The sequence below is a fragment of the Pseudomonas sp. PAMC 29040 genome, assembly GCF_003994535.1.
In the GTDB taxonomy this organism is placed as follows: domain Bacteria; phylum Pseudomonadota; class Gammaproteobacteria; order Pseudomonadales; family Pseudomonadaceae; genus Aquipseudomonas; species Aquipseudomonas paraversuta.
In genome coordinates this window covers 173,014-288,356 of record NZ_RZAA01000007.1, presented here as the reverse complement: position 1 = coordinate 288,356, position 115,343 = coordinate 173,014, and the positions used below count along the sequence as shown (strand labels likewise).

88 protein-coding genes, 4 tRNA genes and 4 pseudogenes (2 of these 96 only partly in view) are annotated in these 115,343 nt (G+C 58.7%); 40 read left to right on the top strand and 56 right to left on the bottom strand.

The window, feature by feature from the left end; all coding sequences use genetic code 11:
- The 3 genes in view from WG29040_RS15275 to WG29040_RS15265 are tightly spaced (at most 3 nt apart) and all read left to right on the top strand, a layout consistent with a single transcriptional unit that may run on beyond the window.
- Positions 1 to 539, top strand: partial view of a GNAT family N-acetyltransferase gene (locus tag WG29040_RS15275; protein ID WP_127196476.1) — the 3' portion only. 40 nt of this gene lie to the left of the window's left edge; the window shows 539 of its 579 coding nt (coding positions 41–579); the start codon falls outside the window, past its left edge; its stop codon occupies positions 537 to 539.
- A complete protein-coding gene (locus WG29040_RS15270; RefSeq protein WP_127196475.1) occupies positions 536 to 2,662 on the top strand; it encodes a capsular polysaccharide biosynthesis protein in 2,127 nt (708 codons plus the stop codon). Before WG29040_RS15275 ends, WG29040_RS15270 begins: the two co-directional genes overlap by 4 nt.
- A gap of 3 nt (positions 2,663 to 2,665) precedes the next feature.
- Complete coding sequence (locus tag WG29040_RS15265) at positions 2,666 to 3,709, top strand: phytanoyl-CoA dioxygenase family protein (protein ID WP_003446039.1); 1,044 nt, start codon at positions 2,666 to 2,668, stop codon at positions 3,707 to 3,709.
- A 74-nt stretch (positions 3,710 to 3,783) separates the two neighbouring features.
- On the opposite strand, the gene WG29040_RS15260 is transcribed toward WG29040_RS15265, so the two are convergent.
- The 3 genes from WG29040_RS15260 to WG29040_RS24355 all read right to left on the bottom strand — a co-directional run bounded on the left by WG29040_RS15260 (position 3,784) and on the right by WG29040_RS24355 (position 13,411).
- Positions 3,784 to 5,133 carry an aminotransferase class I/II-fold pyridoxal phosphate-dependent enzyme gene (locus WG29040_RS15260; RefSeq protein WP_127196495.1) on the bottom strand — a complete coding sequence of 450 codons (1,350 nt, stop codon included), beginning with the start codon at positions 5,131 to 5,133 and terminating at the stop codon, positions 3,784 to 3,786.
- A 20-nt stretch (positions 5,134 to 5,153) separates the two neighbouring features.
- The gene (locus tag WG29040_RS15255) at positions 5,154 to 12,665 is read right to left on the bottom strand and encodes a type I polyketide synthase (RefSeq protein ID WP_127196474.1); all 7,512 of its coding nucleotides are present in this window, start codon (positions 12,663 to 12,665) and stop codon (positions 5,154 to 5,156) included.
- A gap of 581 nt (positions 12,666 to 13,246) precedes the next feature.
- Positions 13,247 to 13,411 carry a hypothetical protein gene (locus WG29040_RS24355; RefSeq protein ID WP_165878371.1) on the bottom strand — a complete coding sequence of 55 codons (165 nt, stop codon included), beginning with the start codon at positions 13,409 to 13,411 and terminating at the stop codon, positions 13,247 to 13,249.
- A 348-nt stretch (positions 13,412 to 13,759) separates the two neighbouring features.
- Here WG29040_RS24355 and WG29040_RS24735 point away from each other — a divergent pair.
- Positions 13,760 to 13,867 (top strand): annotated as a pseudogene (locus WG29040_RS24735) (hypothetical protein); the annotation flags it as partial.
- A 541-nt stretch (positions 13,868 to 14,408) separates the two neighbouring features.
- Here the strand turns inward: WG29040_RS24735 and WG29040_RS15245 are convergent.
- The gene (locus tag WG29040_RS15245; protein ID WP_127196472.1) at positions 14,409 to 15,134 is read right to left on the bottom strand and encodes a DUF1796 family putative cysteine peptidase; all 726 of its coding nucleotides are present in this window, start codon (positions 15,132 to 15,134) and stop codon (positions 14,409 to 14,411) included.
- A 131-nt stretch (positions 15,135 to 15,265) separates the two neighbouring features.
- Between WG29040_RS15245 and WG29040_RS15240 the strand changes: the two genes are divergently transcribed.
- Positions 15,266 to 15,937 carry a GDSL-type esterase/lipase family protein gene (locus WG29040_RS15240; RefSeq protein ID WP_010657313.1) on the top strand — a complete coding sequence of 224 codons (672 nt, stop codon included), beginning with the start codon at positions 15,266 to 15,268 and terminating at the stop codon, positions 15,935 to 15,937.
- A gap of 468 nt (positions 15,938 to 16,405) precedes the next feature.
- Here WG29040_RS15240 and WG29040_RS15230 read toward each other — a convergent pair whose 3' ends face one another.
- The 3 genes and pseudogenes from WG29040_RS15230 to WG29040_RS24570 all read right to left on the bottom strand — a co-directional run.
- Positions 16,406 to 17,284, bottom strand: coding sequence for a serine hydrolase (locus WG29040_RS15230; protein WP_127196471.1), 879 nt, complete (start codon positions 17,282 to 17,284; stop codon positions 16,406 to 16,408).
- A 212-nt stretch (positions 17,285 to 17,496) separates the two neighbouring features.
- Positions 17,497 to 19,140 (bottom strand): GMC family oxidoreductase, encoded by a 1,644-nt coding sequence (locus tag WG29040_RS15225; RefSeq protein ID WP_127196470.1) that lies wholly within the window; start codon positions 19,138 to 19,140, stop codon positions 17,497 to 17,499.
- 266 nt (positions 19,141 to 19,406) lie between these two features.
- Positions 19,407 to 19,746, bottom strand: a pseudogene (locus WG29040_RS24570) (glycoside hydrolase family 19 protein); the annotation flags it as partial.
- A gap of 379 nt (positions 19,747 to 20,125) precedes the next feature.
- Between WG29040_RS24570 and WG29040_RS15220 the strand changes: the two are divergent.
- Together WG29040_RS15220 and WG29040_RS15215 are read left to right on the top strand one after the other, a co-directional pair.
- Positions 20,126 to 20,938 carry a hypothetical protein gene (locus WG29040_RS15220; protein WP_127196469.1) on the top strand — a complete coding sequence of 271 codons (813 nt, stop codon included), beginning with the start codon at positions 20,126 to 20,128 and terminating at the stop codon, positions 20,936 to 20,938.
- Positions 20,939 to 21,104: 166 nt separating this feature from the next.
- A complete protein-coding gene (locus tag WG29040_RS15215) occupies positions 21,105 to 21,740 on the top strand; it encodes a hypothetical protein (RefSeq protein ID WP_127196468.1) in 636 nt (211 codons plus the stop codon).
- Positions 21,741 to 21,835: 95 nt separating this feature from the next.
- On the opposite strand, the pseudogene WG29040_RS15210 reads toward WG29040_RS15215, so the two are convergent.
- The 11 genes and pseudogenes from WG29040_RS15210 to WG29040_RS15160 all read right to left on the bottom strand — a co-directional run.
- Positions 21,836 to 22,012: pseudogene (locus WG29040_RS15210) on the bottom strand (IS5/IS1182 family transposase); the annotation flags it as partial.
- 186 nt (positions 22,013 to 22,198) lie between these two features.
- The gene (locus WG29040_RS24565; protein ID WP_127196467.1) at positions 22,199 to 22,408 is read right to left on the bottom strand and encodes a hypothetical protein; all 210 of its coding nucleotides are present in this window, start codon (positions 22,406 to 22,408) and stop codon (positions 22,199 to 22,201) included.
- A gap of 1,415 nt (positions 22,409 to 23,823) precedes the next feature.
- Positions 23,824 to 24,807, bottom strand: coding sequence for a reverse transcriptase domain-containing protein (locus tag WG29040_RS15200; protein ID WP_127196466.1), 984 nt, complete (start codon positions 24,805 to 24,807; stop codon positions 23,824 to 23,826).
- Positions 24,800 to 25,339: a fimbrial protein gene (locus WG29040_RS15195; protein WP_127196465.1), complete on the bottom strand. Its 540-nt coding sequence runs from the start codon at positions 25,337 to 25,339 to the stop codon at positions 24,800 to 24,802. The genes WG29040_RS15200 and WG29040_RS15195 overlap by 8 nt, the downstream gene beginning before the upstream one ends.
- On the bottom strand, positions 25,336 to 25,821 hold the full coding sequence (locus WG29040_RS15190) for a fimbrial protein (protein WP_127196464.1): 486 nt from the start codon (positions 25,819 to 25,821) through the stop codon (positions 25,336 to 25,338). The genes WG29040_RS15195 and WG29040_RS15190 overlap by 4 nt, the downstream gene beginning before the upstream one ends.
- 14 nt (positions 25,822 to 25,835) lie before the next feature.
- Positions 25,836 to 26,354, bottom strand: coding sequence for a fimbrial protein (locus tag WG29040_RS15185; protein WP_127196463.1), 519 nt, complete (start codon positions 26,352 to 26,354; stop codon positions 25,836 to 25,838).
- 10 nt (positions 26,355 to 26,364) lie between these two features.
- Positions 26,365 to 26,544, bottom strand: a complete 180-nt coding sequence (locus WG29040_RS15180) for a hypothetical protein (RefSeq protein ID WP_127196462.1) — start codon at positions 26,542 to 26,544, stop codon at positions 26,365 to 26,367.
- A gap of 39 nt (positions 26,545 to 26,583) precedes the next feature.
- On the bottom strand, positions 26,584 to 27,357 hold the full coding sequence (locus WG29040_RS15175) for a fimbria/pilus periplasmic chaperone (protein ID WP_127196461.1): 774 nt from the start codon (positions 27,355 to 27,357) through the stop codon (positions 26,584 to 26,586).
- Between the two features lie 109 nt (positions 27,358 to 27,466).
- Positions 27,467 to 30,013: an outer membrane usher protein gene (locus WG29040_RS15170; protein ID WP_256681556.1), complete on the bottom strand. Its 2,547-nt coding sequence runs from the start codon at positions 30,011 to 30,013 to the stop codon at positions 27,467 to 27,469.
- A gap of 270 nt (positions 30,014 to 30,283) precedes the next feature.
- The gene (locus WG29040_RS15165) at positions 30,284 to 30,811 is read right to left on the bottom strand and encodes a fimbrial protein (protein ID WP_127196459.1); all 528 of its coding nucleotides are present in this window, start codon (positions 30,809 to 30,811) and stop codon (positions 30,284 to 30,286) included.
- A gap of 504 nt (positions 30,812 to 31,315) precedes the next feature.
- Positions 31,316 to 31,615, bottom strand: a complete 300-nt coding sequence (locus WG29040_RS15160) for a hypothetical protein (RefSeq protein WP_127196458.1) — start codon at positions 31,613 to 31,615, stop codon at positions 31,316 to 31,318.
- On the opposite strand from WG29040_RS15160, the gene WG29040_RS15155 reads away from it, so the two are divergent.
- The 4 genes from WG29040_RS15155 to WG29040_RS15140 all read left to right on the top strand — a co-directional run bounded on the left by WG29040_RS15155 (position 31,614) and on the right by WG29040_RS15140 (position 37,349).
- Complete coding sequence (locus WG29040_RS15155) at positions 31,614 to 32,240, top strand: response regulator transcription factor (RefSeq protein ID WP_127196457.1); 627 nt, start codon at positions 31,614 to 31,616, stop codon at positions 32,238 to 32,240. The genes WG29040_RS15160 and WG29040_RS15155 overlap by 2 nt on opposite strands.
- A gap of 7 nt (positions 32,241 to 32,247) precedes the next feature.
- Positions 32,248 to 35,454, top strand: coding sequence for an ATP-binding protein (locus WG29040_RS15150; RefSeq protein WP_305955225.1), 3,207 nt, complete (start codon positions 32,248 to 32,250; stop codon positions 35,452 to 35,454).
- A 133-nt stretch (positions 35,455 to 35,587) separates the two neighbouring features.
- A complete protein-coding gene (locus tag WG29040_RS15145; RefSeq protein WP_127196456.1) occupies positions 35,588 to 36,484 on the top strand; it encodes an EAL domain-containing protein in 897 nt (298 codons plus the stop codon).
- A gap of 88 nt (positions 36,485 to 36,572) precedes the next feature.
- Positions 36,573 to 37,349, top strand: a complete 777-nt coding sequence (locus tag WG29040_RS15140) for a hypothetical protein (protein ID WP_127196455.1) — start codon at positions 36,573 to 36,575, stop codon at positions 37,347 to 37,349.
- 286 nt (positions 37,350 to 37,635) lie between these two features.
- Here WG29040_RS15140 and WG29040_RS15135 read toward each other — a convergent pair whose 3' ends face one another.
- Positions 37,636 to 38,724 carry a hypothetical protein gene (locus tag WG29040_RS15135; protein ID WP_003446085.1) on the bottom strand — a complete coding sequence of 363 codons (1,089 nt, stop codon included), beginning with the start codon at positions 38,722 to 38,724 and terminating at the stop codon, positions 37,636 to 37,638.
- 725 nt (positions 38,725 to 39,449) lie between these two features.
- Here WG29040_RS15135 and WG29040_RS15125 point away from each other — a divergent pair.
- From WG29040_RS15125 to WG29040_RS24560, 3 genes and pseudogenes are all read left to right on the top strand, one after another.
- Complete coding sequence (locus WG29040_RS15125; RefSeq protein ID WP_127196454.1) at positions 39,450 to 40,217, top strand: NAD(P)-binding domain-containing protein; 768 nt, start codon at positions 39,450 to 39,452, stop codon at positions 40,215 to 40,217.
- A 684-nt stretch (positions 40,218 to 40,901) separates the two neighbouring features.
- Positions 40,902 to 42,218, top strand: a complete 1,317-nt coding sequence (locus WG29040_RS15120; protein ID WP_127196453.1) for an MFS transporter — start codon at positions 40,902 to 40,904, stop codon at positions 42,216 to 42,218.
- A 434-nt stretch (positions 42,219 to 42,652) separates the two neighbouring features.
- Positions 42,653 to 42,793 (top strand): annotated as a pseudogene (locus tag WG29040_RS24560) (integrase); the annotation flags it as partial.
- Positions 42,794 to 42,869: 76 nt separating this feature from the next.
- Here WG29040_RS24560 and WG29040_RS15105 read toward each other — a convergent pair.
- Together WG29040_RS15105 and WG29040_RS15100 are read right to left on the bottom strand one after the other, a co-directional pair.
- A tRNA-Cys gene (locus tag WG29040_RS15105) sits at positions 42,870 to 42,943 on the bottom strand.
- Positions 42,944 to 43,156: 213 nt separating this feature from the next.
- On the bottom strand, positions 43,157 to 43,720 hold the full coding sequence (locus WG29040_RS15100; protein WP_127196452.1) for a helix-turn-helix domain-containing protein: 564 nt from the start codon (positions 43,718 to 43,720) through the stop codon (positions 43,157 to 43,159).
- A gap of 111 nt (positions 43,721 to 43,831) precedes the next feature.
- On the opposite strand from WG29040_RS15100, the gene WG29040_RS15095 reads away from it, so the two are divergent.
- From WG29040_RS15095 to WG29040_RS15065, 7 genes are all read left to right on the top strand, one after another.
- Positions 43,832 to 44,743 carry a DMT family transporter gene (locus tag WG29040_RS15095; RefSeq protein ID WP_235972475.1) on the top strand — a complete coding sequence of 304 codons (912 nt, stop codon included), beginning with the start codon at positions 43,832 to 43,834 and terminating at the stop codon, positions 44,741 to 44,743.
- Between the two features lie 179 nt (positions 44,744 to 44,922).
- A complete protein-coding gene (locus WG29040_RS15090) occupies positions 44,923 to 47,853 on the top strand; it encodes a monovalent cation/H+ antiporter subunit A (RefSeq protein WP_127196450.1) in 2,931 nt (976 codons plus the stop codon).
- Positions 47,853 to 48,197 (top strand): Na+/H+ antiporter subunit C, encoded by a 345-nt coding sequence (locus WG29040_RS15085; protein ID WP_003446102.1) that lies wholly within the window; start codon positions 47,853 to 47,855, stop codon positions 48,195 to 48,197. Before WG29040_RS15090 ends, WG29040_RS15085 begins: the two co-directional genes overlap by 1 nt.
- A complete protein-coding gene (locus WG29040_RS15080) occupies positions 48,194 to 49,879 on the top strand; it encodes a monovalent cation/H+ antiporter subunit D (protein ID WP_003446105.1) in 1,686 nt (561 codons plus the stop codon). The genes WG29040_RS15085 and WG29040_RS15080 overlap by 4 nt, the downstream gene beginning before the upstream one ends.
- Complete coding sequence (locus WG29040_RS15075) at positions 49,876 to 50,364, top strand: Na+/H+ antiporter subunit E (protein ID WP_003446107.1); 489 nt, start codon at positions 49,876 to 49,878, stop codon at positions 50,362 to 50,364. Before WG29040_RS15080 ends, WG29040_RS15075 begins: the two co-directional genes overlap by 4 nt.
- A complete protein-coding gene (locus WG29040_RS15070; RefSeq protein ID WP_003446108.1) occupies positions 50,361 to 50,639 on the top strand; it encodes a K+/H+ antiporter subunit F in 279 nt (92 codons plus the stop codon). Before WG29040_RS15075 ends, WG29040_RS15070 begins: the two co-directional genes overlap by 4 nt.
- Entirely contained in the window at positions 50,636 to 51,007 is a 372-nt protein-coding gene (locus WG29040_RS15065) for a Na+/H+ antiporter subunit G (RefSeq protein WP_003446109.1), read from the top strand. Before WG29040_RS15070 ends, WG29040_RS15065 begins: the two co-directional genes overlap by 4 nt.
- Positions 51,008 to 51,122: 115 nt before the next feature.
- Here the strand turns inward: WG29040_RS15065 and WG29040_RS15060 are convergent, their stop codons facing one another.
- Together WG29040_RS15060 and WG29040_RS15055 are read right to left on the bottom strand one after the other, a co-directional pair.
- The gene (locus WG29040_RS15060; protein ID WP_127196449.1) at positions 51,123 to 52,613 is read right to left on the bottom strand and encodes a DASS family sodium-coupled anion symporter; all 1,491 of its coding nucleotides are present in this window, start codon (positions 52,611 to 52,613) and stop codon (positions 51,123 to 51,125) included.
- Positions 52,614 to 52,783: 170 nt separating this feature from the next.
- Positions 52,784 to 53,815, bottom strand: coding sequence for an Ldh family oxidoreductase (locus WG29040_RS15055; protein WP_003446114.1), 1,032 nt, complete (start codon positions 53,813 to 53,815; stop codon positions 52,784 to 52,786).
- A gap of 136 nt (positions 53,816 to 53,951) precedes the next feature.
- On the opposite strand from WG29040_RS15055, the gene WG29040_RS15050 reads away from it, so the two are divergent.
- The 6 genes from WG29040_RS15050 to WG29040_RS15025 all read left to right on the top strand — a co-directional run bounded on the left by WG29040_RS15050 (position 53,952) and on the right by WG29040_RS15025 (position 59,217).
- Positions 53,952 to 54,827, top strand: coding sequence for a MurR/RpiR family transcriptional regulator (locus WG29040_RS15050; RefSeq protein ID WP_010656909.1), 876 nt, complete (start codon positions 53,952 to 53,954; stop codon positions 54,825 to 54,827).
- A gap of 13 nt (positions 54,828 to 54,840) precedes the next feature.
- Positions 54,841 to 55,590 carry a transporter substrate-binding domain-containing protein gene (locus WG29040_RS15045; RefSeq protein WP_003446117.1) on the top strand — a complete coding sequence of 250 codons (750 nt, stop codon included), beginning with the start codon at positions 54,841 to 54,843 and terminating at the stop codon, positions 55,588 to 55,590.
- 105 nt (positions 55,591 to 55,695) lie between these two features.
- Positions 55,696 to 56,415 carry an ABC transporter permease gene (locus tag WG29040_RS15040; RefSeq protein ID WP_010656910.1) on the top strand — a complete coding sequence of 240 codons (720 nt, stop codon included), beginning with the start codon at positions 55,696 to 55,698 and terminating at the stop codon, positions 56,413 to 56,415.
- Complete coding sequence (locus tag WG29040_RS15035; RefSeq protein WP_003446120.1) at positions 56,412 to 57,122, top strand: ABC transporter permease; 711 nt, start codon at positions 56,412 to 56,414, stop codon at positions 57,120 to 57,122. The genes WG29040_RS15040 and WG29040_RS15035 overlap by 4 nt, the downstream gene beginning before the upstream one ends.
- A 48-nt stretch (positions 57,123 to 57,170) precedes the next feature.
- Positions 57,171 to 58,412 (top strand): FAD-binding oxidoreductase, encoded by a 1,242-nt coding sequence (locus tag WG29040_RS15030; protein WP_003446121.1) that lies wholly within the window; start codon positions 57,171 to 57,173, stop codon positions 58,410 to 58,412.
- 79 nt (positions 58,413 to 58,491) lie between these two features.
- Positions 58,492 to 59,217 carry an amino acid ABC transporter ATP-binding protein gene (locus tag WG29040_RS15025; protein ID WP_127196492.1) on the top strand — a complete coding sequence of 242 codons (726 nt, stop codon included), beginning with the start codon at positions 58,492 to 58,494 and terminating at the stop codon, positions 59,215 to 59,217.
- Between the two features lie 363 nt (positions 59,218 to 59,580).
- Here WG29040_RS15025 and WG29040_RS15020 read toward each other — a convergent pair whose 3' ends face one another.
- The gene (locus tag WG29040_RS15020; RefSeq protein WP_127196448.1) at positions 59,581 to 61,617 is read right to left on the bottom strand and encodes an NADPH-dependent 2,4-dienoyl-CoA reductase; all 2,037 of its coding nucleotides are present in this window, start codon (positions 61,615 to 61,617) and stop codon (positions 59,581 to 59,583) included.
- A 210-nt stretch (positions 61,618 to 61,827) separates the two neighbouring features.
- Between WG29040_RS15020 and WG29040_RS15015 the strand changes: the two genes are divergently transcribed.
- Positions 61,828 to 62,958: a carbon-nitrogen hydrolase family protein gene (locus tag WG29040_RS15015; protein WP_003446126.1), complete on the top strand. Its 1,131-nt coding sequence runs from the start codon at positions 61,828 to 61,830 to the stop codon at positions 62,956 to 62,958.
- A 4-nt stretch (positions 62,959 to 62,962) separates the two neighbouring features.
- A complete protein-coding gene (locus WG29040_RS15010) occupies positions 62,963 to 64,003 on the top strand; it encodes an AraC family transcriptional regulator (protein ID WP_003446128.1) in 1,041 nt (346 codons plus the stop codon).
- A 255-nt stretch (positions 64,004 to 64,258) separates the two neighbouring features.
- On the opposite strand, the gene WG29040_RS15005 is transcribed toward WG29040_RS15010, so the two are convergent.
- The 20 genes from WG29040_RS15005 to leuC form a co-directional block, all read right to left on the bottom strand.
- Positions 64,259 to 65,113, bottom strand: a complete 855-nt coding sequence (locus tag WG29040_RS15005) for a DUF2242 domain-containing protein (protein WP_003446132.1) — start codon at positions 65,111 to 65,113, stop codon at positions 64,259 to 64,261.
- 316 nt (positions 65,114 to 65,429) lie between these two features.
- Positions 65,430 to 65,506 (bottom strand) — tRNA-Asp (locus tag WG29040_RS15000).
- A 102-nt stretch (positions 65,507 to 65,608) separates the two neighbouring features.
- A tRNA-Asp gene (locus WG29040_RS14995) sits at positions 65,609 to 65,685 on the bottom strand.
- A gap of 56 nt (positions 65,686 to 65,741) precedes the next feature.
- A tRNA-Val gene (locus WG29040_RS14990) sits at positions 65,742 to 65,817 on the bottom strand.
- Positions 65,818 to 65,929: 112 nt separating this feature from the next.
- A complete protein-coding gene (locus WG29040_RS14985; RefSeq protein WP_165439751.1) occupies positions 65,930 to 66,700 on the bottom strand; it encodes an SDR family oxidoreductase in 771 nt (256 codons plus the stop codon).
- Positions 66,701 to 66,705: 5 nt separating this feature from the next.
- Entirely contained in the window at positions 66,706 to 67,917 is a 1,212-nt protein-coding gene (locus WG29040_RS14980) for an O-succinylhomoserine sulfhydrylase (RefSeq protein WP_127196447.1), read from the bottom strand.
- 78 nt (positions 67,918 to 67,995) lie between these two features.
- Positions 67,996 to 69,501, bottom strand: a complete 1,506-nt coding sequence (gene purF / locus WG29040_RS14975; RefSeq protein ID WP_003446138.1) for an amidophosphoribosyltransferase — start codon at positions 69,499 to 69,501, stop codon at positions 67,996 to 67,998.
- A gap of 41 nt (positions 69,502 to 69,542) precedes the next feature.
- Positions 69,543 to 70,100, bottom strand: coding sequence for a CvpA family protein (locus WG29040_RS14970; RefSeq protein ID WP_003446140.1), 558 nt, complete (start codon positions 70,098 to 70,100; stop codon positions 69,543 to 69,545).
- 106 nt (positions 70,101 to 70,206) lie between these two features.
- The gene (locus WG29040_RS14965) at positions 70,207 to 70,824 is read right to left on the bottom strand and encodes an SPOR domain-containing protein (protein ID WP_010656916.1); all 618 of its coding nucleotides are present in this window, start codon (positions 70,822 to 70,824) and stop codon (positions 70,207 to 70,209) included.
- Positions 70,808 to 72,115 carry a bifunctional tetrahydrofolate synthase/dihydrofolate synthase gene (gene folC, locus WG29040_RS14960; protein ID WP_003446144.1) on the bottom strand — a complete coding sequence of 436 codons (1,308 nt, stop codon included), beginning with the start codon at positions 72,113 to 72,115 and terminating at the stop codon, positions 70,808 to 70,810. Before folC ends, WG29040_RS14965 begins: the two co-directional genes overlap by 17 nt.
- Positions 72,112 to 73,032: an acetyl-CoA carboxylase, carboxyltransferase subunit beta gene (accD, locus tag WG29040_RS14955; RefSeq protein WP_003446146.1), complete on the bottom strand. Its 921-nt coding sequence runs from the start codon at positions 73,030 to 73,032 to the stop codon at positions 72,112 to 72,114. The genes folC and accD overlap by 4 nt, the downstream gene beginning before the upstream one ends.
- Before the next feature lie 271 nt (positions 73,033 to 73,303).
- A complete protein-coding gene (locus WG29040_RS14950) occupies positions 73,304 to 73,927 on the bottom strand; it encodes a phosphoribosylanthranilate isomerase (RefSeq protein ID WP_003446148.1) in 624 nt (207 codons plus the stop codon).
- A 59-nt stretch (positions 73,928 to 73,986) separates the two neighbouring features.
- Positions 73,987 to 74,811, bottom strand: a complete 825-nt coding sequence (truA, locus tag WG29040_RS14945) for a tRNA pseudouridine(38-40) synthase TruA (protein WP_003446150.1) — start codon at positions 74,809 to 74,811, stop codon at positions 73,987 to 73,989.
- 176 nt (positions 74,812 to 74,987) lie between these two features.
- Positions 74,988 to 77,348 (bottom strand): FimV/HubP family polar landmark protein, encoded by a 2,361-nt coding sequence (locus tag WG29040_RS14940; protein WP_127196446.1) that lies wholly within the window; start codon positions 77,346 to 77,348, stop codon positions 74,988 to 74,990.
- An 85-nt stretch (positions 77,349 to 77,433) separates the two neighbouring features.
- The gene (locus WG29040_RS14935) at positions 77,434 to 78,444 is read right to left on the bottom strand and encodes an aspartate-semialdehyde dehydrogenase (RefSeq protein WP_127196445.1); all 1,011 of its coding nucleotides are present in this window, start codon (positions 78,442 to 78,444) and stop codon (positions 77,434 to 77,436) included.
- Positions 78,445 to 78,599: 155 nt separating this feature from the next.
- On the bottom strand, positions 78,600 to 79,712 hold the full coding sequence (gene asd / locus WG29040_RS14930) for an aspartate-semialdehyde dehydrogenase (RefSeq protein ID WP_003446161.1): 1,113 nt from the start codon (positions 79,710 to 79,712) through the stop codon (positions 78,600 to 78,602).
- Between the two features lie 68 nt (positions 79,713 to 79,780).
- A complete protein-coding gene (gene leuB / locus WG29040_RS14925; RefSeq protein ID WP_003446163.1) occupies positions 79,781 to 80,863 on the bottom strand; it encodes a 3-isopropylmalate dehydrogenase in 1,083 nt (360 codons plus the stop codon).
- Between the two features lie 67 nt (positions 80,864 to 80,930).
- A complete protein-coding gene (locus WG29040_RS14920; protein ID WP_127196444.1) occupies positions 80,931 to 81,698 on the bottom strand; it encodes a class I SAM-dependent methyltransferase in 768 nt (255 codons plus the stop codon).
- A gap of 88 nt (positions 81,699 to 81,786) precedes the next feature.
- Entirely contained in the window at positions 81,787 to 82,431 is a 645-nt protein-coding gene (leuD, locus tag WG29040_RS14915; protein WP_003446167.1) for a 3-isopropylmalate dehydratase small subunit, read from the bottom strand.
- A gap of 10 nt (positions 82,432 to 82,441) precedes the next feature.
- Entirely contained in the window at positions 82,442 to 83,860 is a 1,419-nt protein-coding gene (gene leuC, locus WG29040_RS14910; RefSeq protein WP_003446169.1) for a 3-isopropylmalate dehydratase large subunit, read from the bottom strand.
- A 133-nt stretch (positions 83,861 to 83,993) separates the two neighbouring features.
- Between leuC and WG29040_RS14905 the strand changes: the two genes are divergently transcribed.
- The 3 genes from WG29040_RS14905 to WG29040_RS14895 all read left to right on the top strand — a co-directional run bounded on the left by WG29040_RS14905 (position 83,994) and on the right by WG29040_RS14895 (position 88,965).
- Positions 83,994 to 84,887 carry a LysR family transcriptional regulator gene (locus WG29040_RS14905; RefSeq protein WP_003446171.1) on the top strand — a complete coding sequence of 298 codons (894 nt, stop codon included), beginning with the start codon at positions 83,994 to 83,996 and terminating at the stop codon, positions 84,885 to 84,887.
- A gap of 63 nt (positions 84,888 to 84,950) precedes the next feature.
- Positions 84,951 to 87,569 carry a bifunctional diguanylate cyclase/phosphodiesterase gene (locus WG29040_RS14900; RefSeq protein ID WP_003446173.1) on the top strand — a complete coding sequence of 873 codons (2,619 nt, stop codon included), beginning with the start codon at positions 84,951 to 84,953 and terminating at the stop codon, positions 87,567 to 87,569.
- A 214-nt stretch (positions 87,570 to 87,783) separates the two neighbouring features.
- The gene (locus WG29040_RS14895) at positions 87,784 to 88,965 is read left to right on the top strand and encodes an acetyl-CoA C-acyltransferase family protein (protein ID WP_127196443.1); all 1,182 of its coding nucleotides are present in this window, start codon (positions 87,784 to 87,786) and stop codon (positions 88,963 to 88,965) included.
- Between the two features lie 118 nt (positions 88,966 to 89,083).
- Here WG29040_RS14895 and WG29040_RS14890 read toward each other — a convergent pair whose 3' ends face one another.
- Positions 89,084 to 89,950, bottom strand: coding sequence for a pirin family protein (locus tag WG29040_RS14890; RefSeq protein WP_127196442.1), 867 nt, complete (start codon positions 89,948 to 89,950; stop codon positions 89,084 to 89,086).
- Positions 89,951 to 91,037: 1,087 nt separating this feature from the next.
- Here WG29040_RS14890 and WG29040_RS14885 point away from each other — a divergent pair.
- Positions 91,038 to 93,473 carry a TonB-dependent siderophore receptor gene (locus WG29040_RS14885; RefSeq protein WP_127196441.1) on the top strand — a complete coding sequence of 812 codons (2,436 nt, stop codon included), beginning with the start codon at positions 91,038 to 91,040 and terminating at the stop codon, positions 93,471 to 93,473.
- A gap of 134 nt (positions 93,474 to 93,607) precedes the next feature.
- Here WG29040_RS14885 and WG29040_RS14880 read toward each other — a convergent pair whose 3' ends face one another.
- The 5 genes from WG29040_RS14880 to WG29040_RS14860 all read right to left on the bottom strand — a co-directional run bounded on the left by WG29040_RS14880 (position 93,608) and on the right by WG29040_RS14860 (position 99,397).
- Entirely contained in the window at positions 93,608 to 95,434 is a 1,827-nt protein-coding gene (locus WG29040_RS14880; protein WP_127196491.1) for a glycoside hydrolase family 15 protein, read from the bottom strand.
- Positions 95,427 to 96,227 carry a glucose 1-dehydrogenase gene (locus WG29040_RS14875; RefSeq protein ID WP_127196440.1) on the bottom strand — a complete coding sequence of 267 codons (801 nt, stop codon included), beginning with the start codon at positions 96,225 to 96,227 and terminating at the stop codon, positions 95,427 to 95,429. Before WG29040_RS14875 ends, WG29040_RS14880 begins: the two co-directional genes overlap by 8 nt.
- Before the next feature lie 200 nt (positions 96,228 to 96,427).
- Entirely contained in the window at positions 96,428 to 97,684 is a 1,257-nt protein-coding gene (gene hcnC / locus WG29040_RS14870; RefSeq protein ID WP_003446189.1) for a cyanide-forming glycine dehydrogenase subunit HcnC, read from the bottom strand.
- A gap of 1 nt (position 97,685) precedes the next feature.
- Positions 97,686 to 99,083, bottom strand: coding sequence for a cyanide-forming glycine dehydrogenase subunit HcnB (gene hcnB / locus WG29040_RS14865; RefSeq protein WP_010656925.1), 1,398 nt, complete (start codon positions 99,081 to 99,083; stop codon positions 97,686 to 97,688).
- On the bottom strand, positions 99,080 to 99,397 hold the full coding sequence (locus WG29040_RS14860; protein WP_003446191.1) for a (2Fe-2S)-binding protein: 318 nt from the start codon (positions 99,395 to 99,397) through the stop codon (positions 99,080 to 99,082). The genes hcnB and WG29040_RS14860 overlap by 4 nt, the downstream gene beginning before the upstream one ends.
- A gap of 180 nt (positions 99,398 to 99,577) precedes the next feature.
- On the opposite strand from WG29040_RS14860, the gene WG29040_RS14855 reads away from it, so the two are divergent.
- Both WG29040_RS14855 and WG29040_RS14850 read left to right on the top strand, forming a co-directional pair.
- Positions 99,578 to 100,441, top strand: coding sequence for a LysR family transcriptional regulator (locus tag WG29040_RS14855; RefSeq protein ID WP_003446192.1), 864 nt, complete (start codon positions 99,578 to 99,580; stop codon positions 100,439 to 100,441).
- 128 nt (positions 100,442 to 100,569) lie between these two features.
- Positions 100,570 to 101,814: an AGE family epimerase/isomerase gene (locus tag WG29040_RS14850; protein WP_010656926.1), complete on the top strand. Its 1,245-nt coding sequence runs from the start codon at positions 100,570 to 100,572 to the stop codon at positions 101,812 to 101,814.
- 86 nt (positions 101,815 to 101,900) lie between these two features.
- Here the strand turns inward: WG29040_RS14850 and WG29040_RS14845 are convergent, their stop codons facing one another.
- The 6 genes from WG29040_RS14845 to WG29040_RS14820 form a co-directional block, all read right to left on the bottom strand.
- Complete coding sequence (locus WG29040_RS14845; protein ID WP_127196439.1) at positions 101,901 to 104,333, bottom strand: TonB-dependent siderophore receptor; 2,433 nt, start codon at positions 104,331 to 104,333, stop codon at positions 101,901 to 101,903.
- Between the two features lie 102 nt (positions 104,334 to 104,435).
- A complete protein-coding gene (locus WG29040_RS14840) occupies positions 104,436 to 105,413 on the bottom strand; it encodes a FecR family protein (protein WP_127196438.1) in 978 nt (325 codons plus the stop codon).
- Complete coding sequence (locus WG29040_RS14835; RefSeq protein ID WP_037001887.1) at positions 105,410 to 105,922, bottom strand: sigma-70 family RNA polymerase sigma factor; 513 nt, start codon at positions 105,920 to 105,922, stop codon at positions 105,410 to 105,412. The genes WG29040_RS14840 and WG29040_RS14835 overlap by 4 nt, the downstream gene beginning before the upstream one ends.
- A 176-nt stretch (positions 105,923 to 106,098) precedes the next feature.
- Entirely contained in the window at positions 106,099 to 106,845 is a 747-nt protein-coding gene (locus WG29040_RS14830) for an SDR family oxidoreductase (protein ID WP_003446200.1), read from the bottom strand.
- Between the two features lie 86 nt (positions 106,846 to 106,931).
- A complete protein-coding gene (locus WG29040_RS14825) occupies positions 106,932 to 109,007 on the bottom strand; it encodes a bifunctional diguanylate cyclase/phosphodiesterase (protein WP_127196437.1) in 2,076 nt (691 codons plus the stop codon).
- A 117-nt stretch (positions 109,008 to 109,124) separates the two neighbouring features.
- A complete protein-coding gene (locus WG29040_RS14820) occupies positions 109,125 to 110,018 on the bottom strand; it encodes a LysR family transcriptional regulator (RefSeq protein WP_003446211.1) in 894 nt (297 codons plus the stop codon).
- A 163-nt stretch (positions 110,019 to 110,181) separates the two neighbouring features.
- Here WG29040_RS14820 and WG29040_RS14815 point away from each other — a divergent pair, with 163 nt between their 5' ends.
- The 5 genes from WG29040_RS14815 to WG29040_RS14795 all read left to right on the top strand — a co-directional run.
- Complete coding sequence (locus WG29040_RS14815; protein WP_127196436.1) at positions 110,182 to 111,723, top strand: MFS transporter; 1,542 nt, start codon at positions 110,182 to 110,184, stop codon at positions 111,721 to 111,723.
- A gap of 157 nt (positions 111,724 to 111,880) precedes the next feature.
- On the top strand, positions 111,881 to 112,564 hold the full coding sequence (locus tag WG29040_RS14810; RefSeq protein ID WP_127196435.1) for a response regulator transcription factor: 684 nt from the start codon (positions 111,881 to 111,883) through the stop codon (positions 112,562 to 112,564).
- On the top strand, positions 112,542 to 113,930 hold the full coding sequence (locus tag WG29040_RS14805; protein ID WP_127196434.1) for a HAMP domain-containing sensor histidine kinase: 1,389 nt from the start codon (positions 112,542 to 112,544) through the stop codon (positions 113,928 to 113,930). Before WG29040_RS14810 ends, WG29040_RS14805 begins: the two co-directional genes overlap by 23 nt.
- A 210-nt stretch (positions 113,931 to 114,140) precedes the next feature.
- Positions 114,141 to 114,947: an ABC transporter substrate-binding protein gene (locus WG29040_RS14800; protein WP_003446218.1), complete on the top strand. Its 807-nt coding sequence runs from the start codon at positions 114,141 to 114,143 to the stop codon at positions 114,945 to 114,947.
- A 75-nt stretch (positions 114,948 to 115,022) separates the two neighbouring features.
- On the top strand, positions 115,023 to 115,343 hold the start of the coding sequence (locus WG29040_RS14795; RefSeq protein ID WP_127196433.1) for an amino acid ABC transporter permease. It continues 408 nt past the right edge of the window; 321 of the gene's 729 nt are visible here — the first part of the coding sequence; its start codon is at positions 115,023 to 115,025; its stop codon lies off the right edge, out of view.

The following is a 115,343-nucleotide window of genomic DNA, read 5'->3' as shown; positions in this document are numbered from 1 at the left end:
TGCTCACCGATCCCGGGCTGTCACGCCTGGTGACAGAAGGCCGGGGCTCGCTGGCCTTCATCATCGGCAATGCCGCCTGCCGCCAACGCTTGCTTGGCGCCAGCATTCATTGGGACCGCATACTGCTGGCCTTTGAAGATGGACAAGCGGTGGGCTATGCCGCACTCAAGTATCAGATGCGCGGGCCGTTTGCGTTGCGCGTCAAACCTTTTGTTCGCGAATTTGGCTGGCTCAGCGGCACACTGCGGTTCGCCGCGTTCTGCCTGAGCGAGTGCCGAGAATGGCGCTACCCGTTCCTGCTGTATGGCTTGCGGGTCAGCAGGTCGGCACGCAATCACGGCATCGCCAGCGCGCTGCTGCAGGCGTGCAGCAAACATGCCGCGACCCGAGGGTTCAGGGCTGTTTATCTGGAAGTACCGCTGGCCAATGACCGCGCTCGCCACCTGTACCTGCAAAACGGCTTTAGCCTGCTGCGCAAGCGCTGGGTACCATGGCCGCCCGTGCGCACCATGCGCCGTTATGTGGAGACTCAGCCGTGAACGGTCTGGACACCCCCTTCATGCCTTTGCAACCGTTGGTTGAAGGGCCCGGCTGGATCGGCATCATGTCGCAATGGGTGGCGTGGAAGGTCCTGCATTTACCGCAATTTCTCGGCCCGGAAGGGGAGCCTTTCTGGCTCTGGCAGCGCGGGCAACGTGCGCCCAAAGGCCTGAAAGCTATCGCCGGTATCGGCTATAAACAATCATCGGCTCATGCGCGGGTGCTGTGCCAGCGCTGGGGCCTGACCTACATCGCACTGGAAGACGGCTTTCTGCGCTCTTCGTCACTGGGTATCGAAGGCGACACACCGATGTCGATGGTGGTCGACCCGGTGGGCATCCACTACCTGGCAGATCGCCCTTCCCTGCTGGAAAACATTCTTCAGTCCCCCGACAGCCTTCGCCCTGACGAACTGCAAAGCGCCCGCCAGTTGATCGAATTGATGCGCCGTACCGGCATCGGCAAATACAACAACGCACCCGACCTCGACCCCGCCGATCCGCTGGGTCGCGAGCGGCCATTGATATTGGTCGTGGATCAAACCGCCGGGGATTATTCGATCCCGGGCGGCGGTCTGTGCGAAGCCGATTATGTACGCATGCTTGACGTGGCCATTAGCGAAAACCCGGACGCCGAAGTCCGCGTACGCATTCACCCGGACTGTATTGGCGGGCAAAAGCCCAGTTGCCTGCTCGCCGCAGCAACCGCAAGGGGCGTAGCGCTGGAGAGTCGGCCCGTGTCCTGGGCTTCGTTGGCACGGCGTGCGCGCCGGGTGTACATCGGCACCAGTCAGGCCGGGCTGGAAGCCTTGATTCAAGGCGTACCCGTGACCTGCTTCGGCCTGCCTTTTTATGCAGGCTGGGGCCTGACGGACGACCGCATGCCAATCCCGCGGCGTCGGGCACGACCAGATCTGGTGCAACTGGTGGCAGCCGCTTACATACGCTACAGCCGCTATGTCGATCCACTCACCAGCCTGCCGACCGATGCCCTGACCATTGCCCGTCAGCTGGCGCGGCAAAAAGCACAGGATGCCGAGTTTGCCGGGAACATCACGGTGCTCGGGATCAAACGGCATAAACAGCACAACCTGCGGCGTTTTTTCAGTAGCCGCTGGGGTCAGTTGAAGTTCAGCGCAGACAGCCCGATACTGCTGGCAGAAGTGGCCGCCCAGAGCGGCACCTTGCTGGTATGGGCGGCCCGCGAACCGGCCAGCCTCAAGGCCCGGGCGCAGGCCTCGAACGTACCGGTGTTGCGCATCGAAGATGGTTTTCTGCGTTCCAACGGGCTGGGTTCGCTCAACGCCCCGGCGCTCTCACTGGTACTCGACCGCAGCGGCATTCACTACGATGCCAGCGCGCCTTCCGACCTCGAAACCCTGCTCGAACAGGGTGCTTTTGACCCCGCTACGCTGGCTGAAGCCGCCCGCTTGCGCGAACGGATCGTGGCGCTGGGCGTCAGCAAGTTCAACCTTAAAAGCAACGCCGATCACCTGGTACGGGCACGTCCGGGCCAGCGCCGGATTCTGGTACCCGGCCAAGTGCAGGACGATGCCTCATTGCGCTGCAGTGTCACCCACCTGCACGACAACCTGGCGCTGCTCAGGCATGTGCGCAGCAACGCTCCGGATGCCTGGATCGTGTACAAGCCGCACCCGGATGTCGAAGCGGGCAAGCGTCAGGGCAGCCTGAGCGAAATGCTCTTGCACGAACTGGCGGATCAGGTGTTGCCCGGTGCCGACATCACTCAGCTTTATGCCCAGGTCGATGAAGTGCATACCATCAGTTCCACGGCCGGCTTCGAAGCCTTGCTGCGGCATTTGACCGTAGTGACCTACGGCACCCCGTTTTATGCCGGTTGGGGGCTGACCCAGGACTCGCAGCCCTTGCCCCGCCGAACCCGGCGCCTGAGCCTGGATGAGTTGGTCGCCGGCGTCCTGTTGCGCTATGCGCGCTACGCCGACCCGCACACAGCTTTGCCCTGCGATGCGTGGCATGCCCTGGCATGCCTGTCGAACCCTTCCCCGCCACGCCTGAGACTTCAGCCGCGTGTTCGGGCACTGCTCAATTACACCCGGACCATGCTCGGATTCCCCCGTGCAGCGGTTCCGCTAAAGGATTAGTCCATGCCTGCTTCATTAAAGGATCTGGGCCGTTATGCAGCGCTGCCATGGCATTGCCTGCAACTGCTGACCCACGCTAAATCGTTCGAAAACAACCCGGTGTTGGGCAGCCCCCGACTCAATGCCATGGGCTTGCACGTGCAACGTCGCCAGATTGCCATGGCCATGGCCGCCATGCGCCGCCGGGCACTGGCATCGCGAATGAACCCGGCCGAACAGGCAAGCTTCGAGGAGCAGGGATTCTTCGTGCGCGAGAACGCCCTGCCCGCCGAGCAATTTTCGGCCTTGCGGGCCGAACTGGGTGACTTGCGCAGCACCGGCTGGGAAATGCGTCAGGGCAAGGCGGTGACCCGCCGAGTAAGCCTGGACCAGGACGTGCTGGCACAAAACCCGGCCACCGCAGCCTTTATCGCTGACCGCAGCGTGCGTGATCTGATTTCCTATGCTTCATCCAACACCGGCGGCATCACCTATCAACTGCAGTCGATCGTGATCGATGCGGTGAATCCCGAGGAAGACCCGCAAACCCGCCTGCACACCGACACTTTCCATCCGACCGCCAAGGCGTGGTTGTTTCTGGATGACGTGGCCGACGATCAGGGGCCGTTCAGCTATGTGCCGGGGTCCCATCGCCTGACGCCCGAGCGATTGGCCTGGGAGTATCGTCAGAGCCTGGGCGCAGCCTGTTCACCCGAGCAAATGCACCGCGAGGGCTCGTTCCGGATTTATGAGAATGAATTGGCCGGGCTGGGTTTGCCGCCACCGCGGCGTTTCGCGGTACCCGCCAATACTCTGGTAGTGGCTGACACATCGGGTTTCCACGCCCGCTGCCCGAGTCTGCGCCCGAGCCACCGGGTGGAAATCTACGCAAGCCTGCGCCGCAACCCCTTTATCCCGTGGCGCGGCGCCCACCTGTTCGCCCTGCCATGGATTGCCAACCACCACATGCGCTGGGACATTCGTCTCAAACGCATGATGGGGTTTGATAAACGTAGCCATTGGCGGTTCATCGAACAGCTCAATGCCTATGAGAAGCCCTTTATCTAGCCTTTGTGGCGCCGCCTGAACCACCAGCCAGGCGGCTTGCTGCACAGCGTTTCAAGGTGCTGCAAGCCGGCAGCTCAATCCAGCCGTGCCAGCTCTTCTGCCACGATGGCCACGGTACGGCTGATCTGCTCTTGCGTGTGCTCACAAGACACAAAGAAGCGCACCCGCGCGGTTTTCTCCGGCACCGCCGGATAGAGGATCGGCTGAGCGTTGATCCCCCGTTCAAACAGGGCGCTGGACAGTTGCCCCGCCTTGAGCGAGCTGCCGGTAATCACCGGTATCACGGCCAGCCCGGTGCTGGTTGCCGTATCCAGCCCGGCCGCCCTGGCCAGTCGCAAAAACTGCTCGCCACGGGCCTGAACGGCCTGTACTCGCTCATGGTCATTGATCAGGCAGCGCAGCGCCGCCAGGGCCGACGCAGTGACGGACGGAGGCAGGCCCACACTGTAGAGAAAACCGGGCGCCAGAAACTTCAAATGCTCCACCAGCGCCGTATTACCCGCAATGTAGCCACCGCAGCTGGCGAGGGTCTTGCTCAGGGTTCCCATCCAGATGTCTACGTCATCTCCGGCCAGGCCGAAGTGTTCACGTATGCCCCTGCCTGTCGCGCCCATGACACCCAACGAATGAGCCTCATCGACCATCAGGAAGATTTTGTGCTTGCGTTTGAGCTCGACAAATCGCGGCAAGTCCGGATAGTCGCCGTCCATGCTGTAAATGCCTTCGACCACCACCAGCACCCGTTCAAAATGCTGACGTTGCTCACCCAGAATGCGGTCCAGCGCTTGCCAGTCGTTGTGAGCAAAGCTCAGGCGGCGGGCGCCCGAAAGCTGAATGCCCTGCAACACGCTGTTATGCACCAACTCATCATGCAGCACTAAATCCCGCGGACCGAACAGATAGCCGATGGTGGTGACGTTAGTGGCATGACCGCTGACAAACACAACCGCGTCATCAACTTCATAAAAGCTGGCCAGCTCACGCTCCAGCTCGCGGTGCAACGGTCGATCACCGGACACCACGCGGCTGGCCGACACCGAAGTGCCGTAACGATCTATAGCGTCCTTCGCCGCCTGAACCACCACCGGATGCCCGGAGTAGCCCAGGTAGTTGTAACTGGCGAAGTTCACATAATCCTGGCCACCAATACAGGTTTGGGCACCTGCCAGCCCGTCATGCAGACGGAAAAACGGGTTTCCCAAGCCCATGCGTGCTGCACTTTGTTGCAGGAACTGCATCTGCTGATAGCCGGGATACAGATCGAAACGGTAAAACGCCTCGGGAACTTTCAGTGCCGCCTGCTGCGCTTGCTCAAGGGTCGCGCCATTACTGTCTCCTGCGCCGTTGCGACGGCGCTCCAGTGCTTGCTGGATCAAACGCTGCTTGATACCCCCACTCAGACCCCCGGGTGTTTTTGCACTTATCTCACTCAAGCAGGTATCACTCACTGAATCAATCGGTTAGGTGTTGCAACACTTTCGGCCACTGCGGCCACTTGTTCGTGGGTCATGTGCGTGCCGTGACTGGCCAGCACACTTTCGGCCATGGCAGCAGGTGCCGACGACTCGTTGGCCGGGGCCTCACCGCGCAGCAGGCTCAAAATACGCACGCTGAGCTTGTCTATGCTGGAGCTTTCGCTGAGCTCCATGACCGGCAGGCGAACGCCAAAGCGCTCTTCCAGAGCCACGATCAGTTCGACACTCATCAATGAGTCCAGCCCCAGTTCCTGCAACGGCCGCTGTGTGTCCAGGCGCGCTGCGGGCAGGCGCAGAATTTCACAGACTTCGTGCTTGAGCAGTTCAGCAAAGCGCTCCAGCAGTTGGGCATCGTCCAGCTCCACAAGCATGCGCTGTATGTCTTCGGCGTCGTTATCGTCTTCCTGATCACCGCCGTGGGCGCGCACCAGTTCCAGGAAACGCGGGGACGCAGCGCTCGGCAGGAAACGCGACAAGGCTTTCCATTCCAGCTCCAGCACGCCAGTGCCGTCATCGCCGTTGAGCAACATCTGCTCCAGATGCGACAACGCGACTTCGGCCCGCAGTGCAGCGCCGCCCATACGGCTTTGCAGCGCATCCTTGATCTGTTCGTTGCGGGCCAGAAAGCCGACATCGTCAATCGCGCCCCACAGCACGGCGGTGGCCGCCAGCCCTTGAGCACGGCGATAGCGGGCCAGCGCTTCAAGCCAATGGTTGGCCGCCACATAGTTGGCCTGTCCAGGGTTACCGAACAGAGTGGTGGCCGAGGAGAACATCACAAAGAAGTCCAGCTCCAGCTCACGGGTGAGTTGGTGCAGGTATTGCGCGCCCTTGGCCTTGGGTTCCAGCACGCGTTGCAATTGCTCGGCGTCGAGATTACGGATCAGGCTGTCATCGATGACGGTGGCCGCGTGCACCAGGCCCCGTAACGGATACGCACTGGTTGCGATGCGTTCAAAGACACTGCGCAGCTGAGCTTCATCGGTGATGTCGCACGCCACCGCCTGCACATCGATGCCTTGTGCATGCCACAGTGCCAGACTTGGCTGGACCTCGAGACTGGCCGCACCACGGCGGCCCAGCAGCACCAGATGCCGCGCCCCCTTGTCCACCAGCCACTGTGCGGTACGCAGACCAAAACCACCGACCCCGCCCGTGATCAGGTAAGTCGCTTCGCCACTGAGTTGCAGCCCCTTTGCAGGCTGGGCACGGGTTTCCACCAAGTGCTCGATGGGGTTGCCATAGGTCACGACGATCTTGCCGATCTGACGGGCCTGCTGCATGTAGCGGAATGCTTCGACCACTTGATTGGCGTCGAACTCGCGGTACGGCAGCGGGTGCAGGATGCCTTGCTCGAACAACTGCATCATGTTCCCGAACAGGCGTCGGGTCAGGTCCGGACGCTCGCTCATCAGCTGGTCAGCGTCGATGCCGAAGTAGCTGATGTTGTTGCGGAACGGGCGCAAGCCGATACGGGTGTTCTGGTAGAAGTCGCGCTTGCCCAATTCCAGGAAGCGGCCGAACGGTTTAAGGATTCGCAGGTTACGGTTGATCGCCTCACCTGCCAACGAATTGAGCACGACGTCGACACCACGTCCGCCCGTCACTGCCAGCACCTCATCGGCATATGCCAGCGAGCGGGAATCGAAAATGTGCTCGACGCCCAGCAAGCGCAGGAAGTCGCGCTTTTCGTCACTGCCGGCGGTAGCATAAATCTCGGCACCGCACCATTTGGCGATTTGAATCGCGGCAATACCGACACCACCCGCAGCACCGTGGATGAGGATTTTTTCACCCGGTTCCAGACGTGCCAAGTAATGCAAGGCGTAGTACACGGTGAAGAACGTACTCGGAATAGTCGCAGCCGCTTCGAACGACATGCCAGCCGGGATTTTCGCCACCGCGTTGGCGTTGGTCACCAGACGGTTTGCAAAACTGCATGGACCAAAGCCTACGACCCGGTCGCCCGGAGCAAAATCGCCCAGGACTTCAGCGCCCTTGCCTTGCACCACACCGGAAAACTCAAAGCCCAGGGTCGGGCCGGAGAAACCATTTTCAATGGCTTCATCGGACAACAGCCCCAATGCAAACATTACGTCACGGAAGTTCAGACCGGTGGCGCGAACGGCGATATCCAGCTCGTCCACGGCCGGCACAGCTGGATCGCGTACTTCCCAACGCAGGTTGCGCAATTGACCCGGCAGGTCAAAGCCCAGGCTGATTCGAGTGTCCTTGCCGTCTACTGCCTGGGCCTTTTGCGTCAGAACCCGCAGACGCGGCACATAACGTTGACCGTCAGCCGTGATTGCCATCTCGGTTTCGCCATCGGCATGCAACAGCGCAGGGATCACGCTGAGCAAAGGCGCGTTGAGTGCCAGGTCCAGCAGGCGGATGCGGCAGCTTGCAGACTCATTGGCCAAGGTCCGGCCAAAGCCCCAGAAGGCCGCATCGGCAATGGCGTTCACATCCGATGCGGGTTCGGCACCGTACCAATGACCGGCCGCACCACGGCTGAGCAGCCAGCAAGTCGGGGCCATTGCCAACGACTCGCAAGCCTGAACCAGCGCGGCCGCCTGCATGCAGCGGGCACCTTGTGCGTCCAGACCCTGTGCCGCGTCAAGCCCGGCCAAGTGCACAACATGTTCCGGGGCCTGAGCCAGCGCAAGCAATTGCTGCGCCACGGCCCGGGCATCGCCCGGCACCAGCAGGTTCACCACCTGGCCTTGCTCACGCAAGGCCGCCAGCAGTTGTTCAACGCCCCCATGCTGCTGTTCCGCCAGCAGCGCCCAATGCTGCACAGCTACTTCAGGTACAACCTTGCCCGTGGCTTCGCCTTTGCCGGCGAGCAACAGATAGCTGCCGCAGGCATTGCCCGGCAACGCCTCAAGGGTGTGGCTCAGGGTCAGGCCGTGACGTTGCAGTTCAACTTGCCAGAATGACGGACGCTGCTGTCGCGACAACGCCTGCTCAGGACCTTCCAGCCACCAGTCACTGCGGGCACCGAACACAAAGTCAGCACAGCGCGTCGGGTGCTGCGCCAGCACCACCACTTCGCCATGGGGGTTGAGATGGCTTGCAGCCTGGCGCAGCGCCTCGCCCACGGCATCCAGTGGCGCCAGATCGCTGGGCACCAGCACCCAGTCAAAGTTGCTGGCATCACTGAGTTGAGCAAAGTCAATCAGGTTCAGCGCCGGGCAATCTGCCCGCAGCATCTGCGCCAGCTCAGGCTCTTGCACGCAGTAGCTATAGTCGACGCGATCAAAATCGATCCCGGCGTACAGTGACTCGGCAAACGACGGCCCGCCCAGGCCCAGCTCCAGCACCCGCAGACGCTGCCCGTCAGGCAACGCTGCCAGGCGTTGCGCGAGGGTATCGCGCGCACCGGCCAACAAACGTTGTTGGCCAGCCGAACCCAGTACCTGACGCAGCAGCATGGCACCACTGGTTTCGCGGGGCAGCAACTGCTCAAGGGTCTGTTGCCCGTCAAGCAATGCCCGCAAATGGCGACCGATGCGGCCCACCGAATGAATCAGTTGAAAATGCTCCGGATAGCTCTGGAACAGTTCTTGCCAAATAGCCTGGCTGGCAGGACGCTCACCGCTGTCGACGATGCTCACACCGCCGCCGGCATCGCGGCTCAGGCTGCCGTCTTCCAGGCCCTGACGCAGCAAGGTGCTCAGATAGTGACTGGAAACGCCATCCTGTTGCGACCACAGGCTAATTTGCTCAGCGCTGAGTTGACCGCCCGCCTGTTCGATCAGGTCCTGCACGAAACTGGCGCACAATACATCCAGCAATGGCTCGACTTCGTTCAGGTAGCGCAGCTGCGCTGGCTCATCACCCAGGGTCTGAAAATGCGTCAGTAACGGCGAGCTGTCGATGGCGACCCGCTGCACCGGCGTGACCTGGCCAGGAGCAGCCATGCCCACGTGGGCCATGTGCTTGATATCACCGTTGCGGTCACGCTGCAGACGCACACCGCGAAAGCGCGCGTCCTTTATCGACAACACGGCAGCGCCAGTGGCGTCGAACAGGGTGAAATCCACCAGTAACGAATGCTCAGTGCGTTTGAGCTGGCGCACCTCGGCCAGGCACGGCACGCCGCCCGCCTTGCTGTAGGCAATACGCCCCAGCTTCACTGGAATAAACGCCAACCCCTTGTTCGTGCCGGGCTGGCCCACCAGCAATTCGGTAATCAGCTGGAACGCGCCATCCAGCAATGCCGGGTGCACGAACAGGTCGTCCATTTCAGGACGGATAACCTCAGGCACGCTCAATTGCGCGAGGATGCGGGCCGGCTCGACCCACACTGCCGCGACGGTTTGATAAGCCGGGCCGTAGTTCAGGCCCACGGCACAGGTCAGCGCCAAATGCTGTGCACCGGTAAAGTCCGCCGGGCGTGACGGCAAGGCCGGTGCACGCCCGTCCAGCATCACGCCTCGGGCTTCACCGGGAAGACGCGCCACCACGTGCTGTACCCATTCTTCGTGCTGGGCATGGCCGCGGGAAGCAATGTGCAAGGTGCCATCAGCCGGTTCGATATTGATGCGGATTTTTTTGCTGGCGTCATGGCTGAGTAGCAGCGGGTTATGAATTTCCAGCTCTTCGATGTCGACGAACTCGCCCGGCTGGTGCTGCAAGGCCGCCGCCAGCGCCAACTCGCTAAAGCCTGCACCAGGAAACAATACGGCTTCACCGACCTTGTGATCGCCCAGGCTAGGGAACAACTGGGTATCGAGGCGGTTTTCCCACGTCAGCGCACGATCAGGCAGCAAGTGACCCAACAAAGGGTGCACACGCTTGCGTTGCAGTACCCCGAGCGACTCGGCGCTGACCGGCAGGTAGAAGTGTTCGCGCTGCCAGCTGTAGTTCGGCAGATTCACGTGGCGCCCGGTCACCGGGAAATGCGTTTGCCACTGCGGTTGCGCACCGGCAATCAGCAGTTTGGCAACGCTGCGTTCCAGCAGGAAAACGCTGTGATCCTTGCGCAACAATGTGCCAATCACCTGGCCTGAGCGCTCGGCGCCCGTCAGTGCATCAGCCACATAGGAGCGCAAAATCGGGTGCGGGCCCACCTCGACAAACAGGTTGAAGCCCTGCGCCACCAGTGCATCCATCGCGCTCTGGAACAACACCGGCATACGAATGTTCTGCCACCAGTAGTGGCTGTCCAGACTCTTACCGTCCAGCTCGCCGCCAATCACGGTGGAATAGAATGGAAGAGTGGTACTGCGCGGGCGAATGTGCGCCAGATCAGCAATCACTTGCTGCTCTATAGGGTTCATGCTCGGGGAGTGGAACGCGTAATCCAGATCCAGCAGGCGGATAAACACCTGGCGCTCGCTCAGCACTTGCTCAAGCTGAGTCAAGGCTTCCAGCGGACCTGCCACCGTGGCGCCACGGCTGCTGTTTTCGCCCGCGATCACCAGTTGCTGGTCCAGCCCAAGTTCCACCAGCACTGCCGCAGTCGCTTCGGCGCACAGGCCGACAGCGGCCATACGGCCAGTACCACGGGTCAGCCCTTGCAGACGACTGCGATGGAAAATGACTTGAGTCGCGTCTTCCAGGCTCAGGGCACCACTGGCCCATGCGGCCGCTACTTCACCGACGCTGTGACCGATCACCGCGCACGGATGAAAACCTTGCGCCGCCAGCACGCGGGTGACTGCCACTTGCAAGGCAAACAGCGCAGGTTGAGCGATCTCGGTACGCACATAACGGTCGTCGCCGTTTTCACCCAGCAGCTCGGCCCGCAGCGAATAACCGGCCAATGGCTGGAACAGTGCATCGACTTCGGCCACGGCCTGTTCAAACACAGGGTCGCCGAGCATCCCCCGGCCCATGCCTTGCCATTGCGAACCGTTACCCGAATAGATAAAGACCGGGCCCTCGGCGTTGTCCAGGGCCTGACCTGCCTCGACCACTGAGCTCAATTCGCTCAGGCTCGGATCCTGGGCGTAGTCGGCCAGAGCTTGCGCAGCCTGGGCACAATCGGAGCCAATCAACAGCAGGCGATGGGTGTGAGCATCACGGCGAAACAGGGTTTGATAGGCGACGTCGTAAAAATCGGCCTCAGGCCTGGACGCCAGATAATCAGCGTAATCCTGAGCCGTAGCACGCAAGCCTTCGGCGTCTTTGGCGCTCAGCATCAACGGCAGGCGGCGCACTGGCGTTGACTCGCGGGAGGCTGCGACAGGCTCGGCACTTTGCAAAATAACGTGAGCGTTGGCGCCGCCAAATCCGAAAGAGTTGATACCGACAGTCAGTTGCCCTGCAGCCTTGAGTGGCTGATTGGCGGTGACTACCTGCAGGTTCAGGTCGGCAAACGGAATCGTCGGATTGAGTGCGTCGCCGCCGATGGTAGCGGGCACCATCCGCTCATTCAGGCAGTTGAGGGCCTTCATCAATCCCGCCACACCCGATGCTGCCTCGAGGTGCCCAAGATTGCTTTTAACAGACCCTATCGGCAGCGGGTTACCGGCGCCACGGGCCTGGCCCAGTGACTCGCCGATGGCCCGACTCTCAATGGGGTCACCGACTGCGGTTCCCGTGCCATGGGCTTCAAGGTAATCCAGCTGCGAAGGGTCAATTCCGGCCTTGGCGTAAACGCCTTTAAGCAACGCCGCCTGAGCATCGGCGCTGGGCAGCGTCAGACTCGACTTGCGGCCATCGGTATTCACAGCGCTGGCCGCAACCACGGCCAGAATCGGGTTGCCATCAGCCAGGGCCTGATCATAGTCCTTGAGCAAGAACAGTCCACCGCCCTCCGAACGCGCATAACCATCACCGTTCTGATCGAACGACTGGCAACGCCCCGTACGCGACAGCATTGAGGCCTTGGCAAAAATCATGAAGCCGAACGGGTGCATGTGCAGGCTGATACCGCCGGTCACGGCCTGGTCGATATCACCACTGAGAATTGCCTGACACGCCTGGTGGAAGGCAACCAGTGAAGAAGAACATGCGGTGTCGATGGCCATGCTCGGGCCACGCAGGTCATAAAAGAAGGACAGACGATTGGCGGCAATACTCATGGTATTACCAGTGGCCGTTGCCGCGTCGATGGACGCCATGTCATCGACCACACGGTAAGCCTGCTCGACGCTGGCAATACCCAGGTAAACGCCACAATTGCTGCCCCGCAGGCTAGACGGTTTAACCCCTGCGTTTTCGAAGGTTTCCCAGCACATTTCGAGCAACATTCGCTGTTGCGGATCCATCATCATGGCTTCGCGTGGCGAAATGCTGAAAAAGCCCGCATCAAAAGCAGTGATATCGCCCAGAGAGCCCGAGGCGAAGGTATACGTGGAGGCCGGACTGGCTTTGTCAGGATGTAAAAACTCGGCATGTTCCCAGCGGGAAGCATCGACCTGGGTCACCAGATCGCGCCCCTCTATCAGGTTCTGCCAGAAACTGCTGGCCGTGGAACCGGGGAAACGGAAAGAATTACCAACAATTGCTACCTGCCTACGTTTTGTCAAAACCATTCCTTAAAAATACTCATGACCACCATCCCATCCTATCGATGGCTGCATGCCGAGCATGTTCATTGCCGGCAAGTTGTGGAGCGTCGCCTGGAGGTTGTCGATATATTCGCGACTGACTTGCTGCACACACGGGACGAATAAAATCTATTGTCGTACTACTTTTAGGATTATTCCTAGATACATTTTGAATAATACTCGATCCGTGGCATCAGGGAAAACGTCTTGAGCACTGCGCGATGACTTCCCGCCCAGTGACACGCAGCAGGCAGACCAAAGCCCCGGCGGCACTGGACAAGCCGGTGAAGCGTCGAACTCCCTGACTTTCCCGCGCCCATAAAAAACCCCGCAGACTTGAATCTGCAGGGTTTTGAAGGTGCAGGTCGAAGCCGCAATCGAACCGGCACCGGCGATTTTCGATCCACAGATATTATCCTGAAAATCAGCCAGTTATTGAAGAAATCCAGTCCATGAACGGAGCAGATTTGCGAGCCGCTACGTCAGGCTGATCGCTGCGGCCAGTCCAGAGGCAGGTGTTTGTGGACAGTCGGGGGGGGGCTTTTGATTGCCGGGGGGATTCACATGCCGGCCATGGCACTGCTGCCATCATTTTGCTCGAGTTTTTCACCGGGCTTGATTTCAGTAAACCGGCCGACTCCCTTGATCAATGGCAAGTTAACAACTTTGAAAAGTAGCATATAGCCATACACCCAACTTGCTTTGCTTAAAGAGCGGGCATTCATTAGTGCTTCCCCCAAGATGTGCAGTGAAAGTAGAGAGTGGCGCCACACTTAAATCCGCCCCTGGGCTCTTCGAACTGACTGTTCCCAGGCTCGTTAAGCAGTGACAAACATCCTGGCTGTAGTTAAATCCGGGTTGAAACGCCTGATCGGGTGCATTCACTGCAACCTTGATCAGCAGCCAGGACCGCCTCGCACTGGTTATCGCGACCCTCAAGGGCACGCCATACATAATCATCGACAGAACATTGCCCGCGTCAAACAGATCGTAAGGTTGCCGAGCGTGCCGTCAGAATTGTCACCACTGCTCCCATCAGCACAGCAACCACCATGGTCGAGTTGCCCAAAGACTACTTGTACTACCCCAGCCGCCGACAGCCCTCCCCCGCCTTTACGCTAGTTGCCAATGCATTGCGCCTGTCGGGTAGAAGGAAACGACCGGGTCAAAGATCCCGATAACCCTGAGAAGAAAAAGCCCTGCTTCATTCGCCTGAAAGCTCTGGCGCCGATGTGCTTAGCGGCTCTGGCCGAAGTTCACACTGGGCTGGTGCATCATGAAGGTGATGGGTTCGTGATTATCACTGCTGCCAGTGATCAGGGGATAGTCGATGGTCTTTGGTGTTCTCAACCGAGCATGCGAGAGAGTGATCGGGAAACGACCTAGATTGAAAAAGCACGGATGGGTTGGTGCTGAGCGGTTGCCAGCCAACTAACGACTTTGAGTGAAGCCAGGTTGGAAATGCTGCGGGCCATTTGAGAAGCCACGGCTTTGAGCCGACCAGGCTGCTGAAGTCGTAAATGTGAAAAATCACAATGGTAGATTTACGGGTACACCCACTGCAATCGATGCCCAGCTTGGTTTGACGATTCCCCGCAAGCTTCCAGGGGGCTTTAGCCTAGCCCCCTGGCGTCCTGTCGAACGCACACCGACCCTATCTTAAATTGTCTGCTAGCCCGTCAACCCAGAACGGCGTAAGTCGTCCTCTTGACGACATAAACCTTAAGCAGCCTTCAGCCACTTGGTAATTTTCCGAATGGTGGCCTTCCAAAACGATTCGTTTGCTGCTGCTTCCTTCACTGGCTTGGTCTTGAGACTGACCTTGGACAAAGCGACACGCCATAATTCATCACTGCCCAGCCAGCTTTCGCCGCTTGCAGTGTTGTCCCCTGAAAGGACAAACACACGCTGAAGCCCATACTGCTCGTTTTTGATAGATTCCCCGCGTGCTTCATTTATCACAAGAATATCGATCTCTGTGTTGGGGAACCGCTGCCTCAAAAACCGCCGCAAAATGATAGCGCCAGTCCTATTGGCGTTGAGCCTTACGAGCAGAACCCGATCAGCACTCTCGATATCCTCAATCAGCCTGGCCAGCCTGACGGCTATTTTGCTCTTCATTACTGCGATGGCTTCACTGACGCCGTCTTTGCAATCTGAAATCAGCAAGTCGTGAATTGAGCGATACCCTGTAGACGTATCGGTTACATCCATGCAGTCTTTGTGCGTGCCGTTGACCAGAATGTTATCGGGTAGAAAAAGATGATCTACTCCGTCACGAAAAATTTTGACGACTTCTGCAAGGTTTTGCGATGCAAACCAATCAAATGGTCCGCTCGATGTACGAAGCCCTGATCGTTTCAGGCGCCCAGCAGGCTGACACTTTCTCCCAAGACTCGCCACCAGATCATATCCGCCTGTCGGTACTTCAAGTTCTGTCAACTGCATTTAAGGGCTCTTCCATGAAATTTTTGTCATAAAGGCAAATGTTATCATGGCGACAACGAATTTTGTCTGTTTCGATGTTATCGGATTAGGCCTGCTCCCCACTCGACGCTTCGCCCAGACATGGACACCCTATGCTGCTGATCAGAAAAGCCACCTTACCGGTCCTTGCAATTATCCTATCTATGAATAACGCCACTGCAGGGAATAAAGACGTAACCCAATCGCCGCCTTACATCATGCGCGCATCGTTGTTCGAAGAGCTCACCGAGCATCGTGACGTCGTGATGTTCGGAGATAGCCTTACGGCTAGAGGCGAATGGCACGAGTTTTTCAATGGTGTGTCCCTGGCAAATAGAGGCATCGGCGGGGATACGACAGTTGGAATGCTTTCACGCATTGCCCCGATTCTGGCCATGAAGCCTAAGGTCGTTTTCATCATGGCTGGCGTCAACGATGTGGCGGCCAGAAGAACCGCACCCGAAATCGTTCAAACCTATCAGCAGATTGTCAACAAATTTGCAGAGCAGGGAGCTGAGGTGGTGGTGCAATCAACACTTTATGTATCAAGGCGCACTCGCTTATCGCATAACGCAGTAATCAGCGACATCAATGCAGATATGGCGTCGTTTTGCTCAACCTCCAAGCACTGCAAATTTATTGATCTGAATGCCTCAATGTCTCCCGCTGGGCGCCTTGCACGCTCATATACAGGCGACGGAGTTCATCTAAATGGAAAGGGGTATATGACATGGATGAAAGCTATCCATCCAGCCATTGCCCAATTTTCTAGCAATAAAGAATGACGTACCGGAAGTTATCTTCCGGTACCCATCCATCCGGCGGGTTGTAGTGATCAACTAATTCCGGACACGGCGTTAGTTTTTTCTCGGTCTGCGCGGGCGTTAGCCCGCCATTGAACTGATGAGGTCGTATTCAGTTGTAGCGATGCATCAAGGAATCGACAAAGCCAACGATCCTTCCGAGTTGCAGGGCCACGACCAGTTGCCCTGGCTTTAATCAGCTGTTCATAAAACTCCGGGATTCTTTCACCCATCCAGCCATTGAGTTGCTCCGGGGTATATAGTCCGTTCGGCAGCTCGGCGATTGACTGCCGAGCGACATGGAAAATAGCGTGGCCATCTCCTGATCATGCTGTTCGAAGGTCCGCCTCTGGCCGAAGGTTGCCTGTCAAAAGGGGCCGCAATCGAAAGAATGCAGTGATACGGCGATTATGGCGTTGGCGCCCAAGGGACTTGGACAACGTCATGCTCCTACCGCAAATCTTGTAACAGTTGCCCAACAACGAGGGCTTCGACAGCGCCTTCACTGGCGCCAGTGCAAAAAACAGCGCAACAAGCCGATGAATCACCTTTGCAGGTACGGTACACAGCAATGACGCTACCAGGGCCGCAACCTGTATGTCCGCTGAGGGTAAAGCCCCCTTCGATCGAACCCAGCATCAACCCCAGGCCGTATCCCGGCGTCATCCATGGACGTCCCGGAATCGGGCCACCCAATGCTTTTGCTATCTGCATGTCCTGGAGCAAGCCCGAAGGGAGCAAATGCCCCGCGAGAAGCCGGTCGAGGAATAGTGCTGCTTGCGAAACAGGGCCGATCAGCAAGCCATGATAAACCCAGCCGGGGTCATAACTTGATGTGCTCCCAAGGCAGGAATCGGGTAAATCTGCCCGGGTTCTAGCGAAGCGAACGTTCGAGAGGCCCAGCGGCTTCAGTGTGTATCGACTCACTGCCTCTTCGAGCGACAGATCAGTCACCTGTTCAATAAGCCTGCCGATGAGCAGGTAGCCAACATTCGAGTAACGCCAACCGGCTCCGGGGCTATATCGAAGCCGGGCACCATCAAGGCGCTGCATCATCTCGTCGACTGTCCAGGCGGCCTCACCGTTGGCGACGGCGGCGTGATAATCCGCAAGCTCGGCATAATCGGCGAGCCCTGCTTCATGTCGAAGCAGTTGGCGCAACGTAAAAGGCTGATCAAGAATCGAAGCGTCCAGTGCGACCCGGCCATCACGCACCAATGACAGGGCGGTAGCGGCCAGGACGGTCTTCGTAAAGCTCCACCAGGGCACCGCCGGCTCTGATCGACCGGACATTGATTGCTGACCATTTGATACACGTGAGCTCAGCATTGACTTCCCTGAATTGTTGAGCAGATTGACAGCCCGACAAGATATCCCATTCACCTCCACGCGGGAGGGTGAAAAGTCAGGCTCCGGCTTTTGCAATGTTCTGAGTGACTGGATTGTTTGGGCCAACCCGACATGGACATTCATCTGGTGATTCAGCAATGACTCCCAGGCCCCTCTTGCACCATTTGCCAGCAGACTGAAGACAGTAGACGTCACAGATGCAGAGGCGCCAGCGGCGCGTGCCCCAAGACCAGATCGGCGCCCTTGTCGCCAATCACCACAGTCGTGGCATTGGTATTGCCGCAGATCAGATTGGGCATGACCGACGCATCGATTACCCGTAAACCCTGTACCCCGCGTACACGCAGATCAGGCGTGCAGACGGCCATCGGGTCATCAGCATGCCCCATACGGCAGGTGCCCACAGGGTGATAGGCAGTGGTGAGCAAAGGCTCCATCCAGTCCAGCCATTGTTTGTCGGTCTGCACCTGCGGGCCGGGTCGGACCTCAGTGTCGATCAATCCGGCCAGCGCCGGCTGTTTCGCCATGTCCCGTAACCAGCGCAATGACCAGATCAGCGCACGACGGTCACGCGCGTCGTGCAGATAGTTCATGGTGATCGCCGGGTGTTGATCCATGTCGCGGCTTTTGAGTCGTACATGGCCGCGTGAGAACGGCCGCCCCTGAAAGGGCCCCAGCGTCATGCCCTCGAAACGGTCCGGTTGCGCGGCCTTGTCGCTGTCGCCATCGCTCTGGCCGGTCATCGGCAGGCCGAATACCTGAATATCGTTATACGCCAGATCGGGATCGCTCTTGAGGTAGCAGCCGAATTCCGCGGGCGGGCTCGTCATCGGCCCGGTGCGGCTCGCCAGGTAACGCAGTACCGAGCCCGCCAGGCCCACGCCACGGAACCGGCTGTTCATCCCGCACACGCCCGGTTTTAACCTCCAGCACAACGGCGCACTCACGTGGTCCTGCAGGTTTTCGCCCACCCCGGGCAAGTCCACCACAACCGGGATACCCAGGGCCTGTAACTGCGAAGCCGGCCCGACGCCCGAGACCATCAGCAACTGAGGCGACTGTACGGCCCCGGCGCACAGCAATATTTCGCGCCGGGCCTTGGCGAGGTGGCGGCTGCCATCAGGCAGGCTGTATTCCACGCCGGTTGCGCAGAGCCCTTCAAAAACAATCCGCTGCACCATCGCCCGCATCACCAGCTTGAAATTGGGTCGGCGCAGGGCCGGCTCGATCGCATTGCTGGCAATCGAGGAGCGCCGACCGTCACGGAAATTGACCTGAAAGACTCCCGCCCCCTTGGCCTGACCATCATTGAAATCGTCGACCTGTTCCAGGCCCGCCTGTACGGCGGCGTCAACCATCGCGTGCGTCAACGGGTGCACTGACGGCAGGTCGCTCGCCGAAAGCGGACCGCCCCGGCCATGCCAGGCATTATGAATGCGCTGCTGATCTTCGGTTCGCACAAAGTGCGGCAACAGCTCCGGCCAACTCCAGCCCGTGGCGCCCGCCGCGACCCAATCGGCGTAATCATGCTGGTGCCCGCGGATATAGATCATGCCGTTGATCGAGGACGAGCCGCCGACGAGCTTGCCCCTGGGCATCTTCATGCGGCGGCCGCCGGCATACTTTTCCGGCTCGGTCTTGTGCATCCAGGAAAATCTGGGGCTGTACGTCATTGCTCCCCAACCTGCGGGCATTCGAACTAAAAAATGCTTGTGACTGCCGCCGGCCTCCAGCACCAGCACCCGGTAGCGGCCGTCTTCGCTGAGACGCGCCGCCAAGGTGCCGCCCGCTGAGCCGGAGCCCACCACGATAAAGTCAAAGGCGTCCGTCAACATTGATCTCCTTGTCATACGTTTAAAAAGCACCCCTGCACTTCGCCGGATCGGCTCCTGCATGAACCCGGAGCCCGGGCCTTTCAATCCTTTCACAACCACCCCTGTCGGTACTTACCTCTTTCGGACTAACCGGGCTCAAGGGCACAGCGTGGGCCACCCTCCAGCGCGTAATGTTGTTCACGGAATATTGCCAACACTCTGCGAAGGCTGAATAAAAGGCTTTACGCAGCTTGCCGCAAGAAACCGCAGCCGGTGTTCGAGGCCCTGGCTTCGCGGTACTCGACATGGTTAGTCCGGCCGGCGAACTGGATCAGGCCACGCTCACGATGCTTCTGACCGGCGCCATCAGTCCGGGGCGTATTGCCCAAGCGCCTTGCCTGGGAGCCGGTGCTGTACTCAATCAGTTACAGGTCGCTGCCCCGCTCGCGCACATAGAGCAACTGTCCGGACCAATGACCAATTTTGGCGATAAAAACTGCCACGCGCTTCAGACTGACGATCTGGTAATGGCTCATGGCAGTGTTTAGTGCGGACACAAAAACGCCGGCTGATTGGCCGGCGCCGGGGGAGGATCTGCAGCCGTTGCTGCGTGGTAGCAGGGCCAATATCCAGTTTGGCAGAGCTCCCAGGGACTTGCTGCCCCTCATCCAGCACCAGACTGGCGGCATGGACCTTGAATTGGCTCGAAAGGTTTACGCCTATCCAAACACCTCAGGTTTGAGCGCCATCGTCGCGCCCGATTGAAGTGTCCAAAATTATAAAGCCAGTTCACTGCACCACCTCCACAGTCAGTGAATCCATCGACCTCCACTTTGTTAAAAGCAACCCTACAAACTCCAATGGTTACCTCAAACCTCTCGTCAGACTACCTTTAACAGCCTTCAAATTACCCTTGAAATCTAACGGCTGACGGCTAGTTTTTTCCTCAGCACCACCGTCCCACCCATACGTTTATCAACGATGCTCACCATGGAGAGGTTCAATTATGATTGCCCCTAAAATCATCCCCACCCGCACAAAAAAGGCTGGCGCGCACTTTGGGCCTGTTTGCCAATGTGTACCGGCACATAACCGGTGGAGCCCGGAAACCCAAAAGCAATTGGGATACCTGTCGAAGATGGGATTTAAAGCCGAGTTCGTAGAGGTGGTGCCAAAAGGCTTCATCATCGAGCCGAACGGCCGTCGTATCACGGGTCAACACGTCGAGGAGTTATGGCAAAACTACCAACAAAGTGAAGAGCATAAAAAAGGTCGGGCTTACATGGCGCCAGACCCTTGGTACATTGCCTCCCCCGCGGCAGTGAGCAACGTCAAAGTGTTTGTTAATGATATTTTCAATGCTGGATGGAAAGATTTTATCCAGGCGGCGCTAAACGAATGGAACAACCCCGACCTGGAGTCTTGTATCAATATTCAGTTTGTCGATACTCCCGATGAAGCCAACTGTCAGGCAAATATGTACTGGACAGAGGACGGCCAATTGGGATGGGCCGAATGGCCATGGGGCTACCAGGTCGGCGTGTCGGTCGATATTAATTACTTCTATTACGAGCAGTTCGGAGCTGAAATTTATTACAACACCATCGTTCATGAAATGGGGCACGCCATGGGCCTGACGCACTCAGGAGGCGAGGATAGCAGCTTCCCTGTTGGTTTCCCTGACCTGTTAGTGCCCGGTACCAGCCCCGAGCCGAACCCCAATGACGTGATGTACACCTCCGGCCACGAGTGGAAAGGCTTTTCTGCTGATGAAAGAAAGGCGATCAAGTATTTGTGGCCAGCCTCCGGTAAACGTTGACGAGTTTGAGGGGCATATCCAAACGTGTGATATGCCCCTCATGTCCCTGCCTGGTTGCCGCCAAAGCTCTGTTACTTAACGATTCGGGCTTGCGGAACTAGTCATGAACATGTGATTTTTCTTGAAAAACAACCGCAATATCAGATCAGTTAATACATGACGCATTATGCAATCGACCAAGATCTCAGCACATTCGATTTATGCTTTGGTGTCAGTTGCAATCAGTAAACATGCTGAATTTCCAATTCAGTTTCACGACACTTCAGTCAGGGCGAGCACAAACTTTGAGGAAATTGTGACCTCCATTCGCTCCGTAGGTCAAATCAGTGAAATGGTTAAAGATGGCCGATACGATCAACTCTCGAGGTCTATCAATATCATTGGATTGGTGACCTCTTTTGGTGATTTTTTCGACAATGTAAAAAAACAGCTAAAGCTGAATCCTCAGGATATAAAAAAACCGATCGAGTTACTCAGCCACACTCGACCTCGATTGCTCGTAAGGCCCGCCGCGCTGAAAACTGCTCACTGCGTAAACGCTGAGTACGACCTTAATGCCCGAGTCTGCGATGACTACTCGCTAAGATGGATCAACTGTGTAATTAATTTGCGGCATATTTTCATGCACGAGTGCGGCAACTATACAGACACGTATTCCCAAGACATGTTCGCCACATGGGTGGGTATGAAAAAAGGTGAGCCAATCACTTTCGGTGAAAATCAATTCGACTCGGTACTGTGGTTCCTGAACGACCACGTACGTGACTTTGTTGAGCGGTTCGACAAAAAACTTTCACAATGAAACACTAAATCGCTCGTCGCTTCATAGACTCTTCCGGCCTCATTGCAGGTGACATATTAGCGATATGCCCTTTGATCAAGCCCTGTATCAAGTGCCGGATCACTCCAGTTGACAGGCTCATCTCCCGGTACACAGTGCTGCCGACTAGCATCAGCACAGATGATGCTGGCGTTCACGGCAACGCGTTCGCCTTCGCCTTTGACCAGACCCGCGTCCATGCAGCGACGCAGCACTTCATTGAACAACCAGCGAAACAGATCACTAAAACCGAAGCAGCTTCAACATCTAGACTCTACAACCCCTATATATCGAGTATTTACGTGAGTACCCCCACTACAATCGATGCACAACGATGCACAACTTAGCTTTACAATTCCCCGCAAAAGCCCCTGTGGTCTTTCGGCGCCATCTGATGGCGTTCTGCCACGATAGCAGAGCCTAATTTGTGGATTTTGGTTTCAATACAACGTAGGCAATACAGCTCCCTGCGCTCGAAGCTGATAGTCAGTAACTACTTGGAATATCGATTCTGCCAGCAATCGCAGGCGCTCTACTTCCTCAGGAGAGCTTCCATTTGATTCAGCTTCACGATGGCGCCGTATAGCTTCGCTAGCCTGCTGGAGCAGCGGTTCCCCAGCCGCCGTCATTCCCAGTATCGTCCTCTTCATTAATACTCACCCACTCAATAGTGATATCACTATAGCAGCTACCCACTGAGGGTTAGATATTGGTCGGAACGGTGTGATTCGAACACTCGCGCCTTATTGCCAACCAACTAAACCCTTATCTTACTTACTATAACACGCACCCCTATCACTATTACGTAGCACTGTTTCACCCCCCTTTTGCAAACGCGCTAACAGCTGGAATTAGAATACGCTAAGATCATCCTGTTGCTGAGAGTAGGTATATCCAGCCTTAACCCCTTAGGTTAAGAAAAACTAAACGGAGCGTGGGGAGCGGGCGACCAGCCAAGTTGAAGTCGAATAGGCGGGTTTGCGCAGAGTGACGGGAAATCGCAGTACCGACCAACCCACGCGTATCAATTCCGCGAGTGGTAGCAGAGCAGTATTTTCACATCCGGCTAGTTAGCAAAATCCGCATCGTGTATCCACTCCCGCTTGCCGACAGTATGACTATATTTCAATTAGACGGTAGCCCCAATAGATGTATCGGATGTTGATCTGTGTATTTAAAGTACCTCGAGGAGTAGCACAGTAGAACCACGGTAGGTCCCAGCGGTAGTTGGCGACTTGGTCAGTTCGCCATTTACAGTTACTCGCGGGTTGGTTCCGCTTACGGTTAGCACTTCCCGACCACTTTCTTGGAATGACAGTCGGACCGTTCCATCCCCGCCGACCCCTACCTGACCTCCATTTTCGATGGTTAGCCGGATTGTCGCTTCGGAGTCACAATGGATTTCCACGGGACTTGACTCTTTCAACCGCTCACCGACCCGTCCGCGCATCGTAATCGATACTTCAGCACTTGTGCACGAGGTGTCCCAGAGCGTATACACCACCGGGATTTCAATTCGAAACATGGTGCCTGCCCAACCTCTGCTGTCATCACAGGACCCACCCCAGAACAGTGGTGCATCCCCACGGCCGGTTATGAAGCCGGTGCCAATCATCGCTTGCGCTATCACGACGGCGGCTTGTTCGGGTGTTTCGCAAAATACGTTTGATGGAGGTCGTTGCCCGCGCGCGCAGTTGTCGCGTGACTCCACCTTGCTGCTGCATCGATTGAAGGCAGTGGTGTTATTGTACGTGTACATATACTGGGTTAGACCGTTCCGCCCCCCGCGCCCTATGTATGCGGCACTTTCAAGCCCAGACACACTAGTCAGCCTCCATTCCAGGAACCCAGGGTCCGCAGTGGGATATGCCTTCATATAGGCAGTAGCTCCGGATACAGTACCCACCCACACGCTGAATGCGGTCGTGGCGATTGCGGTTATGATTGTTAGGGTTTTCATTCAGTCGGCCCAATATGGTTCGTGGCTGTTCACTTAAATGCCTGCCCCCTCCAGCAGCGGTTCTTCGCCCGACCCGGGGGTGCGTACAGTTGGTTTGTCTTATCGTTACTTGGACGCGAGAGAAGCAGGGTTCCCGCCCATCCGCATTGCCCATATGTTCCACCGTGCCTCGTACGCCTGCACCCGCTCGGTGGTTTCTGTCATTGACAGTCCCCGTCGTCTGGCTTGCTCGTAAAGCCGCAGTCGTTGTACACGATGGTTTTCTAATGCGCGGGGTGCGATGGTGGTCCCCGCGGGGGTGAACCATACGCCCAGCCAATCAAATCCATGTTCTATCCTCCAAAGCTGGGTTTTATCCGGATGCGTTTCAAAACCACCCAGGTTAAAAAACTCATGCAGTTTCTTCACGCAGCGCCGCAGTTGCCAACGCGTGCGTGTGAGCAGCACAAAGTCGTCCATATAGCGCGCATAATAGATACCCTCCAGTGCAGCAAAATGGCTATCCACGTGGTAAAGCAAAACTGCACCCATTAACGGGCTGAGCGCACAACCCCGACAGATCCCTTGGTCTGGGGTAAAATTATCTCCACCGTCCTCGATGCTGTAATACAGATATTGCCCGACGAGATCGGTGAGCACCGGGTCAGCAAGGTTCTGGCGCACGATACCCAACAACTGCTCTTTTCGGATATGGCGGTAATAACCGCGAATATCGGTGCGATAGACAAAGGGATAATGCCCCGAGGCTAGTGCCCGCCACACGTCCCTCACCGACAGCCTTCCCCCGCCCCGGCCTTTGATATGGACGCAGCGCTCATGCATCGGCAGCTGGCTTTCCACCTGCAACGCAACCCACTTCAGAACCAGAGCATCCTGTGCACACCACTGTATCCAGCGACCATCGTGAGACCGATGTAGCTGCATCGGCTGCAGGCGATAATTACCGCGACACACCTGCTGATACAAAGCCTCACCTTGTTGCGGCCAATGAAAACGCAGGTGCCACACGTCCGCATTTGGTGGTGCATGCCGGCGTCGTGCCTTTAACCAGACATACGCCGCCAGCCAATCACTATCAGCCTTATTCATATTCCAGGTTGAACGTGGCAATAGCATTGAAGGGCCCGCGTTCAATGCTATTGTTGGCTATTGCATCCGGCTCGCCCTGCACATAGGCATGTACCGTCAGGGTGTTGTTACCGTTGACCAATCGAACGCCTTGGTCGGGCTTATTCAGAGGTAATTTCTGGCCGCCCGGGGTTTCCATTCCAATGGCAATGCCGCTGGCCTGGCTGGCACCGTCAATCGCAAGCAACCCGGCCAAATGCGGGTTTTCAATTCCGCTGAAGGTCATCTTGACTGTTCTACCCAGACTCACATCGCACTCTGTCAGGCGTATATCAAACGGCTGGCCGTGGGTGCGCTGGTTGGTATAGAGGTACTTGTCGATCACCGTGCCGAAGTCCAGCGTCACGCTCTCGCCTCCAGGCGCAATGACGCAAGGTTCTGCCACCAGGGTGCCGTGCAGCCGAACATTCTTACCCTGCGCCGAGGCGTTATGCACCAACGCCAGCGCTAGCACCAACCCCAGCGCATACGGATACCGTTTACGGCAGTTCATTGGTACACCGCCCGCAACGTCGCAGTGGCCTCAAACGGCCCCTCCACCAAGGTCGCGCCAACCCGCTTGACCGGCACGGCCGACAGAATCGGCGGGGTGGTCAGGTTGACGGGGATCGGCTTGTTCAACTCAAAAGGCACGCCGTTTTGTCTGATCTGGATCGCCAGGTCAGTCACGTTGCTGTCCACTGCCGCGGCATCGTAATCCGCCGGGGTACCGATAATTTCCAAGGTCATGTCCCGGGCACTCACACTCGGATCGCACTTGATCCGGTACTTCATCACTTGCAGGTAGTTCACGCCATCCACCTTTTTCACACCCACCCGACTGCCAAAATCCACATCCACCTGGTCATCGTTATTAATGGTGCACGGCGGCGGCTCAATCAGAGTGCCGGAAAATTTCAAGTTGTCCGCTGCCATACCTGGCGCGCTCAAAGTGGCACTGACCAATAACAGCAGCATGCCTGCATACAGTTTCATCACGTCGCGCCTGTTCACCGGTACTCCACCTTCATGACTGCCCCCGCGGAGAAAACGCCGCCACTCAAGGTGGCGCCTGGACGTTTGACTGGTACCGCCTCAAGTTGCGGCCAGTTCGGGTAGGTGAAGTCCTTCGAACTGTTGATTGGCAGGGAGGTCCCGTTACTTAACATCGCAATGCCGAAGTCGGTGATATTGGTAGTCAATACGTTGTGGTCAAACGCCGCACCCGTGCCTTCTATGCGGATCTTCATCGCACTGGGAGCACCAGGCGGGCACTGCACCGTGTACGGCACCTGCATTTTTTTGTAATTGCCGCCCACTAGGGTGGTCAGCACGTCGTTGCCGAAGTTAACTTCGATAAGGTTGTTGCTGTTGATCTCGCACGGAGGCGCCGTGAGGATCACTGTAACGTTAATGGTGCTGGTGGCCGCAACAGCCGGGTAAGCTGTTGTCCCCAATGCGAGCAGAGCTGCGTATAGGGCAACGAACAGGGCGCGCCACGTATACCGGCATGATTTTTCAAAAGCCATAGCGCTCCCGTTACTCATATCGCAAGTTCAGTCGGGCTATACCAGCCCTCGCCTGCGCCACCCGGGTGGCGCACATGTATTCCGGCTGCACGGGCTGGTTCGCCGAGGCCATCTCCAGCGTCCAGGCACTGCCTGTCAACGCACCATACCCACGCAACACGCCGGTACTGCCTTTAGTTTGCTGTTGCATGTCTGGCTCCTTCATCGGGTCATGACACCGTTACGCCGGTTATGATTCTTTTTTGACGGGCTCTGGCTTCTTGGCGGGCTCGGCCTTGCATTCAGTACCGCTGCAGGTGAACTGCAGTTGCGGGCGACCGCCATAGTCATTGACGTAGGTCAGCACCGGGTTCGGGCCCAACACGGAAGCCCCTAGGTTGAGTACTTCCTTGCCGTGTGGCGCCACCATAACGGGCTCAAACCCTTCGGCGCCGGCGGGGCCGGATTTGCTGCTGGCGTCGACTATGGTCACGTAATAGGGCGTCGGGTTATTGACCTGGTATTTGTCGCCTAACTTGCTCAGCGTCAGTTGTTCCTGCCACGGCACCATCCCGATGGTTGCGCCCAGCGCCTTGGGCCGATAAAACAGTTTGATGCGAGTCTGCAGTGCCAGCTGCAAGGTGTTGGGCTTTTCGCTCTTTGGCGGGATTTCACGCAGGTTGAAATAAAACAACGTCTCGCGGTCCTGGACTAACAGATTGGCGCCAGGCAGGGCCTGTATCTTGATCTGGCTTTTGGCTCCAGGCTCCAAGCGCTGCAAGGGCGGTAGTACGGTCAACGGACTGGTAATCTTGTTGCCCTGCGCATCTTCCACCCAGCCTTGTGCCAGGTAAGGCAGTGTCTTGTTGTCGTTGCTGATACTGAGGCTGATGGACTTTTCGCCACCGTTAAACACTGCCCGGGTACGGTCCAGCGCCACGGCCGCCTGCACCTGTTGCATACCCAGCAGGCCCAATAACAGGCCACCAGCTACGCGAAAAAGAGGGTTGCTACAAATGTTCATCTTTTATTACTCACTGTTTGTGTCTGTGTAAAAACTTCAAAGGCAGGCTGCTGAAGAGAACGTCACACTGGCCTGCCACAGGGGCTACAGGTGTATTTGCCGTACGCCGTCAACCCGCGGCTTTTTTTAGCGATTCGCTGGCGGGTAGCCCGGTGCATGACAACACCTGTTCGGCCATGCTGCCCTCGGCAATCTGTGCGGGCATTTGCAGCGCACACCGCGCCTGGCCATTCCAGTGAACGCTCATTTGCTCGCCAGGGTTGATGCCGCTGAGGTAGGCGTTGCCATCGTCACTGACAATGCCCACCTCCTGGCCCTTGTGGTTTTTCACCGTGGCCCCAAAGGGAGCGCTTGAACCATCGCCCAACTGGATCACCACCATCGCTTTCTCACCGGACACCACCTCGAACCGTCGATAGCCAATAGCCCCTTCGGTCAAGGTGGCTTGCGTCACCGAGCGCCCTACTTCGGCGTTTTCCGGCAACTTGTTAACGTCAATGCTTAGCTTGTTGCGGTGATAACTGTTGACGTCGGTGACCACTGCTTTACCAAACCTGTTGGTGCGGATGGCTGAGCCGTAGCCCGAAATTGGGATATCCGCGACGCCGTCGGTGTCAACCAGGATTCGAGTGCCGCCAACCATGTTCGAGCGGTGCAGCGCAGCGCCTTCCAAGGTGGCAGTTGCCCCGCCTTGCAGCGACATACCCACCGAGGCATAACCCCCCTCCTGGTAGCTGGTATTGGCATTGACCCGCGCCAGGGTTCCGTCATGGGTGTAAAAGCCACTGGCGGTGGTGCCGTTGCTGTTTCTGCCACCGTTGAGCTGATAGCTGTCGCCATTTGCCAAACGGTCGTAATAGCCCACCTGATGACTGTTGGCATCGCGATCATAGCTGCCGCTGTAGCTGACGGAACTGCTGCCGCCACCCAGTGGCATTGAGAACGAAACGTACATGCCGTCATCATTGGCACCGCTGTACTTGTTGCGGTACGCCGTCATCGACAGGCTTATGCCCCTGAACTGACCGAAGCTGAGGCTCTTGGACAAGGTAAAGGTGTACCGGTCGTTGGCCTGGGTATTCCAATAAGTCTGATGGTCGTAGTTGAGGTAGGTACTCAACCCGCTGTCGCTGAAGTTCTGCCTGAAACTGACGTTGTAGAGCTCTTTGCTATTTTCATTACGGGTACCGAAGTTACGGGCATCCAGATAATCGCTCATGGACATATAGTCTTTCTCCGAGAAGCGATACCCGGCAAAGGTCACTTGGCTATCGTACTTGTCGAAGTTTTTCGAATAGCGCAGCCGGTAAGAAGCACCGCTCAGCGTGTTTTGCTCCGTTTGAGGCAGTCGGGCCCGCGACTGAGTAATGTCAAACGATAATGCCCCAAAGGCCATCAGGTCCCGCCCTACGCCCAGAGCCAAGGCTTTGTAATCACCGCCTTCAACACCGCCGCCGTAAAGCGACCAGCCGTTGCTCACCCCCCACGAAGCCTCACCGGCGATAAACACGGGCCCATCGGTACTGTGGCTGAAGTCCGAGGGGCGACCGCTGCTGACCTTGTAACGCACCGACCCTGGCCGGGTCAGGTAGGGAACGCTGGCAGTATTGACAGTAAACGTCTGCACGCTGCCATCTTGCTCTTCTACCCGCACATCCAATTGCCCGGAAACGGCATCGTTAATGTCTTGAATCCGGAACGGCCCCGATGCAACCTGGGTTTCATACAGCACCCGCCCTTGCTGGGTTATCACCACTTTGGCGTTGGTCCGAGCTACGCCTGACACTTCCGGGGCATAACCGCGCAGGTTAGGCGGCAGCATGCTGTCATCGGTGATCAGGCTGACGCCGGTAAACCGAAAGCTGTCAAAGATGTCGGAATACAGGAAGTTTTCACCCAGGGAAAACTGCGCCCCAAGGGTTGGAATAGCCTTGTAGGCGTAATAGCGGCTCCAGTCCCAGCTATTGCCCGGACCCTGACCATTGCTCCGATGATCCAGCCGCGTTTGCCAGTCGGCACGCAGCCGCCAGGCGCCCATATTAGCCCCCACTGTGCCGTTACCACTCAGGTTGTAAGAAGTACCACCGCCCTGCTCCTGGCGCTGGCTTTGGCCATTCATGTAATAGTCAACGAACAGACCGGGGATGCCTTCGTCCCAACGCGACGGCGGATCCCAAGTGTCTACGGCATATTCAAGATAAGCCTGCGGTATGTTTACCATCAGACTGGAAGTGCCCAATTCAGCACGCGCTGTTGCCCCCGGCAGACTGTCAAGTGACAGGCATTGCCCCTGGTGCCACCACGTGAGTTTTTTGCTGATGTCCGGTTTTAAACCAAACTGGTCCACCAGAGCCGGACTGAGACAGGCCGAACTCTCATTTGCATCCTGTTCTGAGGGATAAAAAACCACAGACTGTTCAGGCAGTTCCTGCCTGTTAATACGTACGAGCATCGTGTAATCGCCCGGCATGATATAAGCGCCACGGGAAAATTGGCCCAAGTCCATATTTTCGCGATCTTTAACATCCAGAACATCAATATTGAATTGTACTTCCTGTGCACTGGCTTGATACCCGACGCCACTGAATGCACAAGCCATGGAAACGCCCAATATGCGTGGACGAAAAGGTACAAGTGCCCAGTTCGGTACACTCATGACTGAGGAGTCCATATCATTTATATTTACACCAAAAAGTACGCCAACTACAGACTGAACATAACATCCACTCAACTACCACCCACGAAAAAGCAAAGAACCCAAGCAATTCCCTAAACTTATACTTTTTGTTGATTACCCAGCAAACACAGAAAGCCGCTCAAACACAGCGCTTTCTGCCAAACCTGTAGTTGGTAAATTTTATTATTCAGATTAAAAATGCATGTGGGATACACCCACATGCATAGCTAAACCGGACTCGGGAGCCGATTAGTTGTAGGACAACATGAAGTTGGCCGTACTGCTGAACTCGCCCGGAATAATGCTAGCAGCATCACCACCGTTACCTTTGAGGTAGGCACTGAAGGCCAAGGTTGCATTGCTAGCGCCGGCGCTGACCAACTGACCAGTAGTGGCAGTGCCCAGGGTGATCGCAGCGCCGTTACCATCGGTCAACGCAATACCCGCACCACGAGCGTCACCGGTAATACCGAGCAAACCACCCTCACCTGCTGCACCGTTAAAGGTCGTTTTGACAGTTTTTGCAGTGTCCAGACTGCAGTTTTCCAGGCGGATCTCAAAAGATTTCGGGGCGGAGTTACCAGAATCAACCAGCGCCACGTTAGAGACCGCACCCAATTCAACCGTCTGATCAACAGTGTTCGGATCAATAGAGCAAGGCGCATCAATAATAGAACCGGTAAAGCGTACGACACCGTTACCTTGATCCGCAGCCTGTACAGTAGTGATAGTGCCAAGTACCAAAGCGGCTGCCAGGGCGATTTTATTAAGTTTCATTCGCGCTATTTCCTTTATGACAATTATAAGTTTGCGACCATGCCTCTAGTTACAATCCTTTAATAGAGGCAGTGCTCCATCAAAGTGACGCACAATGGCATGCGGTCAAAGCCCCCGATATATCGATATCGTTGAACTTCGCACAGTATAAGAGTCAGGCCCATCAAGGTAACTGAGACGCTTCTTGAGGCAGGCCGAGAAATTTCTCGATCGGTATCGGCGCTTTTTATAAAACCCTTTTAAACCAGGGTATCGCGAGGCGAAACAACAACCTGCTTTGATAAACTCATTCGCAAAAATTATAAAATACACCAGAGCCGGAGGCGGCTTGCAGAGCCCCAGAAGTGAAGCCTCACGGACTTTCGCCCTGCAACCGTTTATTGAGAGCCCCGGCATGCCCGATAGACAAAGCGGGGACTGTTACAGACGCAGTATTAATGTATCTACCCTTGCGCGCAGCCTGCACCGGAAAAAGATAGCGTCCCGGCACAAATCAGCTAGCGTCTACTGGACAGTTTCTTTTGTTGTGCTGACTCGTGCTGATGCATTCAAGGTGCCTGTGCGCCAGCCAGAAATATCTTGCTTGCAGGCAAGAATGGTCTCGCCGATCAGCAGCACAAAGCTTGGTGACCATCGGGGCGGCTCCTGCAATAATCCCCCATGTAACAAAATGTAATATTTTATATACCCGGAAAATTCGAAAATGCTCAGCCAAGTCTTGTTCAGACTGAGCGGGTTGAGCGGTGGCTGTAGCCAGCCATAGTTGTCCTCCCGATGCATGCCCACAGGTGAGTCAAGATTCATGAGTAAGACAGTATTGATCGTCGATGATCATCCGGTTATTTGCATGGCCATCCGTAACGCTCTCGATGAGATCGGGTTCGAGACCGTTGGCGAGACGGCCGATGGGGTCGATGCCTTGCAAATGATCGATTCCCTTAAGCCAGACCTGGTAATTCTGGATATAAGTCTTGAAAAAATGGACGGGCTTACGGTGTTACAACGAATCGCCCGGGAAAAACTCGATACCCGGGTGCTCGTATTCACCTCACAGATGAAAGAGGCTTATGCCACTCGCTGCTTTCAAGCCGGAGCGAGCGGATTTGTGAGCAAACACGAACCTATTAGCCAACTGATCAAGGCGATCAATACCATCGCCGATGGCTATGTGTTATTTCCAAGGGATGCCATGCCGATCTACTCTGGCGGTGCTCAAACAGTTGCCGCGGGCGACCTGGGCAATCTTACAGATCGCGAGATGCAGATCCTGAAGTTGCTGGCCGAGGGCTACTCCAACCGTGACATCGCAGCCAAACTCAACCTTAGTAGCAAGACGGTCAGCGGCCACAAGGTCAACCTTCTGATGAAACTCAGCGTGACCTCAGTGGTCGAGTTGGCGAACATTGCCAAACAGCACAACCTTATTTGACCTTGACGTGAAATCGACAATATCCCGACTCGGCGCCTTCGTTCTACTCACTATTTTGTCCTGTATGCCGGTCAGGTCCGAGACGGGCGATCTACAGCCCACCGCGCGACAACAACTCGATAGCGTGAAAGTCCAGCCCGACGATGTTGAGCGGGCTTGGCTCGATCAAAAGCAAGCGCTGATAGTCGGCGTGACCAGCGATTCCTTGCCGCCGTACCGCATATTTAGTGAACACAACAGCTTTGAAGGTCTCACCGCGGATTACCTGGCAGCTCTGCGGATCGAACTGGCGATCGAGATCAAGGTACGCCCGTTCACCACGATAAATGCCGCCTTTGACGCCTTGCGTCAGGGACAGATAGATATGGTGGCCACCGCCACCCCCCAAGAGGCCAGCGATTTTGGCGTGCAACTCACGCCACCTTACGGGCAGTCGGAGCTTGCCCTCTTCGCAGACGGAGGGGATCTTCGCGAATACAGCATCAATGATCCTCAATTGCGCATCGCTGTGGCCAACAGCGCTGCACTCTCGATGTACAAGAGCAATGGCGGCCAAGGGAACTTCATTATGTATCCCACGCCCCTTGCCGCAATGGCGTCGGTGCTGACCGGCGATAATGACGTTTACCTCGGCGACACGCTCTCCACCTACTACCTGTCCAGCCAGCTATTCAGTGTTCAGTTTGAAATCAACCAGAGCACGCGCCTGCCAAAGGTGGATCTTTCTTTTGCCCTTGCAGCCAACAATCCGGTACTGGCTGGCCTCCTGAACCGCGGACTGGGAAGCATCAAGCATCGCCAGATGACCGAGGCCCAGTATTTCTGGGGCGACTTTGAGAGTGGTGATCTAAGTGATTTTCGCCTGCACCTCAGCAACGCGGAACGCACCTGGATCAGCAATGCCGGGGTAGTCAGCCTTGCGATCAGTGAAGATCTTGCCCCTTACGCTTTTTTCAACAGCAATGGCCGGTTGAATGGCATTGCTTCAGATATGTTGGGTATCATTCGGCGAAAGACTGATATTCACCTCAAGATTATCCGTGTCAGCTCGCTGAGCGAAGTCAGCGCTTTGCTGGACAATGGCAAGGCAAGCATTGGCATCCTGACTGAAGACAGTCAGTCTTCGCTGCCCTATCTGCATACCCGGTCCCTGGCCGTCGCGCCCTACCTGTTCGTGATGCGCCAGAACCATCAGGAGCTCCTTGAAGCACAAAGCACGGCACCCGTCGCTGTTGCAAAAGGCTATCTACAAAATGCGCTGATTACCCGGCAATATCCCCATGTGCGGATCCTGAACACCGAAACCATGGCCGAGGCGTTCAATCTTGTCCGGGAAGGTAGAGCCGACTATGTCCTGGCGCCTGCCAACGTCGCGCGTTACTACCTCTCCTACAAATACGAATCAAGCCTGAAAATCGGCGGCATCCTCAATGTTGAGGATGCGAAGATCGTGTTCGCCGCCCCAAAAGATCAGTCCGAATTGATTTCGATCTTCAACAAGGCAATGATTGAAATCCCTCCGCGCAAGAACCTGCAGATCATCGGGCGCTGGCGTGCCAACACTGCTACCGATGAAAAATACTGGGAAGGGATCGCCTCTACTGTCTGGCGATCCTTCGAGGTGCTGGGCGCCCTGCTTGTGGTAGCCGGCCTGCTGATCGTGATTCAGCGCCGGCGAATTCTGAAGAAGCGCAACGACCTTGAGCAGCGGCAGTTACTGCTGGACGAACTGCAGATAGTCAAGGAGTCCGCCGAAAAGGCCAGCCGGAGCAAAACAGTGTTCCTGGCCACCATGAGCCACGAAATCCGTACTCCGCTTAACGCGATCATTGGCATGCTGGAGTTGGTGCTCACTCGCAAAGACAACGCTGAGCTCAACACACAGTCGGTGCACATCGCCTACGATTCGGCGAACCATCTGTTAGCCCTGATTGGCGACATCCTCGACATATCGCGCATTGAGTCGGGCAAGCTGAGCCTGTTGCCTGAACCCACCCGGATCAAGGAACTCCTGGAAGCCACAAGCAACGTTTTTTCTGGCCTGGCTCGGCAGAAACGTTTGTACCTGCGCCTGGATATAGCACCACTGGCCGATGAGCTGGTTTGGGTGGACGCACTGAAGGTTAAACAAATCATCTCCAACCTCCTGAGCAATGCGATCAAATTCACGGAACAGGGCGGCATCCATATTCGTTGCCAGGTAACACCTGCGAGCAAGTCCTCTCTGCACGTACTTATCAGCGTAAGTGACACCGGCGTTGGCATCCATGCAGCGCAGATTGATCAAATCTTCAAACCCTTCTTTATTATCCAAGATGCGATCAACGACCCCAATGCTGGAGCTGGCCTGGGCCTCGCGATCTGCAAGGAGCTAAGCGACTTTATGGGGGGGCATCTGGAGGTGGTGAGCGATACGAAGTCCGGCACTCAGTTGACCTTCAGCATCGTGCTTGATTGTGTCAGCACCGAGGGCCATGTACTCACTCCTGCCCCAGGAGCAAACGTGGGTCAAAGCCAAGATGCGAAGTTGACAATACTGATTGCTGAAGACCATCTACCGAGCCAGTATCTGTTGTACCAGCAACTCTCCTACCTGGGTCATCGTGTGGTCACCGCCAGCAATGGCCTTGAAGGCCTGGCGATGTGGCAAGAAAATGAAATCGACATTGTGCTCACCGATGCCAACATGCCGCAGATGAGCGGTATCGAAATGACCCAAAGCATCCGCCGGCTGGAGCAATCCCGGGGCGTTCGCCCGTGCATCATCATTGGACTGACCGCCGACGCCCAACGCGAAGCGCTTGAGCGCTGCCTGGCCAGCGGTATGGATCATGCGCTGACCAAGCCAATCACCCTGGCCGACCTTAACCGCTGGATCCCCAAGCTCGACACAGACGAGCAACAACTCAAAAATTTGCCGTCGTCGATGAGCACTATCCAGGCGGCCTTGGCCGAACAGGTGATCGAAAGCAACAACAGCGAACTCGAAGCCTTGCAACGTGCATTGGACAAGGAAGACCTGAAGGAAATGGAACGCGTTGCGCACAAGCTCAAAGGCACCGCGTACATGCTCAACCACTCAGGACTACTGGAACAATGCATTGAGGTCGAAGAACTGTGCGCTGATGGAATAATGTCCATTAATACACTTGAAGCGGTGACGATGCTGATGCAGTCACTGGAGGCAATCAACCAGGCACTGCGACCGAGCTGATGTTCCGGGCTGGCGCCGAGAGTTATCTGCGCGCAGTTCCAGAAAAATCTCGGCGAAAATACAGATTCGTCTTTCGTGTCGCCAGGGTGGGATCGCTTAGGCTCAGAGGCATACCCATTCAGGCTGCCCCACCATGCAAAAAACCTCATTGCACGCACTCGTTGCGAGCCACACTTACCAACCAAAGCAAGCTCTGCAAAACCGGCCGGACAGTTCAAGCGCTCCGAAAAAAACAGCCCGACTGCCCAGTGCCGGGGAGGTAAAACGTAGTCTTCTACGCAGAGAGTTCAATGCGTACCTACAACCCAAATTCGATTTACACACTGGTCAGGTCGACTCGGTGGAAGTCCTGGCACGCTGGCATCACCCTCTGTATGGCGTACTCAATCCAGCAACCTTCATTGCACTGATGGCCCGTGAAAAATGGCTCGATACACTGCTATTCGAATTGTTGGAGCAGAGCCTGGCCTTTCAGCTAAAGCTACTGGAACAAGGCAGATTCATAGGCATGGCATTCAACCTGTCTCTTGATCAATTGATGAGTGATGCACTCATCGAACGCCTGGAGACCCGCTTGCGCCAGCACGCGCTGCCACTCTCGTCCCTCACCTTCGAAATCACCGAGGACGGGACCGGCGAAGCTTGCGCTGCCAGCGTTAAACAGCTGATTCGCCTGCATCATTTAGGTGTACGGCTGTCAATTGATGACTTCGGAACGGGCTATTCGTCACTCTTGCGCCTTTGCCAGGTACCGTTCAGTGAAATCAAACTGGCTGAAGAATTCACCCGATTTATCGATGGTCCCGGCCGGTACATTGCAGCCATTCGCCACACTGTAGCGCTGGCCGCCGAAATGGGCATGCATCTGGTAGTGGAGGGTATTGAAAACGCAGCTCAGCACGATCAGCTGTATGGGATGGGAGTCCAGTTTGGTCAGGGGTTTTTGTGTGCTAAACCGATGCCGATCGCTGTATTCGAAAACTGGATACAAAACCCATGCCCATGCTCCCGGTCAACCGCAAGAACCTGATTCAGGACAGCCCTGACTTTCGGGCAGGTGTCAGCAGGCACAGCGAAATTCTGCTGTGACAAGGCGCTATGTTGGTGAAAGGAAGCTCATGTATCTATCAATCCTGAATGCCGTATTAATCATGCTGCTGCTCGCCCCTCTACAGTCAACGGCAGCTATCATTCGGGTGTCTGAAACAGGGCCTGGGTGTGGAAAACCAATGAGAGCAGGTTTATGTACCGGAACCATCTTATCCATCGACATCATGAGTGGTGAGATCAGGGATATTAATAGTAACAATCCCGTGCCGGGTTATCAGTTCTTCAGACTTTCGCGCCCCTACGCTTTTTTTGAATGCAACACGGCTGGCACATCAGGTTGCCCTCGTCTTAATTTCATATGCCGTACTGAAGCAGAGGCAAGAGCCACACTTCAAAGCCTGGTGGGTGCTTCCATAAATCGGGTCAGTGCACCTGTGACAACTCGTGAATCTCTCGACTTCCGTTGTTTGAAGCCCGGAAGCTATGGTTGGTTCCAGCTCTCATACGATATCGCGACGATCCCTCCCATACCACCGCCAGTCACATGCTCAGCAACTGCGACCAGCATATATTTAAGGGGTACAACCACTGAAGTTAATGCAGGCGGGGCTTATACTTATATCGAGTGCAGCGAAAACACTACCGTCAGCCTGCAGATCCCCAATCAGGGAGAAGTAGATTTGACAGGCGCGGGTACAGTTGTACTGGGTATCGCCGACGGCGGCTCTTCTGCAACACTCGATGTTCGAGGTTCCAGCCCGGTATGGATAAAGGCGTCTTACAAGGGACGTAAACCGCCTGGAACATATAGTGGATCGACAATACTTCAACTTAATGTTCTTTGATTCATTTAGTGAATTGGCGGACAAATTCTTTCTGAGGGTTTAGCACAACACGACACATCGCCGGCAGGTCGCCGTTACTACCATTAAGTATTTCCATCGAATGCAGTAAATACAGTGCTCGGCCGCCTGCAGGTCTTCGACGTGGCATTCGCAGGGTGGAAAAATGGCGATGTCGACCTTTGGAAATCTCCAGGCACTAAAAACCCCGCTCGAGGCGGGGTTCAATCAAAGGGTCAGCGCTGGATCTACTGCCGTGCCTGCGAACGATTGCCCACAGGTTCAAGGGTCAGGAAACAGCTTCCAGCGCAGCTTTTTGCGCCTTGGCAATGGAGCGGCTGCGTAGCCAGTTGAAGCAAATAGCGAGAATCAGGGCGAAGCCGACATAGCCCAACAGTGGGTAAACAGTGCCTACCAGCTTGCTGAAGCCACCCAGGCTCAAGGCCAGGCCTATGCATACCGTGACTGCGCTAATCAACTTGAAGCGGCTGGTTTCAGGCTTGGCGAAGCGGGCGCTGAATGCAAAGAACATCCCCACCGCCGTGCTGTAGACCATGCAAACCAGTGCCACCGACATCACCACCGAAAGGATCGGCGAGATACGCCCTGCCAGTGCCAGGGAAGGCATTTCGATGCCTTCGAGCTGGTTGATGTTGGCAAACAGGCCGATGTTCAACAGCAGGATCAACGCACCCAGACCGAGACCACCGAGTACGCCACCCAGTGCGGCAGCCTTGGGTTGCTTGGTCATGCCACCAATGACAGCCAGCATCGGGAAGCCTACGGCGATGTTGAAAGACGCGTACAGCAAGGCGCCCACAAACCAATTGCCAGAAACTGTTTCGTTGTTCTCACGGGCAACCGCGTCGAGGGTCTCGATCGGGGCGTTGTAACTGAAGATCGAGTAAGTGGTGATGATAAGCACCATCGCCAACAGGAAAGGCATTACCGCGCTGATCAGGTCGATGATTCGCTTCACGTTCATGCACAACGTGGCGATCACCAATACCGTCATCAATACGCCACCGAACAAGGGCGGCAGATCGTACTGCTGGGCAAAGATCGAACCGCTGCCGGCCAGCATCACTACACCGACGCCGTACAGGAAGAAGGACAGCACCACATCGACGACCAGGCCGATGCGCGCACCGAACAGAATGTAGAGAACCTCCTTGTGCGAGCTCGCCTGCATCTTCGAGCTCATTCGAGCGATCTGCATGCCGAGGAAGGCAAACATCAGACCGCTTACCAGAGTGCCGACAATACCTATAAGCCCATAGCCGGTGAAAAACTGGAGTACCTCCTGCCCGGAGGCAAAACCACCACCAATCACGACGGACATGTAAGCAAGGGCAATCTGGATCGATTGTTTATTCATTAAACTATTTCTCATTCTTAGACTTATTAGATGCATGGAAATAGAGATGCAGTGCCGGCCTCTTCTTTCCATGGAACGACTCGCTCTGGGCAGCAGCGCAAATCAGTGCGATTTGTTGTGCTGCCCGGGTGTACGGACGCCGCCCGCAGTATAAGAACTGTCAGGCAGCTTTTTTCACCATATAAGCCGTTATATCCAGTGATAAAACTCGGTAAAAATCCGTTTAGCACCACTAATCTCTCAAACATGGCGATAACGACCGCACAACCACCTGAAACATTCGGAAACAAGTAGTGATTTATAAATCAAGGACTTAGCGCACGACCACAGAATGCGCGGCCAGAGACTTGGCGCCCGCAGGCGAAAGGGCCGGTCAGGCACCGCGTGTACCTGTTCTGGATCAGACTTTGGATACCGTTGTCGCAGGCGGGGTTAAGCATGCGATCGCTGCGGCTGCGCGATTACAACCCAGTAATGCCGACAAGCCCGGATCCGCTCCCCGCAGAGACGACTCGCCCATGCCGAGTGAGCGACTGGCTTGGGTGAAGCTGTAATTTTGCTTGAGTACGAGGTCAGCGGCAGAGGGCTGAAGATGTCCAGGTGCTCTGGGCAGCGTTTCATGATTGGCCAGGGATGGAGGCTTTGGGTCGACTGGCCCTCCGGGGCAGGCTGCCACCCAGTTATCGTGAGACACTCTCTATTTGCTCAACACAGGAGAAGGCAGCGTGCTGAACATTGGAATTCTGGGTGTTGGCGAACTGACGGAGAAGATCGTTATTGGTTTGCGCCGAAGCGGGTTTTCCGGGAGGGTTTTGCTTTCACCGCGCAATAATGATCGTGCCCGAGAGCTATGCAGGCTCTGGGCCTGTGAGATTGCGCAGAACAACCAGGGTGTGGTCGATGACAGCGACCTGCTATTTCTGGGCGTGCGACCCGATGCTGTTGAGCAACTTGCCAATGAGGTACGACTCAAGCCCGAACAGACGCTGGTTTCACTCGTAGCGGGTATGAGTATCAGCGAGCTGGAACAAAGCTTTCCCAAAGCTCGGCACGTACGGGCGATGCTGTCCTATGCCGCTCAGATCAACCAATCAACTGTTGTCTTGACCCCAGGCGGCCAGCCTCATGAGCGCTTGCTCGGCGCCCTTGGATCATTGGTCGTGATCGACCAGGAGGACGCATTTGAGCTCGCCACCGTTGCGGCGTGCATGAACGGCTGGTTTTATTTCTTCCTCGGTGATCTTCAGGAGTGGTTTACCGGGAAGGGCCTCTCCCATGAACAGGCAGCACAGTTGGTGATGGGCAATATGCAGGATTGTCTGTCCAGTGCACGGCACCAACCTGACGTCAGCCTGGAAGTTCTGGGCGGTAGTATCGCAACACCTGGTACCTACACTTACGCCGGGTTAGAAAAGCTTCGAAAGAATGGGGCAATGCTGGCTTGGAGGGAGGCATGTGATGGGGTGTTCGCGCGCCTGAAAAAGGACGCTTAGCATCAGCGTTCGCTGATGCCTGCTCATGGCCGATAGTGTTGAAAAAGTTGCACCGCTCAAACTGCCCGGAAATCGACCCGTGAAAACTCCGTTTCTGCACGCGGCGACGAGAAAGCTGAGGCTGAGAGCCTCAGCCAAAAGTAAGGATTTCAATCTCGGATTGCATACGCCTCTGCCGTGGAACCCAAGGCCGACTTTACAACAGGATCGGCCGAAAGCAGCCTGACCGGACTACAAGACAGGTCGACACCACCCTCCCCTTGTAACAGGACTCCTACTTGTCGAAGCATTATGGTTATCCAGGATGGCAGCTTCGGGGATGACTAAAAGTTATCACTCAATCAGCAAGTGTCATTAGGCAGCAGCCTTTGGAAAAAATACAGTAACGCCCACGCGGTTTCTGAAGAACCGCCTACAACAATCGGGCAAAGTTCGGGTTACTTGGATAGCGCTGCCACCCGAGACGAAATTCACCAGCAGAAAGTAGACGATCAGGCGGTCCGACCCACAACCCTAAGATTTTTTCAGTGGGGGGGTTAAAGGTGGTCGCACGAAGGCAGACAAGGCCGGCGATCGTTCGGAATGTTTCTACAAGGGCACCTGTCGCTTTGCGCGTAAAGGCAGGTGCAGTGGCACTCTCATGCTCTGTGCAACACCTTAAAAACAATAACCAATAGGTGCACCATGACTGCTGAAACCCTCTCGACCGCGCAATCGCGGGTCGAATTGCTGGACGATGTCCTATACCGCAAAGTGAACTGGCGGATCATACCGCTGTTTATTATTTGTTTCCTGTTTGCTTACCTGGATCGCGTCAATATCAGCTTCGCCAAATTACAGATGCAAAGTGATTTGGGATTCAGCGACACCGTTTATGGTCTTGGCGCGAGCCTGTTTTTTGTCGGCTACTTTCTGTTTGAAGTACCGAGCAATATTCTGCTTCACAAGATCGGTGCCCGGGTCTGGATTGCGAGGATCATGGTGAGTTGGGGCATTGCCTCGGCGTGCATGATGTTTGTGAGCGACGAGTTCTGGTTCTATACCCTGCGTTTTCTTATTGGTGTAATGGAAGCAGGGTTTGTGCCGGGCGTACTGTACTACTTTACCCAGTGGTATCCAGGTAATCGCCGGGGTCGGGTCAATGCCTATTTCAAGAGCTCGATCTGCCTGTGCGGAATCGTCGGAGGCCCCTTGGCGGGCTTCATTCTGGGGCATTTCGACGGGATGTATGGCATGGCAGGGTGGAAGTGGCTGTTCCTGCTTGAAGGTTTGCCTTCGATAGTACTGGGCGTTGTGGTGCTGTGGCTGTTGAGTGACAAGATCGAAGATGCGTCGTGGCTAACGGCAGACGAAAAGCGCGTGCTGCTTGAGCGTATGGCGAGCGAGCCGAAACCTGATTCCTCCAGCCGCTTTTCGGATATCTGGAAGCACCCGGTCACCTACGTGATGTCGGCCATTTACCTTTGCCTGGTCATGGCCTTGACCGGCTTGTTGTTCTGGATGCCGCAATTGATCAAAAGCGCCGGGGTGGCGGATACCTTCGATATTGGCTTGTTGACTATGATCCCGTATCTGATCGCGGCGGTAGGAAACCTGCTGATTGGCAGCAGCTCGGACAAACGTGGCGAACGTCGCTGGCATATGGCCGGTTGCGCGTCATTGACTGCTGGGGGTTATTTACTCTGCGCTTGGTTTCCTGGTCAGCTGTTGCCCCTGATGGCTGGGATGAGCATGATTCTCACCGGGATCATTGCCTGGATGCCGATTTTCTGGACCATTCCACCGCGTTTTCTCACCGGGCTGGCGGCCGCAGCCGGGATCGCCTTGATCAACTCATTGGGCCAATTGGGCGGAATTATCGCCCCCTTCATGGTAGGGCGGATCAAAGACCTGACGGGTAGTGCAACGCCTGCCCTGTACATGCTCAGTGCCGTCTGTGTACTGGCCACTGTACTGGTGATCTGGGGGATCCCTGCCCGCTACTACCAAGTTAAGCAATGAGCCGTTCAATTGGGTTGGACCTGGAACCCCGCCTGCTGATTTGAGTCTCCAGTTTTCGGACCATGCACACAGAAGCCTTGTGCACTATTCCTGTGCCCCAGGCCGCAAACACAGGATGGAACTAACCGGCCTCGGACTGACTCAGCACAGTGCCGGTTGGACCTTTTACGTAATTGCATGGACTTCACTCCCAGCTGCTTCTGAAAGGCCGCTGTGAATACATTTGCGGGCCAGCTATTGGCCGCTTGCTGACTTCCATAACGCCGCCGGCGCCGGTGGTGGCTTGCACTCCTCCACTACCATTTGAGCCGATGGCGTCGAGCAGGACTGACAGCCGCAGGTCAGCAGTAGCAAGGCGATCACGCAGGCGTGCCTGTTGGGTTTGTTCATCGCTCAGGGCTCGGTCAACTTCTTCAGCCCTCACTCGTACTGCGCAGCTTCGTGATATCAGGCCAAAGGCTGCGTCGGGAGTTGCAGATATTTCGGAGGCGAGCGCGCTTCTTGGGAACTCAAAAGAATGGATTACGGAACGGGTTTACCGGCGTATCGGAGCAGTCGCCAAGCCCGCAAAGTGAAGTAGTTATGCAACACTTCACTTTCCTGCGGCCAATAAAAAACCCCGCAGACCAAGATCTGCGGGGCTTTCGAATGTGGAGGCCGAAGCCGGAATCGAACCGGCGTGGGCGGATTTGCAATCCGCTGCATAACCATTTTGCTATTCGGCCAATTGTGCGTGACGCTTCATGAGAAACATCAAATACAAAGGTTGCTGCTGCGATTTTATCGCTACAAGCATTTGATTCTTCAGCGATTCAGGTTGTTGCCCCGAGCTGATGGCGCGCATTATGTACTAGAAGATCGAAGCTGGCAACCCCCTGAATTCTAATAATTTTTAGTTAATTGACCAGCCCTCGCCATGGCTCGCCCGACGCCTGCGCTCATATCACTACGTTACGGATAAAGCGCACAACCACGTCGCCTTCGTTTCTGTAGGAGTGCGGTTTGTTGCTGGCGTACATGTAGAACTCTCCAGCGCTGAAACATAATGCCTGTTCGCTTATGACCAGGGTCAAACACCCTTCGAATACGTACAACTGTTCACTCCAACCCTCGGCATCGGCTTGGGACTGGTATTCCTCGCCCGGTTCCAGCGTCCATTCCCACAGCTCTACTTCTCTTGAAGCTACAGCCTTGGCTAATAACACGGCCTTGCTTCCCGGGGCGGTACCTGTCCAGGCCACTTCATTGATGCGGCTCGGGTCGGCAGAGCCCGGCGCCTGGATCAAGTCGCTGAAAGCAACATTGAGCGCTTCGGCGACCCGGTCCAGGGTGCTGAGGCTGACGTTCTTTTCGCCCGCCTCTATAGCTACCAGCATCCGCCGACTTACTCCCGACAACTCGGCCAGTGCACTTTGGCTGAGGTGTGCGACCAGCCTCAGGCGCCGGACGTTCTGGCTGACGTGTTGTAACACCGACGCACGTTGTGAATTTTCTTTGGGCACTATATTGCTCACCTTGTGGGACTGCGCAGTATACTGCTCAGCTTTGACGCATTGTGCGTCTCTCTTCCGGCAGCGTGCAAGGCTATGACAACGTTGAAACCTTCAAAATTGATGTCTTTGACCTCCCGTTTCAGCAAGGCCGAATGTGTGCTGGTGCTGATTACCATGGTTTGGGGCGTCACTTTTCTATTAGTGCAGCATGCACTGACGTCCAGCGGACCGATGTTTTTTGTGGGGCTGCGCTTTGCTGCCGCAGCGCTGATTGTTTCTCTGTTTTCAATTCGCAGTCTGCGCGGCATTACCCTGTTTGAACTCAAGGCCGGGGTGTTTATCGGGGTGTCTATCATGCTCGGTTATGGCTTGCAGACCATTGGCCTGCAGACTATTCCCAGTAGTCAGTCGGCTTTTATTACAGCGTTGTATGTACCTTTCGTACCGCTGCTGCAGTGGTTGGTGCTGGGACGCCGACCCGGGCTGATGCCAAGTCTGGGTATTGTCCTGGCGTTCACCGGGCTGATGCTGCTGTCAGGCCCGAGCGGTGCGTCCCTTGACTTCAGCCCTGGCGAGATCGCGACACTGATCAGCGCCATCGCCATAGCGGCAGAAATAATCCTGATCAGCGCCTATGCTGGCAAAGTCGATGTTCGACGGGTCACGGTGGTGCAACTCAGTACTGCGTCGATTCTGGCTTTCCTGATGACTATTCCTACCGGTGAGACCGCTCCCGATTTCTCATGGCTTTTGTTAGCCAGCGCCATAGGCTTGGGCGCTGCAAGTGCGGTAATTCAGGTAGCAATGAACTGGGCCCAGAAGAGCGTTTCCCCCACCCGCGCCACGCTCATTTATGCAGGTGAACCGGTGTGGGCCGGCATCGCCGGACGTCTGGCCGGGGAGCGTTTGCCGGGTATCGCCTTGTTGGGTGCGGTATTGATTGTTGCAGCGGTGATCGTCAGTGAGTTAAAAACAAAGGGTAAAGCGCCCGACCCGTTGGAAGACAAGCAAGGCAATGAAGCATGCGACTGAAGCGCACGCGCTGATACTGAAAGCAAAGACTCACACTCTGGAGTGTTCATACAGGGAAGATGCCGCGCCGCGCCACTTGCGTTTGCACACATTTTGTAGGATTCATCTACAGCTTCTTTGTTGGTGATATACAAGTCGCCACGTATGATCGCTCACAAACTCCTGCAGATTAGAAGCCTATGTCCCTGATAGTTCTACTGCTTCTGCCATTTATCGGCAGCTGTCTGGCGGCTGTTTTGCCGCACAACGCACGTAACAGTGCATCACTGCTGGCCGGTCTGATAGCTCTGATCGGTACCATTCAAGTAGCCCTGCTCTATCCGCAAATTGCCCATGGCGGGGTGATTCGCGAAGAGTTCATGTGGCTGCCCAGTCTCGGCCTGAATTTTGTGCTGCGGCTGGACGGTTTCGCCTGGCTGTTCTCGATTCTGGTGCTGGGCATCGGCACGCTGGTGTCGCTGTACGCCCGTTATTACATGTCACCCGAAGACCCGGTGCCGCGCTTCTTTGCTTTTTTCCTGGCGTTCATGGGCGCCATGCTCGGCCTGGTGGTGTCCGGCAACCTGATCCAGATGGTGTTTTTCTGGGAGCTCACCAGCCTCTTCTCTTTCTTGCTGATTGGATATTGGCACCACCGCTCAGATGCCCGACGCGGCGCCTATATGGCGCTGATGGTTACCGGTGCGGGCGGATTGTGCTTGCTGGCGGGGGTCATGCTGCTTGGCCATGTCGTCGGCAGCTACGATCTGGATGCAGTGCTGGTCGCCGGCGACAAGATTCGCGCCCACAGCCTGTATCCCGTTCTGCTCCCGCTTATCCTGATCGGCGCCCTGAGTAAAAGTGCGCAATTCCCGTTTCACTTCTGGCTGCCCCACGCGATGGCAGCACCCACTCCGGTTTCGGCTTATCTGCACTCGGCAACCATGGTCAAGGCCGGGGTGTTCCTGCTCGCCCGGCTCTGGCCCTCCCTGTCGGGCAGTGAAGAGTGGTTCTGGATTGTCAGCGGCGCCGGGGCCTGCACCCTGGTGCTGGGCGCCTACTGCGCGATGTTTCAAAACGACCTTAAAGGCTTGCTGGCCTATTCAACCATCAGCCACCTTGGCCTGATTACCCTGCTGCTGGGCCTCAACAGCCCACTGGCGGCGGTCGCTGCGGTGTTCCACATTCTCAACCATGCGACCTTCAAGGCGTCGCTGTTCATGGCGGCAGGCATCATCGACCACGAAAGTGGTACTCGGGATATTCGCAAGCTCAGCGGCCTGTTCAGACTCATGCCCTATACCGCGACCCTGGCCATGGTGGCCAGCGCCTCGATGGCAGGTGTACCACTGCTTAACGGGTTTCTGTCCAAAGAGATGTTCTTCGCCGAAACCGTGTTCATCAACTCCACGGCCTGGGTTGAGATTGCCCTGCCCGTAATCGCAACCATCGCCGGTACATTCAGCGTGGCCTATGCCCTGCGCTTTACCGTTGATGTGTTTTTCGGTCCGCCTCCCACCGACCTGCCCCTGACTCCCCACGAGCCGCCACGCTGGATGCGGGCCCCGGTGGAGCTGCTGGTGTTCACCTGTCTGATGGTCGGGATCTTCCCGGCACAAACCGTCGGCCCGTTGCTGGCGGCTGCCGCGCAACCGGTGGTGGGCGGCGAACTGCCTGAATACAGCCTGGCGATCTGGCACGGCCTGAATGCACCGATGATCATGAGCTTGATCGCAATGTCCTGCGGCATCCTGCTGTATGTGGTACTGCGTAAACAGCTCAAACTCGGCCGTTATCCGCTGCCGCCGCTAATCACGTATTTCAATGGCAAGCGTTTCTTCGAGCGCTGCCTGGTGGTGATCATGCGCTGGGCGCGCCGCATTGAGCGACGCATCAGCACTCAGCGCCTGCAAACCCAGCTGTTCGTGTTGATTCTGGCTGCCGTGATCGCGGGCCTGATTCCGATGCTCTACAGCGGCCTGAGCTGGGGCGACCGGCCGAAAATACCGGGGTCGACTGTATTCGTGACCCTCTGGCTGCTGGCAATAGCCTGCGCCCTGGGCGCCGCCTGGCAAGCCAAATATCACCGTCTGGCAGCCCTGACCATGGTCAGCGTGTGCGGCCTGATGACCTGTGTGACCTTTGTCTGGTTCTCCGCACCTGACTTGGCGCTGACCCAGCTGGTTGTCGAAGTGGTCACCACGGTCCTTATCCTGCTCGGGTTGCGCTGGTTGCCGCGGCGGATAGAAGAAGTCTCGCCACTACCGGGGACATTGCGCAAAGCGCAGATCCGCCGTTTGCGTGACTTGCTGCTGTCGGCCGCAGTCGGCGGCGGTATGGCCGTGCTGTCCTACGCCATGCTCACCCGCCAGACCCCGAACGACACATCGTCTTTCTACCTGAGCCGGGCTTTGCCGGATGGCGGCGGAAGCAATGTGGTGAATGTGATGCTGGTGGATTTCCGGGGCTTCGACACCCTGGGTGAAATCACCGTGCTGGCAGCCGTGGCACTCACTGTTTTTGCCCTGCTGCGTCGCTTCCGCCCGCCCAAAGAGAGCATGCAGCTGCCTTCCCAGCAGCGTCTGCTGGCCAAGGACGTAATGACCGATCTGGTCAACCCGCGCAGTGCCAGCGACACCGCCCTGGGCTTCATGATGGTGCCCGCGGTGCTGGTGCGCCTGCTGTTGCCGATTGCCTTCGTGGTGTCGATGTATCTGTTCATGCGCGGCCACAACCAGCCGGGCGGCGGCTTTGTTGCCGGCCTGGTGATGTCCGTGGCGTTCATCTTGCAATACATGGTGGCAGGCACCCAGTGGGTCGAGGCGCAAATGAGCCTGCGGCCGCTGCGCTGGATGGGCACCGGCCTGTTGTGCGCCACCCTCACCGGGCTCGGCGCAATTCCTCTGGGCTATCCGTTCCTGACCACCCACACGGCACACTTCAGCTTGCCGCTGCTGGGTGACATCCATATCGCCAGCGCCCTGTTCTTTGATATCGGCGTTTATGCCGTCGTGGTCGGCGCCACGCTGCTGATCCTCACGGCACTGGCTCACCAGTCGGTCCGGGCCCATCGCCCGAGCAATCAGCCTGCCTCTCAACCCGCCACTCAACCCAGGACGGGAGCTGCCTGATGGAAGAAGTCATCGCTATCGCAATCGGCGTACTCGCAGCGTCCGGAACCTGGCTGGTGCTGCGCCCGCGGACCTTCCAGGTGGTCATGGGCCTGTGCCTGCTGTCGTACGGGGTCAACCTGTTCATTTTCAGCATGGGCAGCCTGTTTATCGGCAAGGAGCCGGTGATCAAGGACGGCGTGCCCCAGGACCTGCTCAACTACACAGACCCGTTGCCTCAGGCCCTGGTACTCACCGCAATCGTCATCAGCTTTGCCATGACCGCCCTGTTTCTGGTGGTCTTGCTGGCCTCCCGGGGCCTGACCGGTACCGACCACGTCGATGGCCGGGAGCCTAAAGAATGAATTTGATGCCGCATCTGATCGTCGCGCCCATTCTGTTACCGCTGCTCACCGCAGCCTGCATGCTGTTGCTGGGAGAAAAACGCCGCCCGCTCAAAGCCCGGATCAACCTGATCTCGACTTTTATGGGCCTGGGCATCTCCGTGCTGTTGTTGTTATGGACCCAGCAGCAACCGCTGCCGTCAGCGATTGGCGTGTACCTGCCCAGCAACTGGCAAGTACCGTTCGGGATCGCCCTGGTGGTTGATCGCCTGTCGGCGCTGATGCTGGTGTTGACCGGCATCATCGCCAGCTGCGCGCTGCTGTTCGCCATGGCCCGCTGGGACCGCGCCGGGGCCAGCTTCCACGCACTGTTCCAGATCCAGCTGATGGGCCTGTACGGCGCCTTCCTGACCGCCGACATCTTCAACCTGTTCGTGTTTTTCGAAGTATTGCTGGCCGCCTCCTACGGACTGATGCTCCACGGCTCCGGCAAGGCCCGGGTGTCTGCGGGCCTGCACTACATCTCGATCAACCTGCTGGCGTCATCCCTGTTCCTGATCGGTGCGGCATTGATTTATGGCGTCACCGGCACCCTGAACATGGCCGATCTGGCGCTGAAAATCCCGCTGGTGCCCGAGGCAGACCGCGGCTTGCTGCATGCCGGCGCCGCCATTCTGGCCATCGCCTTTCTGGCCAAGGCCGGCATGTGGCCGCTGAACTTCTGGCTGGTTCCGGCCTACTCGGCAGCTAGCGCCCCGGTCGCCGCCCTGTTCGCGATCATGACCAAAGTCGGCATTTACACGGTTCTGCGCTTGTGGACCCTGCTGTTTTCCGGTCAGGCCGGAGCGTCGGCCTACTTTGCCGGTGACTGGCTGATATACGGCGGCATGGCGACCATCGTCTGTGCAGCCATTGCCATACTGGCCGCCCAACGCCTTGAGCGGATGGCCAGCCTGAGCATTCTGGTGTCGGCGGGCATCCTGCTGTCGGCCGTGGGTTTCGCCCAACCCAACCTGACCGCTGCCGCGCTGTTCTATCTGGTCAGCTCCTCCCTTGCCTTGTGCGCCTTGTTCCTGCTGGCCGAGCTGATCGAACGCTCGCGCTCCTCCAACGAGATGCTGCTTGAGGACGATGCCGGGCAACTGCCCGCCCTGATGGAGTCGTTGAATCCGCCGCGGGGCACCAATCTGGATGACGAGCAAAAAGCCGTGGTCGGCCAAATCATTCCCTGGACCATGGCCTTCCTGGGCCTGAGCTTTATCGCCTGCGCCCTGTTGATTATCGGCATGCCGCCGCTGTCCGGGTTCATCGGCAAGCTCGGCCTGCTCAATGCCCTGCTTAACCCGGCGGGCCTGGGCAACACCGCTGACGCTCCAGTATCGACCGCTGCCTGGGGCCTGTTTGCGCTGCTGATCTTCTCGGGTCTGGCCTCTTTGATTGCCTTCGCGCGCATGGGTATCCAGCGCTTCTGGACACCCATCGAGCGCCCGTCGCCGCTGCTGCGTCGCTTCGAATACCTGCCCATCGTGTTGTTGATCGGACTCTGTGTGGTCCTGACGTTCAAGGCCGAGCCCGTATTGCGTTATACCCATGATGCCGCTGACACCCTGAACAATCCCGAGCGCTATGTGATGGCCGTTATCGGCACCCGCCCGGTACCCGGCCCCGAAGCCAAAGCGGCGCTACAGGAGGTACAACCATGAAGCGCCTGTTTCCGGCTCCCTGGCTGTCACTTGCGCTGTGGCTGCTGTGGCTGGTGCTCAACCTGTCATTGAGCGCCGGCAATCTGCTGCTTGGTGCTGCGCTGGGCTTTCTGGCCCCGTTGATGTTCGCGCCCCTGCGGCCGCTGCCCATCCATATTCGCCGGCCCGGCGTGGTCATCAAGCTGTTCTTTGTGGTGGGCCGCGATGTGGTGGCATCCAATATCGCAGTCGCCCGGGGCGTGCTCATGGCCGGCAAGAAACCGCCCCGCTCACGCTTCATCAAGATCCCCCTGGATCTGCGCGATGCCAACGGCCTGGCCGCCTTGTCGATGATTACCACCGTGGTGCCCGGCACTATCTGGTCGGAGCTGGCGCTGGACCGCAGCGTACTGCTGCTGCATGTGTTCGACCTGGATGACGAAGCGCAGTTTATCCGGCATTTCAAAGACACCTACGAACGCCCCCTGATGGAGATCTTTGAATGAGTGCCCTGCTCTCCAATGCCATCCTCACCAGCCTGTTCCTGTTCAGCCTGGCGATGGTCCTGACCGTGATCCGGCTGTTCAAGGGGCCGTCGGCCCAGGACCGGGTTCTGGCGCTGGACTACCTGTATATCCTCGCCATGCTGGTGATGCTGGTACTGGGTATCCGTTATGCCAGTGACACCTACTTTGAGGGCGCACTGCTGATTGCCCTGTTCGGCTTTGTCGGCTCTTTTGCACTGGCCAAATTCCTGCTGCGTGGCGAGGTGATCGAATGAATTCAGTCAGCGAGTTATCGCTCTGGATCGAAATACCGGTGGCAGTGCTGCTGGTTCTGAGCAGCCTGTTTGCCTTGTGCGGTGCTATCGGGCTGCTGCGCCTGAAAGACTTTTTCCAGCGCATGCACCCGCCGGCACTGGCCTCGACCCTGGGCGCGTGGTGCGTGGCACTGGCGTCGATCCTGTACTTCTCGGCACTCAAATCGACACCGGTGCTGCACGCCTGGCTGATCCCGATTTTGCTGGCGATTACCGTACCGGTGACCACCTTGCTGCTGGCGCGCACCTCGCTGTTCCGCAAGCGCATAGCGGGCGAAGATGTACCGCCCGAAGTCAGCAGTGGCGGACGCAGCGAAGGCGGAAACTAACCCGGGCCTGGGGGAGTGAGCTTGTCTCGCGATGTTTTGGGCGTCGCGAAGAAGAGCTCGCGAGCAAGCTCGCTCCTACAGGCAAGCTCGCTCCTACAGGTGAGCTCGCTTCTGCTTACATCCAGCCCAGCCAGCTCCAGTAGGTTGCGCCAAACAGCAGCATCAGCAAATAACCCACCGCCGTGACGATCAGCCCGACCTTGGCGAATTGTTTGGCGGTGAAGGTTTGCGTGCCCAGGCACACCATGTTTTGCGGAGCGTTGATCGGCAGGATAAACCCGTAGCTGACCACAAAGCCCAGAAGCATGGTCATGCCCAACCGGTTGAATTCACCCGGCAAGGTTTGCAGCACCGCAATCAGAATCGGCAGCAAGGCCGAGGTCAACGCAGTCGCACTGGCAAACCCCAGGTGAATCAAAATCAGGAACGCCCCCAGAATCGCAAAGATCCCCAGCGGCCCCACTTGATCCAGCCCGGTGTGGTTCACCACCTGCGCCCCCAGCCATTGCCCGGCCTGGGTGGTGAGCAAGGCGGTACCAAGACTGATCCCGACCCCGAACACAATCACCGTGCCCCAGGGGATTCGCGACTGCACGTCTTTCCAGGTCATCACTCCAAAACGCGGCAACAGCAAAAACACCAACCCGGCGTAGGTGGTCGAGGTGGTGTCGAAACTGTGCAGCTTGCCTTCGGTGGCCCAAGCCAGCAGCAAGGCCACAGATACCGCCATCAGACGTTTCTGTGGCCCGGTCATCGGCCCCAGTTCGGCCAGGGACTTTTCGACCGCTTCTTTGCCGCCGGGAATGCTGTCGCTTTCGGGAGGCAGCAACTTGAGCACCACAAACAGCAACACCCCCGACATGATGATGGCCCAGGGCGCCCCGGCAATCAGCCAGTCGAGCCAGTTCACCCGCGCGCCCAGCATCTTGTCCATAAAACCCACGGTCAGCAGGTTCTGCGCTGCTGCGGTTTGAATCCCGACGTTCCAGATACTGGTGCCCTGGGCCACCACAATCATGATTCCTGCTGCGATATTCGAGCGCTTGTCCACGCCAAACGCCAAGATCACCCCCATCATGATCGGCACCACACAAGCGCTGCGGGCCGTGGCGCTGGGTACCACCAGGCTGAGCAGGATGGTGACCGCAATCGCCCCCAGCAGGATGCGTCGGGTGCTGGTACCGATACGTGACAGGGTGACCAGGGCAATACGCCGGTCCAGCCCGGTATGGGTCATGGCCGCCGCGATAAACAGCGCACCGGCCACCAGCGCCAGCGCGGCATTGGAGAAACCGGTCAGGGCCATGGTGATGCCGGCAGAAGTGCCGTAAAGCTGCGACGGGTCTTGCAGGGTGGGCGCCATGCCAATCAGAAACGCCATCAGCGACGTGATCATGATGGCGCTGGCTTCATAGGACACCGCCTCGGTGATCCACACCACCACGGCAAACGCCAGAATCGCCAGCATGCGGTGGCCGGCAACCGGTAGATCGGCAGGCAATGGCAGCAGCAAAATACCTATCATCACCAGGACCGCAATCACCAGGCCTATGGGCAGTTTTGCTTTCGCCGTTACAGGCTCCGGGGTGGTTGCAGGGGCATTCATGGCCAGTTCCTTATGCTTGAAGTCCTGTGCAGCATAGGCCCGTGGCGCAAGGGAGGTGTTGATGCTTGTCAGCTGTATCTATATGCAGGATGCAGGAGCGAGCTTTTGGGTCGTAACGACCAAGAGCTCGCGAGCAAGCTCGCTCCTACGGGGTTTGGGTGTGCGGGGTATTACTGCGCCAGTGCGCGCAATCTGGCCAGTTCTTCGGCAGCCATCGGGATCCCTTCGCCCACCGATTTGGCGCGCTCGATAAAGCGCCGGTCACCCGGCATGCGCTCAAGACCCACGGCATGCATCTGGCGCACCAGTTCTGCGCTGCGCTGGGCGAAGCTGTTACCGCCGGACTTGGTCGGGTCGATGACGATCAACAGTTGTCCGGTCCAGGGGGTTTGCGCACCGGGGTGTTGCTTCCAGTCGAACTCGAACGAGAAGTTGCCGCCGGTCAACGCTGCCGCCAGCAGTTCGACCATCATCGACAGCGCCGAACCTTTATGCCCGCCGAAGGGCAGCAAGGCACCTCCGTCCAGAATCTCTTTCGGGTTTTGCGTCGGCTCGCCATGCTTGTCCACCCCCATGCCGGCCGGCAGGCTGTGGTCCTTGCGCGCGGCAATTTGTACATCGCCGTGGGCAATGGCACTGGTGGCCAGGTCAAAGACGATCGGGTGGCCGCCGGCACAGGGGGCGGCGAAGGCAATGGGGTTGGTACCGAACAGCGGCTTTTGCGCACCATGGGGCACCACGCAGGTCATGCTGTTGACCACGCTCAATGCCACCAGGCCTTCTTCGGCAAACGGCTCGACATCGGGCCAGAGCGCCGCAAAGTGATGGGAGTTGCGGATCGCCAGCACTGCAATCCCGGCACTGCGGGCCTTTTCCACCAGCAATTCACGCGCCGCTGCCAACGCCGGCTGGGCAAAGCCGTTGGCCGCATCCACGCGGATAAAGCCCGAGGCCACGTCTTCAACCTGCGGCACGGCCTGGCCGTCGACCCAGTTACTTGCCAGGGAAGCCAGGTAACCCGGGATACGGAACACACCGTGGCTGTAGGAACCGTCGCGCTGAGCCCGGGCGCAGTTGTCTGCCAATACCTGCGCCACGGCCCGGGAGGTGCCGTGACGCTCAAAGATCTGTTGCAGCAAGGCGGTCAGTTCGCTGAGGTTCAGCGACTCCATAGCCTGGGACGAGGTAGCGGGCTGGGACATTCTGGCGCTCCAATCTAGTTATTTTTATGCTCGGCCAACTATCCTGCGATGACAGTTATCTGTCAATTCTTGACTTAATGACAGAAAACATTCACTTTCTGCAACGCGCTGAAACAACAACAACAGGAAAGCAGCCGTGAGCCAGTCGATTAAACAACGCCTAGAAAGCAGTCTGTCAACCGCCGCCCCTTCGGGCCGGGCGATTGCCAGTTATATGCTGGCCAATCTTTACGAGCTGCCGTTTCAGACCGCTGCCGACATTGCCGCCAGGCTGGGTGTCAGCGAGTCCAGTGTCGGGCGCTTTTGCCGCGCGCTGGGCTACAGCCATTTCAAAGACCTGAAGAACGATCTCAAGGACGACCTGGGCGACGGCCCGTGGCTGGTGGGTGATCGTCTGCAGGAATTCCGCCAGCAATCGAGCCAGGGCCCCCAAGGCTTACCGCGCAGCTTTGAGCTGGAAGTCGGCGCCCTGGTCAAGGTTTACGAATACAGCCTAACCCCGCAATGGCAAGCCGTAAGCCAGCGCCTGGCCACCCGGCGCAAGGTGTTCGTGGCCGGGTTCCAGACCGAACGCGGGATCGCCGCGTCCATGGTGCATTTGCTGCAATACCTGCGCGATGGCGTGCAACTGGTGGACGGCGCCGCCGGGCATTACGCCGACGTGCTGCTGTGCCCACCCGAGGACTGCGCCCTGGTGGTATTCGAGGCCCGGCGCTATTCGCGCCACGCCCAACTGTTATGCCGCAAGGCGCGCGAGGCTGGCATTGCCGTCACCCTGGTGACCGACACTTTTTGCGACTGGGCCGAGCAGAACGCCGACGAAGTGTTTCGTGTACCGACCGAATTCAATCTGTTCTGGGAATCCACCGCAGCCATGCTGTCGCTGGTGCACCTGCTGATCAACGAAGTGTGCAAACAACTGGGGCCGGACGTGGAGAAGCGTCTTGAGGCTACCGCGGCCTTACACAATGAGTTCGTGGGCTACACATCCTCACCCGGATCAAAACAATAAAACGAGGTGCTAGATGAAACACGTCATTCGCTTTGCCAGTGCATGTGCAATGGTTGTCGCCTTCGCGTCCAACGCCCAGGCCGACAAACTGACAATCGCCACGGAAGGCGCCTACCCTCCGTTTAACTACGTTGACTCCGACAACAAGCTGCACGGCTTTGACGTCGATATCACCGAAGAAGTGTGCAAGCGCATGGGCGCCGAGTGCACCATCGTGGCCCAGGACTGGGACGGGATCATCGCCGGCCTGATGGCGAAGAAATACGACGCCATTGTCGCGTCCATGATCGTCAACGAAGAGCGCAAAAAGAAGATCGCGTTCACCAATCACTACTACCGCACTCCGCTGTCCATTGCCGTGCCCAAAGACTCTGACATCACCGATGCCCAGTCCGACTTCGCCGGTAAAACCGTAGGTGCCCAGAGCGCCGCCACCCAAAGCATCTATGCCGAAGAGCACTACAAAAAGGCTGATCTGAAGCTGTATCCAACCCTGGATGAAGCCAACAGCGAGCTGGAAAACGAACGGGTCGATGTGGTGATTGCCGACAAATTCCCGCTGCTGGAGTGGGTCAATAAAACCGGCAAGGACTGCTGCAAAATCATTGGTGACGTCAACGGCACCATGGCCGATGCCTCGATTGCGGTACGCAAGGAAGACAACGCCCTGCGTGAGCGCTTCAACAAGGCGCTGGACGAGATCGTTGCCGACGGCACCTATAAAAAGATCTCCAGCAAGTACTTCGACTTCGACATTTACTGAGTCGCCCGCCCTCGGTTGAGGGCCTCCCTGCCAATGACCCGGCCCTGCGCACCTGGCGTGCGCGGCGGCTGAATTTCGGCCCTTTTTTTGCCCGGGGATTCGAGCATGCTCGATCAACTCTCACTTCTTTCCTTCGCCAGTGGCGGCTGGGGCTCGGCGCTGCTTGCCGGCTCGCTGGTCACCATTGCCTTGGCCCTGAGCTGCCTGCCCATCGGTTTACCGCTGGGCCTGATCGTGGCCGTGGCGGCCCGTTCCAAAAATCGCTGGATGCGGGCCTGGGCAACAACCTTCTCTACGGTATTCCGTGGCCTGCCGGAACTGCTGACGCTGCTGATCATTTATTACGGCTGCCAGATCGCCGCGCAAAAGATCCTCGCCCTGATGGGCTACGACGCACAGTTCACGATCAATACCTTTGTCGCGGCGATGATTGCGTTCAGCCTGGTATTTGCCGCGTTTTCCAGCGAGATCTGGCTAGGGGCATTCAAGACCATTCCCAAGGGCCAATTCGAAGCGGCCTCGGCGCTGGGCCTGTCGAAGTTCACCACCTTTCGCAAAGTGGTGCTGCCACAACTGGCGCGCATCGCCCTGCCCGGCCTGTCGAACAACTGGCTGTCGCTGCTTAAGGACACGTCCCTGGTGTCGACCATCGCCCTGGTGGACCTGATGCGCCAGACCAACCTGGCGGTCAGCGTCACCAAGGACCCGATGCTGTTTTACACCGTGGCCTGCTTCATCTACCTGTTTTTCTCGGCGATTTCCGGGCGTCTGTTTGCCTTTCTTGAGCGCCACTTCAACCGCCATATACGGAGCGTGCAGCCATGAGCCTGGCGGAACTGCAAAACATGTTTCTCAGCCCCGAGCTGCTGGAACGCTACGGCCCGCGCTTTATCGACGGGCTGCTGGTGACCACCAAGCTGGTGGCGATTTCCTTCACCCTGGGCGCGGTGCTCGGCCTGCTGATTGCTCTGGGCCGCTTGTCCGGCAACCGCTTCCTGCGCAGTTTTACCGGCGCCTATGTGTACTTCTTTCGCGGTTCACCGCTGCTGGCACAGCTGTTCCTGCTGTATTACGGCCTGGGATCGTTCAAGGGTTTCTGGCAAGACGTCGGCCTGTGGTGGTTTTTCCGCGATGCCTGGTTCTGCACCCTGCTGGCCTTCACCCTGAACACAGCGGCCTATCAGGCCGAGATTCTGCGCGGCAGCATTCTGTCGGTAGCCCAGGGCCAGCGTGAAGCCAGCAAGGCACTGAACCTGTCGCGCTGGACCACCTTTCGCAAAATCATCCTGCCGCAATCGCTGCTGGTGGCCATCGGCCCGCTGGGCAATGAATTGATCCTGATGATCAAGGCCAGTGCCATCGCCTCGCTGGTCACCATTTACGACTTGATGGGGGTCACCAAGATGGTGTTCTCCCGCAGTTTCGACTTCCAGGTCTATCTCTGGGCCGCCGTGCTGTACCTGGTGATCGTGGAAATCGTGCGCCGAAGCCTGAAATTCATCGAAGGCCGTCTCGGACGGCATTTGCAGTAAACCCATTTTTCGGGCTGCAAATACGGCCCTCGTCTCAAGGATTTGTTTATGCATTGCGACACTATCGTTCTGGGGGCCGGCATCGTCGGCGTCAGTACCGCGTTGCAACTCCAGGCACGCGGGCGCAGCGTGGTGCTGCTCGACCGCGCCCAACCGGGTAGCGGCACCAGTCATGGCAACGCCGGGCTGATCGAGCGCGCCAGTGTTATCCCTTACTCGTTCCCGCGGGAAATCACCCGCCTGCTGCGCTATGGCCTCAATCAGCAATCGGACGTGCGCTACAGCCTCAGACACCTGCCCAAAGCCGGGCCGTGGCTGATGAAATACTGGCAGCAGTCGGGCAGCAAGGGGCTGGCCCATGCCACCCGGGCCATGCTGCCGCTGATTGAACAATGTGTCAGCGAACATGATCTGCTGGCCGAGCCGGCGGGCATGGGTCATCTGATCCAGGACAGCGGCTGGATCGAGGTTTACCGCACCGCGGACGACTTCGCCAAGGCCCAGCGTGATGCCGCCGATTTGAGCGAGTTCAAGCTCAACTATCGGGTACTGGACCAGCAACAGGTGCACGCGCTGGAACCCGGCCTGCATACCGATGTGATCGGTGGCATTCACTGGCTCGACCCCAAGACCGTCAGCGATCCGGGCGGCCTGACCCGGGGCTATGCCGAACTCTTTATCAAGCGCGGCGGCACCTTTGTGACCGGCGATGCCACCAGCCTGCGGCAAACGGCCGGGCAATGGCAGGTCGAGAGCAACAAAGGCCTGATCATCGGCAATGAAGTGGTGATTGCACTCGGACCGCAAGCCCGGGAAATTTTCCAGCCGCTGGGCTACCGGATTCCCCTGGCGATCAAGCGCGGCTACCACATGCATTACGCCGCCAAGGACGGCCACACCATGCAGCATCCGATTCTCGACTCGGTGGGCGGTTATGTCCTGGCCCCCATGGTGGGTGGTATTCGCCTGACCACAGGGATCGAATTTGCAGACAGTGATGACCCGATCAACGAAATCCAGCTACGCCGTTGCGAAGAGCGTGCCCAACGCCTGTATCCGCTGGGTCAGCGGGTGGACGCCGAACCCTGGCTCGGCCGCCGCCCCTGCCTGCCGGACATGTGCCCGGTGATTGGTCCCGGCAGCCGGCATAAAGGTTTGTGGTTCAACTTTGGCCATGCCCACCACGGCCTGACACTGGGCCCGGTCAGCGGCCGCCTGCTGGCAGAGATGATGACCGGCCAGACCCCGTTCACCGACCCGACGCCCTACAGCGCCGAGCGCTTTAACTGATCACTGGAGACGCACCATGCACGCTCAACCTGCTTACGTTCATAATCCTGTGTCGCCAGTCACTGACACCCGCAAGGTGGTGGTGGATATCGCCGGTCTGAACAAGTACTACAGCGCCTTTCATGTACTCAAAGGCATCGACCTTAAAGTGCACGAAGGCGAGCGGATCGTACTGTGCGGGCCATCGGGTTCGGGCAAGTCGACCCTGATCCGCTGCATCAACCGCCTGGAGATCGCCGAGCAAGGGCGGATTCTGGTGAACAGCACCGACCTGTCCCAGGCCACGCGCGAAGCCGCCCAGGTGCGCAGCGAAATCGGCATGGTGTTCCAGCACTTCAACCTGTTCCCGCACATGAGTGTGCTGGACAACTGCATTCTGGCGCCGATGTCGGTGCGCGGCCTGTCGCGCAAGAAGGCGGTTGAACTGGCGCAGCACTTTCTGGAGAAGGTGGGCATTGCCATTCAGGCCAACAAATACCCGAGCCAGCTGTCGGGCGGCCAGCAGCAGCGCGTAGCGATTGCCCGGGCACTGTGCATGGAGCCGAAAATCATGTTGTTTGATGAACCGACTTCGGCGCTGGACCCGGAAATGGTCAGCGAAGTGCTGGATGTGATGGTCAAACTGGCGGGCAGCGGCATGACCATGCTCTGTGTCACCCACGAAATGGGCTTTGCCCGCCAGGTGGCCGAGCGGGTGCTGTTTCTGGATGGCGGCATGATCATCGAAGATTCACCGCCCGAAGACTTCTTCAACGCCCCGAAAAGCCCGCGGGCCAAAGCCTTTCTTGCACAGATAGTGCACTGACAGACAATTGCCTGTTCTTCTGTGGGAGCGAGCCCTGTGCGTTGCAACGCTCGCGAGCAAGCCAGCTGACAGCACATAAAGCGGGCCCGCTCCCGCTGTAGGAGCGAGCTTGCCTCGCGATACCGACAACCTGCTCATTCAGATGCACCGCAGCGATGTCATCGCGAGGCAAGCTCGCTCCTACCCTACAGCTGTGCGGCCAGACGCGAGCCCTGTGCGTTGCAACGCTCGCGAGCAAGCCAGCTGACAGCACATAAAGTGAACCCGCTCCCGCTGTAGGAGCGAGCTTGCCTCGCGATACCGACGACCCGCTCATTCAGATGCACCGCAGCGATGTCAGTGCGAGGCAAGCTCGCTCCTACCCTACAGCTGTGCGGCCAGACGCGAGCCCTGGTTGATGGCGCGCTTGGCATCCAGCTCGGCCGCAACATCGGCACCACCAATCAAATGCACGTTCTGCCCGGCGGCAATCAGGCCGTCCTGCAGCTCGCGTAACGGGTCCTGACCGGCGCAGATGACGATGTTGTCCACCGGCAGCACTTGGGGCTCGCCTTCGCCAATCCGGATATGCAAACCGTCGTTGTCGATGCTCAGGTATTCAACGCTGTTGAGCATTTGCACCTGTTTGTTCTTCAGGCCGGTGCGGTGAATCCAGCCGGTGGTCTTGCCCAGACCGTCGCCCACTTTGCTCGCCTTGCGTTGCAGCAGAAACACCTGACGCGCCGGGGCATGCACCTCGGGCTTGATCCCCGCAACGCCGCCCCGGGCCTCCAGCCGGGTATCGATGCCCCACTCTTTCCAGAACGCTTCGCGATCCAGACTGGTGGCAACCCCTTGTTGCACCAGGAACTCGGACACGTCAAAACCAATGCCACCGGCGCCGATCACGGCAACCCTGGCGCCCACCGGCTTGCGCTGAAGAATCACATCCAGGTAGCTCAGTACCTTGGGGTTGTCGATGCCCGGTATGGCCGGGGTGCGCGGAGCAATCCCGGTAGCCAGTATGATTTCGTCAAAACCGCCTGCCAGTAATTGCGCTACGTCGACACGAGTGTTCAGGCAAACCTCAACCCCGGTGGTCTGCAGCTTGCGACCGAAGTAGCGCAGGGTTTCGAAGAATTCTTCCTTGCCCGGTACACGCTTGGCCACGTTGAACTGGCCACCAATCTCGCTGGCCGAATCGAACAGTGTCACTTGATGCCCGCGCTCGGCAGCCACGGTCGCTGCCGAAAGCCCCGCAGGCCCGGCACCGACCACGGCGATTTTCTTCACCGCAATGGTTGGCAGGTAGTTGAGCTCGGTTTCGTGACAGGCTCGGGGGTTGACCAGGCAGCTGGTGAGCTTGCCGCCAAAGGTGTGGTCCAGGCACGCCTGGTTGCAGCCGATGCAGGTGTTGATTTCATCGCTGCGGCCAGCAGCAGCCTTGTTGACGAACTCGGGGTCGGCGAGGAACGGTCGCGCCATGGACACGATGTCGGCGTCGCCGTCAGCCAGAATCTGTTCGGCAATTTCCGGAGTGTTGATGCGGTTGGTGGTAATCAGCGGCACGTTGACCGAACCACGCAACTTGGCGGTCACTTTGCTGAAGGCACCACGGGGCACTTTGGTGGCAATGGTCGGAATGCGCGCTTCGTGCCAGCCAATTCCGGTGTTGATCAAGGTCGCACCGGCCTGTTCGACAGCCTTGGCCAGTTGCACGATCTCGGACCAGACACTGCCTTCAGCAACCAGATCGAGCATCGACAGGCGATAGATAATGATGAAGTTCGGCCCCACCGCTTCGCGCACCCGGCGCACGATTTCCACCGCCAAACGCATGCGGTTTTCATAGCAACCGCCCCAGCGGTCGGTGCGATGGTTGGTGTGCGCGGCGAGGAACTGGTTGATGAAGTAGCCTTCGGAACCCATGATTTCAACGCCGTCATAGTCGGCGCTTTGAGCCAGCCTGGCGCAGGTCACGAAGTCGCTGATCTGCTTCTCGATGCCTTCTTCATCCAGTTCTTTGGGGGTGAACGGGTTGATCGGCGCCTTGATTGCGCTCGGAGCCACCTGACGGGGGCTGTAGGCATAACGCCCGGCATGGAGGATCTGCAGGCAGATCTTGCCGCCCGCATCGTGCACCGCCCGGGTCACCACCAAATGCTTTTCTGCCTCTTCGGCGGTACTCAGCTTGGCCGCGCCACTGTACACGCCGCCTTCGTCGTTGGGGGCAATGCCGCCCGTGACCATCAAGCCGACCCCGCCTTTGGCACGCTCGGCAAAATAGGCCGCCATGCGCTCAAAGCCACCGGGTTTTTCTTCAAGGCCGGTGTGCATGGAGCCCATCAGGCTGCGGTTGCGCAAGGTGGTAAAACCCAGATCCAGCGGGGCCATCAAATGCGGGTAGTGAGAGGCAGTCATCGGCGAGCTCCACAACAGGATAAATCACGGAACGCGGGATGCTCTGTGGCTCCCGTCGTTTATGCCAGCCACAGTAAAGATACCTGCGGGGTCACTCAATGACTCAAAGTGACAAATTGCTAACCTAAATGCGCAGCCCCCCTTGGCAAGCCGGGACCAGCACCCTACCCTAGTTGCCGAATCCCGCCCAAGGCTGTTGCTCTATTTCCAATGCGTAAATTATTTGCCTGCACCTTAATCGTCACCCTCATCGCCGCTACCGCCGGCTACTGGTTCTGGGCCCAGCAACGCGAGGTGGGCCACTACCTCTCGGACCTGCGCATCGAGCTGACCCTCAACGACGGCGTCAACCACGACCGTGGCAATCTGCTGGGTATCGAGCCGGACCTGTCACCCCGGGACTACCAAAGCCTGGATCTGGTGCGCCTCAAGCTTGCGGCGTATCTGGACAAAGCCCGGGATGCCGGACTGCTCAACGACAAGACCATCGTCGTGCTGCCGGAACACATCGGCACCTGGCTGGTGTTTCGCGGCGAAAAGAATGAGCTGTATCAGGCGGCCAATCTTGCGCAGGCCATGGACTGGCTGGTACGGAGCAACCCGCTGGCCTTCGCCAGTGCCTGGCTTCGCGCCGAGGGCGACAGCCGGGCCAACGATGCTCATCTGCGAATGAAAGCCAGGAGCATGGCCCGCGATTACCAGACCCTGTTTGGCGGGCTGGCCAAAGAATACGGGGTGACCCTGGTGGCCGGCAGCATCGCCTTGCCCGAGCCACGCATCGAGAACGGCAAACTGCTGCCCGGCTCAGGCCCGCTGTACAACAGCAGCATTGTGTTTGGCCGGGACGGTATGCCCCTGGGTACGCCGCAACGCCAGTTACTCCCCACTTACGAAGAACAAAGCTATATCCAGCCAAGCCCTGAACACCAATTGAACGTGATCGACACACCGGCCGGTCGCCTGGGCATTCTGGTCGGCAGCGACAGCTGGTATCCCGAGAACTACCGCACATTGAACGAGCAAGGGGCGCAACTGATCGCTGTCCCCGCGTTCATGATTGGTAAAAACACCTGGGATCAACCCTGGGGCGGCTTTAAAAGTGTCACGAGCCCCAGTGAAATCAGCCTAAAGCCCGGAGAAGTCAGCGAAGGCGAAGCCTGGCACCGGCTGACGCTGATCAGCAGCGTCCCCAGCAGTACAGCCGAAGCCGGCATCACGGTGTTCTCCCGTGGCAAATTCTGGGACAAGCACAGCGTCGGCTGGGGGTTTGTCAGCCGTAACGGGCAAACCAGCCCGGACCAGCCCGGCAGCGGTGCCCGCTTGCTGAACCTGTGGCTGTAAACCTGTGAAACCGCTGCCGATGCGTCTGGGGGATCTTTCAGTCGGGTTTGTTGAATGCCTGGCCGACGCGGTGCGCAGTTATGGTCACGACCCTCTGCCTTTGCTCGCTCAATACGGACTCGATCCGGCCCGCCTCGGGCAACCGCTGGCGCGACTGTCGATCCCGCGCTACATGCGCCTGGGGCACGCCGCGATTGCCTTGACCGGCGACCCGGCCCTGGGTTTGCGCATGGGTCAGATGAGCAGGCTGCCCCAGACCGGTCTGGCCGGTGTAACCGCAGCCCAGGCACCCACGGTACGGGAAGCGGCACGCACGCTGATTCGCTTTGAAGCCCTGTATGCCTCCAACTATCGCGGCCAGTCGAGCCTGCACGAAGACGCTCAGGGCGCCTGGCTGCGCTTTTATTCCATCAGCCCGTATAACGCCTACAACCGGTTTGTGGTGGACTCGATCATTGCTGGCTGGCTGCAGCAGCTGTCATCTGTTGCGGCCCGGCCTTTGCTGGGTGAGCACATCGATATCGAGTTCAGCGAGCCGGAGTATGCCGAGCGCTACGCCATCCTGAGCCATACCTCGGTGAGCTTTCGGGCCGAGACCAACCAACTGCGGCTGAACCACGCCAGTCTGGATCTGCGTAACCCGCAGCACTGCCCCACGACCTGGGCATTCTTGCTGCAACTGTGCGAGCGCGAACTGGAGCAATTGACCCGAACCCGCAGCCTGCGCGAGCGGATTACACAAATGCTGGGGCCTTTGCTCAATGGCGGGCGCGAACCCGATCTGGAGGAAGTGGCGGTACGCCTCAAGCTGCCAACCTGGACCTTACGCCGCAAGCTGGCAGAAGAAGGCACGCAATTCCGGGCGATTCTCAACGATACGCGGCGTGACCTCGCCATGACCTATATCCGCGATACGGAACTGGCCTTTGGCGAGATTGCCTACTTGTTGGGGTTTGCCTCGGCAGAGGCCTTTCAGAGGGCGTTCAAGCGCTGGAACGCGCAGACTCCGGGAGAGTTCCGTCGTCGCCAGCGCAACACTGCATGAGGCGGTTCAGAGCCTAAAGCTCGGTTGCGTCGTCCGCAGGTTCCAGCGGGTCCAGCTCAAAAGCCTGATACTCAAGCAACTCTTCCTGATAGTCGTCCATTGCCACATCCCTTTTCGTTCTATTGGTTCAAGTCATGCCTGAGGGGCGCTGAAAGTGAGTTTAAAGCGCTCCCATGAAGGAAAAATGACACCTTGCGAGCACTCGACTTCACTGACTTTTTAAACGTAGCAGAGTTCATGGAAATTACTGCACGCTTATTGTGCCGGCAGCGCCTCTGGCACAACGGGTAGAGGGGTGATCGCCGGTTCCGGCGCAGGCACTGCGGGTGCGGCGGCTTTTTCAGGCGCCGAAGGTGTGGCCGGCGGTGTGGCTGGCGGTTCGACCGGCGCCGGAGCAGGCACGACTTCTGCCGGCAGCACCGGGGCGCTCTCCACTGGCGGTTGCAAGCTGGCAGGCTCGGCAGCCGCAGGCACCTCGACTGGCGCAGCCGGCTTGGGGGCCGCCTCGACCTTGGCCGGGACAACTTCAGGTACACCCAGATCGGTCTTGGGCTTTTCCGGAATATGCGCAGCCTTTTTCACTTCCTTGGGCAGGAACACTTCCACCAGCGCGAAAAAGCGATCATAGAACTGGGGCGAAGACACGGTTTCGCTGGCCACTTTCACCATCGAGTCATCGGAGGAGCCAATCGGCATCGACACCGAACCCAGCACCCCCACCCCGAGGCTGGCCGAGTTGTTGACCTTCTTCAGTGCGTAACGGTCCTGCAGGGCGTTGGCAAACATGGTGGCGTGATGCTCCGAGCCGCCGTCGTCTGCGCAGACCACGTTAAAGCTGATCTCCAGATGACTTTCGCCGGTTTGCTGGAAGCTCTTGTGGCCACTGATCATTTTTGCATCGTTACTGGTGATGATGTAGCCCTGGCTGAGCAAGGCGCGTCGTGCAGCTTCGCACGAGGCTTTATCGGTCACCGGATAATTACGCGAAAACGTTCCCGAATCATCGAAGTTCTCATGCTCGTAGATGGCTGTTTTCTTCGACGAGCAACCTGCGAGTCCGGCCAGCAAAAGGACGGCAACCAAAGCGCGCAAGGGGAATGACTTAAGCATTAAAGATCCTGAAGAGAACGGTGACGGGACGTATTGTGCATCAGTTGGCATTTTTTGCGCGCAGTTTGATTCGATCACATTTGCGCAGCAAGGCTGAAACCGCCCAAACCTGTAGTCGCTGCCAAAGGCTGCGCCCAGGGCCGCAGGGCCTTCCCTTGTCATTGAGACATGCAAAGGGGTCGCTTCACCGCCCTTCGCAGCCTACGGCAGCGACTACGGAGCACGCAGGGTCATGAAGAAATCCGGGCACAAAAAAAGCGACCCTAAGGTCGCTTTCTTTGTAGCTCCAGAGAGTTCAAGGGCTCTGGAGCAAATATGGCGCAGCGGACGGGACTCGAACCCGCGACCCCCGGCGTGACAGGCCGGTATTCTAACCGACTGAACTACCGCTGCGTATCGCTCGGACTTGCGTCCGTTTGAAACTTTTAAAACCTGTGACTGAAAAGCTTCGGTGCTTTTCAAGCCCAAGCCAGGAAAACCTGACCTGTACAAATATGGCGCAGCGGACGGGACTCGAACCCGCGACCCCCGGCGTGACAGGCCGGTATTCTAACCGACTGAACTACCGCTGCGCGTCGGTTGGTTGTTCTTTTCAGAACCACCTTTCTCTTTCGAGAAACTCAAGAAGTGGTGGGTGATGACGGGATCGAACCGCCGACCCTCTGCTTGTAAGGCAGATGCTCTCCCAGCTGAGCTAATCACCCTTTGCTTCGTTGAGGCCGCGAAATTTACGCAGGTATTGAACCTAAGTCAAGGACAAGGTTGAGTTTTTTTCAAAATAAGCAAAAAACCCGAACCTCGCTCCCGCGGACTGCTTTATTCCCCGTAAACCATTTTCTTGCTCATGCCGCCGTCGACCACAAACTCCTGCCCCGTCACAAATCCGGCATTGCGCGACAGCAGCCACGCAACCATGGACGCAACGTCTTCCACGGTGCCTGCACGCCCTGCCGGGTGCTGGGCGTGATCCGTATCGGTGAGCGGCTGCGCACGCCTCACAGAGGGGTCCCGGGCGTCAATCCAGCCCGGGCTGACCGCGTTGACCCTGATCTCCGGCCCGAGGCTGATGGCCAGCGCATGGGTCAATGCCAGCAGACCGCCCTTGCTCGCCACGTAAGCCTCGGTATCGGGCTCGGATTGACGGGCACGGGTGGAAGCCAGATTAACGATCGAGCCACAATGCGCACGCAAGTAAGGCGCGCAGTGTTTGGCCAGGAGCATGGGACCGGTGAGGTTGACCGCCAGCACACGGTTCCAGTGCTCCAGATCGAGGCTTTCCAGGGTCATGTTGTGCGGGTCGGCAATTGCCGCGTTACTCACCAGCGCGTCCAGACGTCCGAACTGCCCCAATACCTGGGCCACGCAACCGATGACATCGGCCTCGACCGACACATCCATGGTCACGAACCAGGCATTTTCACCCAGCACCCTGGCCACTTTAGAGCCCCGTGCACGGTCGATGTCGGTCAGCACTACCTGCCAGCCTTCACTGACCAGCCACGCGGCGATCCCCAGGCCAATGCCCCGCGCAGCGCCGGTTACCAGCGCCACACGGCCATTACCGGCAACAGGTACCTCAAGGATCATATCGTTCACAGTGCGGCCAGGCCTCGCGCCAGATCTGCTTGCAGGTCGGTGACATCTTCCAGGCCCACGGCGATGCGGATCAGACTGTCGTGAATGCCGGCAGCTGCACGCTCCTGCGGCGCCAACCGGCCATGGGAGGTGGTGGACGGATGGGTGATGGTGGTCTTGCTGTCCCCCAGGTTGGCGGTGATTGAAATCAGGCGCGTGGCATCGATAAAGCGCCATGCGCCCTCTTTGCCGCCCCGGACTTCAAAACTCACCACCGCGCCAAAACCGCGCTGCTGACGCTGGGCCAAGGCATGCTGCGGGTGGCTTTTGAGACCGGCATAGTGGACCTTCTCAATCCCGTCCTGCTGCTCCAGCCACTCAGCCAGGACCTGGGCACTGGCACAGTGGGCACGCATGCGCAGATTCAAGGTTTCCAGCCCCTTGAGGAAAATCCAGGCGTTGAACGGGCTCAGGGTCGGCCCTGCAGTACGCAGGAAGCCTACGACTTCTTTCATCTGCTCACTGCGACCGGCAACCACCCCGCCCATGCAACGACCCTGGCCGTCGATGAATTTGGTGGCCGAATGCACAACAATGTCGGCACCCAGCTTGAGCGGCTGCTGCAAGGCAGGCGTGCAGAAGCAGTTGTCGACCACCAGCATCGCGCCCTTGGCGTGGGCAATCTCTGCCAGAGCCGCAATATCCACCAGCTCGGCCAGCGGATTGGAAGGCGACTCAACAAACAGCAATCGGGTGTTGGGCTTGATCGCCGCGTCCCAGCCAGCCAGTTCAGCCAGCGGTACATAGTCGACCTGCACGCCGAAGCGTTTGAAGTATTTCTCGAACAGGCTGATGGTTGAGCCGAACACGCTGCGCGAGACCAGAATATGATCGCCGGCACTGCACAGACTCATGACCACTGACAAAATTGCCGCCATGCCGGTCGCTGTCGCCACGGCCTGCTCCGCCCCTTCGAGGGCCGCCATGCGCTCTTCGAATGCTCGCACCGTGGGGTTGGTGTAACGCGAATAGACGTTGCCCGCCACCTCGCCCGAGAACCTGGCTGCTGCATCTGCGGCGGTGCGGAACACGTAGCTGGAAGTCAGGAACATCGCATCACCGTGCTCGCCTTCCGGCGTACGGTGCTGGCCAGCACGCACAGCCAAGGTATCGAACGCTACGCCCTCGAGGTCGCTATCCAGCCGTCCCGCATCCCAATCCTGACTCATGCTGCCCACTCCTTGCTGTGTATTTGCTTTGTATTGGAGAAACGCAAACCGGCCCATCAGGGCCGGTTTGGTGAACACTTAGTTGTTGTACAAGCCTATCGTTGCACCGACACCTTGAGCAACCACCTTGGAAGCATCGTTGCGCGCACGCTCGATTCTCTCCAGATAGTTGTCATCGATATCGCCAGTGACGTACTTGCCGTCGAACACTGCGCAATCAAACTTGTCGATCTTGATTTTGCCACCACCCACCGCTTCGATCAGGTCAGGCAGGTCCTGATAGATCAGCCAGTCGGCGCCGATCAGCTCGGCCACTTCCTGGGTGCTGCGATTGTGCGCGATCAGTTCGTGAGCGCTTGGCATGTCGATGCCATACACGTTCGGGTAGCGCACAGCCGGAGCTGCCGAGCAGAAGTAAACATTTTTCGCGCCGGCTTCGCGGGCCATCTGAATGATCTGCTTGCAGGTGGTACCGCGCACGATCGAGTCATCCACCAGCATCACGTTCTTGCCGCGGAACTCAAGTTCGATGGCGTTGAGCTTCTGGCGCACGGACTTTTTACGCGCAGCCTGGCCCGGCATGATGAAGGTACGGCCGATGTAACGGTTCTTGACGAAGCCTTCGCGGAACTTGACGCCCAGGTGGTTAGCCAGTTCCAGCGCAGCGCAACGGCTGGTGTCCGGAATCGGGATGACCACATCGATATCGTGATCCGGGCGTTCGCGCAGGATCTTCTCGGCGAGCTTCTCGCCCATGCGCAGACGGGCCTTGTATACCGAAATGCCATCGATGATCGAATCGGGACGCGCCAGGTACACGTGCTCGAAGATGCACGGAGTCAGTTGCGGGTTAACAGCACACTGACGGGTGTGCAGCTGGCCGTCATTGGTGATGTAAACCGCTTCGCCCGGCGCCAGGTCACGGATCAGGGTGAAGCCCAGCACGTCCAGGGACACGCTTTCGGAAGCGATCATGTACTCGACGCCTTCGTCGGTATGACGCTGACCGAAGACGATAGGACGAATGGCATTCGGATCACGGAAACCGACGATACCGTAGCCGGTAATCATCGCAACCACGGCGTAACCACCGCGGCAGCGGTTGTGTACGTCTGTGACCGCTGCAAACACGTCTTCTTCGGTTGGCTGCAATTTGCCACGCTGAGCCAGCTCATGGGCAAATACGTTAAGCAGCACTTCCGAATCGGAATTGGTGTTGACGTGGCGCAGGTCAGATTCGTAAATCTCCTTGGCCAGTTGTTCAACGTTGGTCAGGTTGCCGTTATGCGCCAGGGTAATGCCGTATGGCGAGTTGACATAAAACGGCTGGGCTTCAGCTGAAGTCGAGCTGCCTGCAGTTGGATAGCGCACATGGCCAATGCCCATGTGCCCGACCAGACGCTGCATGTGTCGCTGATGAAATACATCGCGAACCAGCCCGTTGTCCTTGCGCAGGAATAACCGGCCTTCATGACTGGTCACAATACCGGCAGCATCCTGGCCGCGGTGCTGGAGGACGGTTAGCGCGTCATACAGCGCCTGATTGACGTTCGACTTACCGACGATACCGACGATGCCACACATGCGACGCAACCCCTACTTAATGGATCTGAACTGAACACCGCTTACCTGGCCAGATTGGCCGGCAAGAGATGCTCCTTGAACGGAATATCAGCAGGAACGCTGATACCGCTGGCCAACCACTGGCTACTCCACCCCAAAATGAGATTTTTCGACCAATCGGCAACCAATAGAAATTGTGGCACGAGCCTTGACCCCTGCCACCATGAGTCTTGCTGTACCGGCCCCAGGCTTAACAGCCCGACCGCCACAACCACCAGCAACGCGCCACGCGCAGCGCCGAAGGCCATGCCAAGAAAACGATCGGTCCCGGACAGTCCGGTGACGCGAATCAGTTCGCCGATAAGAAAATTGATCATTGCGCCTACCAGCAAGGTGGCGACAAACATGATGGTGCACCCAACGATAACGCGGGCGGAAGGTGTTTCGATATAACCGGTGAGGTATTGAGACAGTGAACCGCCGAACATCCAGGCGACGACCCCGGCAATGATCCAGGTGCACAGCGACAGGGCCTCTTTAACGAAGCCGCGCTTCAAGCTGATCAAAGCGGAGATGGCGATAATTGCAACGATCGCCCAGTCAACCCAGGTAAATGGCACAGTTCAGCCTACGGACAGATAAGGCGGCGCATTTTAGCAGAGCGCCGCCGCTCAGGTAAGGCGATTTATCAGTGCTTTGGCAATCAGGTGACACCTTTTTACCGACTCAGCCACGCTCAGGCTGAAAGCGCACCACAAAACCCTTGAGATTTTGCTGCTTGCCGAGCAGATCGCGCAGGCGATCGGCCTCTGCACGCTCAAGCAATGGACCGACAAAAACCCGATTCATCCCGCCCGAAGATCGGACATAAGCGTTATAACCTTGATTTCTAAGGGTTTTCTGCAGGTTATCAGCGCTTGCACGATTGGACAGACTGACCAGTTGCACCGACCAGCTAATGGGCAAGCCGTTAGGATCGAGACGTTTTTGCGTGGTATCGAGCTTGGCAGGTGCCTGCGCAACCGTTTGAGCCGGCGTGACAGCCGGTGGTTTTGGCGCCGCAACCACAGGTTTTGCCACCGCAGCTGCCGGTGCCTGCTGCGTGACGACTTCCTGCTCAGGCGGTGCAGGCTCTTCAGCGATTACCTGCGGCTCGGGCACCGCAACCGGCTCTACCTTGACCTCGGGCATGACCGGCATCTGGGGAGCAGTCGGCGCATCGACCTGAATCTGGCGCTGCTCATCTTCGCGCGAGAACAGCATCGGCAAGAAGATCACGGCCAGCGCCACCAGTACCAGGGCGCCCACCATCCGCTGCTTGTATACCTTATCCAGCAAAGCCATTTGCAGCCTCCTCCGTGGCACGCCGCTGCAACCACTCGAGCGCTTCAGCGACGCAATAAAATGATCCGAACAACAGGATTTCGTCTTGCCCGGTGGCCTGCTCGCACTGTGCCTCAAGTGCCGCCTCGACACTGGCGAAAACCGAGACCCGAGCCCCCAGATCCTGCAGCGAGCCCTGAAGCTCAGCCGCCGGCCGGGTCCGCCCGGTATTCAGCGGTGCTACCGCCCAATGTGCGACCACTGGCGCGAGCTGTGACACTACGCCATCCAGGTCCTTGTCGGCCAGCAGGCCGAATACCGCCAGACGCCTGCCCGCTATCGGACGCTGCTGCAGACGCTTGACCAGATACTCCGCTGCATGGGGGTTATGGCCCACATCAAGCAGCATATTCAAGGTTTTTCCGTGCCAGTTGAACTGCCGACGATCCAGCCGACCGGTCACTTGCGTACCCTGTAACGCTTCAATAATTCGTTCAGGCTGCCACGGCAGACCTGTCAATGCATAAGCCTGCAACGCCAGCGCCGCGTTTTCCATCGGCAAATCCAGCAGCGGCAAGTCGCGTAACTCCACCACCTGCCCTGCCGCATCCCGGCCCTGCCAGTGCCAGACGCTGTCAGCAGTGGCCAGGTCAAAGTCACGACCACGTACAAACAGCGGGCAACCCAACTCTGCAGCCTTGTCGAGCAAGGGTTGAGGCGGGTTCAAGTCGCCACAAAGAGCAGGCTTGCCCGGGCGAAAAATGCCGGCTTTTTCGTAAGCCACGGATTCACGGGTATTACCAAGGTATTCCACGTGATCCACACCGATACTGGTGACCAGTGCCAGGTCGGCATCTACCAGATTGACCGCATCCAGTCGCCCGCCCAGACCGACTTCCAGCACCACGGCGTCAAGTTGCGCACGCTCGAACAGCCAGAAAGCCGCCAGCGTGCCCATCTCGAAATAGGTCAGTGAAGTCTGGCCCCGGCCAGCTTCCAAAGCGCTGAAGGCCTCGCAAAGCTGCTCGTCCGAGACCTCGGCGCCGTCGATCTGCACACGCTCGTTGTAGCGCAGCAGATGAGGAGAGTTATAAACCCCCACTTTCAGACCTTGCGCCCGCAGCAAGGACGCTACAAACGCACAGGTCGAACCCTTGCCGTTGGTGCCAGTAACCGTCACCACCCGAGGCGCGGGCTTTTGCAGGCCCATGCGGTTCGTTACCTCGCGCGCGCGATCCAGGCCCATGTCGATGGCAGATGGATGCAGCTGTTCAAGATAGGCGAGCCACTCGCCAAGGGTGCGCTCAGTCATATGTTTGCAGGTACCGGCGGAACAACGATTGCTTCAACAGGCGGCGCCACGAACACAGGCGTAGGCAGGCCCATCATTTGTGCCAGCAGGTTACCCAGACGCGGGCGCAGTTCCTGGCGGGCAATGATCAAGTCGATTGCACCGTGCTCCAGCAGGAACTCGCTGCGCTGGAAGCCTTCTGGCAGTTTTTCACGAACGGTCTGCTCGATTACACGCGGGCCGGCAAAGCCGATAAGGGCTTTAGGCTCAGCCACGATTACATCGCCGAGCATCGCCAGGCTGGCCGAAACGCCGCCATAGACCGGATCGGTCAAGACCGAGATAAACGGAATGCCTTCTTCGCGCAGACGCGCCAGTACCGCAGAGGTCTTGGCCATTTGCATCAGGGAGATCAGGGCTTCCTGCATCCGCGCACCACCGGAGGCTGCGAAGCAGACCATCGGGCAGCGGTTTTCCAGCGCATAGTTGGCGGCACGTACAAAACGCTCGCCAACGATGGCGCCCATCGAGCCGCCCATGAAGGAGAACTCAAACGCAGACACTACCACCGGCATGCCCAGCAAGGTGCCACTCACGGAGATCAGGGCATCTTTTTCGCCGGTCTGCTTTTGCGCACCGACCAGACGGTCCTTGTACTTCTTGCTGTCACGGAATTTCAGACGGTCTACAGGCTCCAGATCGGCGCCCAGTTCGTTACGACCATCGACATCCAGGAAGATATTGATGCGGGCACGTGCGCCGATGCGCATGTGGTGATTACATTTGGGGCAAACGTCCAGGGTCTTTTCCAGCTCCGGACGATAAAGCACAGCGTCGCAAGACGGGCATTTGTGCCACAGGCCTTCAGGTACCGAGCTCTTTTTGACCTCGGAACGCATGATCGAAGGAATCAGCTTGTCTACCAACCAGTTGCTCATGCTTTCTTTCTCCAGTACCGGTGGCCAGAACGCTTGGGTTCAGGCCCCGTGTATGCCCTTGAGCTAAATTCATTAGGTATGCGGCGATGATTACCGGGGAGAAGCGGTCAGCACATGGCAAACCAGCGTAACCCCCGGACCCTCAGCCTTCCCGACAACACGCCCCAGAGCGGCCGCCAGTTTAATTTCTGCCCGTCGAACCACCGGGCCCGCCTGCTTTATACAGCGGTAATGATGGACGGTGGCAGACTGCCAACCGTCACATCGGGCATCAGTTTGTTGCCCGTACTGCCTGCATGAAGGCCCGAATCCTGTCGTGATCCTTGATGCCCTTGCTCTTTTCCACCCCGCCACTCACATCAACGGCATACGGCCGCACCTGAGTAATGGCCCGGGCCACGTTCTCGGCAGACAAGCCGCCTGCGAGGATAATCGGTTTGCTCAAATCCTGCGGTATCAATGACCAGTCAAAGGCCTGGCCGGTTCCCCCGGGCACCCCTTCAACGTAGGCATCCAGCAAAATACCGCTGGCACCGGCATACGCCTTGCAGGCGCCAGCGATGTCATCACCCGCCTTTACCCGCAACGCCTTGATATAGGGACGGTGGTAGCCCTCGCACTGCTCAGGGGTTTCATCGCCGTGAAACTGCAGCAAGTCCAGCGGTACGGCATCAAGTGTTTCGTTCAGCTCACAGGCCGTGGCATTGACGAACAACCCGACCGTGGTCACAAAAGGCGGCAAGGCGGCAATGATCGCGCGCGCCTGCTGCGCCGTTACTGACCGCGGACTTTTTGCGTAGAACACAAAGCCGATGGCGTCAGCCCCGGCACTAACAGCTGCCAGTGCATCATCTATGCAGGTAATACCGCAGATCTTGCTGCGAACGGCTGACATGTCGAATACACCTCAAGAAACGCGAAAGCCCCGGATGGTAACAAATGCTCATCCGGGCGTCAGCCGTCCAGTTCGGTAAAACCGGTCAAGAAATGTGGACCGATGTAACGTTGCGGCAATTGGAACTCATCGTGATATTCAACTTGCACCAGATACAGGCCATAGGGATGCGCTGTTACGCCACCGGAACGACGGACCCGGCTCTCCAGCACTTCCTTCATCCATTCCACCGGCCGCTCGCCAGTGCCGATAGTCATTAGCACCCCGGCGATGTTGCGCACCATGTGATGCAAAAAAGCACTGGCGCGAATATCCAGCACAATCATCTGTCCATGACGTGTCACGCGCAGGTGATGCATTTCCTTGACCGGCGATTTGGCCTGGCACTGACCCGCACGAAAAGCGCTGAAGTCGTGCACGCCCAACAGGTAGCGCGCGGCCTCGGCCATCCGCTCGACATCCAGCGGGCGATGGTTCCAGGTAATTTCCTGATTCAGGTGCGCAGGGCGAATCTGATCGTTGTAGATCACGTAGCGGTAACGCCGGGCGATGGCTTTGAAGCGTGCATGAAAATGCGCCGGCATGACCTTGGCCCAGCTGACACTGATGTCATGGGGCAAGTTGATGTTGGCGCCCATGACCCAGGCTTTCAGGGAGCGCTCGGCCATGGTGTCAAAGTGCACCACTTGCCCGCAGGCGTGTACACCCGCATCAGTGCGGCCCGCACAAAGCAATGAAACCGGAGATGCGGCGACTTTCGACAAGGCATTTTCCAGGGTTTCCTGGACCGTCAGCACACCACTGGCCTGACGTTGCCAGCCGCTATAGCGCGAGCCTTTGTATTCAACGCCCAGCGCGATTCGGGAAAAGCCTTCGGCGGCCATTTCGGCTGCCGGGTTATCTATATTTGCCAAGGTGCTACAGCCTGCTCGTAAACGCAAAGTCGGCCATTATAAGGCGCACCCGCAAAGACGCCACGAAACAAATCATGGCGGAGATAAATCAGCATCGGGTTAACAGATCAAGGGCCGGCAAGCCGGCCCCCACAGGTGACAGCAGATCAAGGCAAGCGCGACAACAGCTCCAGGGCTTCAGCCTGCTGCTCCGGGTTACCCTCCTCGACAACTTCGGTCAGGATATCCCGCGCACCCTCGTCATCACCCATATCGATATACGCCTGGGCCAGATCAAGCTTGGTCGCCGTTTCATCGGCGCCCGACAAGAAGTCAAACTCGGGTTCGTCGGCAAAGGACGGGACTATCGATGGCTGCTCAAGGCTTTCGGACAAGCGCTGCAACTCCGCATTGACCTTGTCCAGCTCAAGCGCAAAGCTGTCCGGCTCAGCGGCCGGCGCAACCGGTTCGTCAGCCAGGGACAAATCGAAATCAGGCGGCAGGTCCAGATCGAAGTCGGACATGTCGCTACCCGACGTCTCAGCCTGCTGCTTGAGCACATCTTCAAAGCTCTGCTCGTCACCGGATTTCTTCTCGGGCGGCAACTCGGCAGGCGACGCCGCTTCAAGGTCATCCAGACTCAGATCAAAGTCCTGATCGAACTCGTCAACGGCCGGCCTGGCCTGTGGCTCAGGCTCCACTTCGCGATCATCGCGCATCATCTCTGTGACAAACTGCGCCTGTAATTGCGCAGCAACCGCAGCCGTGGCGATACCGGCTGCCAGTGCCATGGCCGGATAGCGATGCTTGAGCTGTTCAACCTCAGAATGATTCTTGCCGTTGGCAATCAGCTGCCGCTCCTGGGCAATAAAGGCATCACGCTCGCCCAGTTCACCATAGACCTGCATCAACTTGAGTCGCAGATCACTGCGTTGCGGCTCTTGCTCGATTGCACCTGCCAGCAGTTGCTCGGCCTCTTTGAGCTGACGCTGCTCAATCAACTGTTCAGCCTGGACCAATGCATCGGCCTGCGGGCTGACCAGCGCCTGGGCAACCACCACTGGCGCAACCGGAGGTACCACCAGTGCTGCCGCAGCTGGTGCCGCAGCTGGCGCCGCTTCGAGCTTGACGCTCGGCGGTGGAACTTCAAGCCCTTCGAAGCTGCTTTGCGGCATGTCCAGATCAGATGGGAACTCGGCCTCTTCCTCAAGCTCACGGGCCATCCGCGCATGCCTTTGCGCCGCCTGCAGGGCTTTACGGCGACGCACCAGCAGCAGCGCAAGCAGCAACAACAAGACCGCCGCGCCACCGACCAGACCCAGCAGCCAAGGGCTGTGCAACAAGTCCTGGATGCTGCGCTCTGCACGCGGAGTGGCACTATCGTCCTGCGCCGGAGCTGGCGGCACCGCCGTCGCCGGCGCACCTTCATCTGCCGGCGCGATGTCAGCTTCCGGAGCGTCCACAGCCTGCCCCGGCAGCGGGACCGCTATCGCCGCTGCCGGATCGACTGGCGCCGAACTGTCAGCCTGCAGCTTGGCCAATTGATTGTTTTTCAACTCGATCAAGCGTTGCAGCTTGTCCAGCTGGCTTTGCAAATCCTGCATCCGGCTTTGCAGCTCGGCATTTTCACGCCGGGCCGAATCCAGACCTTCCTGGGTCGTCGCCAGCTTGTCGCTGATATTTTTGGCATCGCCAACTGCACCCTTGCCATCGGCAGCGCTCGCCGCAACCAGGCTCAGGCTGTCACTACCGCCAGCCTTGGCAGGACTGGTAGCCGCAACCGGCTGCCGACCGGTCGCATCCAGCTGCTGGGCCAATGGCGTGGTACGACGCCCATTACGCCAGTCGGCATTCTGGGAAGCGACTTCATTGATGGCCTTGCCTTGGGACAGCTGGACACTTTGCGCGGCATCCGGCATGCGCAATACCTGACCGGTCTTGAGCCGATTGATGTTGCCGTTGATAAAGGCATCAGGGTTGAGCGCCTGAATCGCCAGCATGGTCTGCTGGACCGAGCCGCCATTGCGCGCCTTGGCCGCGATTTCCCACAGGGTGTCACGGGACGTGGTGGTGTATTGACCTGCATTTGCAGGCGCGCCAGAGGCAGCCGCAGCGGTTTGAGGAGAGAACTTGGCCGGGTCCAGCAATACGCTGTAGTCCCGCAGCAAGCGGCCGCTTGGCCACATCACCTGCACCAGAAACTTTACGAAGGGCTCGGACAAAGGCTGGCTGGAAGTGACGCGCAGCACGCTTTTGCCGTTGGCATTGATTACCGGCGTGAAACGCAGATCATCCAGGAATGCCGGACGCGGCACCCCGGCCTTTGTGAATTCGTCAGGCGGTGCCAGGCTCGGCACCACTTCAGCAGCGGTCAGATCCTTGACGTCCAACAACTCGATTTCAGCCAGCAGAGGCTGGTTCTGAGTCGACTTCAGGGTCAGCTCTCCGAGCCCGAGCGCCTGCGCCATACCGGATGACAGCGCCGAAGCGGCGGCGATTGCTAACACTAATTTGCGAACCTGAAGCATAGCCTCTTCCTTATTGGTACAGGCCTCGTCCCCCGAGGCCTGTATAGCTTCTGGAACCCTGCTGGAAATTGACGCCAAGTATCTTTTACAGAATATCTTTAATCAACAACTCAGCCAGTTGCACGGCATTCAAAGCGGCGCCTTTTCTTACGTTATCTGACGTCATCCAGAAATTAAGTTCAGAAGTGTCGTCTACAGCATGGCGCACCCGGCCGACATAAACCACGTCTTGTCCTACCGCATCGCCCACCGCCGTAGGATAGTCGCCCGCCTCTACCAGCTCGATACCTTCAGCGGCTTCAAGCGCCGCATTCACCGCATCCAGATCCACCGGCCCGGCAAGTTGCACGGCAACACTGAAGCTATCGCCAAAAAATACCGGAGCTTGAATGCAGGTCACCGAAACTTTCAGCGCGGGCATAGCCAACACTTCACGCAATTCCGTTACCAGGCGTTTTTCCAGTGGTACATGGCCTTGTGCATCAGGCTTGCCCACTTGCGCCAAGAGGTTAAACGCCATCTGGCGATCAAAAAAACTGGTCTCCAGCGGATGCAGATTCAGTAGTGCGGTGGTCTGACGCGCCAGCTCGGAAACCGCTTCACGGCCTTGGGCAGAAACTGCCAGACATGCCGTCACGTTGACCCGCTGAATATCCAGCAAGCCGCGCAGGGGCGCCAACACTACGGCAAGAGCGGTTGCCGACGGGCTCGGGCTGCTGATTTGCAGCGGCTTTGGCAACCCGGCCAATACTTGGGCATTGGCCTCGGGCACCACTTGCGGGGCCTGGGCCGCGGGCAATGCGCCCGACAAATCAATAATCGCGCACCCGCCAGCGCGGGCCTTGGCGGCAAAGCTCAGGGTCACGGCGGGGCCGGCAGCGAAAAACACCAGCTGCACTTTGCTGAAGTCAAACTCATCGACTTCACGCACTCGGACGTTTTTGCCCCGAAAAGGCACCGAATGCCCGGCTGACTCGCTGCTGGCCAGCAAATGCAAATCAGCGACCGGAAAATTGCGCTCTTCGAGAATTTGCACAATGGTTTCGCCGACAGTGCCGGTGGCGCCGACGACGGCGATATCAAAGGACTGGTTCATGCATCTACCTCAGGCGAAACGTGGGGAGCGGCACTGTACCGGGCGCAACCTTTGCAGGCAACGGACAGTGCCCGCCAGCGCGGCAGTAAAAAGCGCCACTCATTAAAAAGCCCGCCTCTCTTGCGAGAGGCGGGCCTGGCTGCAACCAGGGCGGATTAACGCTCCAGCAGAATCCGCAGCATGCGGCGCAACGGCTCGGCCGCACCCCACAACAACTGGTCGCCCACGGTGAACGCACCGAGGAACTGCGAACCCATGTTCAGCTTGCGCAGACGGCCAACCGGCACATTCAGGGTACCGGTTACCCGGGTAGGGCTCAGTTCCTGGATGCTGTCTTCACGATGATTGGGCACCAGCTTGACCCAAGGGTTGTGCTGGCTGATCAGACCTTCGATGTCGGCAATTGGCACATCCTTGTTCAGCTTGATGGTCAAAGCCTGGCTGTGACAGCGCATTGCACCGATACGCACGCAGATACCATCCACCGGAACCGGGTTCTTGAAGCGACCCAGGATCTTGTTGGTTTCGGCCTGGGCCTTCCACTCTTCGCGGCTTTGACCGTTTGGCAGCTCTTTGTCGATCCACGGGATCAAGCTACCGGCCAATGGCACGCCGAAGTTCTCGGTCGGGTACGCGTCGCTGCGCATCGCTTCAGCGACACGACGGTCGATATCGAGGATGGCGCTGGCCGGATCGGCCAGTTGATCGGCCACAGCAGCGTGGGTCGAACCCATTTGCTTGATCAGCTCGCGCATGTTCTGCGCGCCGGCACCGGATGCCGCCTGATAAGTCATGGCGCTCATCCACTCCACCAGACCGGCCTCAAACAGGCCGCCCAGGCCCATCAGCATCAGGCTGACAGTGCAGTTGCCGCCGATGTAGTTCTTGGTGCCCGCATCCAGCTGCTGGTCAATCACCCGGCGGTTGACCGGGTCCAGAACGATCACTGCGTCATCCTGCATCCGCAGGCTCGACGCTGCATCGATCCAGTAACCTTGCCAGCCTGCCTCACGCAGCTTGGGGAACACCTCAGTGGTGTAGTCGCCGCCCTGGCAGGTCAGGATTACATCGAGGGTTTTCAACTCTTCAATGTTGTAAGCATCCTTGAGCGGGGCGATATCCTTGCCCACAGACGGACCCTGTCCACCGACATTGGAAGTAGTAAAAAACACCGGCTCAATAAGATCGAAATCCTGCTCTTCCAGCATCCGCTGCATGAGCACAGAACCAACCATACCGCGCCAACCGACCAGACCTACACGCTTCATCACAACGACACCTTTAACAAAAAGTGGGGTCGTTACTTCCACCAACAGGAAGTAACGGGCCAGAGAGATTACAGATTCTGTAGCGCCGCGACTACTGCATCGCCCATTTCCTGCGTTCCGACCCTGGTGCAACCCGCAGACCAGATGTCGCCGGTACGCAAGCCCTGGTCCAGAACCAGGCTCACGGCCTGTTCAATGGCATCGGCAGCGGCGGTCTGATTGAAGCTGTAACGCAGCATCATCGAGACCGACAAAATGGTTGCCAGCGGGTTGGCAATGCCCTGCCCCGCGATGTCCGGCGCCGAACCGTGGCATGGCTCGTACATGCCCTTGTTGTTGGCATCCAGGGAGGCCGACGGCAGCATGCCGATGGAACCGGTCAGCATCGACGCTTCGTCCGACAGGATATCGCCGAACAGGTTGTCGGTTACGATCACATCGAACTGCTTGGGCGCACGCACCAGCTGCATCGCGGCGTTGTCGACGTACATGTGGCTCAGCTCGACGTCCGGGTAGTCCTTGGCCACTTCCTCGACCACTTCGCGCCACAACTGGCTGGAAGCCAGCACGTTGGCCTTGTCCACCGAGCACAGCTTTTTACCGCGCACACGAGCCATGTCGAAGCCGACCCGGGCGATACGGCGAATTTCGCTTTCGCTGTAGGGCAGCGTGTCATAAGCCTGACGCTCGCCGTTTTCCAGCTCACGGGTGCCACGGGGGGCGCCGAAGTAAATGCCGCCGGTCAATTCACGAACGATCAGAATATCCAGCCCGGCAACGATTTCCGGCTTGAGGCTCGAGGCATCTGCCAGTTGCGGGTAAAGAATGGCCGGACGCAGGTTGCCGAACAGACCCAGTTGCGCACGGATTTTCAGCAGGCCGCGCTCAGGACGGATATCACGCTCGATCTTGTCCCATTTAGGGCCACCCACGGCACCCAGCAACACCGCGTCGGCGGCACGGGCGCGCTCCAGGGTCTCATCCGCCAGGGGTACGCCGTGCTTGTCGATGGCTGCGCCGCCGAGCACGTCATGGGTCAGTTCGAAGTCGAGCTGGAACTTGTCATTGGCCAGCTCCAGTACTTTTACTGCCTGGGCCATGATTTCCGGACCAATACCGTCACCTGGAAGAATCAGAATCTGCTTGCTCATGGGTCTCTCGCTACCTGTCAGTTGATCCCCCCTGAGGGGTATCCATAATTTTTATTGTCTGGTGCTTTTATTTTTCACACCAAAGAACCAATACGTCGGTACTAAACGAACCATCAGGTTCGATTTCAAAATAATCGCGCACTTCAGTGCCCATGGATTGCTGCAACTCGCGAATGGCCACGCTCATGCTCACCGGTGTACGCATGCGCTCAATCCAGGAGCCGAACTCTAAACGCAAACGCTGACGCTGTGTGCTGCGGGTATGCAAACCGGCCTCACTGACCTGGCGCAGCCACTCGCCTGCAGAATAATCACGCACATGACTGGTATCGCGCAGCACCTCGACACTTTGCAGATAAGTATCGAACAGCGGGCTACCGGGCGACATCACGTCGATAAAAGCCGCCACGCCACCGGGTTTGAGCACCCGCCGCACTTCGCGCAAAGCCTGGCCCAGGTCGCTCCAGTGGTGAGCGGAATAACGGCTGAGCACGTAATCAAACTCGCCATCGGCAAACGGCAGACGCTCCGCCGCACCGCGCTGGGTGCTGATATTGCCCAGCCCGCGATCCTGGGCGGCGGCGCTGACGACATCGAGCATTTGCTGCGACAGGTCGTAGGCCACCACCTGGTTAACCAGCGCCGCCACATGAAAGCTGACATGACCGGCACCGCAGCCCAGATCCAGTACCCGGGCATCCTGCTTGCCGGACAGCTCGGCCTGTAGCAGGCCGAACTCGGTGCCTTGCGCATGCACGGCACTGCTCAGATAGGCCGAGGCCTGTTCACCGAACTGCTTTTGTACAACCTGACTGTGACGGGCGCTGCTGCTCATGTTGAAGTCCCTTGTTTGATGGGCTGCCCTGATCGCTGCAGCAGCGATCAGGGCCGGCATTACGCGATTCCTGTAGGAGCGAGCTGATTCAAGCGTCGCGAAACAACCAGGGCTGGCTCGCACGGTGCTTGCTTTCAAAGGCGGCGATGGCCACATCGTCCTGCAAGGTCAGGCCGATATCGTCCAGGCCGTTAAGCAGGCAATGCTTGCGGAAGGCATCGATCTCGAATTTCAGCACCTTGCCATCCGGACGCGTCACGGTTTGCGCCTCAAGGTCGATACTGAGCTGATAACCCGGCTCGGCCTCGACCTGGGCAAACAGTTCATCGACCTCGGCGTCGCTCAAAATGATCGGCAACAGGCCATTTTTGAAGCTGTTATTGAAGAAGATATCGGCATAGCTCGGCGCGATGATGCTGCGAAAGCCGTATTCTTCCAGCGCCCAGGGCGCGTGCTCACGGCTGGAGCCGCAGCCGAAGTTTTCACGGGCCAGCAACACGCTGGCACCCTGATAACGCTCGGCGTTGAGCACAAAGTCCTTGTTCAACGGGCGCCGGGAGTTGTCCTGGTACGGTTGCCCGACATCCAGGTAGCGCCACTCGTCAAACAGGTTCGGACCAAAGCCGGTGCGCTTGATGGATTTCAGAAACTGCTTGGGAATGATCTGGTCGGTATCCACGTTGGCCCGATCCAAGGGAGCGACAAGCCCGGTGTGCTGAGTAAAAGCTTTCATGCGCAGCTCCTTAAACCAATTCGCGGACGTCGATGAAACGACCGTTTACAGCGGCGGCGGCGGCCATCGCCGGGCTCACCAGGTGAGTACGACCACCGGCGCCCTGACGGCCTTCAAAGTTACGGTTGGAGGTCGAAGCGCAGTGCTCGCCCGACTCCAGGCGGTCCGGGTTCATGGCCAGGCACATCGAACAGCCCGGTTCGCGCCATTCAAAACCGGCCTCCAGGAAAATCTTGTCCAGACCTTCGGACTCGGCCTGGGCTTTAACCAGACCCGAGCCCGGCACCACGATCGCCTGCTTGATGGTGGAGGCCACTTTGCGGCCCTTGGCGACCACTGCCGCAGCGCGCAAGTCTTCGATCCGCGAGTTGGTGCACGAACCAATGAACACGCGATCCAGCTGGATATCGGTGATCGCCTGATTGGCGTTCAGGCCCATGTACTTCAAGGCACGCTCGATCGAACCACGCTTGACCAGGTCAGCTTCCTGCGCCGGATCGGGAACGTTCTGATCCACCGCCAGAACCATTTCAGGGGAGGTACCCCAGCTGACTTGCGGCTTGATCTGCGCCGCATCGAACTTGATCACGCTGTCGAAATGCGCGTCGGCATCGGAAACCAGATCCTTCCAGGCTTCCACGGCCAGATCCCACTCGGCGCCCTTCGGTGCAAACGGGCGACCCTTGACATAGGCCACGGTCTTTTCGTCCGCTGCAACCAGACCCACGCGGGCACCGGCTTCGATGGACATGTTGCAAATGGTCATGCGCCCTTCAACCGACAAATCGCGAATCGCACTGCCGGCAAACTCAATGGCATGACCATTGCCGCCTGCGGTACCGATTTTCCCGATCACTGCCAGCACGATGTCCTTGGCGGTCACGCCGAACGGCAATTGACCTTCAACCGAGACCAGCATGTTTTTCATTTTCTTGGCCACCAGACACTGGGTGGCGAGCACGTGCTCCACCTCGGAAGTGCCGATACCGTGGGCCAATGCGCCAAATGCACCATGGGTCGAGGTGTGCGAATCACCGCAAACCACGGTCATGCCCGGCAAGGTCGCGCCCTGCTCGGGGCCGATCACGTGAACGATGCCCTGGCGGATGTCGTTCATTTTGAATTCGGTGATGCCGTACTCGTCGCAATTGTCGTCGAGGGTTTGCACCTGCAAACGGGAAACCTGGTCGGTAATGGCCTCAATCCCGCCCTTGCGCTCCGGCGTGGTCGGTACGTTATGGTCCGGGGTCGCGATGTTGGCATCGATGCGCCAAGGCTTGCGCCCGGCCAGACGCAGACCTTCAAAGGCCTGCGGCGACGTCACTTCATGAATGATGTGACGATCGATGTAGATCAGCGCCGAGCCATCGTCGCGCTGCTTGACCAAATGCGAATCCCAGAGCTTGTCGTAGAGCGTTTTGCCGGCCATCAGACGGTTTCCTCATCAGCTACTTTTCTGTGCCAATAACCACTTGGCTTGTGAGGTCGATCCTATGGCGTTACAGTTAATAACTCAAATTCATAATTTTCATGCTTTGGATAACCAACAGGAATTCGAATAGATGGATCTCGCGAATCTCAATGCTTTTATCGCTATTGCTGAAACCGGGAGCTTCTCCGGGGCTGCCGAACGCCTGTTCCTGACCCAGCCGGCGATCAGCAAACGCATCGCCAGTATCGAGCAGCAACTCAAGCTCAGGCTGTTCGACCGGCTGGGCCGCGAAGTCAGCCTGACCGAGGCCGGGCGGGCCTTGCTGCCGCGGGCCTACCAGATCCTCAACGTCCTGGACGACACCCGCCGGGCGCTGAACAACCTCAACGGGGAGGTCAGTGGCCGCCTGACTCTGGCCACCAGCCATCATATTGGCCTGCACCGCCTGCCGCCCCTGCTGCGCGAGTTCACCCGCACCTACCCGAAGGTCGCGCTGGATATTCAGTTCCTGGATTCAGAAGTGGCCTACGAAGAAATTCTCCACGGCCGCGCCGAACTGGCGGTCATCACCCTGGCCCCGGAGCCCCATTCGCTGATTCGCGCCGTGCCGGTGTGGGATGATCCGCTGGACTTCGTAGTCGCCCCCGAACATACCCTCACCCGCCGTTCGAAGGTCAGTCTGGCCGACATTGCCCACCATCCGGCAGTGTTTCCGGGCGGTAATACCTTCACCCACCATATTGTCCAGCGCCTGTTTGAAGCCCAGGGCCTGACGCCCAATATCGCCATGAGCACCAACTACCTGGAAACCATCAAGATGATGGTCTCCATCGGCCTGGCGTGGAGCGTCCTGCCGCGCACCATGCTCGATGAGCAAGTGGCATCGATCGAGTTGCCCGGCATTCAACTGACGCGCCAGCTAGGCTACATCGTGCACACCGAAAGAACCCTGTCCAATGCCGCACATGCCTTCATGAAACTACTGGATGCCCAGGTCGACAGGGGTCACAGTGAGCAACCCTGAGATCGCTCCAGCGGTTCAGAAGCAAAACCGTCTCAATGGATCGAGATCCAAGGATCGCAGTCAATGCCATACCAGAGATATACCAGCCTCCCCCTAGACGGTTTGACTGAGGTTGACCCGATATCGCTGGAACACGGCAGGCAAAACAACGGGTCAGCGCAGCCCTGGTACTGGGACATTGAAACGGGGCTCATCAACAATGCAAGCCATCGGCGCACACGCCAGCAAGCGCTCAACAACTCAGAACAGCGCTTCGCCACACTCTTTCATTTATCGCCCCACATGGTGCTGCTGGTGCGCATCGAAGACGGGTTGATCAGTGAGGCCAACCATTGGTTCGAGAGCCTGCTGGGCTGGCCGTTAAACCAGGCAATCGGGCGTACGACCATCGAACTGGGGATCTGGCCAGATCCCCGGCAGCGCAAACAATTCATCAAGAACATACGCAGCAAAAATGCCTCGGTGAGTATGGAAGTCTGCCTGCAGGGCCGTGATGGACAACTGCACGACGGCATCCTCAGCGCACAAAAAGTCGAACTGGAGGGCGAGGCCTATCTGGTCAGTACCTTCCTGGACACCCGCAAAAGCAAAGAAGTCGAGCAAGCCTTGATCGACAGTCAGGAGCGCCTGGACCTGGCGCTGGACTCGGCACAACTGGGTACCTGGGACTGGCATATCCCCAGCGACAGACTCTACGGCTCGGCCCGTGCCGCCCAACTGCACGGCCTGCCGGCAGAACCGTTCAACGAGTCATTCGAAGCGTTCTTCGACGGTGTGCCCGAAGCCGAGCGTGACAATATGCGCGACACCTATCGCACACTGCGCGAAGGCCCCGCCGGGAGTTATCAACTGACCTATCGGGTGCCCGGCGAGAACGACACTTCACGCTATATAGAAAGTCGTGCCCGGCTCTATCGCGACGCTGAAGGTCTGCCCCTGCGCATGGCCGGGACCTTGCTCGACATCACCGAGCAAGTGGAGCGCGAACAACGCCTGAGTGCCTCCGAAGACAAATTTGCCAAGGCATTCCACTCCAGCCCCGATGCCATCACCATCAGCGAACTTGCCACTGGCAACTATCTGGAAGTGAATGACGGCTTCAGCCGGCTGACCGGATACAGCAGCGCCGAGGTGATTGGCCGCAGCCCTTACGAACTGGGGATCTGGGGGCATAGCTCACAGCGTCAGGCATTACTCGACGAGATCAAGGAAAAGGGCCGTATCCGCAACCGGGAAATACTCGGGCGCTCCAGACGTGGCGCCCTGCTCAACCTTGAGATATCCATCGAACCGATCACCCTTAATGACACCCCCTGCCTGTTGCTTACTGCCCGCGACATCAGCCAGCTCAAAGCGGCCCAGGCCCAGGCCAGCCACCTGGCCTACCACGACCCGCTGACCAACCTGGCGAACCGCTCGTTGCTGCTGGAGCGCCTGAACCATCAGACCGAGCTGCTTGAACACCATGATCTGCGCGGGGCGCTGTTGTTTCTGGATCTGGATCACTTCAAACACATCAACGACTCGCTCGGGCATCCGGTGGGCGACTCGGTGCTGAAAATCATCACCGCCCGGCTCGAGGCCAGTGTCCGCAGCGAAGACACCGTGGCACGCCTGGGCGGTGACGAGTTTGTAGTACTGCTGACCGGTCTCAAGGGTTCGCTGCAAGCAGTCACGCTTAATGTTCTGCGTACTGCCGACACCTTGCGCGAGCTGCTGGCCGAACCCATGTTTCTCGATGGCCAGCGCCTGCAAGTAACCCCCAGCATCGGCATTGCCTTGCTGCCCGACCACGGGATCACCGCGACAGACCTGCTGAAACGGGCCGACATTGCCCTGTATCGGGCCAAGGATTGCGGGCGTAATACCAGCCAGCTATTTGATTTTTCCATGCAGGCTGCGGCCAGCGAACGCATGAACATGGAAAGCGCTCTGCGCACAGCGTTGGCACGCAACGAGTTCAGCCTGCACTTTCAGCCCCAGGTCGACGCCCGGGAAAACCGCATCGTCGGCGCTGAAGCACTGCTGCGCTGGCAGCACCCGCAACTGGGGGCACAATCCCCGGCCGATTTCATCAAGATCCTCGAAGACAGCGGCCTGATTCTGGAAGTGGGCGCCTGGATTCTCGATGAAGCCTGCCGTTCGTTCGGCAAATTGTTGCGCGAAGGCCTTATCGACCCCCAGGCATTCAGCCTGTGCGTCAACATCAGCCCCCGGCAGTTTCGCCAAAGCGACTTCGTGGAACAGGTCAAGCGCAGCCTGTTGCACCATGACCTGCCCTGCTCGATGCTCAAGCTGGAAGTCACCGAAGGCATCGTGATTCAGAATCTGGAAGACACCATCGCCAAAATGCAGGCGCTCATCGCGTTGGGAGTGAGCTTTGCGATGGACGACTTCGGCACGGGCTACTCCTCGCTGACCCATCTCAAACGCCTGCCTGTGGACACCCTGAAAATCGACCAGTCGTTTGTGCGCGACGCCATTAACGCCCCCAACGATGCGGAAATCATCCGCGCCATTGTTGCCATGGCCCGCAGCCTGAAAATCAAGGTGGTGGCCGAAGGCGTCGAACAAGCGGCCCAGCTCCAGTTTCTGCAGAGTATTGGTTGCCATCTGTACCAGGGCTACCTGCACAGCCGGCCGGTGCCTCTGGCCCAGTTCCGCAAACTGCTGCAACACTGACCCCACCTGAAAACCCCGCCCCCCCTGTAGGAGCGAGCTTGCTCACGAGCTGTTCCAACCCGGCACGAAGGGCTATCGGGCACGTTCGCTCCTGCATCCCATGGCCCACATCCCATGAAGAGCGGATTTACCCTGCAAACGGACTACTCTGTGCCCCCTGGCCCCATGAAATAATCCAGCCTGTTACGAGTCAGAAAAATAATAAGGACCTACCATGCAAACCTCCGAGATTTTCATCCTGGGCGCCCGGCGCACCGCCATCGGCACCTTTGGCGGTGCACTCAAGGACGTCGCCCTGGGCGATCTGGCCACCACGGCAGTCAAGGCCGCCCTTATCGCTAGCCAGGTCGATCCGCAACGCATCGGCCACGTGGTGATGGGCAACGTGATCCCAACCGCCCCCCAGGACGCCTATCTGGCACGAGTGGCTGCAATCAACGCCGGCATCCCCAAGCAAACCCCCGCGTACAACGTTAATCGCCTCTGCGGCTCGGGCCTGCAGGCGATCATTTCTGCCGCCCATACCCTGATGCTCGGCGATGCTGATTTCGCCATCGGCGCCGGGGCCGAGTCCATGAGCCGCGGCCCGTACTTGCTGCCATCCGCCCGCTGGGGCGCGCGTATGGGCGATGCCCAGGTGCAGGATTACATGCTGGGCATTCTCCACGACCCGTTCCACGGTATTCACATGGGGATCACTGCCGAGAATATTGCGCAGCGCAACCATATCAGTCGCGAGGTACAGGACGCCCTGGCGCTGACAGACCAGCAGCGTGCCGCCCACGCCATCGCCCAGGGTTATTTCGACAGCCAGATCGCTGCCGTCGAGGTTAAAAGCCGCAAAGGCAGCGTCTTGTTCGACGTTGACGAACACCCGCGGGCTACCACCCTGGAACAGCTTGGGCAAATGAAGCCGGCGTTCAAAAAAGACGGCAGCGTGACGGCCGGTAACGCCTCGGGGCTCAACGACGGCGCCGCTGCGCTGGTGTTGGCCAGTGGTGCCGCGGTCAAGGCTGACAACCTCGCGCCTGTTGCACGCCTGGTGGCCTATGCCCACGCCGGGGTAGAACCTGAACTGATGGGGCTGGGCCCCATTCCGGCGACTCGTCTGGCGCTCAAGCGCGCAGGCTTGAAGATCGGCGACATGGACGTGATTGAAGCCAATATCGCCTTTGCGGCCCAGGCCTGTGCGGTGATGCAAGAACTGGAAATGGACCCGGCCCGGGTCAACCCCAATGGCTCCGGTATCGCTTTGGGCCATCCAGTGGGTGCCACCGGCGCGATTATCGCCACCAAGGCCATCCACGAACTGCACCGGATAAAAGGCCGCTATGCGCTGGCCACCATGTGCATCGGTGGCGGTCAGGGCATAGCGGTTATTTTCGAGCGAGTCTGAACCCGTAAATGACCGTAGTCGCTGCCGAAGGCTGCGATGGACTGCGTAAGACCTGCTGGTAACAGCGAAGGTCCTGCGGCCCTTGTCGCAGCCTGCGCCAGCGACTACGGCTGGCTTGTTACACCGGCATCCGGCCAAATTTCCCCGACTGGAAGTCGATGAAGGCCTGATGGATTTCAGCTTCGGTGTTCATCACAAACGGACCGTGCCCCACAATCGGTTCGTCAATGGGCTCACCGCTCAAGATCAACAGCACCGCATCGTTATTGGCCTCAAGACGAACCTGAGCCCCGTCGCGGGCAAACAGCGCCATTTGTCCTTCGCGCACCACTTCCTGGCCATTGACCTCGACCGCACCGTGCAGCACCACCAACATGGTGTTGCGGCCCTGATGCAGATCGAGGGTGGTCGACTTGCCCGCGTTCAAGCGGATATCCCACACGTCGATCGGGGTGAAGGTACGGGCCGGGCCGCGCTGGCCGTCGAACTCGCCGGCGATCAAGCGCAGCCGGCCGGCACCGTCCTTGAGCGCCAGTTCAGGAATGTCGCGGTCGACGATACCCTGATAGCCAGCCTCGGCCATCTTGTCTTTGGCCGGCAGGTTGACCCACAGCTGCACCATTTCCAGGGTGCCGCCACTGCGGGCAAACGCCTCGGAATGGAACTCTTCATGCAGGATCCCCGACGCAGCGGTCATCCATTGCACATCACCGGGGCCGATAACCCCGCCGTTGCCGGTGGAGTCCCGATGCTCGACTTCACCTTTGTAGACGATGGTTACCGTCTCAAACCCACGATGGGGATGCTGGCCTACACCACGACGCTCGGTAGTGGGCGTGAATTCCGCAGGCCCGGCGTAATCAAGTAACAAGAACGGGCTGACGTGTTCACCCATGCTGTCGTAGGAAAATAACGTACGAACCGGAAAGCCATCACCGACCCAATGCGCACGTGGAGCCGTATAGACACCCAGAATGTTTTTCATGTTGCACCTCCTGTAAATCATGGCAACAAGGATAGATTCGTATCACCCATAAGACTAGACAGCATAAATAGCACTCAGCGTTCCATACATAGAACGACCCTGCCACCCATATCCCTGTATGGCTCCGACACAAATCCGGGCCCGCATCGCTGGCAAGCCAGCTCCCACAGAAGCTGTCCCCACATACCCCTGCAGGAGCGAGCTTGCCTCGCGATGGCTCCGATACAAACCCGGGGCCCGCATCGCTGGCAAGCCAGCTGCCACAGTAGCTGTCCCCACATACCCCTGTAGGAGCGAGCTTGCCTCGCGATGGCTCCGATACAAATCCGGGCCCGCATCGCTGGCAAGCCAGCTCCCACAGAAGCTGCCCCCACATGACCCTGCAGGAGCGAGCTTGCCTCGCGATGGCTCCGACACAAACCCGGAGCCCGCATCGCTGGCAAGCCAGCTCCCACAGAAGCTGCCCCCACATAACCCTGTAGGAGCGAGCTTGCCTAGCGATGGCTCCGACACAAACCCGAGGCCCGCATCGCTGGCAAGCCAGCTCCCACAGAAGCTGTCCCCACATAACCCTGCAGGAGCGAGCTTGCCTCGCGATGGCTCCGACACAAACCCGGAGCCCGCATCGCTGGCAAGCCAGCTCCCACAGAAGCTGTCCCCACATACCCCTGCAGGAGCGAGCTTGCCTCGCGATGGCTCCGACACAAACCCGGGCCCGCATCGCTGGCAAGCCAGCTCCCACAGAAGCTGTCCCCACATACCCCTGCAGGAGCGAGCTTGCCTCGCGATGGCTCCGACACAGATCCGGGGCCCGCATCCCTGGCAAGCCAGCTCCCACAGAAGCTGCCCCAACATAACCCTGTAGGAGCGAGCTTGCCTCGCGAGCTTTATATCGAGCCCGGATTGATTGCCAAGCGAATGCGGGAATCTTGAAAAGCTCGCGAGGCAAGCTCGCTCCTACAGGGTTTGGGGATTGCTCTGCAAAATCAAATCCAGCCAATTCAGTCGCTTGTTTCCGGTTTAACCCGCGTGCTGCGTCTTATAACTATTCGCATCAATCATTCCCCTCCCGGAGCCTCGGCACGCAATGCAACGATCCAATTTGAACCGTACCCTGTTAAGCAGCGCACTGCTGGCCTCGGCACTGCTGGGCACACCCATGGCTCTGGCCGCGCCGGTCGTGCTGAATATCCCGGCACAACCGCTGGCCAGCGCCCTGAACGAGTTCGGCAAGCAGACCAGTCTGCAAGTGCTCTACAGCCCGGATCAGGTACAGGGGATCAGTTCGCACTCCGTCTCGGGCTCACTGGAGCCGATCAAGGCTCTGGAAGCCCTGCTGCAGGGTAGCGGCATTTCATACCAGCTCAATGGCGACACGCTGATTCTCAATGTCGCCCAAGGCCAAGGCCAGGGCCTGGAGTTGGGTGCCACCACCATTTCCGGCCAGGGCCAGGGGGCGTTGCTGACCACAGAGGACACGGGGTCCTACACCACTGCCGCCAGCAACAGCTCGACCAAACTGCCGTTGTCGATCCGCGAAACCCCGCAGACCGTGACCGTAATTACCCGCCAGCTCATGGACGATCAGGCGGTCCAGAGCATCGGCGATGTGCTGCGTAACGCGCCGGGCATTTCGACCCAGGCCTACGACAGCGACCGCATGGAATATTCGGCCCGCGGCTACGCCATCACCAACTTCCAGTACGACGGCGTGAACGCCCGCTATGACGGGGTGTTCGATGAGGGCGCGACCAAGGTCGACATGGCCCTGTATGACCGGGTTGATATCGTCAAAGGCGCCACCGGCCTGCTGTCCGGCTCCGGCGAACCCTCGGCTACGGTCAACCTGATCCGCAAAAAACCGACCCGCGAATTCAAGGCGTCGGTGACTGCCAGCGCAGGCTCCTGGGACAACTACCGAACCGAAGGCGATATCTCCGGCCCGTTGAATGAAGACGCCAGCGTGCGCGGGCGCCTGGTCGGGGTGTATCAGGATGCCGATTCGTATCTGGATCACTACTCGAAAAAGAATGATGTGTTCTACGGCATCCTCGAAGCCGATATCACTCCCGATACCCTGCTGACCTTCGGCATGGACTATCAGAACATCAAGCCCCGCGGCTCGTCCTGGACCGGCAACCCCTACTACTTCTCCAACTACAGCAAGACCGACTTCAGTCGCTCGTTCAACCCGGCCACCGACTGGAGCCGTCGCGATGTAGTCGCGCAGACCACCTTCGCCTCCCTGGAACACCGTTTTGCCAATGAATGGAAAGTCAAAGGCAGCCTGACCCAGCAAACCAACGACCACGACACCCAACTGGGATCGGCCGGTGGCGGCATGCCGGACCCGGTCACCGGCGACGGCATGTTCTTCTACTGGGGCAAGTGGGAAGGTCACCGGGTGCAAAACACCTTCGACCTCAATGCCAGCGGCCCCTTCAGCCTGTTTGGCCGCGAACATGAACTGGTGGTCGGTGTTACTTCGCAGACCTCCCGCCAAACCGGGGCAACCTTTGATGCCAGTGAATTCGGCAAGGTCCCCGGCAGCATCTTTGACTGGAAGGGTGATTACCCGAAACCCTACTTCCCGAAAAACGGCAAATACCAGACCAACGAAAACCAGAACAGTGCTTACCTCGCTGCGCGCTTCAGGCCGACCGACGACCTGTCGCTGATTCTCGGCAGCCGCGTGAGCGACTTCCAGTACAACGACACGCGCACGTACTACGTGCAAACCCCCACCTTCAGCGACAACAAGACCACCTCCAAACAGCACGGCAAAGTCACGCCCTACGCTGGTGTGGTGTATGACCTGAACGACACCTACTCGGCGTACGCCAGCTACACCTCGATTTACAAACCGGTCACCGAGCGCAGCAAGTCCGGCACAACCCTGGCGCCCACCGAAGGCAACAGTTATGAAATCGGTTTGAAGGGTGAATACTTCGACGGCCGCCTGAATGCCAGTGCCGCGGTGTTCCGCACCGAGCAGAAAAACCTGGCCGTCTATGCAGGCATCGACGCTGCCAACCAGACCTACTATGAGTCCGTCGACGGAGCGACCACCAAAGGCATCGAATTCGAGCTGGCCGGTGAACTGATGCCGGACTGGAACCTGATGGCCGGTTACACCTACGCCCAGACCAAAACCGCAGATGGCGGTCGTCTGTACGGCTACCCGCTGGAAACCACCAAGCCTGAAAACGTGGCGCGGGTATTTACCACCTACCGCCTGCCGGGGGTGTTGAACAAAGTTATCGTGGGCGGTGGTGTCAACTGGCAGAGCCCGTTCTACGGCAAGATCTATAACGATGCCAAGGGTGACTACGACATCATCGAGCAGCACAGTTACGCGCTGGTCAACCTGATGACCCGCTACGAGTACAACGAGCACCTGAGCTTCAACCTCAACGCCAACAACCTGTTCGACAAGAAATACCTGTCGGGCCTGGGCAACTTCAGCACCACCTACTACGGCGAGCCGCGCAGCCTGATGCTGACCAGCAAATACATCTTCTAAAAGCCGGCCCCGCATCGCTGGCAAGCCAGCTCCCACAAGTATTGGGTGCAGCGCGGGCCGTAACCCTGTAGGAGCGAGCTTTTCAAGACGCAGAGCTCGCGAGGCAAGCTCGCTCCTACAGGGTCAGGGTTGGGTCAGGGCTGCCACTGGGGCTTTTGGTGGTCGAGCTTTCGGTCCAGAAAGCTCGCCGCGCTGATCAACGCCAAATGGGTCAAGGCTTGCGGGGTATTGCCCAAATGCCTGGCATAAAGGTCGAACTCTTCGGCATACAGCCCCAGCGGGTTGGCGTAACGCAATAACTGTTCAAATTCCAGATGCGCCTTTTCCACTTGCCCGGCCCTGGCCAGGCATTCCACGTACCAGAAGGAACAGGCGGCAAACGCACCTTCTGTGCCTTGCAGGCCATCCAGGCCACTGTCGTCATTGCGATAGCGATAAACCATGCCATCACGCACCAGACTCTTTTCAATGGCCGCAAGGGTCGCCAGCCAGGCCGGATCTTTCGCTGCGACAAAACGCACCAGCGGCATCAACAACATCGAACCATCCAGCGCCGTGCCGCCCTTGTACTGGACAAAATGGCCGCGCTCGGCATTCCAGAAGTTCTGCCAGATGTCAGTGTGAATCTCTTGCCGGGTCTCGTTCCAGCGGGAGAACGGCGCAGGCAACGAGCGCTTGGAGGCCAGGCGAATGGCACGGTCCAGCGCCACCCAGCACATCAGCCGGGAGTGCAAAAAGTGATGCTTCTCGCCGCGCATCTCCCAAATCCCCACATCCTCCTCCTGCCAGGTCACGCACACGTGATCGACAATCTGGGTCACATGCTGCCAACCCTCATGGCTGATGGCCTCGCCGTATTTGTTGGTCAGGTACACCGCGTCCAGCAGCTCACCAAAAATATCCAGCTGCACCTGATCAAATGCGCCGTTGCCAATCCGCACCGGCCTGGCGCCGCCGTATCCGGACAAGTGGCTCAGCTCTACCTCGGGCAAATCATTGCGGCCGTCAATGCTGTACATGATGTTCAGCTTCAGGGGCTGGTCGCAGCACTCCCCTACCCGGCCACGCAGCCAGCGCATAAAGCCATTGGCCTCATCGACAAAGCCCAGGCGCATAAAGGCATAAACCGTGAAGGACGCATCACGAATCCAGGTATAGCGGTAATCCCAGTTACGCTCGCCCCCCGGGGTTTCCGGCAAGCCAAAGGTGGCGGCCGCAATGATCGCGCCCTCCTTGCGCGAGGTCAGCAGCTTGAGGGTCAGGGCCGAGCGGTTGATCATTTCCCGCCAGCGTCCGCGATAGATCGACTGTGCGATCCACTGCCGCCAGAATTGCAGGGTGCGCTGTAATGCCAGGTCGCTGGCGTCCACTTTCACCCGCTCATCGTCAACTGCACCCAGTACAAACTCGGCCGTTTCACCCTCCGCCAGGGTGAACGTGCTACAGGCCGCTTGCTCCGCAACCGTCAAGGGAACACTGGAGGCCAGTCGAAGACCGGGCTGCCCCTCGGCGTCGAAGCACACATCCTCACCATCGGCACGGGCTTTGGTGGCCGCGCGGGCGTAGTCATGGCGAACCGCGCAGCGCAGCAAAAAGGTGGCGCTGCCGCTGACCACGCGCACGCGGCGCATCAGGAGCGGCAGTTGATCATCGTGGTCACTGACCGGCAGCAAATCGGTAATTTCCACCACCGCTTGCGGCGCCAGCCAGCGGGTCTGCAAAACGTTGGTGTCGGGGAGGTAAATTTGCTCGCGGCGGGCATCGGCTATCTGCGGGGCCAGTTGAAAAATCCCTGCCTGGGGGGTGTCCAGCAGTGAGCAGAAGATGGCAGGACTGTCGAACTCGGGCCAACAGAAAAAATCCACACTGCCCTGGTCATTGACCAATGCCGCAGTGCGCATGTCGCCAATAATGCCGTGTGCCTCGATCGAGCTTTGCAATTCGTCCTGGATGTTAACCATTGTCACGGAACTCCGGATAAAGGCTCATGCCGCCATCGATAAACAAGGTAGTCCCTACTACATAATCCGAGGCATCGCTGGCCAGCCACACCACCGCGCTGGCCACATCCCCGGGTTCACCGACGCGACCATAGGGGATCAGTTTCAGCAGTTGCTTCTCGGCCGCGCCTTGGGTCACGTCGCGATTGATTGCCGTGCGAATGGCCCCGGGGGCAATGCCGTTGACCCGGATCTTTTGCTCGCTGACTTCCTGCGCGAGGCTGCGCATCAGCATTTCGACGCCGCCCTTGGAGGCTGCATAGTTCACATGCCCGGCCCAGGGAATCAGTTGGTGCACAGAGCTCATATGAATGATTTTGCCTGCTGCACAGGACACGCCTTCACGAACGCCCTGACGGTTGAAGATCTTCAGGGCTGAGCGCGCGCACAGGAACTGGCCGGTGAGATTGACACCGATGACGGTGTTCCATTGTTCCAGGCTCATGTCGGTAATTGCGGCGTCTCTCTGCAGCCCTGAATTAGCGACCAGAATGTCGAGATAGCCGAAAGCATCCAGGGTTTGTGCAAACAGGCGTTCAACTTCAGCCTCTTTCGATACATCGGCGCCCAGGGCAATGGCTTTGCCGCCTGCGGCGTTGATTTCGTCTGCCAGTGCCTGGGCGGGAGCTGCCTGGGAGTTGTAGTTGAGGACCACCGAGGCACCGGCAGCCGCCAGGGCCCGGGCGCTGGCAGCCCCCAGCCCGGAACTGGCCCCGGTGACCAGGGCGACCTGATGCGCGAGAGAAATCTGCATGGTTGTCTGCGCCTGCTTTATGAATGGGCATAACGGCTGACCCATGCAGGGCTACAGGAGTTCAAAGCGCAATATTGGCGTTACCTGCACAACCCGCAATCACCGCAGTCGCTGCCGAAGGCTGCGATCCACGGCGCAGCCTTGGCAGATCGGGGATCGCAGCCTCGTTTTTCGTCAGCGACTACAAGCCCTGACGCCCTTCAGGCGCCTATCACTTTTTTTAACCCCACCGGTTGCAGGTTAAACCTGTCCGCCAGAAACGGCGTGACATCCAGCGGCAACGGTTGATCACGCACCAGCGCATCCAGCATGACCCCGGTGATCGCCGAGGTCAGGATGCCGGTACGGAAATGCCCGCAGGCGTTCAAGTACCCTTCAACCCCTGCCATCGGCCCCAAAATCGGCAGTTCATCCGGCGATCCCGGGCGCAACCCGGCCCAGGTGCGCTTGAGGTTGACGTCTTTGAGCTCTGGAATGCAACGCATCGCCCCCTGCACCAAACCGGCAATCTCCGGGAAGGTGGTGCTCACGTCGAACCCCTTGTCTTCGGTGGTACTGCCAATCAGGATTTCTCCATTGTCCTTTTGCGCCAGGTAACAGTCGCTGGTGGTCAGGCAGCCGTTAAGCAGCTTGGGCATGCGCTCGGTCAAGACGATCTGGCCCTTGACCGGCGCCACGGGGATGCTCAGGTCCGTGGCCATCACGCTGAGTTCTGCGGCCCAGGCGCCGGCAGCATTGATCAGGGTCTTGCAGTGAAATGCACCCTGGTTGTCAGTGCGTACCCCCACCACCTTGCTGCCCTGACGCAGCACCTCGGTGACGTTGCTGTTGAAGTACAGGTCGACGCCATTTTGCCGCGCACCTTCGGTGTAGGCATCGGTCAGCCGGAACGGGCTCACCTGGTGGTCACAGAGAAACTCCAGCGCCCCCAGGGCGTCATGGCTGACGCTCGGCTCGGACTCGCGCAAGGCAGCCTGGTCAAGCCAGCGCACCTCGTCGCTCAGGTGCGGGATGTTGGCAACGATATGCTCGGCGTAGAGACGGTCTTCATCGTCGTAAATCACGTACTTGAGCCCGGTACGCTCGAACTTGAAGTCCATGCCGTGCTTTTCGATCATTTCCTGATGCAGGCCCGGGTACAGCGCATTGGACTGCAGGGCGAAATCAAAGAAACACTCCGGCAGGATATGCGGGGTGCTGGAATCGACGATCACCGCCGTACCCTGGGCTTCACGCTTGCGCTCGGCAGACATCATGCGAAAAAAGATCACTCCGCAGCCAAGCCCGACAGACTCGCCGATGGCCCAAAGACCACCCGCCGACGCGCGGCTGGCATTGCCCGGGCGCTTGCAGTCGATCATCGCCACTTTCAGGTCTTTGCGACGGGACAGGTGGTAGGCACAGGAAGCACCGATAACGCCACCACCGGCGATTACAACGTCATATGTCTTGATCATGTCAGGCATCCTTGCAGGCATTGGTAAAAGCCGAAAACGGCACCGGTTCCAGCGGAAAACGCGGGCGCAACCAGCCCACATCCTGGCGGCCGGTGGACTCGCGCAGGCGATCACTGCAGTAGCCGACGCACATCCGGCCCTGACAGTCGCCCATGCTGACCCGCGTGCGCATTTTCAGGCTGGCCATGTCCTGCACCCCCTGGCTAAGGGCCAGGTCGATGTCGGCTCGGGTGACGTTCTCGCAGCGGCATACCACTGTGTCCGCCTGGGGCAATTCGATCTGGCGCGTACCGCGTTGGGTATAGCGATCGATGGCGCCACGAAAGCGCACGATGGTGTTGAGCCGTGAAAGATAAACCCGTCGCTGGGCCCGGGCCTGTTTCTCGCTCAGAACCCCGCGCTGGAGCAAAATCGATAACGCCGCGATCCGCCCGGTGAGCATCGCCGCTTCACCGCCGCGCATGCCGGTGACATCACCGGCCAGGTGGATGTGCGGCTGATTGCTGCGCTGCCAGGTATCGGCTTTGACAGCCAGGTAGCCGTCGACGTTGTAGGCGTGATCAAGACCCATTTGCTGAGTCAGTTGCGTACGGGGGATAAAGCCGTAGCCCACCGCCAGCGTACGGGCCATGACCGGTTGCGCCTTGCTCAGGTCCGGTTGCCAGGTGCCGGAGTACGGCGCCACTATGACTTCGCTCAGCTCGCCGTCACCCCGCGCCTGCACTACGCCCCAACCGTAACGCACGGTCACGCCGTGGCGCTTGAGGTACATCAGCATGCTCAAGCCGTCGAGAAACAGCTGGGGCTGGTTCAGCAGCGCCAGGCTTTCCTTGGCAATCCGGGTAAATTCACAGGCCTCATACACACCGGCCACTTCAACACCCGCCGCGTGCAACTGGCACGCCACCAGCATCAACAGCGGCCCGGTGCCGACGATCAGCGTCGGCCCACGGGGTTTGACCACGCCACTTTTGATCTGCAGTTGCAGACCGCCAAGCATGATCACGCCGGGAATGGTCCAGCCAGGAAACGGCACGCTGCGCTCATGGCACCCGGCGCCCAGCAGCAGCTGGCCGAAGCCGACTTCCTGCAGACGTTCATCCGGGTCCAGCACTTGCAGGCTGTGTTCGCCCTGCCCGCCGACTACGCGGTGGTTGAGGCGCACATCAACTGAGTGGGCAATGTCGGCAAACTCTGCGTGCAGTTTGTGCAGTGCATCCTTGTAGCGCTCCCCCAGATAGTCGAGCTCGACACCTTCACGCAATGGCCCGCGATAAACCACGCCACCCAGTCTGGAGGCTTCTTCCAGCAAGGTGCTGCGCACTCCATGCTGCGCCAGCTCGATAGCTGCCGAAATAGCCGCCGGACCACCGCCGACAATCACCGGATCCGGGCTCATAACACAGCCTCTTGTGCAGTGACCCGGTTGGTCCCGGTTTCCACGCTCATCCCCGGCTGCACCAGGGTCTGACAGGCCCGGCGTTTGTGCCGGCCATCGATCTTGACCAGGCAGCAATAGCACACCCCCATGCCGCAATAAGCACCATTCATTTCACCGTGATCATTCGGTGACAACTGGCGCACCCCCACTGCATTCAACACGCTGAGCACGGTCTCTCCTTTAGCTGCATTTACCGCCTGCCCATTGATCAGGATCGACATGTCAGCCTTTATCAAAGGTTGAATGTCGTACTGGCGGTTCAAGTCATCCATGTCTGGTATCCCTTTTTTGTGTGTGTTGCAGTTCGGCAAACCACTGGCACCCTGTGCCAGGGCAGGTGACGTTAGCTGAATATAAAAATCAGACATTGATGCAGGCCACTATAAGGTCGGTATTTATGTTTTTTGACCCGTTAGCCTTACACTGACGGCCCCTTGCAGACTGGCGCGATCATGGACCTCGACCTGGCCCGGACCTTTCTCGAAATTGTTCGCTGCGGCAGCCTCGCGAGTGCCGCCGAGAAACTTCATGTCACCCAGACAGCCGTCACGGCCCGGGTGCAAAAACTCGAAAGCCTGCTCGGCGTGACGCTGTTCATTCGCAACCGCGCAGGCGCCAGACTGACCTGCGACGGGGAAGCCTTCGTGGTCTACGCCAATCAGCTGCTGCAGACCTGGGAAGCCGCACGACGGGATCTGCCGCGCCCCGAAGGCTTGCACCAGATGCTGCACATCGGTGGTGAAGTCAGCCTGTGCAACCCGCTGATTCTGAGCTGGGCCAAAGCCCTGCGCGAACACCTGGACACCCACGCCTTGCGGGTGCAGATTCGTGACGGCGAGCAATTGTTGGAGCAGGTTGAAATGGGCCTGCTGGACGCGGCACTGGTCTATCAGCCGGTGTATTGGCCCGGGGTGCAGGTGGAGCAATTGCTGGAGGAAAAACTGATTCAGATCCGCCGCCCCGCCATGCCCGAACCCTATGTGTATGTGGACTGGGGTGAGGACTTCCGCCGCCAGCATGACGCAGCACTGCCGGACCGGGCGCGGGCCGCCATCAGCTTCAACCTGGGGCCGGTGGCATTGCACTACATTCTGGAAAACGGCGGCAGCGGCTACTTTCGCACCCGGGTGGTTCAGAGTTATCTGGACAGCGGCGCGCTGGAGCGCGTTCCCAAGGCCCCCGAGTTCAGTTACCCGACCTATCTGGTGTATTCCCGCGAACGCGACGGTAGCGCCTTGCAACAGGCTATCGAACTGCTGCGGGAGGTGGTCAAGCGCGACAGCGACTGGTCCCAGCGCTGGATCCCGGAGATTTGACCGGCCGTTGCCACGGCCTGTGGCAGCGGGCTTGTCCTTGCCGTAATGAAAGGTTTCAGCTTTCTACTTTGCAGCCAATCCCTTAGGCTGCGAGCGCCAGATAATCACAAGAACCGCACAGGTGGCCCATGACCGATCTCACCCGGACCAGCGACAGCTGGCTGACCTCCGCCCCCCATCAACAGTGGCTGCACGCCCAGGGCCAGACCCTGCTGGATTTCGCCAAGGCCGCCCGTGTTCCCTCCGGTTTCGCCGGCCTTGACCGCTTTGGCCAGCGCGCAGACGATGCCCCGGCAGACACGGTAACCACCGCCCGTATGGTTCACAGTTTCGCCCTGGCCCATATCCAGGGCCTGCCGGGTTGCGCACCGTTGATCGACCACGGCCTGAAGGCACTGGCCGGGGCCTTGCGCGATGGCGTGCACGGCGGCTGGTTCGCCGCCCCCGACGCGCAGGATGGCAACACCCGCAAAGCCGCGTACCTGCATGCATTTGTCGCCCTGGCCGCCAGCTCCGCAGTGGTGGCCGGACGCCCGGGCGCCAGCGCATTACTGGATGAAGCGGTAGCGGTGCTGGAAACACGGTTCTGGTGCGAAGACGAAGGTGCCCTGCTGGAGTCCTTCGCTAGTGACTGGAGCGACTGCGAAGCGTATCGCGGGGCCAACAGCAATATGCACGGCACCGAAACCTTTCTCGCCCTGGCCGACGTGCTCGACCAGGACCTGTGGCTGGAGCGCGCCCTGCGCATCAGCGAGCGGGTGATCCACCAGCACGCCGCGCAGTCCGCCTACCTGCCCGTCGAACACTTCGATGCCCGGTGGCAGCCGTTGCCGGAGTACAACCGGGAGCATCCGTGCGATCCATTCCGCCCCTTCGGTAAAACCCCGGGTCACGCCTTTGAATGGGCGCGCCTGCTGCTGCACCTGGAAGCTGCGCGCAAGCAGCGCGGCCTGCCCGCGCCCGCCTGGTTGCTCGAAGACGCCCGCCAGCTGTTCCACAGCGCCAGCCTGCATGGCTGGAATGTCGATGGTGACACCGGCATTGTTTACACCCTGGACTGGGACAACCGGCCCGTGGTGCGCGAACGCCTGCACTGGACCCTGGCCGAAGCCTCTGCGGCAGCGGCGGCCTTGTTGCAACGCACCGGCGAGCAGGAATATGAAGTCTGGTATCAGTGCTTCTGGGACTACATCGACCTGCACCTGATCGATCGCCAGCACGGTAGCTGGCACCACGAACTGGGGCCTGACAATCAGCCTTCGGAAAAAATATGGCCCGGCAAGGGCGATCTGTACCACGCCTACCAGGCCACCTTGTTACCGCGCCTGCCGCTGGCCATCAGCCTGGCCAGCGCACTAAAACTGCGCCGTTGAAAGCCCATAACGGCTGCGATTAGCGGTGCGCAAAACCGGGGGACAGATCAATCCTGCCCACCAAACAAGCCCGTAAAGCCCCGGTATCACCAGTCGTATTTGACTTCCAGCGCCGCGGTCCGTTGCTGGCCGTAGTAACAGCCAAAGCTGTAATTACACGACGAGACGTACTCGCGGTCGAACAGGTTTTGCACATTGAGGCTGGTACTCACCCCTTTGAACCCCGGGTCCAGCGCCGCCAGGTCATAGCTGAGGGTGGCGTCGTAGATCACGAATGACGGGGTTTTGAAGGTGTTGTCCGAGTCACCGTAATTCTTCCCGGTGTAACGCGCACCGCCGCCCAGGGTCACCCCCTGCAGCAGGTTGCCGGTGAAGTGGTAATCGGTCCACACACTCGCCGCCCATGGCGCCTGGGCTTCGCTGCGGTTGCCCTGGTTGCCATAATTGGACTTGCTGTAGAACACATCCAGGTAGGACAACGAGGCAATCAGGTCAATATTGTTGAAGCTGCTTTTGCCTTCCAGTTCGATCCCCCGCGAGCTGACTTCACCTTCCTGAATCTGATATTCCTGGTACTGCAGGTCACCGGTCAGCACGTTCTGCTGCTTGATCTGAAACACCGACGCCGTGAGCAAGGTGCTGTCGTCAGGCTGATACTTGACCCCCACTTCATACTGCTTGCCCAATTGCGGGATGAACGCCTTGCCCCCACGCTCCGGAGCTGCGGTCCCCACTGACGGCAGGAACGATTCGGTGTAGCTGATATAGGGTGCCAGCCCGAACGAGGTGACGTAGGTCAGCCCCACGCGCCCGGTAAACTTGTTGTCGTTTTGCATCTCCCGGGAATCGGCCAGCAGGTCATTGTTATCGACTTTGGCCCAGTCATGGCGCCCGCCAATGGTCAGGATGAAGTTGTCGAACTTGATCTGATCCTGCACATAGAAGCCGGTTTGCTTGACCCTGTTATCCCACTTGGTGGTCAGGGTCGGCACCCCCGTGGTGCGGTAGTTGGTGGGGTTGTAGAGGTCGATGATTTCACTGCCCGACAGGTTGTAGCCCTGATACTTGCGGGTGAAATCCCGGTAGTCCAGGCCCACCAGCAGGGTGTGCTGCAGGGGGCCGGTGGTGAAGTCGCTTTGCAGGTGGTTGTCGAAACTGTAGGAACTGTTTTGCTGGCGCCAGTCGAGCTTGGTGCGACTGGCGTGGCTGTCACTGATGCCCTCGGGGGTGGTGACAAAACGGTTGAGGTAAAAGCCTTTGTAGCGGTCGTTGACGTCGATATAGCTCAGGCTCTGGCGATAGGTCATGGCCTCATTGAAAGCGTGGGAAAACTGATAGCCAAGCACGTATTGATCACGCTTGTAGTCGTTCCATTTCGAGTCGCCCAGAAACGTATCACGATCAATCCTGTTGCCCTGGGAGTTGCGATACAGGCTGCCCACCGCCGGCAAGGCCTGATAGTCGGCCAGGGCGTCATCGCGCTGGATTTGCGCATACAGCGTCAGCTCGGTGTCGTCGTCAGGCATCCAGCTGAAGCTGGGCGCCAGCAGCTGGCGTGAATCCTCGGTGTGGTCCACCTGTTCGCTGCCGGTATTGCCGACCCCGATCAACCGGTAACTGAGGGTTTTGGCCTCGTCCAGTGGCCCCGTGAAGTCAAACGCCAGGTTGTAGCGATCGAAACTGCCGGTGCCGACCTTGATCTGGTGCGCGGCTTCGGTACTCGGCCGCTTGGACACCATATTGATCATGCCTCCGGGCTGATTCTGCCCGTAGAGCACCGAGGACGGCCCTTTAAGAACTTCGATGCGCTCCAGGGTATAGGGGTCGATCTGTGGCGCGCCGCCCAGACTCCCGGCCGAGGGCAAATAAGCGCCATCGAGATAAAGCAGGGTCGGGGCAAAGCCGCGGCTGGTGATTTCATCGGCGATGGTGTTGCGGTCGGTGTAGCCATTGGTGCTCAGGCCCGGGGTGTAACGCAGGGCCTGGGTCAGATCGCGGGCGCCCTGGACCTGCACCTGATCCGCCGTCACCACGTTGATGGTCTGCGGGATCTCCAGAATCGGTGTATCGGTTTTAGTGGCCGTGGCCGATCGGGTGGCAACAAAACCGTCAACCGCTCCGCGAGCGTCCTCGGCGGTACGCCCCGATACTGTGGTTGCTCCCAGATTCAAGGTGCCCGTTGCCGCCAGCGGGTAAACGCTCAGGGCACCGCTCTGGGTCACGTTCAAACCCAGACCGCTGCCTGCCAGGGCACGCTCGGCGGCCTGCTGCGGGGTGAACATGCCCCGTACCGGGGCCGAGGTTTTCCCCTGCAACAAGGCAGGAGCTACCGACAGGGTCAGCTGGCTGTCACGGGCAATCCGGCTCAGTGTCACACCCAGCGGCGCCGCCGGCAGGTCAAAGGCACGCAGGGCGCTCTGTTCATTGGCCAGCGGCCCGGCCACCGCACCCAAAGGGCAGGCAATGCTCAGGGTAATGGTCAGCGCCAGCAGGCAGGGTCTCAACGGGGCGTACGACATGGGGCATCCTTTCTCGTTGCAAGGTAGGCAGTTGTAACCTTGACCAACGAGCAGAGTTTTCCCCTCAGCTTATTTGTAAATAATTCCCATTCGGTGGAATTTTTACCCGCGCACATCAATCAGGGTCAACCAGGGCCCATAGCGCGTGACCTTGATCGGCAAGGTTTGCGCCAGAGTGCTCAAGGTCTGCGGTGTGTCGTCCAACGAGAAAACCCCGAACACCCGGACCCTGGCGGCTTCGGGACTGATACGCAGAACCCCGGCCTGATAAGGCCGCAGCGCCTCTACCAGAGTCGACAACGGCTCGTCATGCAACTCGACCCGGCCTTCGAGCCAATCGGCCTGACTGCGTGCGGTCGAGGTTTGCGGGTCAATCTGGCTGGCGCTGAACGACACCGCCTGACCGGCATTGATGCGTCGCTGCAGACCATTGAGCGTATCCAGCTGCACACTGTGCTGCTGCACACTGGCCAGGCTTTCGTCCGGCCCCTGGCGCACCATGAACCGTGTGCCCAGGGCCTGGACCTGGCCTTGGGCGGTCGCAACCACAAAGGGCCGCAGCGGGTCGGCGGCAACATCGACCTGCAACTCGCCTGCGCGTAATTGCACCCGCCGCTGCCCGGCGCTGAACTGAATATCCACGGCGCTGCGGGCGTTGAGTGTCAGGCGGCTGCCATCCGCCAGCTGTATGGTTTTACGCTCGCCGGTGGCGGTATGTTGATCGGCCATCAAGCCCCTCAGCGGGGTGACCCGGTCGACCACACTCGCGGCGCACAACCCCAGCAGTAACAGCAACAGGCCGCCTTGCAGGGCTTTTTTGCCTGGGACCGTTGAACTGGCCAGCAGCGCCTTGCTCGCGGCATGCAACTGCCCGGGGTTACGCCGTTCAACAGACTGCAAATCCGCCAGCGGGTTTTTCAAGACCCCGGCCACCCGCTGCCAGGCAGCCATGTGCTCGGGTTTTTCCGCCAGCCAGGCTTTGAACACCTGACGTTCCGAAGGGCAGGCCTGCCCGGACTCAAGCCGCAGCATCCAGTCCACGGCGGCACGGGTGGCGGGATCAACTCTGACCTGGCTCATGGGCACTCCCGGGTTTGCGCCAGGCAATGGAAAAAGGCCCGGCGCAAATCGCGCTCAACGGTGGCCAGTGAAACCCCCAGCAGAGTGGCGATGGCCTGCTGCGGCATGGCTTCGAGGCGATTGAGCAAAAACGCCCGCCGCACCCGCGACGGCAAGCCTTCCAGCGCCTGATCAATCGCTTCGATCGCCTCGCGTACCAGCGCAATGTCTTCGGCTGAAGGGGCATAATTCTGGGGCAGGTCTGCAAGCTGCTCGAGATAGGATTGCTCCAGCTTGCGTCGACGCCATAGCGAGCACAGCAGCCGCCGGGCAACGGTACTCAGATAGGCTCTGGGCTGTTCAATGCGCTCGAGTTGCTGCGCATCGAAAGCCCGCACGAAGGTGTCCTGAGTCAGATCGGCAGCATCCTGCGGGCAGCGCACCTGTCGCGACAGCCAGCCGCGCAGCCACGCATGATTGTCGTGATAAAGACTCGCCAGCAGGGCTTTGGGATCCACAGGACTAGACACGATAGATAACCAGACTCAAATAGCAATAAGTCGCATTATCGATAGATCCCAGGGAAAAGCAACATGCATATCCAGGTAATACCGCCAGCCTTGCCAGCCTTGCCAGCGATGCCATCGCGGGCAAGCCCGGCGCCCACAGAGGCCGGGCCTGTTGTTGGGTATCTAACGGGCCTGGATCAACGCCCGCCGCACAAATCGATAAAGGTACCGGTGGCGTAGGAAGCCTTGTCGCTGAGCAGCCAGATAATGGCTTCGGCGACTTCCTCGGGGCGTCCGCCACGGCCCATCGGGATGCTCGACTCCAGCTTGCTGACCCGCCCCGGGTCGCCGCTCAAGGCGTGGAACTCGGTAAAGATCAGGCCCGGGCGCACCGCGTTGACCCGGATCCCCTCGCCCGCCAGTTCTTTGGACAAGCCCAGCGTAAAGGTGTCCAGTGCGCCTTTTGAAGCGGCATAGTCCACGTACTCATTGGGCGAGCCCAGGCGTGCAGCCCCCGACGACACGTTGACGATATTGCCGCCCTGGCCGCCGTAACGCGGAGACATGCGCAGTACCGCATACCTGGAACACAGGATCGGCCCCAGTACATTGGTTCTCAGGGTGTGCAAAATACGCGATTCGGACATTTCGTCGACCCGGGACTTGAGGCCCACGGTGCCGGCATTGTTGACCAGCGCGGTGATCGGCCCGAGCTCTTCGTCAACCCGGGTAAACAGGCTGATGATCTCTTCTTCATTGCTGACATCGGCTTGCACCGCAATCGCCTTTGCCCCCAGCGCATGCACCCGGGCCAGCACTTCATGGGCGGCGGCGGCATCCGTCAGGTAGTTGATGCAAATCCGGTAGCCCTGCTGTGCTGCCAGGATCGCAGTTGCAGCGCCAATGCCGCGACTGCCGCCGGTGATCAAGATGACTTTGTCCATAAAAACGCTCTCCAGTTCGACGGTGCAAATGTGACCGGCAGAATAACCGCGAAAGCTTTGGTTTGTCAGGACGCTGGCGATTGGCCTTAACGCGACAGTTCGGCGCGATGGATATCCAGCATGAATTGCTCGGCCGGTAGCGGTTGCCCCAGCAGAAAACCTTGCAGGGCATCACAGCCCAGAGTGGTCAGGAAGCTTTGCTGGGTGTCGGTTTCAACCCCTTCAGCCACAATTCGCAACCCCAGTGCCTGGCCCAGAGCCACAATCGCCGAGACAATCGCGGCATCGTCGCTGTCATGCTCCAGGTCGCGGACAAACCCGCGGTCGATTTTCAGTTCATTGGCCGGTAGGCGCTTGAGATACATCAGGCTCGAATAGCCGGTGCCGAAGTCATCGATGGACAAATCCACCCCCATCTGCGACAGCTTTTGCAGCACGGTCATGCTCGCGTCCGCATCGCTCATGGCCGTGGTTTCGGTGATTTCCAGGGTCAGGCTGTTGGCCGGCAACCCGTGCTGCTCCAGCGACGCAACCACACTGTCGACCAGCCCCGAATAGCAAAACTGCAACGCCGACAGATTGACTGCAATGCGCCAGTGGCTATACCCCTGATCGAACCACATACGCATCTGGCGGCAGGCTTCATTGAGCACCCACTCGCCGATGGGAATGATCAACCCGGTTTTTTCCGCCAGTTCGATAAAGTGCTCGGGCAGCAACAGCCCCTGCTGCGGATGCTCCCAGCGCAACAAGGCTTCGGCCCCCACCGGCTGGCCGCTGGTGGCGTCAAACTTGGGCTGGTAGTGCAAGCGGAACTGGTTTTGCTCCACCGCCTGGCGCAAGTCCTGGAGCAGTTGCAGTTGTTTGCGGGCATTGGTGTTCATCGAGACATCGAAGAAGCTGTAACCGTTTTTGCCGGCGCCCTTGGCGTGGTACATCGCCGCGTCGGCGTTCATCAGCAGCTCTTCGGCGGTCTGCCCGTTGCCTGGATACAGAGCAATGCCGACACTCGCGGAGATCTGCAAATCATGCTCATCAACCCGGAACCCCTTTGACAGCAGGCTGACCTGCCGCGCGGCGACCTGGGGCGCATCGTCCGGTTCGCTCAAGCGCACCAGCAACACAAATTCATCGCCACCGATGCGCGCCAGGGTGTCCTGGCTGCGCAACTGTTCACGCAAGCGCAACGCCACTTCGCGCAGCAAACGGTCACCCAAGTGGTGACCAAAAGCATCGTTAACCGGTTTGAAGCCGTCCAGATCGATAAACATCAACGAGAAGCATCCGCCCTGCTCCGCCACTTTGGCCATGGCCTGGCTGATGCGGTCGGCCAGCAGGGTGCGATTGGGCAGGCCGGTCAAGGTGTCATGCAGGGCCAGTTGGGTCAGTTCTTCATTGGCCAGGGTCAGGGAGTTCGCCAGGGCCGCAGTACTTGCATCCAGCCGGGCGTCAAAAACTGAAGTCAACAAGGCAATGACCAACACCGCCAGGCTGGTCACCAGCACCAGATTATCCAGGCCCTTGCCACTCAAACCGTCCACGGCCGCGCCGCAAAAACTGCCGACCGGGAAATTCGCCGCAGCCATGCCGGTGTAGTGCATGCCGACAATTGCCACGCCCATGATGATCGAAGCCCCGGCCCGCACCAGATGCACATAGGGGGTGTGCTTGCGCAGGCGGAACGCTATGGACAAGGCAGCGGCCGAGGCCCCTACCGCAATCACCAGGGACAGTCCCACCAGCGCCGGGTCGTAATCGATTCCCGGCTGCATGCGCAACGCCGCCATACCGCTGTAGTGCATGGCGCTGATGCCTGCCCCCATGACCAATGCGCCGAACAATAATTGCAGGGCCGGCAAGCGCGGCTGGCTGACCAGCCACAAGGCGAAACCAGACGACAGAATGGCCACCAGCAACGACCACACCGTCAGCCCCAGGTCATAACCCAGCTCCAGCGGCAACTGCAGGGCGAGCATCCCGATAAAATGCATCGACCACACGCCAAAGCCCATTGCCAGCGCCCCGCCGCTCATCCACAGATACACGGTTCGGCCACGGGCCGTGGCGATTCGTCCGGCCAGATCCAGGGCGGTATACGACGCGAGTATTGCGACGCACAGGGAAATAAAAATCAGCGAAGGGGAGTAACTAGCAGAAACCATGGGCTTTCTCGTAAGCAGGTGCCGAACAGCATCCATGCCTGGTAAAAAGTGCGCGATTGTACTGGGTCTACAGGTAAACGCACCTATACCAAGCAGATATTCAGAAAGACCGGGTTGTTAGTTGGCAGCCGGCGTGAAGGTACGAAAATCATGTTTCACTTTGGCGATATAACGGGCCACCACCGGGGACTTTTCAAACCGGCGGTGAATCAGGGACAACCATGACGTTGCCGCGCAGCCCTCGATCGGCCGGTAAATCACATTGGGCAAACTGATATGCCCGACCACCGACTCCGGCACCACCGCCACCCCTTGCCCCAGCGACACCAGAGCAATCACCGCCACCAGGCCACCGGGCTGGGCGCCGAGCCTGGGGGCGTAGCCACCCTGGGCCGCAACCTGCAAAGTGCCGCTGATTTGTTCGGGCAGGATAAAGGTCTCGTTTTGCAGGTGTTGCGCGCTGATGCCTTTAAGACGCGTGAGCCATGAATCATCCGTCAGGGCCAGTACAAAACCCTCGGCATTCAGGCCAATCGCCTCCAGCTCCGGAGGCAAGGCCATGGGTGAACGCACGTAACCCAGGTCGAAGCGGCCTTCCACCACACTCAGCGGCAGGTCGGCCATCGGCGCTTCTTGCACATTGAGACTGACTTCGCTGCAGTCCCGGGAAAAAGCCTGCACCTGGCGTTGCAACACGCCGGAGTAAACCGCCGACGCAACGTAGCCCAATTCGATATGCCCCACTTCACCGCGCCCGGCCCGCCGGGCATTGCGCTGCGCCAGTTCGAACTGGCGCACTGTGGCGTCAGCCTCGGGCAGCAAGGCCTGGCCTGCTTCGGTCAGGCTGACCTGACGTTGCTGGCGAATAAACAGACGCACCCCCAGTGCATGCTCGAGGTCCTGGATTTGCCGGCTTAGGGTAGGCGGCGCAATCCCCAGCACTTGCGCGGCGCGGGTGAAGTTGCGCTGTCGGGCGACAGCCAGAAAATAGCGGAAATGACGTATATCCATACCAGCATTAGCTCAAAGGTAATGAAGTCAGGGTTAGCAGCTAACAGACTCTGCCATGCAGCGCGATAGTCTGTGGCCATCCCACACTAGAGAGAAGAGAACCTGCCCGTCAAACCAATTACCTGCAAAGCAATGTTGAGACCCATCATCCAGGAACTGCGCCATGAAAACTGTCAGCCCACGCCTGACCCTGCTGACTGCCAGCGGGGTGTGTTCGTTAATCGTGCTCGATACCAATATCGTCGCGGTCACCCTGCCCAGCATCGCCCGCGACCTTGGGGCCAACTTTGTCGATATCGAATGGGTGGTCAGCGCCTACATGTTGGCATTTGCGGCCCTGCTGCTGCCTGCCGGGAGCATTGCCGACCGCTTTGGCCGCAAGAAAAACCTGCTCTGGGGTTTAAGCATTTTCATCCTTGCCTCCATCGGTTGCGGCGCTGCCCCCAACAGCCTGTTGCTGGAGATCGCCAGGGCCGTCAAAGGGGTCGGCGCGGCTCTGTTGCTGACTTCAGCATTGGCCTCCATTGGCCACGCCTTTCATGACGAGGTCGAACGTGCCAAGGCCTGGGCGTTCTGGGGGGCGTGCATGGGCGTGGCGATGACGGCTGCACCGACCCTTGGCGGCCTGATCACCGAATCCCTGGGCTGGCGCTGGATTTTCTACCTCAACCTGCCGGTGGGCTTGCTGCTGATGCTGCTGGTCAGGCATGCCATTGCCGAGTCCCGGGATCCCCAGGCAGCCCGTCTCGACCCCTGGGGCAGCCTGGCCTTCAGCGCCAGTCTGCTGTGCCTGATCTGGGGCCTGATCGAAGCCAACCGCATTGGCTGGGACAGCCCGATGACCTATGCCCGCCTGAGTGCCGGAGCGTTATTGCTGGGCTTGTTCGTATGGGTCGAGGCGGTGCAACGGCGGCCCATGATTGACTTGCAACTGTTCCGTCACCCGCGCTTTATCGGTGCCCTGCTCGGGATGTTTGCCTACGCCGGTTGCGCACAAGTGATGATGACGCTGCTGCCGTTCTACCTGCAAAACGGCTTGGGCTTCAGCGCCGTCGCGTCAGGCCTGGGCATGTTGCCGTTTGCCCTGGCCATGCTGATCTGCCCGCGTATTGGTGCCCGCCTGGCCTCGCACGTCAGCCCGGCCAGCCTGATGGCGGCAGGCCTGACCCTGGTTGGCTGTGGCAACCTGCTCAGTGCCTGGGCGGTGGACCATGGTGGCTACTTGAGCTTTGCCCTGACCACTGCAGTGACCGGTGCCGGAGCCGGCTTGCTCAATGGCGACACACAGAAAAACATCATGGCCTGCGTACCCCGGGACCGGGTGGGCATGGCGTCCGGCATGAGTACCACCATGCGCTTCAGCGCCATCGTGCTGGCCATCGGTGTATTCGGTGCCTTGCTTGGCAGTCACACCGAGCAAAACCTGCAGGCCAGCCTCAGGCAGCAAGCGCGGCCGTGGCTTGAACAGAGCCACTTTATTGCCACAAGGGTGGTGGCGGGAGACATGCCGGGAGCCCTGAGCCAACTGCCAGAGGCAGCCCGCACACGCATTGAACCGCTGGCAACCCGGGCTTTTGTTTCCGGCTTCGGGGTGGTGCTGTGGGTGGCCGGGATCCTGGCCTTGCTGGGCGCACTGCTGGTGGGGACGCTGATGCGCAAACCGATACCGCAGATGGCAACCGCGCGGCCGGCCCTGCAGGAATGACCCGGTCTGCAGGCGCGAGCTTTTTCAAGATCAAAAGATCGCGGGCATGCTCGCCCCTGCGGGGCTAACCTTTCGAACATGAAGAAATATTCAGAAACGTTTCAGCTTTTTGTGGGCAAAATGTGCTCACTGCACAAAAGGCCCATCAGGTGACGGTATGACCCGGATTTTGACCATCGAAGACGATGCCGTAACGGCAAAAGAGATCGTGGCTGAGTTGAGCAGCCACGGCCTGGAAGTAGACTGGGTAGCCAATGGCCGCGAAGGTCTGGTGCGCGCCGTGAGCGGCGACTACGACCTGATCACCCTCGACCGCATGCTGCCCGAGCTCGACGGGCTGGCGATTGTCACCACCCTGCGCACCATTGGCGTCAGCACCCCGATCCTGATGATCAGCGCCCTCTCCGACGTCGACGAGCGGGTTCGCGGCCTGCGCGCAGGTGGCGATGACTACCTCACCAAACCCTTTGCCAGTGACGAAATGGCCGCCAGGGTTGAAGTCTTGCTGCGCCGCAAAAGCCCGACCGACAAACACGAAACCTCGCTGCGGGTCGCCGACCTCGAACTCAACCTGATCACCCGCGAAGCCAGCCGCGCCGAGCAACAACTGAGCCTGCTGCCCACCGAATACAAGCTGCTGGAATTCCTGATGCGCAACACCGGGCAAATCCTCTCGCGCATGATGATCTTCGAGGAAGTCTGGGGTTATCACTTCGACCCGGGCACCAACCTGATCGACGTCCATATCGGGCGCCTGCGCAAAAAAATCGACCCCCAGGGCCAGGTGCCTCTTATCCGCACCGTTCGAGGCTCGGGTTATGTCATTGCCGAACCCCTCTAAGGGCTGGCGTTCTTCCAGTAGCCGTCTGCTGGCGCTGTACAGTTTTCTGTTCGTGGCCTGGAGCTGCATCCTCATGGGGGTGCTGTACTACGAGGTTTCGGATTACCTGGGCAACCTGGCCAAACACTCGTTGATGCAGCGCCAGCACCTGTTTGCCCGTTTTCAGGGCGAGCAACTGGACGAAGCGCTCGCCACCAGCATGACGTTCGATATGCGTGCAGTTGATGCTTATGGACTGTTCAATGCGCAGCACCAGCCCCTCAGTGGTCCGATACAAAGCATCCCCGAAGGTCTGCCACTGGATGGTCGGATCCATGAACTGAGTACCTGCATCGACTCCGATGATCCGAACCTGCCGCAAGACAGCTGTGATGCCGTAGCCACGCAGACCCGCGACGGCCGCTGGCTGATACTGGTGCGCGATAACGGTTCGCTGTTTGCCGTGACCCGGATCATTTTGCATGCCCTGCTCTGGGGGCTGTCGCTGACCATCATTCCGGGCATTGCCGGCTGGCACTTGTTGCGCCGACGTCCGCTGCAACGCATCAGGGCGATTCAGGCCAGCGCCGAAGCGATTGTCGCCGGCGATCTGACCTGCCGCTTGCCGCTGTCCAACCGCCGCGATGAGCTGGACATGCTGGCCGCCATTGTCAACGCCATGCTCGACCGCCTCGAGCGGCTGATGCACGAGGTCAAAGGGGTATGCGACAACATCGCCCACGACCTGCGCACCCCGCTCACCCGTTTGCGGGCGCAGCTGTACCGGATCCGGCAGCAAGCCGTCGAAGGCTCTGCCCAGGCCTTGCAAATGGATGAAGTGATTGGCGAAACCGACACCCTGATGGCGCGTTTTCGCGGGTTGTTGCGCATCTCCGAACTGGAAGACCACCAGCGTCGTTCGGGCTTTGTGCAACTCGACCCGCGGCCTTTACTCCAGGAGGTGTACGACTTTTACCTGCCCCTGGCGGAGGAAGGCCAGGTCACCCTGACCCTGGATATGCCCGAAACCCTGCCCGGGCTGACGGGTGACCGGGCGTTGCTGTTTGAGGCGCTGGCCAATCTGTTGAGCAACTCGATCAAATTCACCCCGCCAGGCGGTGAAGTGGTCCTGCGGGCGGTGAACGATGAAGGCAGTCCGCGCATCGAAGTGCTCGATACCGGGCCCGGCATACCACAAGCGGAACGGGTGGCGGTGTTCCAGCGTTTTTACCGCAGCGATGACAAACACGGCGGGTTTGGCCTGGGTCTGTCCATCGTCGCGGCCATCGTCAACCTGCACGGTTTCAGCCTCGATGTCGGAGACCGCGAGGGCGGCGGTGCGAAGCTGACGCTGCACTGCCGGCAAAGCCTGATCAAAGTGGGCTGAGCCACCACCCACCACCCCCTGTAGGAGCGAGCTTGCCTCGCGAGCTTTTAGCGATCCGCAATACAACGCAAAAAGCTCGCGAGGCAAGCTCGCTCCTACAAGGGTGCATATATCTCAAAAGAATAACTAAAGAGTTTTATATTCTTTTTTAAACTCTAAATTTCCTGCAAGACTCTCGTCATAAGCATTCCAACTCATGATGAGAACGAAATGAAAAAACTCACTGCCCTCACCGCTCTGACCCTGGCTGTTTTGTCGGGGCTGGCCCACGCCGATCGTCTGGATGACATCAAAAAGTCTGGCGTGCTGCGCGTAGCTTCCTTTGACAGCAACCCGCCATTTGGTTTTGTCGATGCCAAAAGCAAGCAGATCGAAGGCCTGGACGTGGACTACGCCAAGGCCATCGCCGACAAACTCGGGGTAAAACTGCAGTTGCAGCCAACCAACCCGGCCAACCGCGTACCGCTGCTGGTCGCCAACAAGGTCGACCTGGTACTGGCCAACTTCACCATTACCCCGGAGCGCGCCGAACAGGTGAACTTCAGCATTCCCTACTTCGCCTCAGGCCAGCAGTTCATCGTCAAGAAAGGCACGCTCACATCCCCGCAGGAGCTGAACCAGTGGCGCGTGGGCGTGGACAAGGGCACGGTCAACGAAGGTGTACTGCGCGAGAAATTCCCCGGCGCCAAGGTGGTGGCCTATGACGATACGCCGTTTGCCTTCACTGCCCTGCGCAACGGCAACGTGCAGGCCATTACCCAGGACGGTCCGAAGCTGATCGGGCTGCTGGCCAATGTGCCGGACAAAGACAAGTACGAAGTGCCGCCGTTCACCATATCCAATGACTTGATCGGTGTCGGTATTCCAAAAGGTGAAGAGCGCCTGACCGAAGTGGTCAACCAGACCCTCACCGACCTCGAAGCCCAGGGCAAGGCCCAGGGCATCTATGACACCTGGTTCGGTCCGACCACCAAGACCCCGCTGACCCGTCTGTACAAGATTGGCGACAAGAGCTGATCAGACTTCGCAGCACCTTCAAGCCCGTCACGGTCAACCGGACGGGTTTTGTTCGTTTCTGGATGGACCCTGTTTATGTTTGGTGAACTGCTTGGCCCGAAATACCTGCACTGGTTGTTCGATGGTTTTGTACTGACCCTGATCCTCTCGCTCCTGACCTGCCTGGTGGCCACCGGGCTGGGTTTTCTGCTGTGCCTGGCACGCATCTCGCCGTCCCGTCTGTGGTCGTGGCCGGCACGGGCCTACCTGGCCCTGTTTCGCAATACACCGCTGCTGGTGCAGCTGTTTTTCTGGTACTTCGGGGTCACTGCGATGCTCCCCGAGGGGCTGGTGATGTGGCTCAATCAGCCGCGCAGCCTGGCATTGGGCCTGTTTGACATTGAATGGCCGTCCTTT

Coding starts and splice junctions, on each gene's coding strand:
- WG29040_RS15265 (WP_003446039.1), top strand. CDS start 2,666: ATGCCTGCTTCATTAAAGGATCTGGGCCGTTATGCAGCGCTGCCATGG.
- WG29040_RS24355 (WP_165878371.1), bottom strand. CDS start 13,411: ATGAATGCCCGCTCTTTAAGCAAAGCAAGTTGGGTGTATGGCTATATG.
- WG29040_RS15245 (WP_127196472.1), bottom strand. CDS start 15,134: ATGCAGTTGACAGAACTTGAAGTACCGACAGGCGGATATGATCTGGTG.
- WG29040_RS15240 (WP_010657313.1), top strand. CDS start 15,266: ATGCTGCTGATCAGAAAAGCCACCTTACCGGTCCTTGCAATTATCCTA.
- WG29040_RS15230 (WP_127196471.1), bottom strand. CDS start 17,284: ATGCTGAGCTCACGTGTATCAAATGGTCAGCAATCAATGTCCGGTCGA.
- WG29040_RS15225 (WP_127196470.1), bottom strand. CDS start 19,140: ATGTTGACGGACGCCTTTGACTTTATCGTGGTGGGCTCCGGCTCAGCG.
- WG29040_RS15220 (WP_127196469.1), top strand. CDS start 20,126: ATGATTGCCCCTAAAATCATCCCCACCCGCACAAAAAAGGCTGGCGCG.
- WG29040_RS15215 (WP_127196468.1), top strand. CDS start 21,105: ATGCAATCGACCAAGATCTCAGCACATTCGATTTATGCTTTGGTGTCA.
- WG29040_RS24565 (WP_127196467.1), bottom strand. CDS start 22,408: ATGAAGAGGACGATACTGGGAATGACGGCGGCTGGGGAACCGCTGCTC.
- WG29040_RS15200 (WP_127196466.1), bottom strand. CDS start 24,807: ATGAATAAGGCTGATAGTGATTGGCTGGCGGCGTATGTCTGGTTAAAG.
- WG29040_RS15195 (WP_127196465.1), bottom strand. CDS start 25,339: ATGAACTGCCGTAAACGGTATCCGTATGCGCTGGGGTTGGTGCTAGCG.
- WG29040_RS15190 (WP_127196464.1), bottom strand. CDS start 25,821: ATGAAACTGTATGCAGGCATGCTGCTGTTATTGGTCAGTGCCACTTTG.
- WG29040_RS15185 (WP_127196463.1), bottom strand. CDS start 26,354: ATGGCTTTTGAAAAATCATGCCGGTATACGTGGCGCGCCCTGTTCGTT.
- WG29040_RS15180 (WP_127196462.1), bottom strand. CDS start 26,544: ATGCAACAGCAAACTAAAGGCAGTACCGGCGTGTTGCGTGGGTATGGT.
- WG29040_RS15175 (WP_127196461.1), bottom strand. CDS start 27,357: ATGAACATTTGTAGCAACCCTCTTTTTCGCGTAGCTGGTGGCCTGTTA.
- WG29040_RS15170 (WP_256681556.1), bottom strand. CDS start 30,013: ATGAGTGTACCGAACTGGGCACTTGTACCTTTTCGTCCACGCATATTG.
- WG29040_RS15165 (WP_127196459.1), bottom strand. CDS start 30,811: ATGAAACTTAATAAAATCGCCCTGGCAGCCGCTTTGGTACTTGGCACT.
- WG29040_RS15155 (WP_127196457.1), top strand. CDS start 31,614: ATGAGTAAGACAGTATTGATCGTCGATGATCATCCGGTTATTTGCATG.
- WG29040_RS15160 (WP_127196458.1), bottom strand. CDS start 31,615: ATGAATCTTGACTCACCTGTGGGCATGCATCGGGAGGACAACTATGGC.
- WG29040_RS15145 (WP_127196456.1), top strand. CDS start 35,588: ATGCAAAAAACCTCATTGCACGCACTCGTTGCGAGCCACACTTACCAA.
- WG29040_RS15140 (WP_127196455.1), top strand. CDS start 36,573: ATGTATCTATCAATCCTGAATGCCGTATTAATCATGCTGCTGCTCGCC.
- WG29040_RS15135 (WP_003446085.1), bottom strand. CDS start 38,724: ATGAATAAACAATCGATCCAGATTGCCCTTGCTTACATGTCCGTCGTG.
- WG29040_RS15120 (WP_127196453.1), top strand. CDS start 40,902: ATGACTGCTGAAACCCTCTCGACCGCGCAATCGCGGGTCGAATTGCTG.
- WG29040_RS15095 (WP_235972475.1), top strand. CDS start 43,832: ATGTCTTTGACCTCCCGTTTCAGCAAGGCCGAATGTGTGCTGGTGCTG.
- WG29040_RS15090 (WP_127196450.1), top strand. CDS start 44,923: ATGTCCCTGATAGTTCTACTGCTTCTGCCATTTATCGGCAGCTGTCTG.
- WG29040_RS15085 (WP_003446102.1), top strand. CDS start 47,853: ATGGAAGAAGTCATCGCTATCGCAATCGGCGTACTCGCAGCGTCCGGA.
- WG29040_RS15080 (WP_003446105.1), top strand. CDS start 48,194: ATGAATTTGATGCCGCATCTGATCGTCGCGCCCATTCTGTTACCGCTG.
- WG29040_RS15075 (WP_003446107.1), top strand. CDS start 49,876: ATGAAGCGCCTGTTTCCGGCTCCCTGGCTGTCACTTGCGCTGTGGCTG.
- WG29040_RS15070 (WP_003446108.1), top strand. CDS start 50,361: ATGAGTGCCCTGCTCTCCAATGCCATCCTCACCAGCCTGTTCCTGTTC.
- WG29040_RS15065 (WP_003446109.1), top strand. CDS start 50,636: ATGAATTCAGTCAGCGAGTTATCGCTCTGGATCGAAATACCGGTGGCA.
- WG29040_RS15060 (WP_127196449.1), bottom strand. CDS start 52,613: ATGAATGCCCCTGCAACCACCCCGGAGCCTGTAACGGCGAAAGCAAAA.
- WG29040_RS15055 (WP_003446114.1), bottom strand. CDS start 53,815: ATGTCCCAGCCCGCTACCTCGTCCCAGGCTATGGAGTCGCTGAACCTC.
- WG29040_RS15045 (WP_003446117.1), top strand. CDS start 54,841: ATGAAACACGTCATTCGCTTTGCCAGTGCATGTGCAATGGTTGTCGCC.
- WG29040_RS15040 (WP_010656910.1), top strand. CDS start 55,696: ATGCTCGATCAACTCTCACTTCTTTCCTTCGCCAGTGGCGGCTGGGGC.
- WG29040_RS15035 (WP_003446120.1), top strand. CDS start 56,412: ATGAGCCTGGCGGAACTGCAAAACATGTTTCTCAGCCCCGAGCTGCTG.
- WG29040_RS15030 (WP_003446121.1), top strand. CDS start 57,171: ATGCATTGCGACACTATCGTTCTGGGGGCCGGCATCGTCGGCGTCAGT.
- WG29040_RS15020 (WP_127196448.1), bottom strand. CDS start 61,617: ATGACTGCCTCTCACTACCCGCATTTGATGGCCCCGCTGGATCTGGGT.
- WG29040_RS15015 (WP_003446126.1), top strand. CDS start 61,828: ATGCGTAAATTATTTGCCTGCACCTTAATCGTCACCCTCATCGCCGCT.
- WG29040_RS15005 (WP_003446132.1), bottom strand. CDS start 65,113: ATGCTTAAGTCATTCCCCTTGCGCGCTTTGGTTGCCGTCCTTTTGCTG.
- WG29040_RS14985 (WP_165439751.1), bottom strand. CDS start 66,700: ATGATCCTTGAGGTACCTGTTGCCGGTAATGGCCGTGTGGCGCTGGTA.
- WG29040_RS14980 (WP_127196447.1), bottom strand. CDS start 67,917: ATGAGTCAGGATTGGGATGCGGGACGGCTGGATAGCGACCTCGAGGGC.
- purF (WP_003446138.1), bottom strand. CDS start 69,501: ATGTGTGGCATCGTCGGTATCGTCGGTAAGTCGAACGTCAATCAGGCG.
- WG29040_RS14965 (WP_010656916.1), bottom strand. CDS start 70,824: ATGGCTTTGCTGGATAAGGTATACAAGCAGCGGATGGTGGGCGCCCTG.
- folC (WP_003446144.1), bottom strand. CDS start 72,115: ATGACTGAGCGCACCCTTGGCGAGTGGCTCGCCTATCTTGAACAGCTG.
- accD (WP_003446146.1), bottom strand. CDS start 73,032: ATGAGCAACTGGTTGGTAGACAAGCTGATTCCTTCGATCATGCGTTCC.
- WG29040_RS14950 (WP_003446148.1), bottom strand. CDS start 73,927: ATGTCAGCCGTTCGCAGCAAGATCTGCGGTATTACCTGCATAGATGAT.
- truA (WP_003446150.1), bottom strand. CDS start 74,811: ATGGCCGCCGAAGGCTTTTCCCGAATCGCGCTGGGCGTTGAATACAAA.
- WG29040_RS14940 (WP_127196446.1), bottom strand. CDS start 77,348: ATGCTTCAGGTTCGCAAATTAGTGTTAGCAATCGCCGCCGCTTCGGCG.
- WG29040_RS14935 (WP_127196445.1), bottom strand. CDS start 78,444: ATGAACCAGTCCTTTGATATCGCCGTCGTCGGCGCCACCGGCACTGTC.
- asd (WP_003446161.1), bottom strand. CDS start 79,712: ATGAAGCGTGTAGGTCTGGTCGGTTGGCGCGGTATGGTTGGTTCTGTG.
- leuB (WP_003446163.1), bottom strand. CDS start 80,863: ATGAGCAAGCAGATTCTGATTCTTCCAGGTGACGGTATTGGTCCGGAA.
- WG29040_RS14920 (WP_127196444.1), bottom strand. CDS start 81,698: ATGAGCAGCAGCGCCCGTCACAGTCAGGTTGTACAAAAGCAGTTCGGT.
- leuD (WP_003446167.1), bottom strand. CDS start 82,431: ATGAAAGCTTTTACTCAGCACACCGGGCTTGTCGCTCCCTTGGATCGG.
- leuC (WP_003446169.1), bottom strand. CDS start 83,860: ATGGCCGGCAAAACGCTCTACGACAAGCTCTGGGATTCGCATTTGGTC.
- WG29040_RS14905 (WP_003446171.1), top strand. CDS start 83,994: ATGGATCTCGCGAATCTCAATGCTTTTATCGCTATTGCTGAAACCGGG.
- WG29040_RS14900 (WP_003446173.1), top strand. CDS start 84,951: ATGCCATACCAGAGATATACCAGCCTCCCCCTAGACGGTTTGACTGAG.
- WG29040_RS14895 (WP_127196443.1), top strand. CDS start 87,784: ATGCAAACCTCCGAGATTTTCATCCTGGGCGCCCGGCGCACCGCCATC.
- WG29040_RS14890 (WP_127196442.1), bottom strand. CDS start 89,950: ATGAAAAACATTCTGGGTGTCTATACGGCTCCACGTGCGCATTGGGTC.
- WG29040_RS14885 (WP_127196441.1), top strand. CDS start 91,038: ATGCAACGATCCAATTTGAACCGTACCCTGTTAAGCAGCGCACTGCTG.
- WG29040_RS14880 (WP_127196491.1), bottom strand. CDS start 95,434: ATGGTTAACATCCAGGACGAATTGCAAAGCTCGATCGAGGCACACGGC.
- WG29040_RS14875 (WP_127196440.1), bottom strand. CDS start 96,227: ATGCAGATTTCTCTCGCGCATCAGGTCGCCCTGGTCACCGGGGCCAGT.
- hcnC (WP_003446189.1), bottom strand. CDS start 97,684: ATGATCAAGACATATGACGTTGTAATCGCCGGTGGTGGCGTTATCGGT.
- hcnB (WP_010656925.1), bottom strand. CDS start 99,083: ATGAGCCCGGATCCGGTGATTGTCGGCGGTGGTCCGGCGGCTATTTCG.
- WG29040_RS14860 (WP_003446191.1), bottom strand. CDS start 99,397: ATGGATGACTTGAACCGCCAGTACGACATTCAACCTTTGATAAAGGCT.
- WG29040_RS14855 (WP_003446192.1), top strand. CDS start 99,578: ATGGACCTCGACCTGGCCCGGACCTTTCTCGAAATTGTTCGCTGCGGC.
- WG29040_RS14850 (WP_010656926.1), top strand. CDS start 100,570: ATGACCGATCTCACCCGGACCAGCGACAGCTGGCTGACCTCCGCCCCC.
- WG29040_RS14845 (WP_127196439.1), bottom strand. CDS start 104,333: ATGTCGTACGCCCCGTTGAGACCCTGCCTGCTGGCGCTGACCATTACC.
- WG29040_RS14840 (WP_127196438.1), bottom strand. CDS start 105,413: ATGAGCCAGGTCAGAGTTGATCCCGCCACCCGTGCCGCCGTGGACTGG.
- WG29040_RS14830 (WP_003446200.1), bottom strand. CDS start 106,845: ATGGACAAAGTCATCTTGATCACCGGCGGCAGTCGCGGCATTGGCGCT.
- WG29040_RS14825 (WP_127196437.1), bottom strand. CDS start 109,007: ATGGTTTCTGCTAGTTACTCCCCTTCGCTGATTTTTATTTCCCTGTGC.
- WG29040_RS14820 (WP_003446211.1), bottom strand. CDS start 110,018: ATGGATATACGTCATTTCCGCTATTTTCTGGCTGTCGCCCGACAGCGC.
- WG29040_RS14815 (WP_127196436.1), top strand. CDS start 110,182: ATGAAAACTGTCAGCCCACGCCTGACCCTGCTGACTGCCAGCGGGGTG.
- WG29040_RS14810 (WP_127196435.1), top strand. CDS start 111,881: ATGACCCGGATTTTGACCATCGAAGACGATGCCGTAACGGCAAAAGAG.
- WG29040_RS14805 (WP_127196434.1), top strand. CDS start 112,542: ATGTCATTGCCGAACCCCTCTAAGGGCTGGCGTTCTTCCAGTAGCCGT.
- WG29040_RS14800 (WP_003446218.1), top strand. CDS start 114,141: ATGAAAAAACTCACTGCCCTCACCGCTCTGACCCTGGCTGTTTTGTCG.